The following is a 114,586-nucleotide window of genomic DNA, read 5'->3' on the forward strand; positions in this document are numbered from 1 at the left end:
AAGTGCGCCACGACGAAGTACGAGTCGGTGACGTGGAAGTCGATCGGCGGGCTGGCCAGCAACACACCCGACAGGCCACCGAGCAGGAAGGTGACCAGGAAGCCCACCGAGAACAACATTGGTGTCTCGAACGTCAACTGGCCCTTCCACATCGTGCCGATCCAGTTGAAGAACTTGATGCCCGTTGGAACCGCGATCAGGAACGTCATGAAGCTGAAGAACGGCAGCAGCACGGCGCCCGTGGCGTACATGTGGTGTGCCCACACCGCCACCGACAGCGCGGCGATGGCCAGGGTGGCGTAGATCAGCGTGGTGTAGCCGAAGATCGGCTTGCGGCTGAACACCGGGAAGATCTCGCTCACGATGCCGAAGAACGGCAACGCGATGATGTAGACCTCGGGGTGGCCGAAGAACCAGAACAGGTGCTGCCACAACAACACTCCGCCGTTGGCGGGGTCGTAGATGTGCGCGCCGAGGTGGCGGTCGGCGGCCAGGCCGAACAGCGCGGCGGTCAGCAGCGGGAACGCCAGCAGCACCAGGATCGACGTCACCAGGATGTTCCAGGTGAAGATCGGCATCCGGAACATCGTCATGCCCGGCGCGCGCATGCAGACCACGGTGGTGATCATGTTGACGCCACCGAGGATGGTGCCGAGACCACCGACGGCGAGGCCCATGATCCAGAGGTCACCGCCAGCACCCGGCGAGTGGATGGCGTCGGTCAGCGGCGAGTAGGCGGTCCAGCCGAAGTCGGCCGCGCCACCGGGGGTGATGAAGCCGGCGATCGCGATCAACGCGCCGAACAGGAACAGCCAGAACGAGAACGCATTCAGCCGGGGGAACGCCACGTCGGGCGCGCCGATCTGCAGCGGCAGCACCAGGTTGGCGAAGCCGAACACGATGGGCGTCGCGTAGAACAGCAGCATCACCGTGCCGTGCATGGTGAACAGCTGGTTGAACTGCTCGTTGCTCAGGAACTGCAGGCCGGGCAACGCGAGCTCGGTGCGCATGAACAGCGCCATCAGCCCGCCGATGAAGAAGAACATGAAGCAGGCGACGCAGTACATGATGCCGATCAGCTTGTGATCGGTGGTGGTCACCAGCTTGTAGATCAGGTTGCCCTTGGGGCCGAGCCGGGCCGGGAACGGACGCCGGGCCTCGAGTTCTCCGATTGGGGGCGCTTCGGCTACCAACAGATCCTCCAAAAGTTCGACGGGTCCAGTCCCACGTTCCCCGTGTGCTCTTGGTGAATCCTATCCCCCAAAACCGACGGCGGCGGCCCGGGTCCTACAAACCGTCGTATTCGAATCGCGCCTTACGGCGGACGGCGCCTGACCAGGAGGAAACGGGCACGATTCGTCGGAGCGCCGCAGCGTGGGGATGGCGGAGTTGATACCGTCGGCCGCGTGCCGTTCTTCACACCGCGGATGGGATTGGTCGCCGCGGCGGCGTCGCTGGCCACCGCGGTTTCGGTGACGCTGGTCAGTGGCTGTGACAGCCTCGGCGGCACCCCAGCGCAACAGTCCACCACGAACCCGCTGATCACCAGCACCACCCGAATCGCAGGGGCCGGTGTGCTCGGCAACCAGCGTCGACCGGACGACTCGTGCGCCCCCGACCCGGCCCCGCTCGACGAGGGACCGCCCACCCGTGAGGTACGCCACGCTGCAGGCAACACCGAGGTGCCCGCCGATCCACAGCGCATCGTGGTGCTGTCCGGTGACCAGCTCGATGCGCTGTGCGCCTTGGGCCTGCAATCCCGTGTCGTGGCCGCCGCGCTACCGGATGGTTCGTCCAGTCAGCCGTCCTATCTGGGCACCGTCGTGCACGACCTCCCTGGTGTGGGCAGCCGCACGGCCCCCGACCTGACCGCCATCAGGTCCGCCGCACCCGAGTTGATCCTCGGTTCGCAATCGCTCACGCCGCAGGAATACGGGCCACTGTCGGCCATCGCGCCGACGGTCTTCACCGGTCCCGGTGGCGCGGCGTGGCAGGACACCTTGCGCACGGTGGGCGCGGCGACCGGCCGCGTCGACGCCGCCAACCGACTGGTCGACGGATTCGTCTCCGACGCCGAGAAGACGGGTGTGCAGAACGACGCCACCCACTTCCAGGCATCGGTGGTCCGACTGACCGAGACCACCATGCGCGTGTACGGCGTCGACGACTTCCCCGGCAGCGTGCTCGCCACCGTCGGCGTGGATCGTCCTGCAGCGCAACGGTTTACCGACAAGCCCTACGTCGAGATCGGCACCACGGACGAGGACCTCGAGAACTCGCCGGACTTCTCCGCCGCCGACGGCGACATCGTCTACGTGTCGTTCGACTCGCCGGCAGCCAAGGAGCGTGCGGCCACCGTTCTGGGCAGCGACGCCTGGCGCAAGTTGTCCGCGACGCGGGACAACCGCGTGTTCGCGGTGAACGACGAGATCTGGCAGACCGGCGAGGGCATCGTCGCGGCGCGGGGCATCCTCGACGACCTGCGCTGGCTCAACGCACCGATCAACTAGGGCGCGGATCAACTAGTGTTCGAAACGTGTTCCACGTGCTGACGTCCACCTATCTGCAACCGCCCGACGTGATCGGACAGACTCGCCCCGCTCATCTGGCCTTCCTCGAGGAGGAAGTCGCTGCGGGCCGACTGCTGCTCGCCGGGCGGCAGGAGTCCGGGGTGGGTGGCGTGCTCGTCACCGCGGACATCGACACCGCCGTGGTTCAAGACATCGTGGACCGCGATCCGTACACCGTGGCCGGGATCGCCCGCTACGACGTCGTGCCGTTCAACGGTGCGGTCCGGGCGCCGGGTCTCTAACCTTGAATCATCGGTGCCGGGACTAATCCGGCGTCGTCCACGGTTGGCACTGCTCAGGGCCGCAGCGTTGCGCCCGATTCAGTTGGCTTCGCCAACTCCATGTGTACGAAGACGCCGAGACAAGCAAAGAGGGCTACATCCATGACCAAGACCGTTTCCGCGATCGCCGCCACGTCGGCCACCGCGCCCCTGACCAAGACCACGATCGAGCGCCGTGACGTCGGCCCTCACGACGTGGCATTCGACATCAAGTTCGCCGGCATCTGCCACTCCGACATCCACACCGTCAAGGGCGAGTGGGGCGTTCCCAACTACCCCGTCGTCGCAGGCCACGAGATCGCCGGTGTCGTCACCGAGGTCGGCTCGGAGGTCACCAAGTACAAGGTCGGCGACCACGTCGGCGTCGGCTGCTTCGTCGACTCCTGTCGCGAGTGCGACAACTGCAAGGCCGGGCTGCAGCAGTACTGCACCGACACCGGAATGGTCGGCACCTACAACGCCACCGAGCGCGACGGCACCCCCACCTACGGCGGCTACAGCCAGGCGATCGTCGTCGACGAGAACTACGTGCTGCGCATCCCCGACAGCATCCCGCTGGAGAAGGCCGCTCCCCTGCTCTGCGCAGGCATCACCCTGTACTCGCCGCTGCACCACTGGGGCGCGGGTCCGGGCAAGAAGGTCGCCATCATCGGCCTCGGCGGCCTCGGCCACATGGGCGTCAAGATCGCCCACGCGATGGGCGCCGACGTGACCGTCCTCAGCCAGTCGCTCAAGAAGATGGAGGATGGGCTGCGGCTCGGCGCCAACGAGTACTACGCCACGAGCGACCCCGACACGTTCACCAAGCTGGCAGGGACGTTCGACCTGATCGTCAACACCGTGTCCGCCAACCTGGACCTGGGCGCCTACCTGAACCTGCTGGCCACCGACGGCACGCTCGTCGAGGTGGGTGCGCCGGAGAAGCCCATGGAGGTGCCGTTCTTCCCGCTGGGCGCGTACCGCCGCAGCCTGGCCGGTTCGATGATCGGCGGCATCCCCGAAACCCAGGAGATGCTCGACTTCTGCGCCGCGCACGACGTGACCCCCGAGATCGAGATCATCTCGGCCGACTACGTCAACGAGGCCTACGAGCGCGTGCTGGCGAGTGACGTCCGGTACCGCTTCGTCATCGACACCTCGACCCTGTAAGAACCCTCGACAACGCCGCCGAAACTGCTGTCAGATCACGGATTTCAGCTCTTCCGCGATCTCACAGCAGTTTCGGCGGCGTTTTGGGCTCTGCGGCGTTTTGGGCTCTGCCCGTTTGGCTAGCCGGATGCGGCGGTGGCGTTGTCCACGCCGGCCAGCGGCCACCCTGCCGCGGCCAGCTTGGCCGCCACGCGCTGGACGTTCTCGCTGCCCGCGTCGTAATGGGTGACGTCGGAGATGAACGCCTCGATCTCGTCGGCGCCGATCGCGCCGTCGACGAGGGCGGCCGAGCCGTCCGCGGTGATGTTGCGGACGATGTCCTTGATCTGGTCTTCGGTCAAGGGAGTGGCGCGCAGCAGCGCCAGCAGCGGAACGCGATCCGGGCCGGGAACGCCCTCGGGATAACCGGCGCGAAGCCAGTTCAGGATGGAACCCAGAAGCGAGGTGTTGGTCACGCCGCCAAGTCTCACGGGTGCCCGATGCCACCGCCACCACGACGCCGGACAGTTCTCCGGCCATTCACCAGCCGTTCAGGCACCGTAATCGCGCCCTTCTGAGCGAAGGTTCGCTGTCAATCATCGGGAAATATCGCTCCTCGAGTTGTCGAGTGCCCGCCGGGGTGCGACGCTCATCGACGGACTGCAGTGTCGCGGGCCATATTCACACTCGGATCCGAGCCAGGAGGCCTGCGTGACCACCGAATCCGCAACGACCGACGACAAGTCGGCTGCGCCGACCACCGGCCTCAAGAAGGGGTCCATCGGCATCGTCGCGGTCATCTTCATGGCCGTCGCCAATGCCGCGCCGATCACGGCGATGACGGGCAACGTGCCCATCGCCGTCGGATTTGGCAACGGACTCGGCGCCCCCGCCGGATTCCTGTTCGCGACGGTCATCTTGACCCTGTTCGCCCTCGGCTACGTGGCGATGGCGCGACACATCACGACGACGGGCGCCTTCTACGGCTTCATCTCGCACGGGCTCGGCCAGACCTGGGGCATGGCCAGCGGCATGCTGGCCACGTTCGCCTACGTGGTGTTCGAGGGCTCGCTCATCGGCGGTTGCGCCTACTTCGCGAATGACGCCCTGAACACCATCTTCAACGTCAACATCCCCTGGCTGGCGATCGCCGTCTTCGCCATCGTGGCCATCGCCGCGTTGTGCTACTTCGACATCAGCCTCACCGCGGCCATCCTCGGGGTCACGCTCACCGCCGAGGTCCTGATCCTGTTCGCGCTCGCGTTCTCGGTGATCTTCTCCGGCGGCGGGCCCGACGGCTTCATGCTGAATCAGACCGTGCTGATCAACAACGCGTTCGAGGGCCTGCCCGCAGGCGCGTTCGGCACGGCGGCCGCAGCGGGATCCATGGCCATCGGCCTGTTCTTCGCCTTCTGGTCCTGGGTCGGCTTCGAGACCACGGCCGTGTACGGCGAAGAGTCCCGCAACCCGAAGAAGATCATCCCGAGGGCGACCATCATCGCGGTCGTCGGACTCGGCCTCTTCTACACGTTCATCTCGGCGATGGTGATCGCGGGCAACGGCGCGAAGACGTCCGTCGAGGCATCGATCAGCGCCTCGCCGCTCGACCTGTTCTTCGGCCTCGTCGACGCGAAACTGGGCGGTGTCCTGCTCGACGTCTACAAGGCCCTGCTGGTGATTGGCTCGTTCGCCTGTGCCCTGGCGTTCCACAACGCCGCGTCCCGCTACCTGTTCGCGCTCGGGCGCGAAGTGCCGTCGGACAAGATCAAGGCCACGGTCGGCGGCACCCACCCGGTGCACGGTTCGCCGTGGATCGCGTCGACGATCCAGAGCGTCATCACGCTGGTGATCGTGCTGGCCTTCGCGGTCTTCACCGCCGTGCAGGTCCCCGATGCCGACGGTGTTCCCGTCGACACGCCGGCACTGGTGCCCTACGTCAACATCTACGGACTGCTGGCGTTGATCGGCACCGCGGCGATCCTGCTGGTGCAGGCGATCTGCTCGGCGGCCGTCATCTGGTTCTTCTGGGTACGAAAGACGCACCGCGGCAATGTGATCACCACGCTGATCTGCCCCCTGATCGGTGGCGTGGCGATGCTGTACGTGGTGTGGCTGCTGTGGGACAACCGCGAGTTCGCCGCGGGACTCGCAGCCAAGTCGGACGTGTTCAAGGTTGCGCCCTACATGATCCTTGCGGTCTTCGTGATCGGGCTGGCGTACGCGGTGTGGATGCGTACCGCCAAACCGGCCCTGTACGCCGAGATCGGGCGCACCGTCATGGAGGACGCGCACGAGCGCGCGGAGGAGACCGCTCCCCCGGCCTGACGCGCACTGACGCAACGGCCCCCGCACGCCCACCGGCGTGACGGGGGTCTTTGCGTTGCGCGAGTGTGCATCTGACGAGGAACTCGCGGCTCAAATCTCGTCAGGCGCACATTCGCCGCGGCACCAGACCATGCCGCGCTCTCGGAGAGTGTTTCGTTGCGTTCGTCCAAAAAGCGCTCGCTCCTAGCTTGCTAGCATGCTAGCCTGGCTTCCGTGAGCGATGAGGACGTCAAGCAGTTCAACGTCTACCTGCCGCTCAGCCTGATCCGGCAGGTGAAGCATCACGCCATCGAAACCGAGACGTCGCTGTCCGCGCTCGTCGCCGATGCGCTGCGCGCATACCTGGACAGCCCGACGAAGGAGGACTGATGAGCACCGACGGCATCGAAGCCGTGTTCCTGGAAACCCACAACTGGGGCAAGGCGGCCAAGTTCTTTCAGGGGCTGGGCTACGAAATCGAATTCGCGACCGACCACAACTCCGGTCAGCTGCGTCGCGGCGACAGCCCGTCCCTGTTCATCTCCGAGATCCCGGAGAGCGAGCCGACTCGACGGCACATCGTGCTGGCCGTCGCCGATGCGGACGCCTTCGAACTCGATGCCTCCGTCGAGGTGGTCGGTGAGTGGGAGGACACCCATTGGGGCACGAAGCTCATGACTGTCCGCGACCCCGACGGCCGAGAGTGGATGCTGCAGGCACCGGCGAAATGAGCCAGACGACAGCAACACCCGACAGCACTGCCGTCCGCACCGCCCTGTGGCGGGCGCTGCACCTGGAAGTCGACGCGCCGCCGCACGTGATCGAGGACCGGATCGGCCTGCAGCTCGCAGCACCCGGCGACGAGTGGCGCCAGCGGCCCGACATGAACGAGTACGCCACGCCGGGTGTCCGCGCGTCGATCGTCGCGCGCGCCCGCTTCATCGAGGACTTGGTCGTCGAACAGGCTGCCGGCGGGGTCGGACAGTACGTCCTGCTTGGCGCAGGGCTGGACACGTTCGCACAGCGCAGGCCCGAAATCGCCTCGGAGATCACGGTATTCGAAGTAGACCAGCCGGGCCCACAGGAATGGAAGCGGCACCGCCTTGAAGAACTCGGCCTCGGCGTCCCGCCGTGGCTGCGGTTGGTGCCCGTCGACTTCGAGACCACATCTTGGTGGGACGGCTTGCTGGCCAACGGGTTCGACGCGACGCAGCCGGCCGTCGTCTCGTCGCTCGGCGTGTCCATGTACCTCACCAGGGAGGCGACGATGGCGACGCTGCGCCAAAGCGCCCAACTGGCACCGGGTTCCACGTGCGCGATGACGTTCATGAAGCCGCTCGAGCTCGTCGAACCCGAGGAGCAGGACATGCTTCGGGCGACCGACGCCGCCGCCCGTGCCTCGGGGACGCCGTTCATCAGCTACTACGCACCCGACGACATCCTGGCGATGGCCCGCGACGCCGGTTTCGCGACCGCCCGACACGTGACGGCGGCCGACTACACGCAGCGTTACTTCGCCGGTCGCAGCGACGGCCTGAAGCCGTTCACCACCGAAGAGCTGTTGGTGGCGACGACCTGACGGGTGCCGACGACCTGACCGATTGCTGTGAAGTTCATCGGGCGCGTGTGCCGCAGCAATAGCCGGGTAGGCCAACGTCATGCGTGCATTGACTGTCGAGCCGGGCCGTACCGGTTCGCTTCGAATCGATGAGTGCCCCGACCCCGAACCCGCTGCCGGAGAACTCTTGGTGGCCGGGCTGGCCATCGGTGTCTGCGGCACCGACAAGGAGATCGTGCGGGGCGAATATGGTTGGGCGCCTCCACATCGAGACCGGCTGATCCTGGGCCACGAATCACTCGGGCGTGTCGTCGAAGCTCCGCAGGGCAGCGACTACTCGAAGGGTGACCTGGTGGTCGGTGTCGTCCGCCGCCCCGACCCGGTGCCGTGCGGGGCCTGCGCCCGCGGTGAGTTCGACATGTGCCGAAATGGCCGCTACACCGAGCGGGGCATCAAGGAGATCGACGGATACGGCAGCGAGATGTGGTGTGTCGAGGAGGACTACGCGGTCAAGCTCGACCCCCGTCTGCGCCGCGTCGGGATGTTGATGGAACCGACCACCGTAGTGGCCAAGGCATGGGATGAAGTGCGACGAGTCGGGCAACGCGCCTGGTTCGAACCCCACCGCGTGCTGGTCACCGGCGCCGGACCGATCGGTCTGCTCGCAGCACTGCTCGGATCCCAGCAGGGCCTGGAAGTCCATGTCCTGGACCGGGTGACCGACGGGCCGAAGCCCGAGTTGGTGGAGTCCCTCGGTGCGACGTACCACCACGAGTCGATGGATGACGTCGCCTCGAAGCTCCAGCCCGACGTGGTGATCGAAGCCACCGGCGTTGGCGAGTTGGTGTTCGCCGCCATGGCCAACACCAGCTCGTACGGCATCGTCTGCCTGACCGGCGTGTCGCCGACGGGGCGCACACTTCACGTCGACGCCGGCAGCATCAACCGTGAGATCGTCCTGGAAAACGACGTCGTGGTCGGTTCGGTCAACGCGAACCTACGGCACTATCGCCAAGCAGCCGAGGCCCTTGCCGACGCGGACATCGGTTGGCTGGAACGGCTGATCACCCGCCGGGTGCCTCTCGATGACTTCGACGACGCGTTCGACGCCGCCGACGACGACGTCAAAGTCGTGATCTCCCTGGCCGACTCGGCGTAACCCGCGCTAGAAGTCCCAGTCCTCGTCGGTGGTGTTGACGGCCTTGCCGATCACGTAGCTCGACCCCGACCCCGAGAAGAAGTCGTGGTTCTCGTCGGCGTTGGGGCTCAGCGCCGACAGGATCGCCGGGTTGACGTCGGTCTCGTCGCGCGGGAACAACGCCTCGTAACCGAGGTTCATCAGCGCCTTGTTCGCGTTGTAGCGCAAGAACTTCTTGACGTCCTCGGTGAGGCCGACGCTGTCGTAGAGATCCTGCGTGTACTCCACCTCGTTGTCGTACAGCTCGAAGAGCAGTTCGTAGGTGTAGTCCTTGAGCTCGTTCTTGGTGGCTTCGTCCTGCAGGGCCAGGCCGCGTTGGTACTTGTAGCCGATGTAGTAGCCGTGCACGGCCTCGTCGCGGATGATCAACCGGATCATGTCGGCGGTGTTGGTCAGCTTGGCGCGGCTGCTCCAGTACATCGGCAGGTAGAAGCCCGAGTAGAACAGGAAGCTCTCCAACAGCGTGGACGCGACCTTGCGCTTCAGCGGCTCGTTGCCGTGGTAGTACTGCATGACGATCTCGGCCTTGCGCTGCAGGTTCTGGTTCTCCTCGGACCAGCGGAAGGCATCGTCGATCTCGGCGGTCGAGCACAGCGTCGAGAAGATGTTGCTGTAGCTACGGGCGTGCACCGACTCCATGAACGCGATGTTGGTGTACACCGCCTCTTCGTGCGGGGTGAGCGCGTCCGGAATCAGGCTCACCGCGCCGACGGTGCCCTGGATGGTGTCCAGCAGCGTCAGGCCGGTGAACACACGCATGGTGAGCTGCTTCTCATGGGCGCTCAGCGTGCCCCAGGACGGGATGTCGTTGGACACCGGAACCTTCTCTGGCAACCAGAAATTGCCGGTCAGCCGGTCCCAGACCTCGGCGTCCTTCTCGTCCTGCACGCGGTTCCAGTTGATGGCCGATACGCGGTCTATCAGCTTCATTCCGTCGGACACCCGAACCTCATTTCACCTGCGGAAGTGTATTTGCCAGACCGACCCGGCCGGTAGAAGGCGACACTACCCCTGGTGTCAGACATCGAGGGCCAACACAACCACTTGTGTCGCGTGTCGTCCCTCAAAGTCGTCTCACCGCCTCGTGAACTCGTACTCCGACCGTCGGAACCGGCGTGTCGCCAGCCAGTACTGCCACGTCATCCCGCTCCACAACGTGCGGTTGACGCCGTGGTCGTCGAGGTACCAGCTCCGGCAACCACCGGTGTTCCACACCGTGGTGGCGAGATCGCCCTGCAGCTCGGCGTTGAACTCGTCCTGGGCGCGGCGGGTCGGAGCCAGCGCGCGAGCCCCGGACTTGTCGACGGCGGCGATCGCCTTGGCGACGTAGCGGATCTGCGACTCGATCATGAACACCACCGAGTTGTGGCCCAGCGCGGTGTTGGGACCCAGCAGGAAGAACAGGTTGGGCATGCCGGCGACGGCGATGCCGCGGTGCGCCTGAATGCCCTCGCGGTTCCACCGGTCCACCAGGTCTTCGCCGTTGGAGCCCTTGATGTCGACGTAGGTGTAGGAGTCGGTGACGTGGAATCCGGTGGCGAACACCACGACGTCGACCGGGTGCTCGCGTCCGTCGGTGGTGACGATGCCGTCCGGCGTCATGCGCGCGATGCCCTCGGTGATCACCTGGGTCCTGGGATCGGCGATCGCGCCGTAGTAGGTGTCGGAGTTCAGGATTCGCTTGCAGCCGGCGCGGTAGTTCGGTGTCAGCTTGCGCCGCAGTTCGCGGTCCTTGACGCTGCGCCGGATGTTCCACCGGCCCATCAGCTCGCCGATCTTCAGCAGTCTGGGTTCCCGCGTCATGGCGAAGCCGACTGCTTCGTGAATCCAGTAGATTCCGTCGCGCATCAACGCCCGCGTGCCCGGCACCGTCGCGAACATCCGCCGCATCCACTCCGGAAAGGCGTTGTTGGGCCGCGGCATCACCCACGCAGGCGTGCGCTGGTAGACGTGCAGCTCGGCGACGTCCTCGACGATCGCCGGCACGATCTGGATGGCGCTGGCGCCGGTGCCGATCACTGCCACGCGCTTGCCGGTGAGATCCACGTCGTGATTCCACTGCGCGGAATGGAATGCGGCACCGCGGAATTCGTCGATGCCCTCGATGTCGGGGATCAGCGGGATGTGCAGCCCGCCCGCCCCCGAGACGAGGAACTGCGCGACGTACTCCTTCCCCGCGTCCGTGAAGACGTGCCAACTTTGTTCGTCGTCGTCCCAGTGCGCGCGTTCGACGTGCGAGTTGAACCGCACATAGCGGCGCAGGCCGTACTTGTCCGCGACGCCCTTGAGGTAGTCGAAGATCTCCGGCTGGAACGACCACATGTGCCGCCAGTCCGCCTTCGGTTCGAACGAGAACGAGTACATGTGCGACGGGATGTCACACGCGCACCCCGGATAGGTGTTGTCCCGCCACGTGCCGCCGATCTCGTCGGCCTTCTCCAGCAGGAGGAAGTCGACGCCTTGGCGCTGCAACGCGATCGCCATGCCCAGGCCGGAGAAGCCCGTCCCGATGATGAGCGCTCGGGTGTGCACGGCGTCAGTGCGGACTGCAGTTTCGTCGGCCTGCTCGGCAACGGTCATGGGGACGGTGTCCTTTCATGGGAACGCCGGTACCGGGTATTCCGCCAGTGTCCCGTCAGGCGCCAAACGTGTCAACGCCCCGGGCATTCGGGCAGGTCAGGCGACGGATTCGCGCCGGCTGACGCCTTCGTGCAGCGGCAGATCCGGGTCGATCTTGATACCGAGCAACTCACAGGTGCCGTGGATCGCGCCCAACATGATCGTGGTCATGTGCGCGATGAACTCGTCGGGCGGCATCCGCCGCGGGCTGTCGACGTTGGGCCCGAGCCACCAGTCCGTCGCCGCTGCCGCCGATCCGTACGTGGTGAACGCCGCCAGCTCGATCGCCGCCCCGTCGAGCTCCATCTCACGCAACTCGTTGCTGAACATGCTGGCCATCGCCAGCGTGATCTCGCGGCCCTCGTTGAGGGCCCGCATGGTCGACTCGCTCTGCTCGGCGAAGCGCCCCTGGATGAGGAAGCGGCACACGTTGGGATGCTGATCGACCAGGAGCACGTACTGCTCGACGCTGCGCCGGATCACCTCGCGGGCGGGGTCGGACGACAGGTCGATCGTGGGGAAGATGGCGGCCCACAGGATGTCTCGCAACCGCTCACCGATTGCCTGGAACAGGTCCGACTTGTCGGTGAAGTGCCGGTAGATCTTCGGCTTGGCCGTCCCGGCCTCCTCGGCGATCTCGCGCAGGCTCAACTCGGGCCCGAGCCGGTCGATCGCGCGGAACGCCGCGTCGACGATCTCGGAGCGCACCTTCTTGCGGTGCTCGCGCCACCGCTCGCTGCGCGCGTCGACCTTCACGCCGGGCTGGGTACCCGGTCTGGGGATGGACGGTCTGCGCACCCACCCACTGTACCGGCTGGGGCCGCCTGACCTGCCAAGACCGCGCCGCATCGTGGTGTGGCCCTGCACTTCGCGCGTCGCCGTCCTCGTCCCGCCGGGTTTCGACGCCCGGGTAATATTGGCCCGAACAGCCCAGCGACACGAGACGGAACAGATGACCCAGCGATACGACCTCGTCATTGCCGGCGGCGGCCCTTCCGGCTCGGCCGCGGCATGGCAGGCGGCGCAGACCGGCGCCAAGGTAGTGGTGCTGGACAAGGCCGAATTCCCCCGCGACAAGCCGTGCGGTGACGGTCTGACGGCGCGCGCGGTGAGCTACCTGCAGAAGATGGGACTTGCCGAGGAGGTCTCGAAGTTCCACCGGGTCAACCGCGTGACGGTGTTCAGTCCCAGCGCGTGGGAGCTGTCGTTCCCGAAGCGCCCGGGCATGCCCGATCACGGCCACACCGTCAGCCGCACCGAACTGGACACCCTGCTGCTCAAGCACGCCGAGTCGGCCGGCGCCGAGGTGCGCCAGTCCGCCGAGGTGGCGGGCCCCGAGTTCGACGCGAACGGTCGCGTCATCGGCGTGACGCTCAAGGGTGGCGAGAAGGTCTACGGCGACGCGGTCATTGCCGCCGATGGCGCGTACTCCCCCATCAAGCGGGCGCTGAAGATCGATTCCGAGTACAACGGCTATTCGGCCATCGCGATCCGTTCCGAGATGCATGCCAATCGGGCGGACTCCGACAGCCTGGACATCTACCTGAAGTTGGCGTTCCAGGGCGATCAGCTGCCCGGCTACGGCTGGGTCTTCCCGATGGGCAACGGCGTCTTCAACATCGGGCTGGGTTACGTCAACAGCTACAAGAACTGGCAGTCGATCAACGCCACCCAGTTCCTCGGCGAGTTCCTGCGGACGCTGCCGCGGGACTGGGAGCTGCCCGCCATCGAGGATCTGAAGAAGAACAAGAGCGTCCGTGCCTGGCGGCTGCCGATGGGCTTCACCGCGTGGCCGCCCTGGCGCCCTGGCGTCCTGTTCACCGGCGACTCGCTGGGGGCGGGGAAGCCGGCATCGGGTGCGGGCATCTCCAAGGCACTCGAATCCGGTTTGGCTGCAGGCGAATGCGCGATCGCGGCGTTGCAGAACGGCGGTCCCGACGACTTCACGAACTACGCGCAGCGGATGGAAGCGGCGTGGGGGCGGGAGTACAAGCGCGGCCGCTACTTCCACAAGTTGCTCGGTCAGCCGCGCATCGCCAACGCGGGCATCAAGCTGCTCGACAACGCACACTTCCGCGACCGCATGCTCAAGGCGCTGTACAAGAAGGAGCAGGGCCCGCAGCACAAGGTGAAGTAGCGTCCGCTCGCAGCCCTAGCCGAACAGCTGGCCGACCTTGAGTAGCAGCTGGTAGGCGCCGTACCCGAAAGGCGCTGCGACCCAGAGCCACGCGAGCGCGATGTAGCCCTTCGGGACAGTTGGTGCGTATTCGTGGTATTCCACGGACGAATCGGTCACCGGGTTGCCTCCTGCGGTACCAGCTTGGATGAATCGGGTTCGCGCTCATGCCATTTCGACGAGACCGGCCGGATCAGCTCGTTGCACACCAGCGCGACGACGAGCAGGGCGATCATGATCGAGAACGACAGCGTGTACAGCGCCGGGCCGCTCTTGCCCAGCGCCGCTTGGTGGTCGGCGACCGAGTTGACGATGATCGGGCCAAGAATCCCCGCTGCCGACCACGCGGTAAGCAGCCGGCCGTGGATGGCGCCTACCTGGAACGTGCCGAAGAGGTCGCGCAGGTAGGCCGGCACGGTGGCGAATCCGGCGCCGTAGAACGACAGGATGACGATGGTCGCGACCAGGAAGATCACCTTGTTGGAGTTCTGCAGCACGGTGATCGTCAGATAGAGCAGCGCGCCGACGCCCAGGTAGAGCCTGTAGGCGTTCTTGCGGCCGATCACGTCCGACAGGCTGGACCAGCCGATGCGCCCGAGCATGTTGCCCAGCGAGAGCATCGCCACGTAGCCGGCCGCCGCAGCGGCCAATGCTCCCGCCGCCGCTCCCGCGGCCGGGAAGTAGTCCTGGTAGATGGGCGAGGCCTTTTCCAGGATGCCGATGCCAGCGGTCACGTTGAAGCACAACACCACCCAGAGCAGCCAGAACTGCGGGGTCTTGACCGCATTCCCCGCCGAAACCTGACCGCCGGTGACGATCGAACCCGCCTGCACCGGCGGAGGAGTCCAGCCGTTCGGCCGCCAGTCCGCCCGGGGCACCCGGACCAGAAGCCAGCCCAACGACATGAACACCGCGTACACGAGGCCGTGCACGAGGAAGGTCTTGGCGATGCCGGTGGGCTGAGAGCCGAACGCCTTGAGCATCGCCGTGGACCACGGTGACGCGATCAGCGCACCGCCGCCGAAGCCCATGATCGCCAGCCCGGTCGCCATTCCCGGCTTGTCGGGGAACCATTTCATGAGCGTGGAAACCGGTGAGATGTAACCGATCCCCCAACCGATCCCGCCAAGCACGCCATAGCCGAGCAACACGAGCCAGTACTGATGCGTGGCAAGGCCCACGGCACCGACCAGCCATCCGCCGCTGAAGCAGCACATCGCCGCGAACATCGCCATCCGCGGACCGTTGCGGTCCACCCAGGTTCCGAAGCATGCCGCGGAGAGCCCCAGCATGACGATCCCGATGGTGAACGGCAGGGCGCTGAGCGTGCCGGAGATGTGGAGCGCCCCCTCGATCGGCTTCTTGAACACGCTCCACGAGTACGCGGCGCCGACCGACAGATGAATCGACAGCGCCGCCGGTGGCACCAGCCATCGATTCCAGCCGGGCGGCGCGACGATGCGTTCACGGCTGAAGAACGGCGCGGCGGTCAGCGGGGTGGGCACTGATGGCATCCTTTGCCTCTCGTTGTCTGACGACGCCCGTGCTGCCACCGCGAGCGTTACTCCGTAGCCGGCGCGTGGCCGGGCATGAAGCGATTTCCGCGAGGGACACTAGCGAAAATCCGACCGTTTTGAAACGTTTCATATAGAACGCTGCGTTGACACCCGTCGAATTTCCGCGTCGAGCAAACAGGCGAAACCCGGTCATGCACAAGCCTTTCGGCGACGGGTGCACGCACGAGGCCAACTAGCAACGAGTGCGCCGTGGGCACATGCACCCGCTGTCACGGCAACGCGATCCCCTACGCCCCTAGTCCGATCGACCGCGCCAACCCGTAGCCGACGCTGCCCACCGGGGGCGTCCGCCCCGTTATGACTTTCACCGGATCGCCGGACGCTTGGACGCATCACCGCCCATCCACGAAAGCGAAACGACCATGACCACTACTCGACTGATGCGCCGATACCTGGCGGCTGCTGCGCTGACCGCCGGACTGGCCGTCGGACTCGCCACGACCGCCAACGCCCAACCGATCGGACAGATCGGCGACGAAGCGGGCTTCAACGAGTGCGTGAAGGATCACCCCGACAGCGAGGGCTTCGCGGTGTGCTGCGTCTTCTACGGCGGGTCCCTGGACGAGGGACCGAACCATCAAGCGTGCGCCATCGGACCGGTCACCACTCCCGACGACGAGGAGGCCGCGACGCCGCTTCGCCCGTCGCGTGCCGGCTCGCTGCCGGAAGTGGCGACGGCCGAACCCATTTGGACCGAGCCGACGAAGAAGCCCGCGCCGACGCGGCTTCCCTCCGTGTCCGTCGCGTCGGTCCGCTAGCGCACCTGTCAGGCCGTGAACGCGTACTGCACGTTCTCGGCCACGCGAACGAAGCCCAGCCGCCGGTAGATCCGGTTGGATGTCGCGTTCGCGACGTCGGCGAACAGCACGACCTCCCGGGCGCCGCGTCGGTGGGCGTGGCGGACCGCCGCCGCGGTGACAGCCGCGCCGCATCCGCGGCCCCTGCTCTCGGGCGGGGTATAAACCGGTCCGATGCGTGACGTTCCAGCGGCGGGCGCGTGCACCCGCGCCATGGCGACGGGCGCACCGTTCACCGTCCACAACACCACTTCACCGTCGCTGTCGTAGACGGTACGAAGGAGCTCACGGCTGGCCAACGGATTCGACGCGGCACCGAATGCCTCGACGAAGAACGCGTCGAACCACCAGACGAGCAGTTCGGCATCGCGCGGACCGGCAAGCCGTGGCACTCCGACGACGTTGTCCCGCGGACTGAGTTCGTCGAGGCGGTACAACGTCTCCTCGCACGACCTCACGGCCTCGACGCCGGTGACGCCTGACCATGCGTCGGCGAAAGCCGTTGCGTTCGAAGGGGTTCCCCGCACTCCCGGCAGCGCCGAGCGTACGGTCGCCACCTCTGCTGCCGCGACCTTCGCCATCGCCGGCGGTAATCCGCTCACCAGCAACGTCTCCCCCGGCATCTGCACCGCCGCACCCACCGAACCGTCACAGTCGGTGACGGACAGCAGAATCGGATCTTCTGCTCCCTTCGCCGCACGCAGGACCGTGAGTTCGCAGGTGAACAGCACCGGATCTCGGCGATAGACCCATCGCGCGACGGGTCCGAAATCCGTCGCGGTGTCGTACAGCTGGGCGTCCACGTCTTCGAGCGTGACGAACTCGGCCGCGAAATTCCACTGATTTTCCGCGCGCTGCGAACCGCCGACGTTGTCGGTCGCGACCGCGGTTACCGAACGGGGCGGGCTCCCGGCTCGCCAGGACCCGGTGTGGAACCGGGTGGCGGCGGGCTGATTTGGCCGGTGCGGATCCAGTCGATCGCCATGTCGACGGGGTTCTGCGGGTCGACGAACACCGCGATCGTCGCACCCGGTTGTGCCCGCGCCACGTGCAGCTGCGCCACGACTTCGTCGAAGACGGCCCCGTAGAGCGGGGTGCCGTCTTCACGCTGAACCCTGCCCTGGATCCGCAGCACTGGCGACATGTTCATATACGACCCGACCTGCCAGACGCCGTCGATGGTGACGGTCGCACGCAGGCCCGCACCGTTGGTCAGCTGCGCGTGGCGCATCATCTTCATGCCGATCTCACCGGCGTCGGCCGCTTCGTGAATCCGGTTGGGGATGTCGCCAATCTGGCCGAGGAACGACGACGGGCGTCCCTGCGATTCCAGGTACTGCTTGTTGGCGCCGTACATCCGCGCCCAGTCCTTGAACGGGTTGGGCATCGCCGTCAACCCGAATCAGCCGTCAGTCCCGGATCAGTAGCCGAGGAACTTGCGGAACTGTTGTCCGACGGCCATCGACTGGCCCATCCGTTGCACCCAGCCGTCGAGCGCCGCCTTCGTGTCGGCCGGGCTCCACCCGCGTTCCTGGGCGAGGGTGATCATGCCGGCCTCGTCGTTGATGCCGCGGGCCTGCGCCTCGCGCGCGAGGTCGGCGTAGTCCTGCAGCGATATGCCGTTGATGGGCGCCCAGATCGCGTCGTCCGCGGCCACCGAGCGGGTCGACGGCCCGCCCAGCACGGCCGGGTCGATGGGTCCGGCGTTCTGCACGTGCACCATGCCGTCACCCTGCTGCTGTGTCGGCGGGGCGAATGCCTGCTGCGCTTGAGCTGCTGCCTTCTTCGCCTTGTCGAACAGTCCCATTGGTGGTCTCCGATCCTCCGGCCCGCGCTGATATCTCGCCGGGACGCTACTCCGATGGTCGGTGTTCCCGACGGGAAATTGACGAGGTGGAAGGGCTACGTCAGCGCTTGCCGCGGGCGGCTCGGCCCGGCTTGCGGGCGACCTTGCCCGCGGCGGCGCGGGCGGCCTGCTTCGCGAGAGTCTTCTCCCGTGCGGTGCGTTTCGGCGCCGGCTCGGACCGCCCTCGCGACGAACTGGGTTTGCGCCCGCGCACGATTCCGACGAATTCCTCGACCAGTTCCGGCTGTTGCCCGTCTGGGACGGCGAGCGCCACGGGGCAGTTGGGCGCGTCGGTGATGGGGCGGTAGGTGAGGTCCTTGCGGTGATACAGCCGCGCCAGCGACTGCGGAACGATGAGCACGCCCATGCCAGATGCAACGAGTTCCGTTGCGTCCTTGGTGGTCTCGGGCCGGTGATCCACCGGGACACCGGGGGTAGCTGCCCAGGCGACGACGTCGTCGAGTGGAATGAGGATCGGCTCGCCGTGGAGGTCCGCGGCGGTGATCTCGTCGGCGGCTGCGACGACGTGGTCGGTCGGCACCACCGCCACAGTCGTCTCCTCGTAGAGCGGGATGACGGCCAGTCCGGACGGATCGACCGGCGGTCGGAGTAGCGCCACGTCGATGGTGCCGTCCCGCAACGCGTCGGCCGCGTCGGCGGCGGCGACGGCATCCAACCGCAGCGGCACCTCGGGGTGGCGTTCGGCCCAGGTCCGAGCCCACTTCGCGGGCGTCACACCAGGGACGTACCCGACGGTGAGGCGGAGCGGGGTCATCGCATCAGGCTACCGATGGGCCGCCCGATAGGCTGGTGGCCATGACCAGGCCAAACGCGCAGTCCATGAAACCCGCCACGGCGGCGAAGAAGCTGGACGTGTACTTGCCGGCGACGCCTGCGGAGTTCCAGGAGAACGCGATCACCCGCTCCGAACTCGCCGCACTGCAATCGGATCCGCCGCAGTGGCTCAAGGACCTCCGCAAGAACGGGCCGCATCCGAAGAACTTGGTGGCGTCCAAGCTGGGCGTCTCGATCGCCGGTCTCGCGCGCGGCGGCATCACGGAGGCGCTCACCACCGAGCAGATCAACGCGCTGCTCGAGGACAAGCCGGAGTGGCTGGTCGCCGAACGCGAGAGCTACCAAAGCGTGCTGCGCGAGGAGCGAAGGCTGAAGGCGCTGCACGAGGATAGGGCCCGCGACAATTGATTAGCTCAGCTCATAACATGCAGCTGACGCAACCCTCCACCTCAGTGCCCTCCAGCGCCATCTGGCGCAGGCGGATGTAGTACAGCGTCTTGATTCCCTTGCGCCAGGCGTAGATCTGCGCCTTGTTCACGTCGCGCGTGGAGGCGGTGTCCTTGAAGAACAGCGTCAGGCTCAATCCCTGATCCACGTGCTGGGTGGCCGCGGCGTAGGTGTCGATGATCTTCTCGTAGCCGATCTCGTACGCGTCCTGGTAGTACTCCAGGTTGTCGTTGGTCAGATACGGCGCCGGGTAGTAGACGCGACCGATCTTGCCTTCCTTGCGGATCTCGATCTTGCTGGCGACCGGGTGGATCGAGCTGGTCGAGTGGTTGATGTAGGAGATCGACCCCGTCGGCGGAACGGCCTGCAGGTTCTGGTTGTAGATGCCGTGCGTCTGCACCGACTCCTTCAACCGCTGCCAATCCTCTTGCGTGGGAATGCGAATGTCGGCGTTGGCGAACAGTTCTCGCACCCGTTCGGTCTTCGGCTCCCACACCTGCTCGGTGTACTTGTCGAAGAACTCACCGGACGCGTACTTCGAGCGCTCGAAACCGCCGAAGCGCGTGCCCCGCTCGATCGCGATGCGGTTGCTGGCCCGCAGCGCGTGATACAGCACCGTGTAGAAGTAAATGTTGGTGAAGTCCACGCCCTCTTCGGAGCCGTAGTGGATGCGCTCCCGTGCCAGATACCCGTGCAGGTTCATCTGGCCAAGGCCGATCGCGTGAGAGTCGTTGTTGCCCTGCTCGATCGAGGGCACCGACCAGATGTGGGTCTGATCGCTCACGGCGGTCAGCGCGCGGATCGACACCTCGATGGTCTGGGCGAAGTCCGGCGAGTCCATCGCCTTGGCGATGTTGAGCGAACCGAGGTTGCACGAGATGTCCTTGCCGACCTTGGCGTAGGTCAGGTCCTCGTTGAACAACGACGGCGTCGACACCTGGAGGATCTCCGAGCACAGGTTGCTGTGCGTGATCTTGCCCTCGATCGGGTTGGCCCGGTTCACCGTGTCCTCGTACATGATGTACGGGTAGCCGGACTCGAACTGCAGCTCCGCCAGCGTCTGGAAGAACTCGCGCGCCTTGATCTTCGTCTTGCGGATCCGCGCGTCGTCGACCATCTCGTAGTACTTCTCGGTGACCGAGATGTCGGCGAACGGCAGCCCGTACACCCGCTCGACGTCGTACGGCGAGAACAGGTACATATCCTCGTTGCGCTTGGCCAGCTCGAAGGTGATGTCCGGAATCACGACGCCGAGCGAGAGCGTCTTGATGCGGATCTTCTCGTCGGCGTTCTCGCGCTTGGTGTCGAGGAACCGGTAGATGTCGGGATGGTGGGCGTGCAGATAGACCGCGCCCGCACCCTGCCTGGCACCCAGCTGGTTGGCGTAGGAGAACGAGTCCTCGAGCAGCTTCATGATCGGGATGACGCCCGAGCTCTGGTTCTCGATGTTCTTGATCGGCGCGCCGTGTTCGCGAATGTTGCTCAGCAGCAACGCGACTCCGCCGCCGCGCTTGGACAGCTGAAGCGCGGAGTTGATGGAGCGGCCGATGGACTCCATGTTGTCCTCGATGCGCAGCAGGAAGCAGCTGACGGGCTCGCCGCGCTGCTTCTTGCCCGAGTTGAGGAACGTCGGGGTGGCCGGCTGGAACCGGCCGTCGATGATCTCGTCGACCAGCTTCTCGGCGAGCACGGTGTCACCGGCGGCGAGCGTCAGCGACACCATCACGACACGGTCCTCGAAGCGCTCGAGGTAGCGCTTGCCGTCGAACGTCTTGAGCGTGTAGGAGGTGTAGTACTTGAACGCGCCGAGGAACGTCGGGAAACGGAACTTCTTGGCGTACGCGCGGTCCAGCAGGGACTTCACGAAGTTGCGCGAATACTGGTCGAGCACCTCGCGCTCGTAGTAGTTCTCCTTGACCAGGTAGTCGAGCTTCTCGTCCTGATTGTGGAAGAACACCGTGTTCTGGTTGACGTGCTGCAGGAAGTACTGATTCGCGGCTTCGCGATCCTTGTCGAACTGAATCTTGCCGTCGGCGTCGTACAGATTCAGCATCGCGTTCAGCGCGTGGTAGTCCGTTTCCCCCGGAAGCGCGTGAGCGCCGGTGGTTACAGGCTCTGCAGCTGTGACGGTTGGTGGCACGTCTGGTCCTTCCAGAAGTCTGCGAGACCCGCGCGGACGGCGTTGACGTCGTCCTCGGTTCCCATCAGTTCGAAGCGGTACAGGTAGGGCACGGAGCACTTGCGGGAGACCACGTCACCCGCGTAGCCGAACTCGGCGCCGAAGTTGGTGTTGCCGGCGGCGATGACGCCGCGCAACAGCGACCGGTTGTGTTCGTTGTTGAGAAAGGCGATGACCTGCTTGGGGACGTATCCCCCGGCGTCCGGATCGGGGCCGTTGGCATGCCCGCCGCCGTAAGTCGGCAGGACCAGCACGTACGGCTGGTCGACCTCGATGCGCCCGTGCAGCGGGATCCGGGTGGCGGGCATGCCCAGCTTCTCCACGAAGCGGTGGGTGTTCTCCGAGACGCTGGAGAAGTAGACGAGATCGCTCATCGCCGTTCTCCTTCTCTCCCGTTCCTACCCGCCGAGTACCCGCTAGGCCGTGACTGCGACCGCGCCGGACAGCGACTTGATCCGGTCCGGCCGGAAGCCCGACCAGTGCTCGTTCCCCGCGACCACGACGGGCGCCTGCAGGTAACCAAGGGCCATGACGTAGTCACGCGCCTCGGTGTCCAGGCTGATGTCGACCTTCTCGTAGGCGATGCCCTGCTTGTCCAGCGCCTTGTAGGTGGCGTTGCACTGCACGCAAGCGGGCTTGGTGTACACGGTGACGGTCATCTGCGGTACGGCTCCTCTGCGGAAACTAAGACGTGAACTTGACGTGACTGGCAACTGATCGGGGTTCCTGCATTTCCACTATGTTCAGCGGAACCGGGACCCTCGAAATTCCTGCCGACCGAGGCTCCGAATCCGCCGTGTCCTGGACCGGACACCAGCGGATTTGGAGCTCCGGCCGACCCCCGAACCCGGGGGCCTGTCGGTCAGCAAGACACTACACCTAGTGGCCGACATCCGATACGGATACAAGATGTTCTGAACGACATTCATGGAATTCCCAGGTCGTAAGCTCCGCACCACCCGACTTTCCGGCGTGTCGCAACACACCGGCGCGGTCGTGTCGCGCCGTATCGACCGGTCTACCACCGGACACCGACAAGCCCCCGATTCCTGCCGCCAGACAGCAAAGCCGCGCTCATGGGCTCGCCTGCCCTCTATGTCATGGACGACGCGATCGCTTGGTGCCCTTCCAGCTCGCACGCGTCGGCCATCGCCCGATACTCAGCGGCGAAGCCGCGGTATGCCTGCTCATCGCCGCCGGCCCGCTCAAGCAGGGCTCGCAGGCGCAGCAGCGGCAGGTCGTGCAGGACATACCCCGGGTCGGTGGGCACCGCGGCCAGACGCTCGATCGCCGCACGCGCCGCGCCCACGTCACCGGGTGCGTTCCTGACCAGTAGGGCTTCGACGAGCGCCGTGGTGGCGGGCCCGCGCCACAGCATCGCCCCGCAATCGAAGAGTCGGTCGAGTACCGCACCCGACAGCGCGACCGCGGTATCGAGATCACCGATCTCGTGGTGCCACCTCGCGAGCTGAATGTCGGCGATCTGCACGATCGACCCATTGCCGCGCCCTTCGACACCATCCCGACGGGCGCGGCGAAGATGCTCCAGCCCAGCCTCTTGTTCCGGTCCCCCATGCGCGACCAGGGCGATGCCGCGGGCCAGATGCGCGTGCGACAACGTGAAGTCGTCGCCGGACTGCTCGGCGATGACCAACGACTCGGCCGTATCGCGAAGCGCTTGACCGTCGGCCTTCACCGCACCGAGCCCGATGTGCGCATATTTGTGCAGGGTCGCGACGATCTGCGTCAACGGGTCGAGCGCGCGAGCGACCGCGATGGCCTCATCGAGATCCGCCTTCCATCCCGGGCGTCCCAGGGACATGCGCGCGACCCCCCGCATCGCGATGGAGAGGCAGAACGGGGAGCCGAGGAAGAGGGTTCCCGCGGTCGGATCGCCACCGGTCAGGTCGATGACCCGCTGCGCCAATCGCCATAACTCCGTGACTTCACCGGTCTCCCATTTCGCCGCCATGGTGGCGGTCAGCACGGCGGACGCCAGCTCGTCGTCGTCGAGTTGCTCGACGAGCGCGCTCAGTTCGGAGCCGAGTTCGGACGCATCCCGCGCACGATTGTGGAAGGCGAGCGCCATCACCATGCCCGACATCCCTATCGCGACCGATCGCTGATCGCCGGCCTCGGCGCACAGTTGGCGCAGTTCTTCGAAACCGGTTTCCGCTGAGCCCAAACCGGCGAGCCAGGCGCTCCCGCACAGCAAGGTGCTCGACTGGATCCGCATCCGCATCCGGTCCGGGTCCTCGGGGGGCAACCGATCCGCCACCTGCCGCGCGCGTTGCCAGCTCGTGCGCGCCGCGACGATGTTGCGCAAGGTGAGCCAGGTCCCCGCCCGCATGTGCCAGTCGAAGGCCGACCGCAGATCCCCTGCCGCCTCGACGTGCATCGCGATCAGGGCGGCGTTCTCGTCCAGCGACCCCGGTGTTCCCTCGCGCTGCATCGCTGCTGCGAGACGTTGATGTAGCTCCGCGCGGGCGGACCGCAATTGTGATTCGTAGGCGACCGATCGGATCAGTGGATGCCGAAACGCGTACTCGGCGACGGGGATCGACGTCACCTCGTCGATAAGGTCGGCGTCCAACAACTCGGCGGTGCATACCGGGTCGACCAAGCTGGTGAGTTGGCCATCGGTGAACCGCGCGCCGATCACGGCAGCCGCGTTCAGCGTGCGCTTGGCGCCGGTGCCGAGCCGGTCGATGCGTGCGCCGATGGTCGCCTGCAGCGTCGCAGGCACATGGGTATCGGCGGCGTCCCCGCGCTGTACGTACTCCCCGGGCCGGCCCCGAAGAACGCCACGCTCAGCTAGATCGCGGACCAACTCCTCGGCGAAGAACGGGTTGCCGCCCGCACGCTCGGCGATCTTCGAGCCGACGACCGCGACCGAAGGGTCTGCACCGAGTAGCTCGCCGATCAGCGTCGTGGCCTCCGAATCAGCGAGGGGCTCGAGCGCGACACTCTTGGCCGCGCGCTCGGAGAGCTTCCCGTGGTATTCGGGACGATAGGTGACCAGCGCGAAGGCATGCGTCTCCCGAATGTCGCCGAGGAATTCAGCGATCAGCGACTCGCTGGCCTCGTCGATCCAATGGGCGTCCTCGACGACGTACAGCGCGGGTGCGGCACGCGCGACGGCGGCAGTCTTCAGCAGTGCCGTCAGTCGACGCCGGCGCGCGTCCGGACCGATCGCGGGAGGTTCGATGTCGGGGTCCCCGATGGCGAGCAGGTCGTCGAGTAGCAACAGGCTTTCGTGGTCGGCATCGGGCAATTGCGCACGCACCCGCTGACGCGCGAGATGATCGGGCAGATCCGTTACCCCGGTGACGTCGCGAAACAGCCGTGTCGCGGCGTGGAAGGGGACTTTGCGGGCATGCGCTTCACAGAAGGCGGAGGCGACGAGAGCGCGCTGCCCACTCAGCGACACGAGTTCGGCAACGAGGCGACTCTTGCCGATGCCCGGTGGGCCCACTATCCCGAACACGGCCCCATTCCCGCGCAGCGCGTCATCCATGGAGTCGCGTAGCGCATTCACCTCGCGGTCACGGCCGACGAGTGTCGACTGTGCCCGCAGCCGAGACCCCTTCGGCGCCACCGACAACAGACGCCGGGCAGGTACCGGGTCCGTGACATTCTTGATCCGCACCATCTCGGATTCCGTCATGTCGACGACACCCTCGACGAGGCGGGCGGTCGACGCGCTCAGCATCACTCCCCCTGGCGGTGCAGCCGACTCCATCCGCTGCGCCATTCCGACGTGGGCCCCGATGGCCGTGTAACTGCCTGGGGCGGAACCCATCTCGCCGGCTATTACCTCTCCCGAGTTGAGTCCCACCCGAAGTTGCAGCTGGACGGCGTCACGTCGGCACAGTTCGGCGGCGAAGGACTGCACTTGTTGCTGCAGTTCCAGGGCCGCCAGGCAGCCGCGAATCGCGTGATCTTCCAGAGCGATCGGCGCGCCGAACAGCGCCATGATGCCGTCACCGGTGAAGTCCACCGTGCCGCCGTACCGGGTGACGACGGCTCGCGAGCGGGTGAGCAGTTCGCTCATCACCTCGCGTAACCGCTCCGTGCCCAGCACCGAAGCCATGTCCATCGACCGGACCACATCGGCGAACAGGACGGTCACCTGCTTGAACTCCGGAGGTTGGGTCGGCGCGGTGATCGCGGATCCGCACGCATCGCAAAACCTGGCACCCTCGCGTGGTTCGGTGCCGCATATCGCGCACGCCACGCTCATCGTCAAACTTCCGCTGCCGGCCCGAGACGGAGCAGGCGCCGCTCGACGAGATCCGCCCCGCGTGCAACGCCACCTGCTGCCGCAAACCCCGCCGCTACCCGGCGAGCACCGTCTGCCATCGACGTGGCCTCGGAAATCTTCGACGTGAGCCGGGCTGCAGTGAGCATCTTGCTGGGCAGGCGGGTACCGCAGCGCGCCACTTCCACCCGCCGCGCCACCTCGAACTGGTCACGGCCGAAGGGAACCACGCATACCGGCACCCCGTGTGTCAGGGCCTTCTGAGTGACACCCATCCCTCCGTGCGTCACGGCGCACACGGCTCGCTCGAGCACGGATCCATGCGGGACGAATCGCTTCACGGTGGCGTTGTCCGGGACCACGAGGGCATCCGGGATTCCGCACGGGAACGTGGCGACGACATGAACCGACTCGTCTTGCATGGCTGCCATCACGGTGGCAGGCAGCACCCCGTCGGATTGGCGTTCGGAGGACGTCGTCACCAAGACGATCGGGCGCTCGATCGCATCGAGCCAGGCATTGCCGCCAGAGTCTGGCGGGTCGAATTCACACGGGCCGATCATCTGCACGCGGTCATCCCAGTCGGGATGCGGATACTCGAATGGTTCCGCAGTCGCGACGAGCATCAACGGTGCCCGCCTCACCAGGTCTTCAACCGACACAAGCGATTTCGCACCGACGGCACTGCAGACGCGATTCAGCGGATCCAGCATCGCCTCTTCGAACGTCTTGACGACGAAGGGACGTAGGGCCTCATCGCGGATGCGTCCCAGCAGCCCTGGCCACGGTCGAAGGCCCGGGCCGAACGGCGGAACACCCCGCGACTTCAGAATCGGCGGATACGGCCAGAAGGACACCCATGGCATCGACGCTGCGTCGACCACCGAGGGCGCGCCCCAGCAGTTGACGTCGATGATCGCCACGTCGGGCTGTACCGAATCGATGGATGCCCGGATGTCGTCGGCCTCGATGGCCGCGCGCTCGGCGAAGACGCGAAATGCAGCCGCCATGGCCGCACGGGGATTCGCGGCCATCCAGTCCGTCATCGCGACTGCCTCGATGCGCGGGGCGATGGCCGAGGTCTCGAGACCCAACGCATTGCCGGTGCTCACCCCGCCGGGAAGTGTCCGCAGCACGACGCGGTGGCCCCGTTCCCGCAGTTCCGCGAGCAGCGCCAGGAGCGGGTAGAGGTTGCCGAAGGCCGGAGAGGTGTACGCCAGGATCGTGGCCATCGGTCCACCAGCCTCTACTCGCAGGCCGAACCGTCCCCCATCGGCCCTAGAGCTGGCAGCCTATCGGCGCAGCCGCCTCGCCGACGCACATTGGTCGGCGAGGGCTCCGCGTACGTCAGGCGATCTCGGCGACCAGCTTCTCCACGACCTCGCGCAGGTTCGCGGCCACCTCGGCGTTCTCCCGCGGATGCTTGCCGTCGAACACCGGGGACGGGACCGAGAGCTTGAGATCCTCGATCACCCGGGTGCCTGCGATGCCGAACGACTTGCGGGTCTCGTCATGCGCCCAGACGCCGCCGTACTGGCCGTGCGCCGCGCCCACCACCGCGACCGGCTTGTCCTTGAGCGCACCATTGCCGAATGGCCGCGACAGCCAGTCGATGGCGTTCTTCAACACCCCGGGGATGCTGCCGTTGTACTCGGGGGTGACGACGAGCGCGGCGTCCGCTTCGGCCGCCGCCTGGCGCAGCGCCCGCACGGGCTCTGCCACGTCGTCGCCGTCGATGTCCTCGTTGTAGAACGGCAGCTCGCCAAGGCGGTCGAACGCAACGAGCGTCACGCCTGCGGGAGCCGATTCCACGGCCAACTCCGCCAGTTGCCGGTTGATCGATGCTGCCCGCAGGCTGCCCACGAGTACCAAGACCTTGCTGTCCGACATGTCTTCAAGTTCCTTTCGATGGTCCGTCACGATCCTTGCCGAGTTTAACCGGACTGTGGTCCGATTAATTCCGGCTGAGTTAAAGTGCAGGTATGAGCGTCACTGACGGGCTGACCGGGCTGCCGGTCGACGATTCCGCCCCGTCCGAGCGCGGTGACGCCGCCCGCAACCGCGTCCTGCTGCTCGACGCGGCGCGCCGGCTGATCGCGGACCGTGGTGCGGAGGCCGTGACGATGGACGACGTCGCCGCCGCCGCAGGCGTGGGCAAGGGCACCCTGTTCCGCCGGTTCGGCAGCCGCGCCGGCCTGATGCTGGTGCTGCTCGACGAGGACGAGAAGGTCCAACAGCAGGCGTTCATGTTCGGTCCGCCGCCGCTGGGCCCCGGTGCTCCGCCGCTGGAACGCCTGCTGGCCTACGGCCGGGAACGGTTGCGGTTCGCGTGGAGTCACCGCGCGCTACTCTCCGACGCCGGACGCGATCCGCAGACGCGGTTCAACGCCCCGGCCACGCTGCACCGCACCCACGTGCGCATGCTGCTGCAGTCCGCGGGCACCACGGGCGACCTCGACGCGCAAGTCGACGCGTTGACCGCGTTGCTGGACGCCGACTACGTCGGGCACCAGGTCACCGATCTCGGTCGCAGTCTCGAAACGCAGGGCGATGCATGGGAAAGCGTGGCCCGCAAGCTTTGTGGGCGGTAACCGTGCGCTGGATCCTGCACGTCGACCTCGATCAGTTCCTCGCCTCCGTCGAGCTGCGCCGCCATCCCGAGCTGGTCGGACTTCCGGTGATCGTCGGCGGCAGTGGCGACCCGACCGAACCGCGCAAGGTCGTCACGTGCGCCTCGTACGAGGCACGGGAGTTCGGCGTGCACGCCGGCATGCCGCTGCGCTCGGCCGCACGGCGTTGCCCCGACGCCACCTTCCTGCCGTCCGATCCCGACGCCTACGACGAGGCGTCCGAGCAGGTAATGGGACTGCTGCGCGACCTCGGTCACCCGCTGGAGGTGTGGGGCTGGGATGAGGCCTACCTCGGCGCCGAAGTGGACGACCCCTTCGAGTTGGCCGAACGCATCCGCTCAGTGGTCGCCGCCGAGACGGGCCTGTCGTGCTCGGTTGGCATCAGCGACAACAAGCAACGGGCCAAGGTGGCAACCGGGTTCGGCAAGCCGGGCGGCGTCTTCGCGCTCACCGACGACGACTGGATGGCCGTGATGGGCGACCGTGGCGTCGACGCACTCTGGGGCGTGGGGCCCAAGACCGCCAAACGCCTTGCCGGACTCGGCATTACGACCGTCGCCGACCTGGCCGCGACCGACCCGACACTGCTCACAGCGACCTTCGGGCCGACCACGGGGCTGTGGATCCTGCTGCTCGCCAAGGGCGGCGGCGACACGAACGTCAGCGCCGAACCGTGGGTGCCGCGCTCGCGCAGCCACGTCGTCACCTTCCCCGAGGACCTCACCGACCGCTCCGAAATGGATTCGGCCATCGGCGAATTGGCGCGACGGACGCTTGCCGAGGTGGTCGCCGCGGACCGGGTCGTCACCCGCGTGGCGGTCACGATGCGCACCAAGACGTTCTTCACGCGCACCAAGATCCGCAAGCTGGCCGCCCCGAGTACCGACGAGTCGGTGATCGTGGACACCGCGCTGGCGGTGTTCGACCAGTTCGAACTCGACCGCCCCGTGCGGCTGCTCGGCGTCCGGCTGGAGCTGGCGATGCCGCAGTCGACGGCGCCGGTTGTCACCACCGGCGCATAACGTCGACGCCATGCTGCACACCGTCGCGGTCCGGGGCTACCGCTCGCTGCGCGAGGTCGTCGTGCCCCTCGCGGGGCTCACCGTCGTGACCGGGGCCAACGGCACCGGCAAGTCGTCGGTGTACCGGGCGCTGCGACTGCTCGCCGACTGTGGTCGCGGCGAGGTGATCGGCTCCCTCGCGCGCGAGGGCGGGCTGGAGTCGGTGCTGTGGGCGGGTCCCGAACAACTCGGCGGTGCCCGTCGCACCGGCTCGGTGCAGGGCACCACCAGAACCCGGCCCGTGTCGCTCGAGCTGGGTTACGCGTCGGACGACTTCGGCTATCTGATCGACCTCGGACTGCCGCAGAGCGCGGGCGCGAACTCGTTGTTCGGCCGCGATCCGGAGATCAAGCGGGAGACGGTGTTCGCGGGCCCCCGGTTGCGGCCGAGCTCGACGCTGGTGCGCCGCGGCCGCGACTACGCCGAGGCCGCAGCGGAATCGGGCCGGGGCTTCGCCGAGTTGTCCCGGTCGCTGCCCGCCTACCGCAGCGTGCTGGCCGAGTACGCGCATCCCGACGCGCTGCCGGAGCTGGCCGCGGTCCGGGATCGACTGCGGGGCTGGCGGTTCTACGACGGCTTCCGGGTCGACGCAGCCGCACCTGCGCGTCGGCCACAGGTCGGCACCCGCACGCCCGTGCTCGCCGATGACGGCAGCGATCTGGCCGCCGCCGTGCAGACCATTCTCGAGGCGGGTTTCGACGATCTGCCCCGCGCCGTCTCCGACGCCTTCGACGGCGCAACCGTTTCGGTCGCGGTGCACGATGGGCTATTCGAGCTGCAGCTACATCAGCGGGGCATGCTGAGGCCGTTGCGGGCGGCCGAATTGTCCGACGGCACATTGCGATTCCTGCTGTGGGGCGCGGCCTTGCTGAGCCCGCGACCACCGTCGCTGATGGTGCTCAACGAACCCGAGACTTCCCTGCACCCGGACCTCGTCGCGCCGCTCGCGGCCATGATCCGATCGGCCGCCCGGGGCACGCAGGTCGTGGTGGTGACGCACTCGGCGGCGATGCGCGAGCATCTGGGCGGCGACGATGCGGTGGAGATCGAGCTCTACAAGGAGTGGGGCGAGACCCGGGTCACCGGCCAGACCACCCTGACCGCGCCGCCGTGGGACTGGGGCAAGCGCTGACGCTCAGCCCGTCTTCGAGGGACGGAGTGCGCGGGTGAAGATGACGTTCACCCGTCGCATCGCCACGCTGTAGGGCCACCACGCGACGCGCTTGAACGCATAGAGCGCACGGATGTCGTGGGAGGTGTAGATCAGATAGCGGTTGCGGGTAACGCCGCGAAGGATGCTGTCCGCCACCGATTCCGGCGAGACGGCGTGGCCGCTGAACCGGTCGATCCACTTACTCACCTGCGGGTGCTCACGGTCCACGCCGACGATCTCGACCGTCTGGACCAAGGGCGTCTTCACCGCCCCCGGCACGACCACCGACACGCCGATGCCATGGCGGGCCAGGTCGAATCGCAACACCTCGGACAGGCCGCGCAGCCCGTACTTGCTCGCGCTGTAGGCGGCATGCCACGGCAGCGCCACCAGCCCCGCCGCCGAGGAGACGTTGACCAGGTGCCCGCCGTGACCCGCCGCCACCATCGGGGGCACGAAGGTCTCGATGACGTGGATGGGTCCCATCAGGTTGACCGACACCATCTGCTCCCAGTGCCGATGGCTGAGATGGCTGACGGTCCCCCACGCCGACACTCCGGCGATGTTCATCACCACGTCCATGCTGGGGTGCGCGGCATGGATGTCGGCGGCGAAGGCCGCCACCTGTTCGTAGTCGGCGATGTCGAGGGCCCGGTGCGCGGGCACCATGGCGCCCAGCGCGCGTGCGTCGGCGACGGTCTCGGCGAGTCCGTCGGCGTTGCGGTCGGTCAGGAACAGCTCGGCGCCCTGCGCCGCGAGCTTGAGCGCGGTCGCGCGGCCGATGCCGCTGGCGGCCCCGGTGAGAAGACAACGCTTGCCGGTAAAACCGCTCCCCTGCGCCATGGCGCTGACGATACCGGCGCGGCTACCGGCCGCCCCAGAGCGCCGCGAGCCACAACCGCTCGACGACGTCGATGGCCCGGGCGGGATCCAGGCCGCGCCCGACGAACGCGCTGTCATGCGTCAGCGTCATCGCGGTCGTCGCCGCCAACGTTCGCACCAGGGCCGGCAGGTCGTCGGAGATCGGGCGGGCGTCGGCGTCCTGTTCGAGGAGCGCGACGATCTTGTCCATCACGGAGTCGTAGAAGTCGTCCATCATCTCGCGGATCTGCGCGTCGGTGTTGCGGGCCACCGCGCATGCCTTCAACACCGGGTCGTCGTTGGCGTAGACCGTGGCAGCACTGCCGACCATCCGCTTCGCGAACGCTGCAGGCGTCTCGCCAAGCTCGCGTGGAGCGAAGTGATGAGTCAGCTCGTCGAGCAGCTCATCCAATTCGGCGAGGATCACCGCAAGCACCGCGTACTTGGAGTCGAAGTAGAAGTAGAAGCCCGACCGCGCGACGCCGGCGCGCTCGCTGATGGTGCTGACGGACAGGTCGGCGAACGACCGCTCCTGCAGCAGCTCCCGGACGGCGGTGACGATGGCTTCCCGCTGACGGTCGCCGCGACTGCGGCGGATCTGCTGTGGAGCGGGTTGGGCCGTCATGGCTTATGACCTTTTCATCGCGACTCACCAGATCAAAACTTGACACGCGTCAAGTCACCATATCAGGATGGATGCCCAGGTGACATCCACCACAGCGCGTGATTCCAGGAGCGTGTCAATGCCGACCATCAGCACCACGGATTACCTGCTCGACCAGGCCAAGCGCCGGTTGAAGCCGACACCCGTCACGATCCCTGGCATGGGCCTCGCCGAGAAGCGGCTGCGCAAGCACGAGTTCAAGCAGTTCCCGTTGGCACAGCCACCCGCAGGCAGTGGCCTCAAGGCGGTCACGGGCGACTCGGGGCTGCCGATCATCGGCCACTTGATCGAGTTCTTCCGCATGGGCCCGGACTATGCCGTGGAGATCTACCGCAAGTACGGCCCGATCCACTACAACCAGTCGCCGGCGCTGTCCGCGGTGGCGGCGCTAGGCCCGGACGCCACGCAGGCTGTCTTCTCGAACCGAAACAAGGAGTTCTCCCAGCGCGCCTGGGACCCGGTCATCGGGCCGTTCTTCGACCGCGGGCTGATGCTGCTCGACTTCGACGAGCACATGTTCCACCGCCGCATCATGCAGGAAGCGTTCACCCGCACGCGGCTGTCCGGCTATGTCGAACACATCGACGCGGTGGCCAGCCAGGTAGTGGCCAACGACTGGGTCGCCAACGACCCACGGTTCCTGTTCCATCCGGCCGCCAAGGAACTCACGCTCGACATCGCTTCGGTGGTGTTCATGGGCCATGAAGCCGGTACCGACCGTGAACTGGTGACCACGGTCAACCGGGCCTTCACCACGACCACGCGGGCGGGCAACGCGATCATCCGCAAGCCGGTGAAGCCCCTGACGTGGTGGCGTGGCATCGAGGCGCGTAAGACGCTCGAGAACTACTTCACCGAACGACTCCACGAAACGCGCGGTATCGAGGGCACCGACATGCTCAGCGTGTTGCGTCAGGCCGAGGACGAGGACGGTCAGCGGTTCACCGACAGCGACATCGTGGCGCACATGATCTTCTTGATGATGGCCGCCCACGACACCTCGACGTCGACCATGACGACGATGGCCTACCACCTGGCAGCCAACCCCGAGTGGCAGGACCGGTGTCGCGACGAATCGGCCCGCATCGGCGACGGCCCGCTGGACATCGAGGCACTGGACAAGCTCGAGACCTACGACCTGGTCATCAACGAGGCCCTCCGCATGGTCACCCCGTTGCCGATGAACTTCCGCCGAGCCGTCCGAGACACCGACCTGCTCGGCTACTTCATTCCGGCGGGCACCGATGTGGTCACCTGGCCGTCGCTCAACCACCGGCTGCCCGAACTGTGGACGGACCCCGAGAAGTTCGACCCGGACCGGTTCGCGGAACCGCGCAATGAGCACAAGAAGCACCGCTATGCGTTCGCCCCGTTCGGCGGCGGTGCGCACAAGTGCATCGGGATGGTGTTCGGTCAGCTGGAGATCAAGACCGTCATGCACCGACTGCTGCGCAAGTACCGGCTCGAGCTGACCCATCCCGGATACAAGCCGCGCTACGACTACGGCGGCATGCCGGTTCCGCTCGACGGCATGCCGATCGTGCTGCGCCCGCTGCGCTAGCCGATCACGCGGCGGTCAACCGGTTGGCCACCGCGACCAGGGCACGCAGCGCCGATTGCGTCGCGTCGTCCGACAGGCCCATGGCCCATTCGGAGCGTGCGCCGTCGGTGCCGCGGATGAAGGTCGCGATGCCGTCGTCGGCTTGAAGCTGGTGGAAGCGGAGCATTTCGACGGTGATGCCGTGCTCGTGCAGCATCGCCGTCAGCGCGGCGACGGGGCCGGTGGCCGCTGCCGTCGAGGTGCTGAGCCGGTCCCCGATCGCGATCGTGGCCTGATAGTGGCGCGCCTGTAGCCCCAAGCGGGACGCGTCGCAGGCGGCGTCGGTGCACTGCCAGTTTCCGAGCCGCAGGGGCCCTGACGTCGGGGCGTACGTGGCGTGGAATGCGTCTGACGACATCGCTTCGGCCTCCTCGCGCAACCCCTGCGGCAGCCGCGCGTCGAATTGCGTTGCGAAAAGGGGCGTTGCGCAGATTGCGGATTGTGTCGGTGCGGTGGTGAACATGTGCCGGTCTTCTCTTGCCAGAGGGGATGACCGACGGTGTAGCAACGACCCACAGCGAGGGGTCGGTCTGGATCAGACCCCGCTGCGGGTTGCTACTACGAGAAGACTTCGCACGTTGGCGAGGGTAGGCGCTCGGATGCGGTCCGCGCAAGGGACTTGATCGACGCCGACCGTGCGGTCCCCGCGAGCGGTCCCTTTTGGCGAAAGGGAAGCGCACCGTTAGAGTGGATTGAGAATTCGTTCAATCCATCAAATGCAGGGGGCCCGGGTGCCGCAGTCATTTCTCGACGGGTCCGAACGGCCGCTGTACGAGATCAAGGCGAACCTGTTCAAGGCGCTGGCGCATCCCGCGCGGATCAGAACGCTGGAGATCTTGTCCGCCAGCGCCGGCCCGACCCCGGTCAGCGAGATCCTCGCGGCGACTGAGATCGAGCCGACCCTGCTGTCCCAGCACCTCGCGGTGCTGAAGCGCCACCACGTCGTCAGCGCGCGGCGGGTGGGCAACGCCGTCTACTACGAACTCGCCCACCCGAAGATCTCGGAGCTGCTGCTGATCGCCCGAGCCTTTCTCGCCGACACCCTGACCGCCCGCCGCGACGAGCTCGACGCCCTGGAATCGTTGCCGCCCCTGGGCATTCAGCCATGATGAACACCGCGGCGATCGCCACAGCCGCCCGCACGATGTCCCGCCTGATCCCCCACCGGTCCGACTACGCCGACCTGCCACGGTCGTGGCGGCGCGACATCCTGGCCGGTATCACGGTCGGCGTCGTGGCCCTGCCGCTGGCGCTGGCGTTCGGCATCAGCTCGGGCGTCGGCGCAGCGGCGGGTCTCGTCACCGCCGTCGTCGCCGGCCTGGTGGCCGCGGTGTTCGGCGGCTCACACGTCCAGGTGTCCGGTCCGACCGGCGCCATGGCCGTGGTTCTCGCCCCCATCGTGGCGCACTACGGGCTCGGCAGCATCGCCATGGTTACCGTGCTGGCCGGCCTCATCGTGCTGGCCGCAGGCGTCACGGGGCTTGGCAGGGCGGTGACGTTCATACCGTGGCCGGTGATCGAGGGCTTCACCCTCGGCATCGCGACGATCATCTTCCTGCAGCAGGTGCCGGCCGCCTTCGGCAGCGCAGCCGCGGCGGGTCAGCGTCCACTGGTCGCGGCGTGGGACGTCGTCCGCCACGCCGATTGGGCGACGGCGATCACGCCACTTCTGGTGGCGGCGTTCGTCGCGGTGTTGATGGTCGGACTGCCCCGGCTGCACCGTGCCATCCCCGAGTCCCTGGCCGGGGTGCTGGCCGCGACGGTGTTGGTGATCGTCGCCGACCTCTCCGTCGCACGCATCGGTGAACTGCCCTCGCACCTACCCAATCCCCTTCTGCCACATGCCGATCTGGACGCGCTGCGTGCGTTGTTCGGCGCGGCACTGGCGATCGCCGCATTGGCTGCCATCGAGTCACTGTTGTCGGCGCGGGTGGCCGCCACCATGTCACCCACCGGCCCCTATGACCCCAACCGCGAATTGGTGGGCCAGGGCCTGGCGTCGGTTGCGTCGGGGGTGTTCGGCGGGATGCCGGCCACCGGCGCGATCGCCCGCACGGCGGTGAACGTGCGGGCCGGTGCCCGAACCCGGGTGTCGGCCATCGTGCACTCGCTCGTGCTCATCGGCGTGGTCTACTTCGCGACCGGTCCGGTGTCGGCGATTCCACTGTGCGCCCTGTCCGCGGTGCTGATGGTGACGTCGTTCCGGATGATCTCGGCGACGACGATCGCCAAGATCCTGCGCTCGACGCGGTCGGATGCGGGGATCTTCGCGCTCACCGCCGTCGTCACCGTGTGCTTCGACCTCATCGAGGCCGTGGAGATCGGCATCGTGGTCGCGGCGATCTTCGCACTGCGCTCCGTGGCCCGGCGCAGCAGCGTCATCCGTGAGGAGTTGCCGGGTGCACGTCAGTCCGGTGACGAGAGGATCGCGCTGTTGCGGCTCGATGGGGCGATGTTCTTCGGTGTCGCAGAACGGATTTCGAATCTGATCACCGACGCCGACCATCCCGACGTGTCGGTGGTCATCATCCGGATGTCGACGCTGGGGATGCTGGACGCGACGGGGGCGCACACCTTGTCGCGCATCGCCGAGGAACTCGAGTCCCGCGGGGTCACGGTGATCATCAAGGGGGTGCAGGCCGAGCACATGGACCTGTTGACCAACGTCGGGGTCATCGACTCATTGCGCCACGAGAATCACCTCATCGGCTCCCTGGACGACGCGATTGCCCACGCCCGCAGCCACGTTGGTGCGGCGGCCTAGGAGCGCACGGCACGCACCAGCAGCGGGATGAATGGCCGGTGGTTGGCTCGACCGTCGCGGCGGAACGGCGTGCTGTCGCGCGACGCGGCGTACCACTCGGAGCGACTGACGTGCGACAGGTCCAACCTGCGACCGCATGCGGCCGCAACGGTGTGCAGCAGCAGGGTTCCGGTGCGGCCGTTGCCTTCTCGGAACGGGTGCACCTGGTTGTAGTCGGCGTACAGCCGGGACAGTTCGTAGCCGAGCCTGGCGTCGTCGAGATCGCTGGAGCCTGCCAGCGCGCCGGCCCACTCGTCGATGTCCGCCATCTCCCGGTCGATGTCCGCTTGCCAGATGAACGCGGACTCGCCGCGCGCCAGTTCCGTGACGCGATACTTGCCCGCCCACGCGTAGACGTCTCCGAACACGTGCTGGTGCATCGCCCGCACGCTCAGTTCTACGTGGCCATCGAGCAGGCCGCGGTGCCACTGCAACAGCCGGCCTGCGGTCGCGATGTACTCCAGGTCGGCGAGCATCGTGTGGGTTTCGGCACCGAAGTTGTTGCGCAGCACGGTGCTTCCGGGCAGCAGGTACGGCCTGTTGCGTCGCAAGATCCGTCCGAGGGTGCGCGGTGGCGGCGCCGCTGGTGGGTACCTGGCGCGGTGCGCGCCGAGATACTCACCGAACGGCAGCTCGTCGCGGGCCAGGGCGACCAGTTCGGCGACGTGTGCGTCGGTGGGCGCCCAGCCCTCGAGCCGTTCGGCGGCGATCGTCTGATCGACGGCGTGGCGCAACGGCGGCGGCAGCGCACTGCGGGGATCCATTCGATGTCAGCGGAACGTCGACGTCGACGCGAGGTAGTTCAACTTCCGGCCGATGCCCGACACCTCTCGCGCGACACTGCGCAACATGGCGCGCTCCGACGGCGGCATCTCGGTCAGCGACACCACGTCGTCGACCCTCCGCCCATCCAGGAACGCGCCGGCTCGCGTGCGCCAGCGAAACCGGAGCAACCAGCCAAAGCAGTCACGCAAGCTCGAGACGTCGTCGCCGTCGAGCACCTTGCCGGCCACCGCGTCGTCGAGGCGCCCGAGCGTCGACAACGCGTCGGACCCGGCGGACAGCGCTGCCCAGCGCGCGATCTTCACCACCGGATCGACCGCCGCGAGCTTGAGGTCCACGGTGTCGGAGTGGGTGGCGAACATGCGCAACCGCGACGGGAGGCTCGCCCGTACGGCCGTCGCGTCCTGGAGCAGGGCTTGGCGCACCGCGTAGCTGCGCCCGACGGCTGCCAGGTTCTGTGATCGCAGCGCATCCTCCCCCATGTCCGCGGTGGCCGTGACGCCTGCCGAATCCGCCAGCAGGCCGGTCATCACGACGCCGCGATCCTCGCGTGGATCGACCGTCCAGCGTTCGATTCCCTCCGCCCAACTGCCGGCGCGACGGCAGAATCTCGGCCGGCTGGCGAGTACGCCGTTGGCGTCGCCGCGAATCCCGCAGCGCTCGAGCAGCGCGTGCACGTCGGCGGCGCGGGCCAGCAGTTCGGCCTTGCCGTCGTCGTCGACGGCGTCGCCGAGCACCACCATCGTCTCGACGTCGGAGCCGGGTGCGGCCTCCCCTCGCGCCACGCTGCCGGAGACGAACCACGTCCACTCCGCGGGTGCCGGCACCAGCCGGACGGCGCTGGCCAGGCCGTGTCGAAGCACTTCCGACCACGCCGCGGCCAGTGCCGGTACCGGCGTGTGTGCGCGCAGTTCGGCGGCGACGGCCGCGAGTGCCGCGTCGACTCCCGCACGCAGTTGCGTCTCGTCTCCGGCAGCATCGATGTCACCGATGGTCGCGGCGATCCCACGACCGGAGGGAAGCACAGGCGGCATGCCGATGATTGTCGCCCGCCAGGCACCTGGTTACACAGTCGAAACCCCTTCGACATGCGGGAAACAGGAGTAGGCGCTAATTTCTATCGCATGACAGTTATTCTTTCCCACTCCAGGAGAAACCCATGACCGCCGCCTCCGACCCCGCAATCTCGTCCCAGGAGGACGCCTCGACGCTCGAAGAACTGGGCTACACCCAGGAATTGCATCGCGGCATCGGCGGCTACGCGGCATTCGCGTCCGGCTTCTCGTTCGTCTCGATCCTCACCACGGTGTTCGCGTTCTTCCCGCTCGGCTTCAACCTCGGTGGTCCCGCGTTCTTCTTCACGTGGCCGATCGTGTTCGTCTGCCAGTTCTGCGTGTGCCTGATCTTCGCGGAGTTGTCCGGCAAGTTCCCGGTCGCGGGCGCCATCTATCAGTGGTCGCGCCGCCTCGCGGGCAACGCCGTCGGCTGGTTCGCGGGTTGGTTCATGCTGATCGGCTACATCGTCAGCATCGCCGCGCTGGCCATCGCCATGCAGACCGTCCTGCCGCCGATCTGGAGCGGCTTCCAGATCATCGGCGGCGACATGGATCCGTTGTCGGTGAGCGGCGCGACCAACGGCATCATCCTCGGCAGCATCACCATCGCGCTCTGCACGATCATCAGCGCCGCAGGCGTGGCGTTCATGGGCAGGATCACCGTTGCGGGCGTCACCCTCGAGATCATCGGCGTCGTGCTGATCATCGGGGCGATGTTCCTCACCGCCGAGCGCAGCCCGGTTCGCGCCGTCGCGGATACCGGCGGACATGGGTCCGGCCTCGGCTACGTGGGGGCATTCCTGGCGTCGATGTTGATGGCGGCCTACGTGATGTACGGATTCGACAGCGCCGCAGAGCTTTCCGAGGAGACGCGAGATCCGCGCCGTACCGCGCCCAAGGCCATCGTCAACGCGCTGCTGGTGTCGTTCGTCGGCGGCGGGCTGATGATCATCGCCGCGCTGATGTCGGCGCCGGAGCTGGGCGACGACCTCGCCACCGGCGGCATCGCCTGGGTGATCGAGAGCCAGCTGGACACCTGGCTGGGCAAGACGCTACTGGGGCTCGTCGCGGTCGCGATCTTCTCGGCCACCCTGGCCATCCAGGCGTCGGCGTCGCGGGTGATGTTCTCGATGGCCCGCGACAATCGACTGCCCTTCGGCAAGTTCCTGTCGAAGGTCAACCGGCGCACCGGGACACCCGTCATCACCGGGGTGGCGGTCAGCTCGCTGGCGATCCTGGTCCTGCTGGTCAACATCGGACAATCCGGCGTCTTCGCGGCCATCGCATCGGTCTCGGTGGTGATCGTGTACCTGGCCTACCTGATGGTGACCGTCCCGGCGCTGGTGCATCGGTTGCGCGGCACCAGCCTGTCCTACGGCCCGCCCATCATGGACCTCGGCAAGTGGGGCATCCCGGTGAACCTCATCGCCGTCGTGATGGGTGGCCTGCTGGTGATCAACATCGGCTGGCCGCGGCAGGAGGTCTACGACCCGGCGGGGACGTCGTGGTTCCTGCAGTACTTCGCGCTCATCTTCGTCGTCCTGACGCTCGCGGTCGGGTACGTCGCGTATCGCGTGGTCAAGGATCGCGAGGGCGCGCCAGATCCCGTCGACGCGCTGGTTGGCAGGAAGAAGACCTAGCAGTCGGGTGGCTGCGGTCGGGGCGGGCGCCCCGGCCGCGGTTCCGGCGTCGCATAGGGTCTGCTGCGCAATGACTGTCTGGGAATGGATGCTGCTTCTCGTGGCCGGAATCGGCGGCGGCCTGGTGGGCAGCATCGCCGGGCTGGCGTCGTTGACCACCTATCCCGCGCTGCTTCTCGTGGGGCTACCACCGGTGGCCGCCAACGTCACCAACACCGTCGCCCTGGTCTTCAACGGGGTCGGCTCGGTATGGGGGTCGCTGCCGGAGCTGCGGGGGCAGGGCCGCCGGTTGCTCCAGCTGATCCCAGTGGCCGCGGCGGGCGGCGCGGCGGGCGCCGCGTTGCTGTTGTCCATCCCGTCGGACGGCTTCGAGAAGGTCGTGCCCTTTCTGCTCGGCGCATCGGCAGTGATGATCGCGCTTCCACGCCGAAAGCTCGTCGAGGGTGCCGCACGCACCAGGGGCCATCATGTGCTCGAGGCGGCCGCGCTCTTCGCGATCAGCGTGTACGGCGGCTTCTTCGGCGCCGCGGCGGGCGTGCTCCTACTCGCCCTCTTCCTGAGCACCACCCACGCGTCCCTGGCCGAGGCCAACGCCAGCAAGAACGTCGTCCTCGGTGTGGCGAACTTCGTTGCGGCAGTTGCCTTCGTGCTGCTTGCGCCGGTCGACTGGATCGCGGTGGTGCCGCTGGCAATCGGATGCCTGCTCGGCTCGAGGCTGGGACCAGTGGTCGTCCGCCACGCTCCGGCGACGCCGCTGCGCATGTTGATCGCCGTTGCCGGGCTGGGCCTGGCAGTCAAGTTGGGGTTCGACGCCTACCAGTGATGGGGGCGCTGCCCGCTCGTCATGGCTGCGCAGTAATGCGCCAGGACGCGCACGTATGGGGCCACTCCGGTCAGATCGACGTCTTCGCTGTCGGAGTAGATCTCCAACAGGTAGCGACGCTGGGCGTCGGCGATCCCGACTCCGAGCACTCCGTAGTACTCATACTCCAACAGGAGTGCGACCTCGGCGGGGTCGGAACCCTCGAGATCAAGGGCGGCGACGAACACCTCGCCGTACGCGATCGCGCGAGCCGTCGCCGGAAAGTAAACAAGCCGATACGCGGTGTCCTCGGCTGCGTCTAGGACACGCAAGCCGGAACCTCCGTGATGCAGGCTGTCGATCCCGCTCAGGCTGCGGACGGCAAGGCCGTCGTCGGTGGCGATCGATACCGACCAGCCCGCGGCGTTGAGCTCGTTGGATACTGCGACACCGAGGATTTCCAGCGCCGCGGCGGTGGTCTGGGGGCGGTGGTGGTCGATCAGGCGGACAACCCACGGAACGAGGTCGTCGAACGCGCGCCTACCGCTTCCGCGTAGCCGTCGCCGGTCACTGGCCGGCAGGTCGGCATCGCCTGCCACGCCGACGCTGAATCGTCCGGGGCCGTGTCGTTTTGCCTCCAACAATGCTGCGTCGGCGGCAGCCACGAGCACGTGGGGTGAACGCGCCTGCGACGTGAACGCGGCAGCTCCCCAGCTCAACGTCACCTTCGTCCCCAACGCACTGGCGAGGCCGCGACCGGCATCGTGGGCGAACCGTTCGGCCCCCGCGAGGGTGGAGTGCAACAAGATGACGCAGAATTCGTCGCCGCCGAGGCGGGCAACCAGGGAACCCGGACGTGTCGAAGCAGTTTCGGCCAGCACGTCGGCCACCGCACGTAACAGTGCGTCTCCGGCCGGATGACCGTCTCGGTCGTTGACGACCTTGAATTCGTCGAGGTCGCACACCAATACGGCGGGGTGGACGGCGTCGCAGTCCAGTTGCTCGAGGAACTCATCGAGTTTCCGTCGATTCGCCAGACCGGTCAGAGGGTCTTCAAAGGCGTAACTCCATACGGTACTGAACAATTCGGAGCGACCGATGGCGACGGCTATGTGGGCGGCAATGGCCTGCAGCAGCTGCACGTCGTCGGGGCCGAAGCGTCGCCCGTCGACGCCGGCGACCCACAGCTCACCCCATATCTCGTCCTGGTGCATCACGGCCACTGCCAGTTCGCTCTCCTTGTCGAGCCGACGAAGCAGCGCAAGACCGGTCGGGTCGGCGTCCTCGTCGTCGATGCTGTTGAGGTACGGCCGGCCGTGCTCGAGCAATTGGAGTGTGTTCTCGGTGATCTCGTAGCGCTCGCCCTCCGGCCAGCGTTGTTCGCCAGGGCCGAGTTCACCGACGTTGATCAGCGTGCGTAGGACGTTGTCGTGGCGATCCCAGCGGCTTATCGACAATGACGCCGCCTTGAGGGCGGTCAGGGCTTGCTCGGCAATCACTTCCAGTGCTTCGTCGAAGTAGTTCGCCCCCAGCACGGCCTGCGAGATCCGCAGCAACGACTGGAGGACGGGTATGTCGGCGGCCACTGAGTCGTGGAGCGTGCCATGCGATGGTTGCTCGGCCGCTCCCCTGCCCTCGAGGTCGAGGCGTCCCAACGGCCCGTTCATGCGCGGTCCGGTCAATTCGTTCCCCCTGCTCGGGAGCAAATTGTACTGACACTCGCGTCAATCGCACCGATAACGGCGAGGTGGCTGCTGCGGTTAGCCGGCCATCCCGTCGTAGGCCTTCTCGTAATAGCTTGCCAGGAAGCGGCGCCCGATCACGCGCATCATGGCTACCCCGAGAAGCCCTCTGGCGTTCGTCGACGTCTGCTCCCACTCCGCGTGCACCGAGCTCCCGCCCCGCTGGCTCGGGACCGCCGTCAACGTCATGTAACCGCCGGGCGCCATCGCATCGCTGGCGGTTACGGTCAGCGTCACCGTGCCCGGCACCGACCAGTCGTAGTGCCACGTCGACCACAGCCTCGGGAAGTCCTGGCCCTCGCGGACGTCGGCTTCGGTGTCGCCGACGTGATAGACCTCGAACGCCTTCTCCGACAAGGCGGGCCACCGGCGCGTCCGGTTCGGCGAGAAGTCGATCATCGCCTCGATGACCTGGTCTGGCGAGGCGGTCGTTTCGAAGTCGAAGTCGAACTTGGTACGCATGTCCCGAACGTAGCAGCGCCTCAGGTGAACGGGGCGTCGCCCTTCGCGACGCGCGTCCCCAGTTCAATCAGGGATTCCGCGGAGGTATGCAGCCGCTGACCGGCTTCCCTGCCGGCCTGGCCGGCCAGGTAACGCGACCAGGTGCCCTCGATGACGATGCCGAGCTTGAAACACGCCAGCGCCTCGTACCAGTCCAACCGGGACGTGCTGCGCCCTCCGGCCTCCGCGTACGCATCGAGCAGTTCGTCGCGGCCCGCCAGGCCGCCAAGCGCGGCGAGTTCCGACCCGGCGTCGATGGTGTTGGGCTCGGAGGGCCAGCACACCATCATCCAGCCGAGGTCCAGCAGCGGATCCCCCACCGTGCACATCTCCCAGTCGATGAACGCGGCGAGTTCGGGCCGGTCCCTGCGCAACAGCACGTTGTTGAGATGGGCGTCGCCGTGCATGATGCCCGGCTCGCCATCGGGAGGGCGGTTGGCCTCCAGCCAGTCGGCCAGTTCGGTGACGCCGGCGAGCGACTCGGGGTCGTAGCGGTCGTGCCGGTAGCTGGCGAGCAGGCCCAGGAACTGCGGAACCTGGCGCGCCAGAAAGGATTCCGGCCGGCGGAGCTCCGCCAGCGGGCTGCCTTCCCATTCGACGTTGCCCAACTGCGCCAGACTGGCCGCGTACGCGAGGCCGACGTCGTGCCGCATGCCGGGGTCGTCGACGTATTGCGTGGCCATCTCGTTGCCGGGGTTGAAGCCGTCGACCTCCTCCATCAGGTAGAACACCACCCCGAGAACACCGAGGTCGTCGCAGCCGGCGATGAACTCCGGATGGGGTACGGGTGTGCCCGCCAGCGTGCGCAGCACCGCGATTTCGCGCAGCATCGTCTTGTCGCTGGTCGGCCTCGGGTGCAGTGGCGGCCGACGCAGCACCATCGGGCGATCGTCGACGCGCAGCCGCACCACGATGTTCTGGCTGCCGCCGGTCAGCGGTTCGACGTCGGTCACCCGGGAGCCGAGGCCCGTCGCGCGCGCCCAGCGCTGCACTGCCGTCCGGTCGTCGTCGCTCAGGGTCGGTTGCGCGGCTGCGTCATCGGCCATGGCTGACATCGTCTTTCACCTACGGACCCATCGTGGCGGCGCTGGCCGCGATCATGAGGTTGACGGCCTCGTTGCGGGTGAGTGAGCCGATCATCTGCTGGGCGGCACGCAGGTTTTCGCCGACGATCCGCGTCGGTCCGTTGGCAAGGTTGTCGAACGCCTCGGCAACCACCTCGTCGACGGTGGCGGCATCGGCCAGCGGTTCATCGGCGGCGGTCGTCGACCCCCGTTGGGTTTCCAGCCGGCGCAGCGCGGGCGTGTCCGTCTTGCCGAGGATCAGGCCGAGCACGTCGACGCCCTTGTCGTGCAGTTCACTCCAGAGCGCCTCGGCGAACACCATGTCGAAGGCCTTCGTGGCACCGTAGGCGACCATGTTCGGAGCGCCGGCGAACGCTGCGCCCGAACCGAAGACGACGATGCCCCCGGCCCCGCGTCGCACCATCGGCTGGGCGAAGTGGTGGCACAACTGCACGGGGGCGGTGCAATTGCGGTGGATCATCGCCTCGGCCGTCGACACCGGATTGGCCAGGAAGGGTTCGAAGTTGGGGTCTGCCCCGGCACAGTAGACGAGGAAGCCGACGTCCAGGTCCGCGGTGGCCTCGGCGATCGATGCTGCCGCGCCGGCGTCGGCGAGATCGACTGCCAGCGTACGGGTCTGGACTCCAGTGCGTGCGCCGATGCCTGCCGCGACCTCGTCGAGGGCCGCCTGACGCCGGGCGAGCAGCACGACGTTCACGCCGCGCCGGGCGATTTCCTCGGCGAACGCCGCACCAACGCCATCCGAGGCGCCGGCCACCAGCGCCCACGGTCCATACTTCTCGGCGAACGTCACGAGCCCACCGCGCTCACGCGAACGGCTGTGAAGCGACGCCGGGTGATGCGCCAGCCGTCGGTGGTCCGGACCAGCTCGTCGTCGTAGAAACCGATGGCGTTGACGCCGGAACCGTTGTCGGGGGCCATGATCAGGCCGTCGACGTAGGTGCGCGCCTCGGCTTGGTCGCCGTCGACCGTGATCGCCTGGTTGGTGAGGCGGTGCATCGTGTGTCCGGCCATTGCGTGCGCGTCGTCCATGAACTTGGCGACGGCCTCGACGCCGCTCCACGTGCCAATCTCGCCGTAGTCGAGTTCGCAGTCGTCGGTGAACGCGGTGCGGAACAAGGTCCAGTCGCGGCGGTCGATCCCGGTGGCGTAGCGCAGCAGGACGTCGGCGATGTCCTGCCGATCTTCTCGATCGGTCACGTCAGGGCTCCTTCGTTGGACGACGGAGTCCAGAGTGCCGTACCGCCCCGTGGCTACCGCTTGCGGGCCACCACGAGGAGATACTCCCAGTCCATCGTCGACGAGCTACTCAGGACGCTGTCGCCCACCCGTGCGATGTCCGCGTCGAGTGCGGCGACGCGCTCCGGATCGTCCGCGATGTTGCGGTACACCGCGATCGTCGGCCCGTAGAGCGTCTTGAAGTAGTCGCGGAACTCCGCGCCGTCGGCGAACTGGGTGACGGCCAGCATCCGTCGCTCCGTGGTGACGTCGATGACACGATCGCCCAGCAGCGCGCGGACGTGATCCTCGTTGCCCCACAGCGGAGGTGGTTGCGCACCCGGCGGCGGTGGCGGGGCGTACGGCCTCATCGCGGCCCACAGCTGCCCGATGTGCCCTTCCGGCGTCCAGCTGATCACTCCGATCCTGCCGCCCGGTTTGCACACTCGAACCAGCTCGTCGGCCGCGAGCTGATGGAACGGCGCGAACATGACGCCGATACACGACATCACGACGTCGAATTCGTCGTCCCCGAAGGGCAATTCGTGCGCGTTGGCCTCGCGCCATTCGAGGTCGACGCCACGCTCTGTGGCCAGCCGGCGACCGTGCTCCAGCAGCTCGGGGCACAGATCGCTGGCGATCACGCTCGCTCCGGTCTGCGCGGCGGGGATGGCCGCATTTCCCGTGCCTGCCGCCACGTCGAGCACGCTGTCGGCCGGGCCCACCCCCGTGGCTTCCACCAGCACGGGGCCGAGCGGAGAAACGAGTTCGTCGGCAAGCTTCGGGTAGTCCCCCGACGCCCACATCGCCCGGTGCTTGGCCGCCACCTGGCTCTGATCGACGGCTACGGTCGGATTGGTCATGATCGGTGCCCTCCTAGATCGCTGTAGACATCGTCGCGCCGGCAATCGCGCGGATCTAGTTACAGATCTGTACTGGCGCTGGTTCTATGTCTGTACTGCTCACTGAACGCCCGGAGGTGCGCAAATGTCGGGATATGGCCAGTTTTGTCCCGTCGCCAAGGCGATGGAGGTACTCGACGAGCGGTGGACCTTGCTCGTCGTTCGGGAGTTGCTGCTCGGGAGTCGACACTTCAACGAACTGCGGCGGGGTGTCCCCAAGATGTCGCCTGCGCTGTTGTCACGGCGCCTCAAGTCGCTGACCCGAGCGGGGATCGTGGAACGCGACGAGGCCGACGGCCGGACCGCGTATTCGCTGACGCCCTGCGGCCAGGAGCTGGCGCAGGTCGTCGACGCGCTCGGTTCGTGGGGCACCCGCTGGATCGGCGAGCTTGGCGAGGCAGACCTCGACCCGCACTTGTTGATGTGGGACATCCACCGCACCATCCCGATCGACGCGTGGCCGCGGTCGCGCACCACGGTCGCGTTCCGGCTCGAGGGGGTGGCGCCCAAGGCGTCGCGGTGGTGGCTCGTGGTCCACGAGGGCCGAGCCGACGTCTGCGACTTCGACCCCGGTTACGACGTCACGGCCACCGTGGAGGCGAGCCTGTTGACCCTCACCCGGATCTGGCGCGGCGACGTCGGCTGGTCACACGCGCTGCTCGACGGCAGCGTCGCAGTCTCCGGGCCGGCCGACGTGCGCCGCGCCATTCCGTCGTGGGTCGGGCAGGGCACGAAGGCGGCCGTGCCACGACCGGCTTGAGCCGTATTGCGCGACAAGCGTTTTCGGCTACGCCTGGTACTCCAAGCACGGCTGAGCACCGTTGATGACGCCCTCACGGAAGGCGCGGGTCCGGTCGAATCCCGCGCCCTGGCGGTCCACGTCGCCTGCTCCGCGGAACAGCAGCAGCGCCTTGATTCCCTCGTCCAGATCACCCGGCGAAATGTGATAGGTGCTGGTGGCCTCGCGGTTGTAGAGGATGACGCTGGCCGTGTACGCGCCTGCCAGGCAGTCGCCCCGCAGCGTCGATGTCTTCTCGTCGGAGTCGTCGCCCAGCCGGGTCAGTGCCGCCAGGCCGTACTGGGTGGCCAGAAGTGTGGCCACGGCGTAGTCGCCGCCTTGGGCGTAGATCTTCGGCATCGTCTCCACGTTGTCCCAGCCGACGTAATCGTCTGGCACGCAATAGAACAACACGTATCCCTCGGCCGGCTGACCGCCGCAGTCCGGCGGGCTGGACGGGTCGAATGCTTCCAGACCCTTCATCGGGGGCCAGGCCTGCCCGTCGGCCACCTCGGGATAGACCTGGGTCCAGTAGTCCTCCAGGTCGTACGGCACGCCGTTGACGATCGAGTCATAGGGCGCATTGCCCTCGTTGGCCTCGTCTTCGGCGTCGTTGAAGGGAAGCTCGAGCACGATCGGCTCGCCGTCCTTGTACTCCTTGCACTTCTCGACGCTGTTGTCGTAGCCGTCCTGGAACGCGCTGACCCGGTCGAACCCGCTGCCGTGGGCCGACGGGTCCTGGACGTTCGTCCCTGGGGTGTCGCGCAAGTCGAGGATGCCGGCGAGGGCCCTGTCGAGGTCGGCACTGTTGACGTCGAAGACCTTGTCGTCCTGAGCGTGCTTCGACCAGGCACCCGCGAAGCAGTCGGCCTGCAGTTCGGAGCTCACGGTCAGCTCGTTCTTGTCGAAGAAGCCCGACCGCTGCTGCATCGCGTGGCCCCACTCGTGTGCGAGCACCACCGGGATGACGAAGTCGCCGTACTTCTTCTGCAGGTCGGGCAACAGTCCGGAGGCATCCCAGGCGACCGAGTCGTCGAGCTTGCAGTAGAACGCGTTACCCGCCACGTCGCTGTAGCCCGACGCGCACTTCGGACCCGTCTCCGAGTCGGGCGTCAGAGCATAGAGGCCACCCTCGACGGGCTTGTAGTCCTCGCCGTAGAGCTTTGGGAACTGCTCCGACCAGAACGCCTGCAGGTCGGCGATCGCCTCGATGGCGAGCTTGTTCACCGGCGTGGACGGGTCGCCTTCGATCTTGATGTTGCTGGTATCGGCCTTTTTGGGCGCCGACGGCGTGGGTATCTCCGGCTTGGGACCACCGCAGCCAGCCAGAAGCGCGATCGAGGCGATGATCGCCAAAGAGCTCTTGTGCACGCGCAAACATTAGCCGCACTTTGCTATTTCTGTGAGTTAACTCGTGGAACGCTCAATCCAGCAGTCGCCGGGCCACGTTCGTGGTGACCAGATCGAGCAGCTCGTCGGCACGGCCGGCCAGGATCGTCCGGATCGCGTACAGCGAGAATCCCTTCGCCTGTTCGGCGGTGATGGCCGGAGGGATGGACAGCTCTTGGCGTGCGGTCACCACGTCGACGATCGCCGGGCCGTCGTGGGCGAACGCCTCGGACATCGCCTGCTCCAACTCGCCGGGATGCTCGACGCGCCTGCCGAAGATGCCCATTGCCTGGGCCACGGCCGCGAAGTTCGGATTGACCAGGTCGGTGCCGAAGTTGACGATGCCCGCAGCTTTCATCTCCAGCTCGACGAAGTTCAGCGACGAGTTGTTGAAGACGACCACCTTGACCGGCAGTCGATTCTGGATCAACGTGATCAGCTCGCCGAACATCATCGTCAGGCCGCCGTCACCCGCCAGAGCGACTACCTGGCGATGCGGGAACGCGGTCTGCGCGCCGATCGCGTGCGGGAGCGCGCAGGCCATGGTGCCATGATTGAAGGAGCCGACCAGCCTGCGCTTGCCGTTCATGCTCAGGTAGCGCGCCGCCCAGACCACCGGTGAGCCGACGTCGACGGTGAACACCGCGTCGTCCGATGCCAACCGATCGGCAAGTCCCGCAACGTATTCGGGCCGAATCGGAGAACGGTCGCGGTCGTTGACCGCCAGCGCGTCCAACGTCTTGCGGGTCTTGCGGTAGTGGTTCAGTGAGCGGTCGAGATGGGCGCGCGAGGCCTTCTGCGTCACCAGCGGCTGCAGCGCCGCCAGCGTGTCGGCGACCGTCCCGCGCAGGCTGAGATCGACCGGCACGCGCCTGCCGATGTGACGGCCCCGCACGTCGACCTGAATCACCTTCGCGTGGTCGGGATAGAACTGTTGGTACGGGAAGTCCGTGCCGAGCATCAGCAGGACGTCGGCCTCCTTGATCGCCTTGTACCCGGAGGCGAATCCGAGCAGGCCCGTCATGCCGACGTCGAAGGGGTTGTCGTACTCGACGAACTCCTTGCCGCGCAACGCATGCACGACCGGCGCGTTGAGCGTGCCGGCCAGCCGGACCAGCGCGTCGTGGGCGCCGGCCACCCCCGCGCCACCGAGGATCGTGACATTCTCGGCGCCGTTGAGCAGGTCGGCTGCCCGGCGCAGTGCCGCGTCGTCGGGCCGTACCACCGCCCGGGTTGCCTCGATCGGCCTTGTCAGCCAACCGGATTCGCCGGCCTGGGCCAGGAAGATCTCGCCGGGCACGACGACGACGGCGACACCGTTCTCCTCCACCGCGGCCCGCATCGCCATCTCGATGATGCGTGGCGCCATCTCCGGCGTGCTGACCAGTTCGCAGTAGACGCTGCATTCGGCGAACAGGTCCTGCGGATGCGTCTCCTGGAAGTATTCGGAGCCGATCTCCGAGCGCGGGATGTGTGCGGCTATCGCCAGCACCGGGACACGGCTGCGATTGGCGTCGAACAATCCGTTGATCAGGTGCAGGTTGCCCGGGCCGCAACTGCCCGCACAGACCGCGAGCCGATCGGTCAGTGCGGCGTCGGCCGCCGCGGCGAACGCTGCCGTCTCCTCGTGGCGGACGTGCTCCCACGTGACGTCACTCGAGCGCCGGATGGCGTCGGTGAACCCGTTGAGACTGTCGCCCGGCAATCCGTAGACGCGCCGAACACCGCTGCGCGCCAACGCCGCGACGAGTTGGGTGGCGATGGTTGCCATGACGCCCTTCCCCTAGTGATTTCGGCGTGATCCGTCGCCTTCAGCGAGACGGATCACGCCCAAATCACTCTACTTGGGGGCGAAGCGCTGGCCGGCGTCCAAGCGGATGCACTGGCCGTTGAGCATCGGGTTCTCCACGATCGCGAGCGCGAGCTTGGCGTACTCGTCGGGACGGCCGAGCCGCTTCGGGAACGCGGCGTCCTTGGTGAGTTGCGCCGCGAACTCGTCGGGGATGCCCTCGGTCAGCCCGGTGGCGAACAGGCTCGGCGCGATGGCCAGCACGCGGATGCCCATGCTGCCCAAATCGCGGGCCATGGTCAGGCACATGCCGGCGATGGCGGCCTTCGACGCGGTGTAGGCGACCTGTCCGATCTGCCCTTCGAACGCGGCGATCGACGCCGTGTTGATGATGACGCCGCGCTCCTCGTCCTCCGGCTCGTTCTTGCTCATCTGCCACGCGGCCAGGCGGCTGATGTTGAAGGTGCCGATCAGGTTGAGGTCGACGCTCGCGCGGAACGAGTCGAGGCTGTGCGGGCCGGTCTTGGTGATGGTGCGCTCGCCGATGCCGCCGCCTGCGGTGGTCACGGCGATGTGCAGGCCACCGAGGCCGTCGACGGCCTGCTGCAGCACCTGCTCGGTGCCTGCGAAGTCGGTGACGTCGACCTCGTGGAACGTGCCGCCGATCGAGTCGGCCACTTCCTGGCCCTTCGACTGCGGCCGGTCCAGCACCGCAACGGTCGCGCCGCGCTTGGCGAGCGACTCGACGGTGGCCCGCCCGAAGCCCGATGCGCCGCCAACGACGATGGCCTTCTTCCCCGAGATCTCCATCTAGCTCCCTTTCCAAAATATGGTCAAAGTGTAAAGCCGTCGATCGACGTCACTTTACGGTAAGCCTTACGAGTCGCGGAGTCGGTACCTTGACGGTATGGCGGCTATCGCGCGCGGCACCCTGATGTTCTGCGGAATCGCCGCCGCTGCGGTCGCCCTCGGCACGACGGCCCTCGTCGCCGTGCCGTTCGGAGCGAGCGCCGATTCCCGCACCGCGGTCGGCTCGGCGGTCATCGAGGTGACGCCGGGCCCGGTCAAGGAATGGGCCATCCAGACCTTCGGCACCGCCGACAAGCTGTTCCTGTCGGTGATGGTGCTGGTCGTCATCGCGGTCGTCGCCGCGGTCGCCGCGCTGTGGGAGCGCTCGCGCGTACCGACGGGCAGCCTGGTGATCGTGCTCGCCGCGGCGGCCGGCTCCGCCGCCGTGCTGTCCAGGGCGGGCGCATCGCTCCTCGACATCGTTCCCACGTTGATCGGTGCGCTGTGCGGGATCGCGACGATGCGGTTCCTGACGTCGGGACGGCTCAGTGACGGTGACGGCGCACCACGCCGACCGCAGCGCGTCGACGAAAGGTCCGGACAGCCGAGGGATCCCGGCCGCCGCCTGTCCCTGGCGGCGATGGGCTTCGTCGGGGTCGGCGTGCTGTCGGGCGTGCTGGGCGCGGTGCTGTCCCGGCAACTGCATTCCGTCTCCGGCGATCGGAAGGCGTTCACGCCGCCGACGGTCAAGAAGCCCATTCCCCCGGTGCCACCGACCGTCCAGCCCGAGGGGGTGGCGCTGCCTAGCTTCGTCACCAGCAACGAGGACTTCTACCGGATCGACACGGCCTTGAGCGTCCCGCAGCTCAGCCGCGCCGACTGGCAGCTGAAGATCCACGGCATGGTCGACCGGGAAGTCACGTTGCGCTTCGACGATCTGGCGAAGTTCGACCTCGTCGAGAAGATGGTGACGCTCGCGTGCGTCTCCAATCCGGTTGGGGGTGACCTGATCTCGAACGCGGTGTGGACGGGATACCGCGTGCGGGACCTGCTGGCGGCAGCGGGCGTTCACCCCGATGCCGACATGGTGCTGTCGACGTCCAGCGACGGATTCACGGCGGGAACGCCCGTCGAGGCGCTCACCGACGACCGCGATTCACTACTGGCCATCACGATGAACGGCCAGCCGTTGCCCGTCGAGCATGGTTACCCGGCGCGCCTCGTGGTGCCCGGGCTCTACGGCTACGTCTCGGCGACCAAGTGGCTCGTCGACCTCGAGTTGACCCGCTTCGATCGGGCCGAGGCGTACTGGACGCGCCTCGGATGGTCCGCCCGCGGTCCGATCAAGACGGAGTCCCGCATCGACGTGCCGCGCAGCGGCGCGCAGGTGTCGCGCGGCCCCGTGCGCTTCGGCGGCGTGGCCTGGGCACAGCCTCGCGGCGTCAAGGCCGTCGAGGTCCGAATCGACGACGGCCCATGGCAACCCGCGCAGCTGGGCGCCAGTTACACCGACGACGCTTGGCGGCTGTGGAGCTTCAACTGGCAGGCCGACCAACCCGGTCGGCACGAGATCGCCGTGCGGGCAATGGACAACTCCGGTGCGGTGCAGACGTCGGAGCAGGCCGACGTCATCCCGGACGGCGCGACCGGATGGCACACGGTGAGCTTCGAGGTGACGTAAGACTGGTCAACCAAACAACTTCGACGATAGGAGATCGACATGGCCGACCCTCGACAGACGGAGCGGATGCGGTCGGGAAAGGGCTTCATCGCCGCGCTGGATCAAAGCGGTGGATCGACGCCAAAGGCGCTGCGTCTCTACGGGATCGAGGAATCGGAGTACTCATCGGAGGAGCAGATGTTCGATCTGATCCACCAGATGCGAACCCGGATCATCACGTCGAAGGCCTTCAGCGGCGACCGCATCCTCGCCGCGATCCTGTTCGAGCAGACGATGGATCGCCAGATCGGCGGTGAGCCCAGCGCCACCTACCTGTGGCAGCGCAAGGACGTCGTTCCGTTCCTGAAGATCGACAAGGGCCTCGCCGACGCCGCCGACGGCGCGCAGTTGATGAAGCCCATCCCCGGACTGGACGAGCTGTTGGCCCGGGCGGTGGACAACGGGATATTCGGCACCAAGGAACGCTCCGTGATCGGTGCTGCCGACCGCGCGGGCATCGCCGCCGTGGTCGATCAGCAATTCGAGTTGGCTGAGCAGGTCCGCGCCCACGGGTTGATGCCCATCCTGGAGCCAGAGGTCACGATCACCATCCCCGACAAGGCCGAGGCGGAGGTCATTCTGCGGGAGGCCATCGTCAAGCATCTCGACGCGCTTCCCGACGGCGCGCAGGTCATGCTCAAGCTGTCGCTGCCGTCGGTGGACGACTTCTACCGCCCGTTGATCGAGCATCCGAACGTCCTACGCGTGGTGGCCCTCTCGGGAGGATTCTCCCGCGACGAGGCCAACGCGCACCTGGCGCGCAACCACGGCCTGATCGCCAGCTTCAGCCGCGCACTGACAGAAGGATTGTCCGCGGGGCAGTCCGACGAGGACTTCGACGCCACCCTCGACGCCGCGATTCAGGCGATCTACGACGCCTCCACCGCCGGCTGAGCGCAACAAGGCTGTCCTGTTGTCTGACCCCCGTGCCACGCTGGACGGGTGCTTCTCGTCGACGTCGCCACCGCTTCCGCCGACGTCGGCGCCGTATCGGCGCGGTCGGCCAAGATCGGCCGCATCGCCGAGCTACTGAGCCGGGCCGCGGCCGAGGCCGACCCGACGCTCGTCGCCGTCGTCGTCGCCTGGCTCTCCGGGGAACTGCCGCAGCGCCAGATCGGCGTGGGGTGGGCCGCGCTGCGGTCACTGCCCGCACCCGCGGCCGAACCGTCGCTGACGGTGCAAGGTGTCGACGCCGCGTTCACCGAGATCGGCGGGGTCGCGGGCAAGGGGTCGCAGGCCCGCCGGTCGGAACTGGTCGGCGAGGTATTCGGCGCCGCAACAGAGGTCGAGCAGACGTTCCTGCGCCGCCTGCTCGGCGGCGAACTGCGCCAAGGCGCGCTGGTCGGGGTGATGGCCGACGCGGTCGCGAAGGCCGCGGGCCTGCCCGCCGCCGACGTGCGGCGCGCCGCGATGCTGGGCGGCGACCTCAAGACGGTCGCCGCGGCGGCGTTGACGGGCGGCGCCGCGGCGCTCGCCGAGTTCACGCTCGTGGTCGGTCGACCCGTCGGCCCGATGCTCGCGCAAACGGCGACCGGCGTGACCGATGCGCTGGAGCGTCTCGGCGGCACCGCGATCTTCGAGGCCAAGTTGGACGGCGCGCGGGTGCAGGTCCATCGCGCCGGTGACACGGTCTCGATCTACACTCGCAGCCTGGACGACGTCACGGCGCGACTCCCCGAGGTCGTCGAGGCAGCACTGGCATTGCCCGCCGGCCGGTTCATCGCCGACGCCGAAGCCATCGCTCTGCGCCCCGACAACCGGCCGCACCGGTTCCAGGTGACGGCGTCCCGCTTCGGACGCACCGCCGACATCGCCGCCGCCAGGGCCGCACAGCCACTTTCGGTGTTCTTCTTCGACCTGCTGCACCTCGACGGCACCGACCTGCTGGACCTGCCGACGGCCGAACGCCTCGCCGCGCTGGACGCGATGGTGCCCATCGCGCAGCGCGTCGACCGACTGACCACCGCCGAGGGCGAGGCCGCTGAGGCGTTCCTTGCGACGACGATTGCCGCGGGACACGAAGGCGTGATGGCCAAGTCGCCGACGGCGCCGTACGAGGCCGGTCGTCGCGGCGCCGGTTGGCTCAAGGTCAAGCCGGTCCACACGCTCGATCTCGTCGTGCTCGCCGTCGAATGGGGCTCCGGCAGGCGTACCGGCAAGCTGTCCAACATCCACCTCGGCGCGCGAGATCCCGCGACCGGAGGTTTCGTCATGCTGGGCAAGACGTTCAAGGGCATGACCGACGCGATGCTCGAATGGCAGACCGCCCGATTCCTCGAACTCGCCGTCGGCCCCACCGACGGTTACACAGTGCAGCTGCGGCCCGAACAAGTGGTCGAAATAGCGCTGGACGGCGTGCAGACATCCACCCGCTACCCAGGCGGTATGGCGCTGCGGTTCGCACGCGTCCTGCGCTACCGCGACGACAAGGGGCCCGCCGAAGCCGACACCGTGGACACGGTGCGCGCGCTGTACGACCGGTAAAACACGGGGATTCCACCAATCGCCCCGCGGCCTTTGACAGGATCAACCGTATGGCTCCATCCCCCGCACCCACGTCCTCAGAACGCATCGAGGAGACCGACGGCGACATCACCCTCGTCCGCACCGACAAGGACCTGCCGCCGGTCGCCGTCATCGACCGGTCACCGATCACGACGAAGCACAAGATCGTCTTCGCCGCGATCGCTTTGTTGGGCGCCGTCGCCTGGGCGGTGATCGCGTTCTTCCGCGGTGAGACCGTCAACGCGGTCTGGTTCGTCATCGCGGCGATCTGCACGTACCTCATCGGCTATCGGTTCTACGCCCGGCTCATCGAGATGAAGATCGTCCGCCCGCGCGACGACATCGCCACGCCCGCCGAGGTGTTCGAGAACGCCACCGACTACATGCCGACCGACCGGCGGGTGCTCTTCGGTCACCACTTCGCGGCGATCGCGGGGGCAGGCCCCCTCGTCGGTCCGGTACTGGCGATGCAGATGGGTTATCTGCCGGGCACCATCTGGATCATCGTCGGCGCGGTCGTGGCCGGTTGCGTGCAGGACTACCTGGTGTTGTCGATCTCCGTCCGCCGCCGCGGCCGCTCACTCGGACAGATGGCCCGGGACGAACTCGGCGTCGTCGGCGGTGTCGCCGCAATCGTCGGCGTCCTCGTCATCATGGTGATCCTGCTGGCGGTGCTCGCCCTGGTGGTCGTCAACGCCCTCGCCGAGAGTCCGTGGGGTGTCTTCTCGATCGCGATGACCATCCCGATCGCCATCTTCATGGGGCTCTACCTGAGATTCCTTCGGCCCGGCCGGGTCTCCGAGGTGTCACTGATCGGCGTCGTGTTGCTACTGCTGGCCGTGGTCTCGGGCGGCTGGGTCGCCGAATCAACCTGGGGGGCAGACTGGTTCACGCTCTCCAAGGTGGCGCTGTCGTGGTGCATCATCATCTACGGCCTCGCCGCATCGGTGCTGCCGGTCTGGCTGCTGCTCGCGCCGCGCGACTATCTGTCGACCTTCATGAAGGTCGGCACCATCGCCCTCCTCGCCATCGGCATCGTGCTGGCCCGCCCGATCATGGAGGCCCCGGCGGTGTCGTCGTTCGCCGCCAGCGGCACCGGTCCGGTGTTCGCCGGGTCGCTGTTCCCGTTCCTGTTCATCACCATCGCGTGCGGAGCACTGTCTGGCTTCCACTCGCTGATCTCCTCGGGCACCACGCCGAAGCTGCTCGAGAAGGAAAGCCAGATGCGGCTGATCGGCTACGGCGGCATGCTCACCGAGTCGTTCGTCGCGATCATGGCGCTCATCACCGCCGCGATCCTCAACCAGCATCTGTACTTCGTGATGAACGCCCCTGCCGCGTCGACCGGCACCACCGCGCAGACCGCCGCGGACTACGTCAACGGGTTGGGCCTTTCCGGTCAGCCGATCACGGGCGCCGAGATCACCGCCGCTGCCGAAGGGGTCGGCGAGGACACGATCGTGTCGCGCACCGGAGGCGCACCCACGTTGGCGTTCGGCATGTCGGAGGTCTTGCATCAGGTCTTCGGCGGCACGAGCCTCAAGGCCTTCTGGTATCACTTCGCGATCATGTTCGAGGCGCTGTTCATCCTGACCACCGTCGACGCGGGCACCCGGGTGGCGCGCTTCATGCTGTCGGATGGTCTCGCCAACCTCGGTGGGCCACTGACGAAGTTGCGCAACCCGAGCTGGCGGGTCGGCGCCTGGGCGTGCAGCATCATCGTCGTCGCCGCGTGGGGCAGCATCCTGCTGATGGGCGTCACCGACCCGCTCGGCGGCATCAATACGCTGTTCCCGCTGTTCGGCATCGCCAACCAGTTGCTCGCCGCCATCGCCCTGACGGTCGTCACCGTCGTGATCATCAAACGGGGACTGCTGAAATGGGCGTGGATTCCCGGTGTTCCGCTGATGTGGGACCTCGTCGTCACGATGACGGCGTCGTGGCAGAAGATCTTCTCCGGCGACCCGAAGGTCGGCTACTGGACCCAGCATTTCCAGTACAGCAACGCCAAGGACGCAGGCAAGACGACGTTTGGCGCGGCCAAGAACGCCGATCAGCTCGACGCCGTCATCCGCAACACCTTCATCCAGGGCACGCTGTCCATCGTGTTCGCCGTCCTGGTGTGCATTGTGTTCGCCGCCGGTGTCATCGTGGCACTGCGGGCCATCCGCGGCGGCAACGTCACGCTTTCGGAGGACGAGCCCACCCCGTCGCGGATCTTCGCCCCGTCGAACATGATCCCGACCGCCACCGAGAAGGAGGTGCAGAAGCAATGGGACGAGTTACCCAAGTCGCACGCCAAATCAGTTGGTTCTGGGGCTCATTGATGGGCGACAACCACTACCAGCGCTACGTCGAGCACCGCCGCCGCACCCATCCCGGCGAGATGGTCATGTCGGAGCGCGACTACTGGCGCATGCGCCACGACGCCACGGAGCGCAACCCACAGAGTCGCTGCTGCTGACCTCCTTGCGGCTCAGGTCAATTCGTAGCGGATCGGTAGGTGCTTGAGCCCGCCCACGAAGATCGTCGCCATGTGCTCGGGTTCGCCTGCCAGCTCGATGGACTTCAGCCTGGGCACCAGCTCGGAGAAGAAGCTGTTCACCTCCATGCGGGCGAGCGCCGCGCCGAGGCAGAAGTGCACGCCGTACCCGAAAGCGACGTGCTTGTTGGGATCACGGCCGACGTCGAAGCGGAACGGATCGGTGAACACGTCCTCGTCGCGGTTGCCGGACGGGTAGGACAACAGCACCGACTCCCCCGCCGCGATCGGCACACCACGAATCATGGTGTCCTCGACGGCGGTTCGCATGAACTCCTTGACCGGCGTGACCCAGCGGATCATCTCCTCGGCTCCCAGCCCCATCAGGTTGGGATCGTCCTGCAGCCGACGTAGCTGATCGGGGTTCTCGATCAGCGCCTGCAGGCCGCCGGAGATCGTCGCGCTGGTGGTGTCGTGTCCCGCGGTCGCGATGATCACGTAGTAGGACACCGTGTCGATGTCCGAAAGCGGCTCACCGTCGATGCGCGCGTTGGCGATCGCCGAGGCCAGGTCCCCGGTGGGCGTTCTGCGCCGTGCCGCGGTCACGTCGTTGAAATAGTTGAACATGTCGAACAGCGCGAGTCCCTGTTCTTCCTTCGTCACGCCCCGCTGCAGCTCCTCGTCATCGCTGCCGAACAGTTCCTGCGTGTACTTGAGCATGCGCGGGAAGTCTTCCTCCGGAAGCCCGAGCAACGACATGATGACGTACAGCGGGAAGTTCACCGCGACCTCCTGCACGAAGTCGCACTGGCCGCCGGCGTCCACCATCTTGTCGACGAAGGTGCGGGCCAGCTCGTCGACGCGAACCTTCAACGCGCGCATCGCCTTCGGCCGGAACCAGTCGGCACCGATCGCGCGCACTACGCGATGTTGCGGGTCGTCCATGTGGATCAGGGTGCTGATTCCCATGGCTGCTTGTTGTGCGTCGGCCTCCGCGGTCATCAGGACCGGGCGGGGTGAGTTGGTGAAGCGCGTGTTCGCGCGCTCGATCGCCATGATGTCGGCGTGCTTGGTGATGGCCCAGAAGGGCCGGTACCCGGGCACGTCGACCCACGACACCGGGGCGTTCGCCCGCAGGTGCGCCAGTGCCCGATGGAAGCTCTGCTCGTCGGCGCATGCCTTCGGGTCCGCAAGTATCTTCGCGGCTTCATCCATGGTCGGGGTGCTCATGGGCGCTTCCTGTTCTCGTGGCCGTGCGCGGCGGGCAAGACACCCGTCGCGGTCTGCGCGCGCTCTTCGTACGACTGCCGCGCGGCGGTGTCGAAGTCCAGGAACAGCCGGTCGGCGCCCGAGCGCCGGTTGAGCCAGCGCCTGCCACGCGGGCCGAGCATCGTGGTGAGCGCCAGTATCGGGCGCACCGGTCCCGGCACCGACACATGGGTTTTCGGCTTGTCGAGCGCCTTGACGACCGCGGCCGCGATGTCCTCCGGTTGAACGGGCTTGCTGGCCCCGGTCGCCGTGGTGCCCGCGATCAGCTCGGTGTTCGTGAACGGCGGCATCACCACGGTTACCTCGACGCCGCGGTCGACGAATTCGTCGGCCAACGCGGTCGACAAACCCACGACGGCGAACTTCGTTCCGGCATAGACCACCTGACCGGGCACCGCCATCACACCGGCCAACGACGCGATGTTGACGATGTGCCCGCGACCCCGCTTCACCATGTCGGGGAGCACCAGTCGGCATCCGGTGAGAACGCCGCAGAAGTTGACCTCGATCGCGGAGCGGATTGCCTGCTCGGACTGCTCGAGGAACGCGCCGATCGGCATCACGCCGGCGTTGTTGATCAACACGTCGACGTGGCCCGAGCCATCGGAGCGAGCCTTGTCCAGGAACGTCGCGAACGACTCCGGATCCGTCACGTCGAGCGGATGACCCGACACCATGCCTTCTTCGGATAGTCCGGCGACGGCCGATTCGAGGCGGGCGACGTCGCGGTCACCGATGACGACGCGAGCACCTCGCGCCAGCAGCGCCCGTGCCGTCGCATGGCCGATGCCCCGCGCGGCCCCGGTGATGGCAACCGTTCTGCCCTTGATGTTGTCCATGGTCATTCCTTCCACGCCCGGGAGGTATGCGCGTCGTGCGGGACCGGATTCGGTTGCGCGCGTAGCTCGTCCAGCACCGCATCGACCGCATCCTCGGACATGCCTGCCGGAAACGCGGGAAGGACGCGATCGATCACACCCGCGCAGCGGGCCCGCAGCGCATCAGCAACCTCCGCAAGGGGTGCGACCACGGCGAACGCGCGCAGGACGCCGTCGTCGATCAGTGCACCCATGTCGTCCCAGCGGCCTTCCTTCGACAGCCGGTGCAGATCGACGTGCAGGTCACCCCAGCCGTGCAGGTCGAGGACCTTGCGGTAGGCGGGCGTTGAGCCGTAGAACGCGATCTGCTTGCGGGTGGTCGCGGCGGCGGTGGCCATCTGCGCGTCCGTCTCACCGGTGACGACGAACACCGGACACGATACCTGAAATCCCTTGCGGTCGCGGCCCGCCCGCTGCAGTCCGCGCAGCAGTGCGGGTGTCGTGACGTCCTCTGCGTACCTGCGGGTCGTGAACGCGTGGGTGAGCAGGCCGTCGGCCACCTCACCGCACATCTCCGTCATCGCTTCGCCGACCGCCGCGATGAAGACCTTGGGGAACCCGTGATCCGTCGGCTCCGGGGTGAACATCGGAGTCATCAGCTTGTGGGTGTAGAACTCGCCTTCGAAGCGCAGCCGGGTCCCGTCCTGCCACGAGGTCCAGATCGCCTGCAGCGCATCGACGAACTCGCGCATCCGCCGGACGGGGTGACTCCACGGCATGCTGAACCGCTTCTCGACGTGCGCCTGCACCTGAGTGCCGAGCCCGAGGTTGAACCGGCCGCCGGAATACGACTGAAGATCCCAGCCCAGGTTCGCGACGGTCATCGGGTTGCGCGCGAACGCGACCGCGATGCTGGTGCCCACCTCGAGCCGTGACGTGTGTTCGGCGGCCAATAGCACCGGCAGGAACGGATCGTGGTTGATCTCGCCGGCCCAGCAGCCGTCGTAGCCGCGTCGCTCGAGCGAGCCGACCGCCTCCGGCACGCGGACCAGTTCGCTCGGGATGCCCCTGTCGATCCTCAGGCGGACGGCACCGTCAGCAGCCATGCACCGGCACCCGGCACCTGACCCTCGTCACCATGCCGAATGACGCTACAGTAAGCAATTCAGTATGGTCAACGCCGATTCCCCGTCGGCATCGGCGGCGCACCTGTGAGGATGGAAGTCATGACCAAGGCCCAGGACTGGGAAGGCACACTCGACGATCTCGAGCGTCGGCGTCAACGCACCTGGGCGATGGGCGGCGCGGAGCGCGTCGCCAAGCATCGCGACAAGGGCAAGCTCGACGTGCGAGCGCGGATCGACCGACTGTTGGACAAGGGTTCCTTCCACGAGTTGGGCACCCTGGCCGGGGGTGAGATCGCGGCCGACGGCATCGTCGTCGGCTCAGGAATGCTCAACGGCAGCCCCGTCATGGTGGGCGCCGAGGACTTCACCACGCTGGCGGGCAGCATCGGTCCGGGCGGCAATGCGAAGCGGTATCGCATCGCCGAACTCGCTGTGCGGGACCGTATTCCACTGGTGATGCTGCTGGAGGGCGCCGGGTTCCGGCCCACGGGCGGACACTACGGGCGTACGCCGACCGACCTGCTGGCACAGGCCAACTGCTCGGGACGTGTGCCCACAGTCGCCGCCGTCCTCGGCCCGTCGGCCGGTCACGGCGCACTGGTTGCGCCCGTGTCCGACTTCCGCATCATGAGCCGCCAGGGCGCGATCTTCACCGCCGGTCCCCCGGTGGTCAAGGAGTCGACCGGCGAGGACATCTCGAAGGAGGACCTCGGCGGTCCCGGCGTCGCCCTGGCCAGCGGGGTGATTCACAACCTGGGCGAGGACGACGAGGCGGTGATCGACGACATCCGCCGGTATCTGTCCTACTTCCCGCCGAGTGCGTGGTCGTATCCCGCGGCGCTACCCGCCGACGAGAGCACCGCGCCCCGGCCCACCCCCGAGTTGCTCGACATCGTCTCCCGCGACAACAAGCGGGTCTACGACATGCGGGCAGTGCTCGACGTGGTCTTCGACCGACCCGATTGGTTCGAGGTGCAACCGAAGTTCGGCCGGGCCATCATCTGCGCGCTGGCTCACCTCGGCGGTCATCCCGTCGCGGTGGTGGCCAACCAACCGCAGGTGCTGGCCGGCTCGATCGACGCCGACGCCGCCGACAAGGCCGCACACTTCATCATGGTCGCCGACTCCTTCCACCTGCCGATCGTGTTCCTCGCCGACAATCCGGGCATGCTGCCGGGCAGCCGGTCGGAGCGCACCGGCGTATTGCGCGCCGGCGGAAGGATGTTCGCCGCTCAGACCGCGGCCACGACGTTGAAGTTGCACCTGACCCTGCGCAAGGCGTACGGCTTCGGTTCGATGGTGATGTCCCTGCTGGGTTTCGACTCGCAGGACGCCACCTACGCCTACCCGGGCGCGACGATGGGAGCCATGAGCGCGGCGGCGTTGAGCCGCGCGTCGCACGCCGAGGAGGATCTCAGTGCCAAACTGCGCGAAGCCGAACTCGAGGCGTCCTACCGGTCGGCGGAGCACCTCGGCTTCGACGAGCTGATCGATCCTCGAGAAACCCGCGATGCGTTGCTGGCCGGGCTGCAGCGCGGCCTGTCCCGCAGACAGGCCCCCGCGGAGCCGGTGAGCCGCACCGTCATCCTGCCGTGACCGGGAGGCCCCGCGGGATAGCCTGGTCTTCCACCGTGGCGCACCCCGGAATCAGCCGGGCGCCGGAGCCGGAGGACCACGATGAGCACCGCTGCACAGCTGATGGTCAAGTGCCTTGAAGCAGAAGGCGTTTCCCTGGTGTTCGGAATACCGGGCGAGGAGAACATCCACTTCGTACGGGCTCTGGCGGGGTCGAAACAGATCAGGTACATCCTGACCCGGCACGAACAGGCTGCGTCCTTCATGGCCGAGATGTACGGCAGGGTGACGGGACGTCCGGCGGTGGTATCGGCGACGCTCGGGCCCGGCGCCATCAACATGCAGCTCGGTGTCGCCGACGCCACCACCAACAGCACCCCGCTGGTGGCGATCTCCGCGCAGGTCGGGCAGGACCGCGAGTACAAGGAGTCGCACCAGTACGTCGATCTGGTGTCGATGTTCGCCCCGATCACCCGCTGGTCCGACGGTGTCCCCACCACGCGAGCGATTCCCGAGATGTTCCGCAAGGCGTTCAAGCTCGCGGAGACCGAGCGGCCGGCGGCGGTCTACCTCGCCGTCCCAGAACACATCGACGCCGACGAGCACGACTACGACCTCAAACCATTGCCCCGCAACGTCGTTCGACCCGAAGCGCCGTCACCATCCCAGGTCGTACGCGCCGTCGACGTGCTCCGTTCGGCGACACGGCCCGTCATCCTGGCCGGCCACGGTGCCGCCCGCGCCGACGCGACCGCGGCACTGATCCGACTCTCCGAGGAGCTGGGGATACGGGTCGCGAACACGTTTCACGGCAAGGGGGTCATGCCCGACGACCATCCCAACACCATGGGGACCATCGGGTTCATGCGCCACGACTACGTCAACTTCGGCTTCGACGACGCCGACCTGATCATCGCGGTCGGCTACGAACTGCAGGAGTTCGACCCCGTCCGGATCAATCCCAACTCCGACAAGAAGATAATCCACGTCCATCGCTTCCCCGCCGAGGTCGACATGCACTACCCGGTCGACGTCGGGATCATCGGCGATATCAGCGCGTCCCTCGACGCCATGCGCGAGGCCATGGCCGGACACCGCTACGACGTCGAGTCCAGCGCCCCCGGGGCCGGCCTGCTCGCCGAGGAATTCGCTCGCGGACAACATGACTCGAGCTTCCCGCTGGCGCCGCAGAGGATCGTCGCCGACACCAGGGCAGCGCTGGGCCGAGACGACGTGGTGCTGGTGGACACCGGCGCCGCCAAGATGTGGATGGCCCGGCTCTACCCGACCTACGAGCGCAATACGTGCCTCATCTCCAACGGCCTGTCCACCATGGCGTTCTCGCTGCCGGGGGCGTTGGGCGTGAAGCTGGCGCGGCCCGAGTCGAAGGTGCTCGCGGTGATGGGTGACGGTGCGTTCCTGATGAACTCCCAGGAGATCGAGACCGCCGTTCGCGAGCAGATCCCGTTGGTCGTGCTGATCTGGGACGACGGCGGGTACGGGTTGATCGAGTGGAAGATGGACCTCGAGCTCGGCGACCACTACTACGTCGGGCTCACCAATCCCGACGTGGTGATGTACGCGGAGAGCTTCGGCGCCAAGGGATATCGGATCACCAACGCCGACGAACTGCTGCCCACGCTGCGAACCGCGCTGGACGACGACGGCGTATCGATCATCTCGTGCCCTGTCGACTACTCCGAGAATCTGCGCCTGACCGAGCGACTCGGGCAGCTCGACGACACGCTGTAGACCTCGGGGAGCGCTTGCGTTCGAGCGCGCTCGAACTTCTAACGTCGCCGGCATGACGACACCTACAGCACTTCAAACCTGGATCATCACCGGAGCGTCGAAAGGTTTCGGACGTGCACTGGCCGAGGCCGCGCTCAGCAGAGGGGATCAGGTCGTGGCCGCGGTACGAAACCGCGACAGCATTGCCGACTTGACGAGCACCTACGGCGACCGGGTCACGAGCGTTCAGTTCGACGCCCGCGACACGACGGCAGCCGCCGGCCTGGTCCAGATAGCAGTCGATCGCTACGGCCGCCTGGACGTGTTGGTGAACAACGCGGGGCGCGCCATCGTCGGCGCGGCCGAGGAGATCACCGACGCGCAGCTGCGCGATCTGATGGACCTGCACCTGTTCGGTCCCGCTGCCCTGGTGCGCGCTGCCCTACCCGTCATGCGCGCCCAGGGAGCAGGGACCATCGTGCAGATGAGCAGCCAGGGCGGACGGATGTCCTTCCCAGGAGTGTCGACCTACTCGGCGTCGAAGTTCGCGCTGGAGGGGTGGTCGGAGTCCATGGCCGGCGAGGTCGCGCCGTTCGGCGTCCGCGTGATGCTGGTCGAGCCGAGCCGGTTCCGTACCGCGTTCAACGCCGCCGACGTGCTCGACTTCGCCGACGCTTCGCCGACTTATCGGGAGATCCTGGCCGACGTGCGATCCGACATGGCCGGCGCGGACGGGAGGCAGGAGGGTGACCCCGCCAAGGCCGCGCAGATCATCGTCTCGCTGGCACATTCCGAGGAGGTACCGCTGCGGCTGCCGCTGGGCGCCGAAGCGGTCCAGCGGATCACGGCGGCGTACCAACGGGGTCTGGACGAGGTCGCCCAGTGGGCCGACCTGGCCCGCAGAGCCGACTTTCCCGGCGTCGCTGCGTCCGCGCGTCCGGTTTAAGCTCAGGTATGTCCACCAACGACCTGATGAACAGGGCGCTCGCGGCGCTCGGCGAGGTCGACGGCCCGATGTCGGTCGAGGTGATTCACCGTCTCGCTGACACGGGTGAGATCACCGAGCCGATGACCATTGCCGAAGTCGCCGATCTCCTCGACGTCTCCGCGCACACGCTGCGCTACTACGAACGCGCTGGGCTCGTCGAAGTCGACCGCGACAGTAGTGGCCACCGCAGCTATCAGCCGGAGGCGGTGCGCCGACTCGTGTTCCTTACCCGGATGCGCTTGTCCGGCATGGCGATCCGTGATCTGCAGCACTACATCGAGCTCGTCGACGCCGGCGAGCAGACGGTGCCGGAACGCCTCGACATGTTGGTCGAGCACCGCGACACCATCCGCCGCCAGATCCGCGAACTCACCCTTTCCCTGGCCGCCACCGAGTTCAAGATCGCGACCTACGGCGGCACCACCGGCGACACGCTTTAGGCGTCGGTAGCCCGGTACTGCGCGACGATCGGCTCCAGCTCGTCGGGCGTGGCACCGTGCATGATGACGGCGTCGGCGCCGTACTCGAATTCCTTGCGGATGCGCTCGACGCACTGCTCGGCGGAGCCGGTCGCCGACGGCTCCAGCCATTCGTCGGGAATCAGCGTGGCGATGTGCTCGATCTGGTCGGCGCTGGCCTTGTGGTCGATGCCGCCGGGGATGGCTGTCACCACCGGATCCTCCCGGAAGCGTTGCAGGACAGCGGGATCCCAGCCATTGGTGTTGACCAACAGATCACCGTAGCCCTGCAGGTAGGTCGCCAGCCGGGCGACGGTCTTCTTGAGCCGCAATTCTTCTGGCAGATGGTCGCCGACGGTGGCGAAGCACGACCACACCTTGACGTCGTCCGGGTTGCGGCCGGCCTTCTCGGCGGCGTCCTTCACCGTCTTCACGCTGCGCTGCAGGGTCTCGGGCGTGAAATAGGTATGCAGGATGACGTCGTCGAACTCGCGTCCGCCCAGCGCCAGCGTCCGAGGTCCGAAGGCGACGAGGCCCAACCGGATGTCCTCGTCGAAGTCGGGATCGAGGAACAACACCTGATACTTGCCGATCGGCCCGTCGTGGTTGAAGACCACTTCCCCGTGCCAGAGCTTGCGCATCACCTGCGCGAAGTCCTCCATCTGCGCGGTCGTCACCGACGGCACGCCGAACGCCGCATACATGGCCGCGACACCACGCCCGAGCCCGAGGGTGAACCGCCCGCCCGACAGCCGGTGCATGGTGGTGGCCCACGATGCAGTGATCAGCGGATGGCGGGTGTTGTGATTGGTTGCGGCAGTGGCGATCTGCATGCGCTCGGTGACGGCGCACGCTGCACCGACCAGTGACGAGGCCTCCTTGACGTTCCACCGCTCGGAGATGAACGCCGTGCCGAAGCCGAGCTCCTCACCGCGGCGGGCCTCGTCCATCAGCGTCGCCGGACCCTCACCGCCCGCGCCGGCAAGCAGGTAGTAGCCGAGTTCATCCAATGTGCGAGTCACGCCCAAACCCCTTGCTTGTAGCCGCAGTTCCAGACCTCGGTGATCCTGCCGTCGACCACGCGGAACAGTTCCATGCTGCTGATCGTCAGGTCGCTGCCGTCCTTCATCGTCATCGGCGACTGGTACACGATCGCCACGTGCACGCCGTCGTCGCCGGCCACCACCAGGTTCAAGCCGAAGCGAATCGTCTCGAACAGGTCCCAGTGGTGGACGATCCGCTGCACCGCCTCCTCGTGCGTGAGCACTGTCGACTCCCCCACATCGTGGCGAATGACGGTGTCGCCCATCAGCTCCTCCGCGAGATCGAAGTCGCGCTCGTTCCAGACGACGAGGTTGTAGAGCTCCACCACCTCACGCGCCGTCCGTGTCTGCATGGTCATTCGAATACCTCCAGCGCATTGATGTCATCGATGGTGATGACCGCCCGGTCGATGAGTGTCATGCACAACCGGCGCGCCCGTTCTGGCATGCTCGCCGAGCCGAGCAGGGCGACGACGGGCATGACCAACAGGTAGGCGACCGCGAATCGGTAATGGCGCCAAGCCTCGTCGAACGGGTAATCGGTGACCGAGCGCTCTTCCAGCGCGAGGAGGTACTCCCTGAGCAGTTCCTCGTCGCGTCCAGCCCGTACCGCCGCTGGCAGACCCTGACTCAGTAGGTAGCCGATATCAGCGGCGCCGACCGCCCGGGCGGCAAACTGGAAGTCGACGACTTTGAGTTGATCCCCGGCGAAGAACATGTTGTCGGCGCGGAAGTCGCCGTGCATGAGCGTCGCGCGCTCTGTCAGAGCTTTCAGGGCGGCAGGCGCGTGCTCTGCGAACCGTTGTGCGAACCTCGCCACTGCAGGGGAAACCGGCGCCTCAGCGTTCTCGCGGTACATCTGCCATCCAACGCCGAATGCGGACGGTAAGAGGTCCCGCATCATTGGCGTATCGATGCTCGGGAAGGCGTCGCGCACATCGGCATTGGCCGGATCATTCGACCATGCGTGCAAGCCGGCGAGATGCGTGATGCCGCAGCGGAGCCGGTCCAACGACAACCCGGCCAGATGATCGGCGTTGTCCCAGCCCTGCAGGTCTTCCAGTATGAGAACGAAATCGCCCGAGTCCTGCGCCATACGCGCGGCATACACGTGCGGCGTCCCCATCGGTGCGCTGCCCGCAACCCGTTGGTAGAACGTCACTTCGCGGGTGTAGCCACCCATCATCTCCATCGCTCCGCGAGCGTCCGATTGACTGGGCAGCTTGGCGATCAGTGTGTCTGGCACGTCCGCACCGGTGAGGTGGAGCCGGTATAGCAGCGAGGAGAACCCGCTGTCCTGCGCGATCTGCTCGCTGCGGACGGCGCCGACCGCCGCGCCGAGTGCCTCGGACAGCCACGGCACGGTGACGCCTTCGATGCCGTATGGGACAGCATCGGTAGCCGAAGTCACACGGGCCTCCCCATCGAGGTATTTGACGCTCGACAACTAAGTTAGTTGTCGAGCGTCTAATATGCAAGAGTGCCCAGTCCAAGCCGCGGGCTTACGCAACCGCAACGAGTCGAGACGTCCAACCGTCGACTGGTCGAGTCCGCCGCTGCACTCATCGCCGAAAAGGGTTGGGAGGCAACCACGGCAGCCGAGATCGGCCGACGGGCGGGCTACAGCCGCGCGATGGTTCACGCGCGGTACGGCAGCAAGGACGCCATCCTCGACGCGTTCTTGCTAGACGGCCACGTGCAACGTCTCCTGCCCGCTCCACAGCCCGGCGCTACGGGCATGGAGAACGCGGTCGCCCATTTCCACCGGATCGAGGAGATGTACGCGCAGGATCCTGACTTTCTGCGTGCGATGTTCGTGATGACATTCGAGGCGGTCAAGGCCAGCTCGCCAGTGCGCACTCTGCTGCAGACCTGGTTCGACCGCGGCGTCGAAGCCGTGGAGACGGGGCTGCGAACCGGGGTGGCCGATGGATCCGTCCGGCCCGACATCGACGTCGAGCGGGCAGTCAACGACATCAGCGCGGCGGCCTTCGGCATCGCGTTTCACTGGATCGTGATGCCCGAACGCTACGACCTCGCAAAGGAATTGGATTTCTCCAGGACGCGAATCATCGCTGACTATGGTTCTCACGGGACACGCTGAGCTTTGCCCATGCCGCGCGCCGCGCCGATGTGGGATCTGACTCCACGCGGGAGCGGCGATCGAAGATCATCGTCGCCCGCTCATCGGTGGTGTAGCGGGGCCAGTCGTCGCCGGGTACTCCGGTGCGGCTGAACGACCGCCAGCGGCGCTGCACGTCCCTGCTGACGGACCGGGCCGAGCGGCGGTCACCCGCCACCGTCAACAGCCCACCCAGCCGCGTGGCATACACGTCGAACACCGCGAGCAACTCGCTGCCATGCGTGGCGCCGAAGCCGGTCCACTGCAGTGGGCGCGGCGCGTAGTCGTAACGGTAGTGGTACGTCGGCGCGTGCAGGCAATGCGCCTCGGCGAGCTCCCATGCTCTCGCGCCGAAGGTGAAGTCACTGCCGAACGCCAGGCACGCGGCCTTGCTCGGATACCCTGGGTAGGCCTCTCGCACTCCTTGCGCCACTTGCGGTTCCGCGCTTTCGAGGAACTTCTCGATGACCGGCTCGTTGGTCGGCAGATAGTCCATGAACTTGGCGAACAGGCTGGCCTCGGTGGCGTTGCTGCCGATGATCAGAGGAACCCGGTGAGCCGCCCCACGGGTCATTGCGTCGACGTGCGTCCACGGCAGGTAGTCGCCGCCCACTATCGCGCCGATCCCGAAGGAGTCGGGCGTCGCCCGGATGGTGTCCGTCATAATGCGCTCCAGCGTGCGGACGAGCTGCGACGGTCGCGCGGTCATGACGGCCCGAGCGCCGTCGCCCGGATCGGCACCGAGTGCGGCCGCGAACCGGCGGGCGATATCGGCGGAGTACTCGGCGTGATGGATGAGCCCGCCGGGCGGGCTCTGCGAGATGGCTTGGTGGAACAGCCCGGCGGCATCGGGAACGGCGAGCAGCGTCGCGACCGCGTGCGCTCCCGCGCTCTCGCCGAAGATGGTCACGTTGTCTGGATCGCCGCCGAATCCGGCGACGTTGTCCCGCACCCAGCGCAAGGCCATCACCAGGTCGCGCAGAAACAGGTTGGCCTCGAGTGGATGCTCCGGCGTCGACAGCGACGACAGGTCCAGGCAGCCGAGCGCCCCGAGGCGGTAATTCGCCGACACGTACACACAGCCCCGGCGCGCGATGGCCGCCCCGTCGTACACCGACGTCGCGGAGCTGCCGAACATGTAACCGCCGCCGTGGATGAAGAACATCACCGGCAGCGGCTCGTCCGGCAGTTCGGCTGGGGCGACGACGTTGAGCGTCAGGCAGTCCTCGCTCATCGGTTGACGACCGCTGCGGCCCATGTACGTGTACCGCGGATCCTGAGGCGCGCAGCTGCCGAACTCCTCGCAGAACCGCACGCCGCGCCAGGGCAACGGCGGCTGGGGCGCCCGGAAACGCAACGGCCCCACCGGGGGCCGCGCGTACGGGATGGACCGCCATCGCGCCGTGCCGTTGCGCACGAACCCCTGGACGGTGCCGCTGATCGTGCGCACCCGCACCGTCTGTTCGGTCACGTCAGCACCTTACTTGCGCGCCCATGACCAGGGCTTTTCGGGCATCCATTGCCGTCCTGACTCACCGGGGAACCATGTGGATCGCATGTTACTGTAACTCTTACAGTAGTAGGCCGGATCAGTGGAGGATCAGTCCGTGAAGGTTCCGTTCACCTGGAAGGTCACCGGCTGGTTCATGGTCGGCTGGTCGGCCGAGTACGACGTCGGTGCGGTGCGAGCCCTCAAGTACTTCGGCGAGGATCTGGTTGCCTATCGCGACGAGTCGCGCGAACTCCACGTCATGGAGGCGCATTGCCAGCATCTCGGCGCGCACATCGGGCACGGCGGCAAGGTCGTCGGCGACTGCGTGGAGTGCCCGTTTCACGGTTGGCGATGGGGGCCCGACGGCACCAACCGCTACATCCCGTACCAGCCGGACCGCCCGAACCGCGGGCTGAGGCTGCGCTCGTATCCTGTCAAGGAGCAGTACGGGTGCATCTTCATGTGGTACCACCCCGGCGGCGACCCGCCACGCTGGGAACTGCCCGACATCTTCTTGAAGTTCCCGCAGTTCGAGACCGACCCCGACGCCTACTACCGGCCCTATCCGGAGTTCTCCAGCCGCGCCGACGCCATCCCGGTGCACCCGCAGATCGTCGCCGAAAATGGGCCCGACAGCAGCCATTTCCGATACGTCCACGGCGCGACGGTGACACCGGTGTGCCTGGAGTGGGAGAACGTCGGCGAGGAGTGGCGATTCCTCACCGGTTGGCCCGACGCCCGCAGCGACGACCCGAACGAGATGGCCCTGCGCATCCACAGCCACTTCTCCGGGCTCGGATTCGCCATGAGCGCCTTCGAAGGCTCCTCGAACCACCGGCTGATCTTCGCCTGCACCCCCGTCGACGACGAGGTGTCGGACCTGTTCTATTCGATCTGGTGGCCCAAGATTCCCGGCGAGACCTCGGACGTCCCGCCGGACCACGTGCGCGCGAAGGTCGAGAAGCAGTACCTCAAGACGGTGTGGGAAGACTGCGACATCTGGCGCTACCAGAAATACGTCGAGCACCCCGCGCTGTCCAAGGTGGACGCGAAACCGTATATGGCCCTGCGGAAGTGGGCGACGCAGTTCTACGAGGTTCCCCCCGCCGTGCCGGTAGAGGCCCACGCATGAAACCCGACCTCGCCGACCTCGCCGCCCCCGCGCATACCGCGGTCATCACGCAGGAGTGCCAAGGCGCGGTGATGTCGCCCAACGCCGATCTTGCGGCCCTGGCCGCCGAAGCCCGTCGGGAGGCCCTGCCCAACATCGCCCGAATCGTTCCGTCGGCCCGCGCCGCGGGCGTGCGGGTCGTGCACTGTGTGGTGCAGCGGCGCCCCGACGGGCTCGGCTCGAACCACAACGCTCGCCTCTTCGCCGCAGCGGCCAAGGGGGTCGACGTCACACCGGGCAGCGAGGGAGCGACGCTGTTGCCCGAACTCGGCCCTGAGCCTTCCGATCTCGTCCTGGCCAGGTGGCACGGTCTCGGTCCGATGGGCGGTACCGACCTCGACGCGGTCCTGCGCAACCTCGGTGTGTCGACGATCGTCGCGGTCGGAGTGTCGCTCAACGTCGCGATACCGAACCTCGTCATGGACGCCGTCAACAAGGGCTACCGTGTGGTGCTGCCGCGCGACGCCGTCGCCGGAATCCCCGCCGAGTACGGTACGGCGGTGATAGAGAACAGCCTGTCGCTGCTGGCCACCGTGACGACCACCGACGAACTTCTCGCGGCCTGGAAGGTCCCATGACGGAGACGCGCGGCTTCCCCGAGCTGAAACCCGTTGATGCGCCACCGGAATTGGAACGGTTCGCGGCAGCCGTGCGCCGCCTCCAGGATCTCGCCGTGTCGACCAACCCCGACGCCGACACGTGGTCCGCCGTGTCCGAGACCATCGAACGCGCCTGCGCGGCACTCGAGCCGCACCAGGTACCCGACGGGCAGGCCCCGGCAGGACGCGCCATCAAACTGCCCGGACTTGGCCACCCTCTGATTCCCCCGTGGACGATCACCTCGTTCGACGAGGACGGGGTGACGATGGAGGGCAACTTCACCCGCTACCACGTCGGCGGCAACATGGCCGTGCACGGCGGCGTGATACCGCTGTTCTACGACTGGCATTTCGGCACGATCGTGTCGGCCGCCGGACGGCCCATCAGCCGCACCGCCTACCTCCACGTCGACTACCGCGCGGTCACACCGATCGACACACCGCTGATCAGCCGCGGACGCGTCGAACGCGTCGACGGCCGCAAGGCGTTCGTCACCGCGACCATGACTGACCCCGACGGCACCGTGTTGAGCGAGGCCAACGGCCTGATGATCAGGTTGCTCCCCCACCAGCCCTGAAGGAGCACAATGCAATTCACCGTTCCCGCCGTTCTCGACGCCGTCACGGCCGAGATCGGTGACCGCGTACTTCTGACCCAGGGCGATCGTCGCTATACCTACGCCGAAATCGTGGAACGGTCCAACCGCCTTGCGTCGTACCTGCACTCGCGCGGACTGGGCTGTCACACCCCACGCGAGAAGCTGGCCGGCCACGACGTCGGCCAGGACCTACTCGGCATCTACGCCTACAACGGCAACGAGTTCGTCGAGTCGCTGCTCGGCTCGTTCCGGGCCCGCGTCGCGCCGTTCAATGTCAACTACCGGTACGTGAAGAACGAATTGCACTATCTGCTGGCTGATTCCGGCGCAACGGCGCTGGTCTATCACGCCAGGTTCGCCCCGCGGGTCGCCGACGTCCTGCCGAACCTCCCGCACCTACGCGTACTCATCCAGATCGCCGACGACTCGGGCAACGATCTGGTGCACGGCGCGGTCGACTACGAGGCGGCGCTGGCCGCGTCCAGCCCGCAGCCACCGCCGGTGCAACCCTCGCCCGACGACCTCTACGTGCTCTACACCGGCGGCACCACCGGCATGCCGAAGGGTGTGTTGTGGCGCCAGCACGACATCTTCATGACCTCGTTCGGCGGACGGGATATCTACAGCGGCAAGGCCGCCGAGTCCTACGCAGAGCTCGCCGAGCGTGCGGCCGCTGGACCCGGCACCAAGCTGATGGTGCTGCCGCCACTGATTCACGGCGCCGCGCAGTGGGGCCTCATGACGGCACTGACCACGGGTCAGTCGGTGGTGTTCGCGTCGGTGGTCGACCACTTCGACGCCGACGACGTCGTCGCGACGATCGAGCGCGAGAAGGTCATGGTGGCCACGGTGGTCGGCGATGCGATGGCCAGACCGTTGGCGGCCGCGATCGAGCGTGGCAGCGCCGACGTCTCGTCGCTGGCGGCGGTGGCCAACGGCGGCGCGCTGCTGACGCCGACCACCAAGCAACGGTTGATCGACGCCAAGCCCGGCCTGATCGTCATCGACGGTGTCGGCTCCTCCGAGACGGGCGCCCAGCTCACCCACATGTCCGCGCCGGGCGCCGTGTCGACCGGCACGTTCAAGCCGGGTCCGGACACCTGCGTCGTCTCCGAGAACCTCGACGGTGTCCTGAAACCGGCGCACGACGGCATGGGCTGGCTGGCGCAGCGCGGGTATGTTCCGTTGGGCTACAAGGGCGATGCCGCGAAGACCGCGGCGACGTTCCCCGTCGTCGCCGGAGTCCGCTACGCCGTGCCTGGCGACCGGGCGCGCCATCTCGCCGACGGCAACATCGAGCTGCTCGGCCGCGACTCGGTGACCATCAACTCGGGCGGGGAGAAGATCTTCGCCGAGGAGGTCGAGACGGCGATCGCGTCGCACCCCGCGATTGCCGACGTCGTGGTGGCCGGCAGGCCCAGCGAGCGTTGGGGGCAGGAGGTCGTCGCCGTGGTCGCACTCGCCGAGGGAGCGTCTGCCGATGCCGAGGAATTGATCGCCCACGCCGCGAAGTCGGTGGCGCGCTACAAGTTACCCAAGGTCGTCGTGTTCCGTCCGGTCATCGAACGCAGTCCGGCGGGCAAGGCCGACTACCGGTGGGCGCGCGAACAAGCCAGCACCTGAGGTGCTTGATTCGCCTGCACTTCAGCCGGTCCACTCACCCCGCAATCGGGCTGTAGTGCAAATGCCCGCCTCTGAGCGACTTCTCGTCGACAGGCGCACGAAAGTCGCTCGTACGTGGGCAATTCCAGCACCACTCCGCCCAGGGTCGTGCACTAAGCGCCCCGTCGCGAAGCAATACCCGTTTGTCCGCCTCACTCGGAAACAGTGCGAATGCCCAGGTCGCCGGTGTTCGGCGAACCTGCGCATTCGGCCGCGCTTTCCGACCTCCACACCGGGCGCAGCGCGACTGTGAGCCTGACGAGATTTGAGCCCGGATTGTCTCGTCAGGAGCACACTCGCGTAGCCCCCTCAACGCTCACAGCGGCTTTCGGCTGGATCCGTTCTAGAAGTCGCTGTGAGGTGGGCAAAGGCGCTCACTCCTGTGCCGGTGACTCATGTGGCATGCGATTTCGGACCGGTCGCGCTCCCCACTACTCCTAGCCCGTACCCGCCCCGTGCGCCTTCAGCCGCCGATTGGTGCGGCGGCGGGCCATCCGCAGCGAGAAGTCTGCGTACGCCTTCATCGGCCGGCGGAACGGTGGCGACGCCGACCCGGTGATGCTGAACGGCAGGTCGGTGCCCACCACCGACCGCTGGTGGCTGAACGTGTCGAAGCCGGCCTTGCCGTGATAGGCGCCCATGCCACTACGGCCGACGCCACCGAACGGCGCCGCCGACGGGATCATCTGCGCCGCAAAGTCGTTGCGGGCCACGCCCCCGCTGCGGGTATTGCGCACGAAGTCGCGGAAGTGGTCACTCTCCGGCCCGTACCAGTACGCCACCAGGGGCGCCGGCCGTTCGTTGACGTAGTCGATGACGTCGGCGAGCCGGGAGTACTCCATGACGACGAGCACCGGACCGAAGATCTCCTCGCTGGCGATCTTCATCCGGTCGTCGACGCCGCGCACGATGGTCGGTGCGATCTTGCGGCTGGCGCGGTCGGGTAGCGACTCGCGGCCAGGTGCGACGGCCTCGACCTGGGCTCCGTTCGCCCGGGCGTCGTCGATCAGGCCGAGCACCCGGTCGAAGTTGGCGTCGTTCACCGACGAGCAGTAATCGTCGTTGGACACGATGGCGGGGAACATCCCGCGCAGCGTCTCGCGCGCGACGTCGACGAACGTCTCGACCCGATCGTCGGGCACGAACACGTAATCCGGGCAGACACATACCTGGCCTCCGTTGACCATGCGCGCCTGGGCGATTCGCGTCGCCGAGCGCCGGAGGTCGGCGTCGGGCGCCACCACCACCGGGTTCTTCCCACCGAGCTCCAGCGTCACCGGAACCAGATTCTGCGCGGCCGCCCGCTGCACCATGGCGCCGACGGACGGCGAGCCGGTGAAGAACAGATGGTCGAAAGGCAGCTCGGCAAACGCCGCGGCGACGTCCGGACCGCCTGTCACGACCTGGAGCTCGTCGGATCCGAAGTACCGCGGCGCGACGCGCTTCATCAGCTCGGCGGTGCGCGGTGTCACCTCCGACATCTTGATCATCACGCGGTTGCCCGCCGCGAACGCCGCGGCCGCGGGCAGCACCACGAGGTTGAGCGGAAAGTTCCACGGCCCGATGATTCCGACCACCCCCAGGGGCGTCGACTCGATCTGGGCCTTCAACCCGAACAGCCGTCCGCCGCGCATGATCCGTTGGGGTCGCATCCATTCGGCGACGTGGGCACGGGTGTGTTCGATCACGGGGATGATGCCCACGATCTCGGTGAACAGGGACGCGGCCGGCGACCGGGTGCCGAAGTCGGCAGCCATCGCGCCGACGAACGCATCGGTGTTGTCCAACACCAGCGCCAGCAGCCTGTCGATGCGGTTGCGGCGTTCCGCAGCGGTCGGCGGCCCGGCCGCCACGAACGCCTGCCGCTGCCGGTCGAGGGTGCCGCGCAGGTCGGTGCGAAGCCGCTCAACCGTGTCGACGCCGTCCTCCGTCGTACTCATCTGCCTGCCGCCCTCCGGGTCAGCGGACCGACGTCAGCGGCCCCGCACATGGCTATCGTAATGGTCTTCGGTAAGCCTGACGGGTAGGATACTGTAATAATTACAGTAGGAATGTGGATAGGAACGTGTAGCGACGCTGCCCGGCCTGAGATGCGGGAGAGGTGCGGTGGAATCCCAACTTCGGGCCGACCGGTCGGCCGAGGAACGCGCCAACTTCCTCCGCGACCCGTATCCATACTTCGCCGCCAAGCGTGCGGAGGCCGGCGTGTTCCGCGGCACCGTGATGGACTACTCCAAGACGCCGGAGCACATGCGGCCCACGCAGACCTACGCGGCCATGTCGTTCGACGCGGTGAACACCGTGTTCCGGGATGGCAAGTCGTTCAACTCGGCGATGTACGACGCGACGATCGGGCTGTTCATCGGTCCCACCATCCTGGCCATGGGCGGTACGACGCACCGTGAGCACCGGAACCTGGTTTCCGCTGCCTTCAAGTCGAAGTCGTTGGTGCGCTGGGAGCCCGAGATCGTCCGCCCGATCGTCAACGCGCTCATCGACGAGTTCGTCGACTCCCGTGAGACGGATCTGATCAAGCAGTTCACCTTCGAGTTCCCCACCCGGGTCATCGCCAAGCTGTTGGGTCTGCCCGAAGAGGACCTGCCGATGTTTCGCAAGTGGGCGGTGGACCTGATCAGCTACACCGTCAGGTACAAGCAGGCGTTCGAATCGTCGGCGGCACTGAAGGACTACTTCCTCGTACAGATGGACAAGCGCAAGTCTCATCCGACCGACGACATCATCGGCGACCTCGTCACCGCCGAGATCGACGGCGAGAGACTCAGCGACGAGGCCATCTACTCCTTTCTGCGTCTGCTGCTTCCCGCGGGCCTGGAGACCACCTACCGGTCGTCGGGCAACCTGCTCTACCTGTTGCTCACCCATCCCGACCAATTCGACGCCGTGCAGGCCGACCACGGGCTCATCGGCCCCGCCATCGAAGAGGGGTTGCGGTTCGAGACTCCGCTGACCACCGTGCAGCGGTTCACGTCCGAGGACACCGAACTCGAAGGCGTCGAGATCCCGGCACAGTCGGTGGTCGACGTCTGCATGGGGTCGGCAAACCGGGACGAGAACCGGTGGGAACGTCCCGAAGAGTTCGACATCTTCCGCAAGCGCACGCCGCACATCACCTTCGCGGCAGGCGAACACACGTGTCTCGGCCTGCATCTGGCGCGGTTGGAGACCCGCGTCGCCGTCGAGTGCCTTCTCACGCGGATGACCAATCTGCGGTTGCTCGACCAGGACGATCCGCACATTCACGGTCAGCCGTTCCGCTCACCGAACGTGCTGCCGGTCGCCTTCGACGGCGTGACGTGAGTTGACTACCCCTTCCAGGGTACCGACTTGACGAAACCGCCTGCATCGATCCGTAATTGGGTGCCGGTGATGTAGCGGGAGCTGTCACTGGCGAGGAACACCACGGCGTCGGAGACGTCCTGCGGCTCGATGTAGGGCACCGGCATGGCTTGCATCATCGAGAACGTCGCCTCGGCGTCCTCGCGGGTGGGTGAGGCGAGGTCCGGCCGGAACACCTGGTACATGCCGTCGTTCTGCAGCATGTCGGTGTTCACGTTGGTGGGATGGACCGCGTTGACCCGGATCATCCGCTTGGCCAGTTGGATCGACAGGTCGTTGACGTAGCGGGCGACGATCTGCTTGGCGAAGCTGTAGGCGGACCCGCCGGGACCTTGGCTCGTCGAGCTACCCAACTGCGCGGCAAGCGATCCCGTCGCGATGATCGATCCGCCGTCGCTGATGTGGGGCAGGCTGGCCTGGATCACGTTGAAGACGCCCACCAGATCGGTGTCGATGGTGTCCGACCACGACTGGATGGTCTGGTTCTTGCCCATGGCGCAGATGCCGGCATTCGCCACCACGATGTCCAGGCCGCCGAGTTCGGCGACGCCGTCGGCGATGGCCTTCCACACGGCGCTGCGCTCGCGGACGTCGACGATCGCGGTGTGACACCGCACCGCTTGCTTCTCCACCATGCGCGCCGTCTCGTCGAGGTCCTCCGGCCGCGACAGCGGGTAGGTGTTGCCCTCGAGGTCCGCGCAGATGTCGAGGGCGATGATGCTCGCGCCTTCGGCGGCCAGGTTCACCGCGTGTGAGCGGCCCTGTCCACGTCCGGCGCCCGAGACGACCGCGATCTTGTTGTCCAGCTTGCCCATTCGTTCGTGTCCTTCGATCTAGCCCTGCCGGGTCACCCGGTGGGCGATGGTCTTGGTCTCCAGGTACTGCTGAAAGCCCTCGATGCCGCACTGGCGGCCGATACCGGAGCTCTTGTACCCGCCGAACGGCGCGTCGGCGCCGTAGAACATGCCGCCGTTGACGCCGATCGACCCGGTCCGGATGCGCCGCGCGATGGCCATCCCCCGCTCCGCGGTACCCGACAGCACGGCGCCGGCCAGGCCGAAGGCGCTGTCGTTGGCGATCCGGACGGCCTCGTCGTCGTCGTCGAACGGAATCATCACCAACACCGGCCCGAAGATCTCCTCCTGCGCGATCGCCGCGGAGTTGTCGACACCGACCACCACCGTCGGCTGCACGTAGAAGCCGCCAGCCAGCTCGGGCGGGAGATCGTCGAATGCCCCTCCGCCGGTGGTGATCTCGGCACCAGCGCGACGGGCGCGTTCGCAGGCGTCGAGCACGCGCTGCTTCTGTCGCGCGCTGATGACCGGGCCGACCAGAGTCTGCGGCAGCGCAGGATCGCCGACGGGCACCATGCCGAAGGCCGCGGTCACGCCGTTCACCGCGTCGTCGAACAGCGATCGGTGGATCAGCATGCGCGTGGTCAGCGCGCATGCCTGGCCCGCGTGTACACAGACCCCGACCGCGCTTGCCACCAGCTTGCCGGGGTCGACGTCGTCGGTGACGATGAGCGCCGACTTGCCGCCGAGCTCCAGGAATGTCCGCTTCATGGTCTCGGCGCCCTGACGCACCAGCAGCTTTCCAACGGCGGTCGAACCGGTGAACGAGATCATGTCGACCCGAGGGTCGGTCGCGAGCAGTTCCGCGACGTCGTTGTCGGGGGTCGGGACCACGTTGAGGACGCCGGCCGGGATGTCGGTGTGCTCGGCGACCAGGCGGCCCAGTCGGGTCGCGTTCCACGGCGTGTGGGGATCCGGTTTGAGGACGACGGTGTTGCCCGTCGCCAGTGCGGGTCCGAGCTTGTTGAGGATGACCTCGATCGGAAAGTTGGACGGCGTGATCGCGCCGACCACGCCGACCGGCTCCTTGACCACGCTGCGCACGTTGCGGTCGCCGAAGAGCCCGCCGCCCTCGAGCGGCCGCTCCCAGTCGAACCCGTCGATGAGTCCGGCTGGGTAGCGCAGGGATTCGGCAAGCGGCCAGTCGAGTTGGGCGGTGGTGATCGTCATGTCGGGGCAGCCGACCTCGGCGATCAGCTCCTCCCGTAGGTCGTCGCGCTCCGCCTCGATCGCCGACTGCAGTTGCTCGAGGCAGCGCTTGCGCAGCGCACGATTCGTCGACCAATCGGACTCGTCGAACGCGTGGCGCGCGGCGGCGATGGCGCGGCTCATGTCATTTGCACCGGCCGCGGCGGTCGCACCGAGCACCAAACCGGTTGCGGGGCTGACGTTGTCGAACTCCGCTCCGGAGGCCGCGGCAACCAGGTCGCCGTCGATCAGCATCCGAGACTCGGCACGTCCGGCGGCGCGGCGGCCGATCTCGACGCTGGGTGCGGCCCGCTGCTGCGCGACATCGCTCACGTGCATCTCCCCACACCGGCTGACGACATATCAACTGTAAAGGTTACAGTATCGCAGTCCAGATTTAGCCTCGGCCGACCTGAACCGGCACGCCGGTGAGCCACGACATCCCCGCCAACGCCTCAACGTCGCGCGGGTCGGTCGACATCAACTGATTCACGTTGACGCCACCGGCGCGGTTGGCCAGCTGCCACCCTCCGGTGCCCTTGTGCCCCCAGCCGTGCGGAATCGCAATGGTGCCGGGAACGATGTCGGCAGTCAGTGTTACGGGCAGCGCGATCCGGCCGTGCGGCGAGCTGACTTCGACGGTGTCGCCATCGGCGATCCGGCGCTGCGCGGCATCGTCGAGATGCATCAGCGCGCGGTGGCTTCGGTCGCCGCGCATCAGCAGTGGCGCGTTGTGCATCCAGGAGTTCTCCGAGCGCGGCTCGCGCATGCCGATCATCCGCATCGGGTAGTCCGCCGGCTGACCGCGCCCCACCATGGCGGCGATCTCGGTGCTGATCTCCTCGTGCGCCAGCCGGACCAGGCCATGCCGGTACACCACCACCTCGCCAAGGACCGATGTCCGGATGTTCGGCGCGACGACGACGCCGTGCGGATGGTGTCGGCTCAGCCGGTCGAACGTCAGACCCCCGCGACGCAGGCCGTAGCGGTCACCGGCGTCGGAGAGCCTGATCATCCCGTCGGCCAGTCGCCGCGGATCGAGCGGGCGCCCGAACAGACCGAGAAGCCGTCGCACGCTGCCCAGCACCGCGAATACCGGTGTGCGCAGCGCCATTCGCTGCATCAGGTCATCGATGATGTCCCATTCGGTGCGTGCCTCGCCGGGTGGCGTGACGACCGCCTCGGTGGCCTGCCGGAACGGGGTGGCCTGAAACTGCTGAAAGGTCAACGCGAAGTCGTCGCGCTCGTACATCGTGGTGACTGGCAGCACGTAGTCGCAGTGTGCTGTCGTCTCGTTGACGTACAGATCGAGCCCGACCGCGAGGTCGACCTTCTCGAGCGCCGCTTCCAACTCCAGGCCGTTGGGTACGGAGAGCACCGGATTGCCTGCGCTGACGAAGAACGCCTTGATCTGCCGCTTGCCTGCGGTGGACATCTCCTTGGCCATCATCGCCGCAGGCTCCGCACCGATCACGGCCCGAAATCCCCCGATGCGGGTGCGCTTTCGGCGATAGGACCGACGCAGCGACGCCCCCATCACCTTCATCCCCCACCGCTCCCCTGGAATTCCGAGCGTGCCGAACACGCTGCCGCCGGGTGTGTCCAGATTGCCCGCGACCAGGTTGACGACGTCGATCAGATAGGTGGTCAGCGTGCCGTTGCGCCCGACGCACGTGCCGAGCCGCCCGTACACCGCAGCTCGCGGTGTCTGCGCCAAGTCCCGCGCCAACGCGCGAACCACCGCAGGTTCGATCCCGGTGTGCCGCTCGGTGTCTTCCGGCGTGAAGGGCGCGCACTGGCCGGCCAGCCAGTCCAGCCCGTCGGCCTGCGCTGCCACCGCCTTCCGGTCGACGAGGGCTTCGGCGAACAGGACCTGCAACAGCGACAGCAGGAAGTACGCGTCCCCATCGGGAACGATGCCCAGCCACTCGAACGCCGCCGCGGTCTCCGACCGGCGTGGATCGACGACGATCACCCGCCCGCCGCGCTTCACCACGTCCTGCATGCGGTCCTTGATCCGCGGGGCGGTGAGGAAACTGCCATGGGAGACCACCGGATTGGCACCCATCAGGACCAGGAGATCGGTGCGCATCAGGTCGGGTATCGGCACCGACGTCGGCGTTCCGTAGAGGAACTGGCTGGCGAGCAGTCGACTGCTGGTGTCCTGTGACGACGCGGTGAAGTAGTGACTGCGGCGCCCGATGCCCTTGATGAACGCCATCACGCCGATCACGTGTGAATAGCTGAACGCCGCCGGGTTGCCCATGTACCAGCCGATCGCACCGGAGCCGTGGCTGCGATGGATGGCCGTCAGTCGGGCGGCGATGTCGCTCATCGCCTCGTCCCAGGACACCGGCTCGAAACCGCCCTGCGTGCGCCGCAGCGGTGTCGTGACACGGTCCGGATCGTTCTGCACCTCGGTGAAGGCGATGCCCTTCTGACAGGCGAATCCGGCCGACAACGGGTGGTCCTTGTCGGGCCGCAGCGCCACCAGTCGACCGTCCTCGACGGTGGCCACCATGCCGCACAGCGGCTCGCAGATGCGGCAAAAGGTGGCCCTGTGTTCGATCACGGGAACTACGTTACTGTAAGAGTTACAGTTGATATGGCCTGTTGCGGACAGACGGAGGAGTTTCATGCAGAAGGCGCTGGCTCCGGACATTTCGACGTGGCCGGACGAGGCTCCCCAGTTGATCGGCAGCCAGTGCGGCGACTGCAGCGCCACCGTCTTCCCCCGACAGGCTCGTTGCCCGAAGTGCAGCAAGGCCGCGATGTCGGATCTGCTGCTGCCCCGGCGCGGCACCGTGGTGGCATGGACGACGCAGGGCTTCCCACCAGGGACGCCGTACGTCGGGCCGATCGGCAAGGACTTCGTTCCGTTCGGCGTGGGCCTCGTTCAACTCGGTGACGTGGTGCGCGTCGAGGGCCGGCTCACCGAGAACGACCCGGAGAAGCTGAAGTTCGGCATGGAGGTCGAGCTGACCATGGTGCCCTTCGCCACGGACGCCGACGGTACCGAGATCGTCACGTTCGCCTTCCAGCCGGTTTAGACAGGAGCCAGACATGACCCACGACGTGGCCATCATCGGCGTCGGCATCCACCCGTTCGGCCGGTTCGAGGGCAAGTCCGCCCTGGAGATGGCGGTCGATGCGATCTTCGCCGCCGTCGGCGATGCGGGCGTGGAGTGGAAGGACATCGGGGCGGCCGCGGGGGGCAGCTGGACGGTCGCCAATCCCGACGCAATCGTCGGCATGGTGGGGTTGTCCGGCATCCCGTTCACCAACGTGTTCAACGCCTGTGCCACCGCCGCCAGCGCGGCCAAGACGTGCGCCGACGGAATCCGGTTGGGCGACTATGACATCGGCATCGCCGTCGGCCTCGACAAGCACCCGCGCGGCGCCTTCACCGAGGATCCCGCCCTGGTGGGCATGCCGCGTTGGTACGCAGAGAACGGTCAATACCTCACCACCCAGTTCTTCGGCATGAAGGCCAACCGCTACCTGCACGAGCACGGCATCGCCCACGAGACGCTGGCCAAGGTGGCCGCCAAGAATCTCCGCAACGGCGCGTTGAACCCGAACGCCTTCCGCCGCAAGCCGATTCCCGAGGACGAGATCCTCAACGCGCCGATGCTGAACTATCCGTTGACGCAATACATGTTCTGCGCACCCGACGAGGGCGCCGCCGCGGTGGTGATGTGTCGAGCCGACATCGCCCACCGTTACACCAGCAAGCCCGTCTACCTGCGTGCCGTCGAGATTCGCACTCGCCGCTACGGCGCGTACGAGGTCAACACCACGTGCGCACCCGTCGACGAGGACGTCTCGCCAACGGTGTACGCGTCGCGCGCGGCGTTCGAGAAGGCAGGCATCGGTCCCGAGGACGTCGACGTAATCCAGTTGCAGGACACCGACGCCGGCGCCGAGATCATCCACATGGCCGAGGCCGGATTCTGCGCCGACGGCGATCAGGAGAAGCTGCTGGCCGACGGCGCCACCGAGATCACCGGGTCCATGCCGATCAACACCGACGGCGGGCTGATCGCCAACGGCGAGCCGATCGGTGCGTCGGGCCTGCGACAGATCCACGAGCTGGTCCGGCAGTTGCGTGGGGAGGCAGGCGACCGCCAAGTGCCGGGAAATCCACGCGTCGGCTTCGCTCAGCTCTACGGCGCCCCCGGCACTGCCGGCGCGACCATCGTGACGCTCTGACCCATACCCGGACAGGGAACCCACTCATGACTGAACAGTTCAGGGACGCACCGGTTTTCGATGCCGATCAGCACATGTACGAGACGGGCGACGCCCTCATCAAGTACCTGCCCGAGCGGTACGAACGCGCCGTGCAGTACGCCCAGTTCGGCAAGCAGACCCGGATCGTGATCAACAACAAGGTCACCGACTTCATCCCGAATCCGACGTTCGAGCGGGTCGCCGCGCCAGGTGCGCACGAGAAGTTCTTCGCGGGCGAGAACACCGAAGGCCTGACGCTGCGCGAGATGCAGGGCAGGGCGATCGAGGCGCCGGCCGCCACCCGCAATCCCGAGGACCGCGTCGCCGAGCTCGACCGCCAAGGCGTCGTCGAGGCGTTGAACTATCCGACGCTCGGCAGTCTGGTGGAACACTCCAGCGCCGACGATCCACAGTTGACGCTGGCGATCATCCACGCGCTCAACGAGTGGATTCACGAGCACTGGTCGTTCGACTACGAAGGCCGCGTGTTCACCACCCCGATCATCAACCTGTCCGAGGTCGATGCGGCCCAGCGGGAGCTCGCGTGGATTCTGGAGCGCGGCGCCAAGGTGGCGCTGATCAAGCCGGGTCCGGTCAACGGCCTGCACGGTTGGCGCTCCCCCGCGCTGCCGGAGTTCGATCCGTTCTGGCGCGACGTCGAAGCGGCCGGGTTGCCCATCGTGCTGCACGCCAGCTATCCGCCGCTCGACGACTACGTCAGCCGGTGGGAGCCGCCGCACACCCAAAGCTTCATGGCGCAGAGTGCGTTCCGGTGGATGGTGCTCGGCCACCGCGAGATCGCCGACATGATCACCAGCCTCATCTGCCACGGCACGCTCACGCGCTTCCCGAAGCTGCGGATCGCCAGCGTCGAGAACGGCAGCGGCTGGATCTTCCCGCTCTTCAACGACTTCGAAGACCTACAGAGGAAGATGCCGCAGAACTTCCCCGAGCATCCGCACGACGTGTTCCGTCGCAACATCTGGGTCAGCCCCTTCTGGGAAGGCTGCGTGTCCGACGTGGTCACCACCGTCGGGTGGGACAAGGTGATGTTCGGCTCGGACTATCCACATCCCGAGGGGCTGGCCGAGCCGAAGGGCTTCTGGAGGTACGCCGAGGGCATGGACGTCCGGCGGACGTATGACTTCATGGGCGACAACGCGCGGCGCTTCATGGGATTGCCCATCGCCAACCCCGATCCCAGCGCGGCACACCCACCCGCGATGGCTCGGGCCTAGCCGCGCCTCGTCGGTGACCGCGGTCACATTTTGGAACAGCTACAGTGACGCTGCCCGCAACGCCGACGCACGGACGAGGTAACGCCGATGATCCGAAAGTCGTTCTGCCGAATCTGCACGTCGGCCTGCGGCGTTCTCGTCGAGGTCGACGACGACGAACGGGTGGTCAGCGTCCGTGGCGACGTCGACAACCCGGTGTCCCGCGGCTACACGTGCTCCAAGGGCCGCGCGATGGCGCACGGCCACCACCGTGAAGACCGGCTGCTGCACCCGAAGATGCGCAAGGACGGCGAACTCGTCGACGTGTCATGGGACGAGGCACTCGACGACGCCGCGGCCAAGCTCCGCGCAATCATCGACGAGTCCGGACCCGACGCGGTCGGCATCTTCCTCGGCGGCGGCGGATATCTCGACAGTCCCGCGTACGCGACTCTGCAGATGATGCGCAAGGCGTTGCGCACGCGCTCGTACTACAGCGACATGTCGATCGACACGCTGTCCAAGGTCGTCGTCGGCGAGATGATCGGGGGCTTCGCCGCCATGCCACGCCCGGACTACGGGCGCTGCCGGATGGTGATCTACGTCGGCACCAATCCCCTTGTCTCACATGGCCACACCACGATGCTGAACAGCCCGGGCGTGCGAATGCGCGAGTTCACCACCGACGGCGAAGTGTGGGTGCTCGATCCTCGCCGCTCGGAGACCGCCGCGAAGGCGACGCGTCACCTGCCGACGAGACCCGGCACCGACTACGCGATCCTTGCCTACCTGATTCGCGAGCTGCTCGTCGACGGCGCCGACCGTGACTACCTGGCCGCGCATGCGCAGGACGTCGATGCGCTCACCGCTGCCGTCGAGCCGTTCACGTGCGAGCGGACGTCGGCCCTCAGCGGCATCCCGACAGCGGATCTGGTGGAGTTCCTCGCCGCCGTCCGCCGTGCGGGCAGGCTCTGCGTCGAGTCGGGTACGGGTGTATCGATGTCACCGGCAGCCAACGTCACCGCGTGGATGACGTGGGCGCTGATGATCGTCACCGGCTCGCTGGACCGCGAAGGCGGAGCGTGGTCCAACCCGGGATTCCTCACCCAGCTCGACAAGCGCAGGATCCCCACGGCGCCCGAGGAGGGTTTCCGCCGCCCCGGCCCCCCGAGCCGCCCCGAACTACGCACGGTGGCAGGAGAATTCGTCTGCGCGGCAATGCCCGACGAGATCGAGAGTGGCAACCTGCGCGCGCTGATCAACCTCAGCGGCAACCTCATCACCTGCATGCCGGACACCGAGCGGATCACCGCGGCGCTGGAGAAGCTCGAGGTGTTGTTGACGGTCGAGATCGTCGACAACACCATGGTCGCGGCGTCGACGCACGCGTTACCGGCGAAGGATCAGCTCGAACGGCCCGACGTGTCGCTGGCCGTGGACATTGCGTTTCCCGAACTCGGTGCGCAGTACACGCCTGCGATGGTCGCACCGCTCGGCGAGGTGAGGTCCTACTGGTGGATCCTGGCCCAGCTCGGCAAGCGGATGGGGCTGGACTTCTTCCCCGGCGTGGACGCCGACACCGCTACCGATGACGATGTGGTGGCGCTTCTCGCCCTCAGCGGCCGGGTGCCCATCGACACGACTGGCGAGGCGCACTACACCGTCGCCGAAGACCGCGCGTTCGGCTGGCTTCAGTCCCGCGCCGACGAGTTCGGCGGCTGGCGGCTCGCGCCCCGCGTGCTGGTCGAGCAGCTCGCCCGCCTGGCACCGCCGCCCGATCTGGTGCTGATCTCCCGACGGCAGCTGCACCACCACAATTCTCGCAAGTCGACCGGACACGACACCCCCGGCATCTACGTCAACCCGGAGGACGCTGGCACGCGCGGCTTGTCCGACGGCGACGTCGCCGTGGTTCGCAGCCGCCACGGTGAGCTCGAGGGCCACGTCAAGGTCGACCCCACTCTGGTCGCCGGTGCCATCTCGGTCCCGCACGGTTGGGAAGGCCGGTACAACGTCAACCAGCTGACCAGCGTCGACGACATCGACGAGATCACCGGAATGCCATTGTTCTCCAACCTGCCGGTCGAGCTCGTCAAGGCCGCGGGCGGCTAGCTGGCCTCCCACTCAGGGCGCCGAGACTGCTGGGAGATCGCGAGTCTGCGCGCTTCCGCGATCTCCTAGCAGTTTCGAGGAGTGTTAGGACGTCTTCTGCACCGGCGGCGAGTAGTTGGGCTTGCCCAGTCCCAGCATGTACTGAGCGATCATGTTCCGGAACACCTCCAGCGTGCCGCCGTAGATACCCACCAGCGGCGCGAAGCGGAACACGTACTCGGCAGCACCGTCGTCGACGGCGCCGTCCGTCCCGACGGGCAACGCCGACGCCCCGCCGAGCAGGTCCATCAGGTCGGGCGAGATGTCGCGCATGGTCTGCGCCAGCGCGACGCGGCCGAAGATGTTCGGGGTCGACAAAGCGGCCTCCATGCGGGCGACGCTGCGGCCCAACCGGTAGGCGACCGCGCCGTCGTCGACGGGCCTGTGCCCGTTCGGGTCCGGCGTGCCGACGACCTTGGCCGCCTTGTCGCAGGCGGTCACCATGAAGCCGCCCTGGTGAGCCATGATCGAGACGTCCTGCAGGCCGTCGGAGGCAGCGTCCACGGCGCCGTGCTCGGCGTTGAGCGGTTCCCGAAGTACCGTCCAGCCCCCATTGACCTCGCCGAGCCGGTACTTGTCGTCGACGCGGACGTCGCTGTAGTAGACGATGTTGGTGCGGTCACCGTCGACGGTGCGGATGCCCTGAATCTCGATGCCTGGCAAGTCCAATGGCACCAGGAACATGGTGAGACTCTTGTGCTTCTGCGCATTCGGATCGGTGTTGGTGATCAGGAAGACGTACTGGCAGTTGTGCGCCCCGGTGGTGAACATCTTCGAACCGTTGATCACCCAGCTCTCGCCGTCGCGGACTGCGCGGGTCTTGCACGTCGCGATGTCCGAGCCGCCTTCCGGTTCGGTGTAGCCCAGGCACAACCTGACGTGCCCGCTGAAGACGCGGGGTAGCACCTCGTCCCGCAACTCCGGCGACCCGAACTTGTCGACCGACTTGGCGATCATCGACGTGGTGCCCATGGTCACCCACGGCACGTGGTAGCGGCGCTTCTCGAGCTGCCACAACCGGTTGCGCAGCCGGCTGAAGCCACCTTCGGACTCCGGCTTCCATTCGGCGGCCAGGTAACCCGCCGCGCCGAGGGCGAGGTGGACGTCCTCGTCGAAGTTGTCGCCGGTCTCCCTGTCTCGGCGGATGACGTCTTCTGTCACGTGAGTGCGCAGGAACTCCCGCGCCTCGTCGAGGAAGGCTTGGTCGTCGTCAGAGATTTCGACCCGTTCGAAGTTCATCTGTCGTCTCCCCTTAGACCGAAACCGTGGTCGTAGCAGCGCTTTCACGGTCCGCGACGATCCGCGCGATCTGCTGTGCGCTCGCGCCGGGGTCACCACCCGCGAGTGCCCATCCTCTGGCCCGCACCAGGTACGCACTGGCGGCGGCCTCTGCCGAGACACCAAGGCCGCCTTGGACGTGCACCGCCATGGTCGCGGCCTTCGCCGCCTCTTCGGCCATGAAGACGAACGCCGACGGCGCGAGTTCTGGCCGCTCCCCCGGCTCGTTGTCGAGGTACCACGCGGCGCGTCGGGCCAGGCCGCGACCGCCCTGCACCGCGATGGCGATGTTCGCCAGCGGATGCGAGATGCCCTGCAGTGTCCCGATCGGGACGCCGAGCGTGTAGCGGGTCTTGGCGAACTCCGCGGCGATGGTCATGGTCTCCTCGACCAGGCCGGCGAGCGCAGCGGCAGTCAGCAGGCGCCATTCATCGAGCGCGAGTCGATAACTCGCCATGGCGTCGGCCCCACTGGCCAGCACGGTCCTGCTGTCCGCGGCGGCCGGATCGACCCACGCCATCGGCAGCTTCCCGATGTTGTCCACCCGTGCGGGCCTGCTGCCGAAGGTCAGGAGTACGACGTCCTCGCCGTCGCGAAGCACGATCTGATCGGCGATCGAGCCGATCGGAATCAACCGGCTACCGCTCGTGCTCTCGACCTGCGCATCCAGGCCGATGATCTGCTCTCCGCTGACGATCGGACTGCCGTCGTCGAGTGCACCCAGCCTGGCGAGCAGTCGGGCCGCGCACACGTGATCGATCCACGGGACGGGTGCGATCGCGCGGCCGACCTCCTCGGCGACCAGGGCGAGGTCGACCATCGTGGCGCCGTCGCCGCCGACGGCCTCGGGCAACGCCATGGTCGTTGCACCGGTGGCGCACAAGCGTTCCCAGAGGCTCTTGTCGAAACCAACTGCCTCGGCGGCGCGAACCACCTCGATCGAACAGTTGGCCTTGAAGAACTTCTGGTAGGCCGCCTGAAGATCCGTCTGGTCTTCGGAGAGGCTGTAGTCTTCCCTGCGCAACTCGTAGCGGTCCACGTCACTGCCCTTCCGAAAGACGCGCGAAGAAGAATTCGTTCGCGTTGTCGTACAAATAGTTCTCGAGCACGTCGGCAGGCAGATCCAGCGCGCGCGCCTCGGGGACCACCCGGTTCATCTTCAACACCGGCCAGTCGGACGCGAAGATGATCTTCTTCGGTCCCCTGGTCCGCATGTAGTGCAGCAGGCTCTCGGGCAATCGCTTGGGCGACCAGGCCGACGTCATCAACCGCAGGTTCTCGTATTTGATCAGCAGCCGGATCGCGACGTCCCACCACGGATCGGCGCCGTGGATCATGCACAGCTTCAGTTCGGGGAAGCGCACGCACACCCGGTCGAGGTGAATGGGGTTCTGCACCTCACCGGGAATCGGCGGTCCCGGCAGGCCGGTGTTCACGCACAGCGGTAGGTCGATCTCGGCACACTTGGCGTAGAGCGGGTAGTACACCGCGTCGCTGGGCGGATATTGGCCGTCGCCCCAGAAGCTCGGTCCTACAGCGGCGTACGCGACGGGCAGATCCTTGGTGATCGCAGTGAGTTCACGCAGCGCAGGGACGGGCCGCAGCAGGTTGACGCCGCCCATCGCCAACGCAAACCTGTCGGGCCTGGCCTCGACGAACTTGCGCGCCGTGACCGACGGCTTGACCAGGTTGTCCATCAGGATCGCCCTGGCCACGCCCTGGGCGTCCATCTCGTCGAGCAGCTCGGACATGTCGACGGGTGCGAACATCGACTCCGGGCCCTTGAAGTAGTCGTCGCGCACCTTCACCATCCACCCGGGTTGCTGCTCGGTCTCCCCGAAGTGCACGTTGACCAGGCAATCGATGGCCCTGTGCGTCATGCCATTGCCTCCTGTGTTGCAACGCTTTTCGCCCAGCGGTAGTCGGCCTTGCCGTTGCCGAGGCGACGGACCTTGTCGACGAAGATGAACTCCTTGGGCGCCTTGAACCGTGCCAACGCCTCGGTGCACAGTGCGGCCAGCTCGTCCGGTGTGGTGGATCCACCTGGGTGCACCTCGACGAGGGCAACCACCTCTTGGCCCCACCGCTCGCTGATCCGGCCCACGACGAGCGCGTCGGCCACCCCCGGATGTGCACGCACGACGGTCTCGACCTCCTCGACGAACACCTTCTCGCCGCCGGTGTTCACGACGAGCGAATCGCGGCCGAACAACCGCAGGGTGCCGTCCTCGGCCAGTGCCCCGCGGTCGCCGGAGATCACCACCCGTTGGCCGTCGACGTTCGGAAAGATCTTGCGGGTGGCGTCGCGGTCGTCGAAGTAGCCCAACGGAATTCGCCCTGCCCGCGCGACCCAACCGATTTCGTCCTCGCCGGCGGCGAGGAAGCGGCCGTAGTCGTCGGAGAGCACCAGCGCGCCGTCCCGCAGTTCGAACGTGTCCTTCTCGGCTCCGCGTTGGCTGCGCCCGAAGCCGACGTTCCCCGTCTCCGACGAGCCGTAGCCGTTGATGAGGGTGATCTGCGGGAGCAATTCCAGCAGCGCTCGTTGATGTTTCGGATTGGTCGCCGCTCCGCCGGTGGCGACGGCGAACATCGACGACAGGTCGTAGGATCCGGCTCGCAGCTCGTCGACCAACGGGGCGGCGTAGGCGTCGCCGACCATGGTCATCATCCCGACCTTCTCGCGCTCGGCGGTCTCGAGCACGACGCGCGGGTCGAATCTGGTCCGGTCGTACAGCACGACGGTCTGCCCGGAGAGGACGGCGGCGAAGGCCGTCCACATGCCCGCGGCATGCATCAGCGGCGACACCGCGAACCACGGCGGCCCGGCATGCGCCACCTTGGCGTGGATCTCCTCGGCAGCGTCGTGATCGGCGCCGTTCATGCTCACCACGTAGGTGTCGGCCTGCCGCCACATCACACCCTTGGGCCGGCCGGTAGTCCCGCCGGTGCAGATCATCAGCAGGTCGTCGGGTGACGGGCTAATGGCCCGATCAGTATCACCCTGTGCCAGTGCGTCATCCAGGTCGACCGAGCCGGGAAGTGCGCACGCGTCGGTATCGTCGTCGACCGCGATCAGCAGATCGCAGCCGTCGGGTGGCAGGACGTCGGCGAACTTCGCCCCGAGCGACCGGTGATAGATCACCGCGCGTGGTTTGACGTAGGCGAGCAGTTCGGCGACTTCACGCGGCGTGTAGTTGTAGTTGACGTTGACCGGCACGGTCCTGGCCTTGAGGCATCCGATCACCGCATCGGGGTACAGGTCGTTGTGCATGATCAGCGCGACGCGGTCCTGCCCGCACTCCCACTGCTCGAGTTGGTGACGTTCCCGGTGCGCACCGAAGCCGTTGCCAGCCAGGAAGTTCGCCAGCCGACGGGTGCGGTCAGCCGTTTCGGCGAACGTGCTCCGCCGGTCCCCGCAGATCGTCATCGGACGGTCGGGCACGGCGTCGGCGATGGCGTCGAGCACCGCACCAATGGTCCATTCGCTCATGGGTTTCCCCCGCGAACAGACACAAATGTCCCCCGACACGCCGTCAGAAGGGGGCATTTACGTCTGCTCGGCATTAAGAAGTAACCTTCACGCCCAGCAAGTCAAGCGCATTGTCCCGCATGACCTTCCGGATGTCTTCGGCGCTGAACTCGGGGAAGGACGGGATGTCGTTGATGAAGCTCAGCGGTTCCTCGAGACCCTCGCCGTGCGGCCAGTCGGAGCCGAACAGAATCTTGTCCACCCCGATGGTGTCGGCGAGCACGGACACGTCGTCCTCGTAGTACGGGGCGATCCAGACGTTGTTGCGCAGCTGCTCCACCGGGTCCTCGGTGAAGTGATACGGCGCGGTGTTGGCAGCCTTCTTCAGGCGCTTGATCAACCGGTACACGAAGTAGGAACCGTTTTCGATGCTCGCGACCTTCAACTTCGGATGGCGGGTGAACACCTGATGCACGATCATCGAGGCAAAGGTGTCGTGAATCGCACGGTCGTCGAGCAGGATCTGGTCGAGCGGATCCTTCTTGCCGAATCCCTCGAACGTCGCCTTGCCACCCCACAGCGCCGCAATCGCGAGATAGCCACTGTCGCTGAGGTGGAACCCCACCGGAACACCGGCTTCCGCCAGCCGCGCCCAGACCGGATCGTGCAGCGGGTCACCCAACGACCGCGGCTTCACCACGCCGGGCACTGGCGCGGGCCGCACCAACACCAGCTTCGCGCCGCGGGCAAGGACGAACTCGACTTCCTCGACTGCCTTGACCGGATCGGCGAGCGAGATGATCGGCGCGGCGACGATCCGGTGGTCGGGTCGGTCGAATCCCCAGTCCTCGTCGAGCCACAGGTTGAATGCGTGTACCGACGCCATCGTCGCGTCGACGTCGTGTTTGAGCGCTTCTTCGACGCCACACGCGAACGTCGGCAGCATGAAGACGGTTTCGAGCCCTTGCTTGTCCAGGATCTTCACGCGCGCATCGCGATTCTGGTACTCGGGATGGTTCGCCATCCGGTCGACCTTCATCAGCGAGGCGGGGTCGACCCCCTCGGGAATCTCGCCGCGGAACAGCAGATCCAGGCAGCCGGGTTCGATGATCGGGTCGAACGTCGGATTGGGGATGAAGTGATTGACCCGGTCGCCGATCACGGCCAGCGTGCGCTTGCCGTCGGCGACCATCTGCACGCCGCGGCGCTTGAACTCCTTGGGCAGGTGCCGCGTAAAGGAGTCCACCGGTTCGTAGTAGTGGTTGTCGACGTCGATCGCCGGGTAGTCGAGCGTGATCGGGTCCGTCATGGCGCGTCCTCCTTGAGCGGCGGAAAACTGGGCGGTCTCTTCTCGAAGAAGGCGGTGATGCCCTCGATGAAGTCGGGGCGCTGCATCGATTCGTGCATGAGCTTCTCGGCGCGCGCGCTGGTGGCTTCGACGTCCCTCAGTGCGTCGTCGTAGACCTGACGCTTGATCACGGCCATCGCGCTCGGCGCGCAGTGCGCGGCCATGTCCTCGGCGTAGGCGAGGGTGCGGGTCAGTAGTTCGTCGGGTGCGACGACCTCCTTGACCAAACCGAGTTCCGCTGCCTCCTCGGCAAGGAACGTGCGGCCGCTCAGCAATAGATCGAGCGCGGCGCTCCAGCCCACGACGCGCGGCAGGATCCACGAGATGCCGTACTCGCCGATCAGGCCGCGGCGGGCGAACGCGGTGGTGAACTTGGCACCGGCGGCGGCGAATCGGACGTCACACATCAGCGCCTGCGTCAGCCCGATGCCCGCGCAGGCACCGTTGATGGCCGCGATGATGGGCTTGCGCATGCCCGTGACGAAGTGCGGGTGACGTTCTCCGACCAACTGAGTCACGTCGGTGTCTCCGGATGACGGGTCCGCGCCGCCGATCCCGTCGAGGTCGCCCATGTCGGCACCGGCGCAGAACGCCCGCCCACTGCCCGTCAGCACGATCACGCGCACCGCCGGATCGGCCTCCGCGCGGTCGATGCACCGGTAGAACTCCGCCGCCAGTCCCCCGCCCCAGGCGTTGAGCCGGTCGGGCCGATTCAGCGTCACCACGGCCACCCCGCTGTCGCGAGCGTCGTAGAGCACCGGGCTCTTCTGATCCGGGATGGTCACTGCGCCAACCTCACCTACTCGAACGGGTCCTCAACTGGCAGTATGGACATACTGTACACCTATCGGTAGTGCCTTCCGCAAGGCGGGAACCGGTCATCCGCCGATCAACCCAAAGTTCTGGTAGGCCTTGCGAATCTGCGTCTTCGCCGCCTCGGGCAATGCCGCCTGCGGGGGCCGCGAATGGGGGTAATCGCCGACCGGGAGACCGAGCACCGATGCGGCGTACTTGAACGCCGCGCCCCAGTGCGTGAAGTAGTCCGCGCGACCGGGGTAGCAGGTGAACCAGGAGCCCATGTCCGCGTCGAACCGGTCCAGTCCGGAGACCCTGGCGTAGTCCATTGCCTCGATCAGCTTGCCGTCCCAGATCAGGTTCCAGTACTCCGTGAACACCCGACGCTGCGGTGTCTCGAACAGGTACCCGGCGGTGCCCAGTTGCGCGGAGCAGACGATGCCGTCGCGCAACCACCCGGCCCGGTACACCGTCCTGTCGCATTCCCAGATCTGCAGCTCCGGCGCCAGGTCGTGGAGCATCCGGCTGGCAGCAGGACGGAACGCGCCCTCCTTGGTGGCGCACACCGCTGGGATCTCTGCGGCGATGCGTGCGCTCTCGGCCGGCGTGAGTACGTAACCGGAGGACGGTGAGTTGAACATGCCGAGAGCGATGTCGGTGCGATCGGCGATGTAGCGAAAGAAGTTCAGCACGCCCTCACCGCCGTGCACCTCCATCATCGGCGTCTGGAGGTACACGATGTCGGCGCCAGCGTCTTGCGCGTGCTGCGTCAGCGCGAGACAGTCCTTTGCCGACATCGACGAGGTGCACGACTGGATCACCACGTCGGGGTTCGCGGCGCGCGCCTCGGCGATCGCGACGTCGAGCAGCTGCTTGCGCTCGTCGAGCGTCAGCGCCCAGAATTCCGACAAGCCACTGGTGCACCAGAGCATTTCGTGACCGAGGTCTCCGACGCAGTAGCGCACCAGCGTGCGGTAGGCATCCCAGTCGATGTCGTCGCCGTCGTCACCTTGGAACGGTGTGTAGAGGGAATCGCCGATGCCCCGCAACGCATGCCGCGCCCACTCCCGTGCGTCCTTCGCCGTCGCCATGCGTGCTCCCTTGCCGTGGTTGACAACTCAGATGAAGTCGGACCCGCCGTCCACGTTCACGTTCGCCCCGGTCATGTAGGAGTTGCGTCGCGACGCCAGGAAGGCGGCGACGGGTGCGATCTCGTCGGGCAGGCCGGCGCGGGGCAGGTGTGCCGGATGCCCGAAGTGTTCGTCGATGGCCTCCATCAGCCGGTACGGGTCGGTGCCGTCGACACCCACCGACGCCGCCCAGCCGACCAACGCCTCGGACGCGATGCTGCCCGGCGACACGACGTTGACCAGGATCTCGTCCTTGGCCAGCAGCAGCGACAGATTCTTGGAAACGCTGTTCACCATCGCCTTGGCGGCGGTATAGGCGGGCAGCAGGACGCTCTGTCGCTGCGTGGAGTGCGCCGAGAAGTTGACGATGCGCGCCCACTGCGCGTTCCGCAGAAGCGGCAGGGCCGAGCGCACGCAGTGCACCATGCCCATCACGCCGTCGTCGACGGCCGCGCGCCACTGCTCGTCGGTCAGTTCCTCGAATGTGCCTGCGGCACTGGGGCCGACGGTGTTGATGAGCACGTTGAGCTCGCCGTCCCAGCGCTGCGCCAGCTCGGCGAACACCTCGTCCACCCGACTGGCGTCACCGGTATCGGCGACGATGCCGATGGCGTCCGGACTGCCGCTGTTCCGCAACTCCTCCGCGGCCCCTTCCAGGACGGCCTGCGAGCGGCCGACGACCGCGATCCGCGCCCCGTCCTCCGCGAGACAGCGGGCCGTCGCAAGCCCCATGCCGCGGCCACCGCCGACGACGACGGCTGTCGCGTTGGCGAACCCCAGATCCACGGCGCGGCCTCAGCGGCGGATCGTCAGGAACCGGTCCAGTTGGGCGCGCGCTTCTCGGCGAACGCGACGGCGCCCTCCATGGCGTCCTTGGACGTGAACACCGGCATGATGAGTTCCTGCTGCTTCTGCCACATCTCGGCTTCGCTCCACTCGGCCGACTTGACGATGATCTCCTTGGTCACCGCCACCGCCAACGGACCGTTGGCCGTGATGCGCTCGGCCAGGGCCAGCGCACCGGCCAGTGCCTCCCCCGGCTCGGTCAGTACGTTGACGAAGCCCCAATCGGCGGCCTCCTCGGCGGTGAAGTTGTCGCCGGTCAACGCGAGCTCGAGTGCCTTCTGATATGGAATGCGATGCGGCAGCCGCAGCAGCCCACCGCCCGCGGCCACCAGGCCTCGCTTGACCTCCGGGATGCCGAACTTTGCGTTCTTCGCCGCGACGACCAGATCGGTGGCGAGCACCAGCTCGGTACCGCCTGCAAGCGCGTAACCCTCGACGGCCGCAATGACGGGCTTGCGGGGCGGCCGCTCGGTGAATCCGATTCCGCGGCCGGGGATCGACGGCACCTCGCCCGCGGCGAACGCCTTCAGATCCATGCCGGCGCAGAACGTTCCGCCGGCACCCGTGACGATGGCGACCGACAGCTCGGGGCTTTCGTCGAGCTCGTCCACGGCGTCGGCGAGACCCTGGCACACGGCCAGGTTGAACGCGTTGCGCGCCTGCGGTCGGTTGATCGTGATGACGAGCGTGCGCCCTTGGCGCTCCGTCAGAATTTCGTCGGCCACTTGGCTGTTTCCGCCTGTTCGTGTTCGGTCGGGCAACCCATTGCCCGGAGAAACTTACTATAGGTATTTCGGTAATCGCGGACGAGGGAATGGAGCATCCCGCCGCGACAGGTGGTACTTACCGTATCGCTTTCGATAACTATCCTCTGCGATCTCCTGACCAGCACGTTCGACGTGCCTCGAAGGGGTACCGGTAAGCTCGACGGTGACGCCGCTCACGACACGCGCTCGTAGCGGCGGTTCAGCCGCCCGTTGCCGGTAGATTGAATTCTGCCGAACCCGCACGGGACCGGCACCAGAGGTATCGATCTTGATGGAGGTGCCCACGTGGCCAAGCCGGCGACCGCCGAAAAGCGACAACGTCGCGAACGCGGCTCCATCAACCCCGACGACATCATCAAGGGCGCCTTCGAGCTGGCCGAGCAGGTCGGCATCGACAACCTGAGCATGCCGTTGCTGGGCAAGCACCTCGGTGTCGGCGTGACGAGCATCTACTGGTACTTCCGCAAGAAGGACGACCTGCTCAACGCGATGACGGACCGCGCGCTGAAGCAGTACGTCTTCGCGACCCCGTACGTGGAAGCCAAGGACTGGCGTGAGACGTTGCGCAACCACGCCCGAGTGATGCGAAAGACGTTCCTGGGCAACCCGATTCTGTGCGACTTGATCCTCATCCGCTCGGCATTGAGCCCGCGTGCCGCCAAGCTCGGCGTGGTCGCGGTGGAGAAGGCGATCGAGAGCCTCGTCGAAGCCGGGCTGTCGGTCGAGGACGCCTTCGACACCTATTCCGCGGTGTCGGTGCACGTGCGCGGATCGGTTGTGCTGCAACGCCTCTACGACAAGAACCGGTCGTCCGACGGAGGACCCGGCGACTTCGAGGAGGTCATGGTCATCGACCCCGAGATCACACCGCTGCTGGCGCGGGTGACCGATGAGGGGCACCGGATCGGGGCCTCCGACGAGACCAACTTCGAGTACGGCCTCGACTGCATCCTCGATCACGCCGAGCGGCTGATCGAGCAGACGTCTGCGAAGTCCGGCGCCGGGCAGCGCCGCAAGGCCGCAACACCGCGCCGTACCAAGTCCAGCGCCGCGCGCTAGCCGGCTCCCCTCGACCTCGACCACGCGCATCAGACGATTTCGCGCTCGCGGAGCTCGCTGATTTCGCCTGCGCCATAGCCGATCTCGCCGAGCACCTCGTCGGTGTGCTCACCGAGTAGCGGAGCCCTGTGCCGGATGACGCCGGGGGTGTGCGACAGGCGAAACGGCGTCTCGACGATCGGTACGTCGCGTGAGGTCCCGGGAAACTCCACTGATTTCAGATAGCCCATCGCCTTGACGTGGGGGTCGTCGAGAACGTCTTGCGTGGAATTCAACGGTGCCGCGGGCAGTTTCGCCGCCTCGAGCGAGGCCAGCACCTGAGCCTTGGTCTTGCCGCGGCACCAGTCCTGCATCAGGTCGTTGAGGAAGTCGCCGTGTTCCCACCGCGAGTCGTCGTCGACGAATCTCGGGTCGTCGATGAGATCCTCGCGACCGATCAGCCGACACCAGCGCTTGAACATCGGCTGACCCGCGACTTGAAGCAGCACCCAGCCGTCGGTCACCTCGTAGAGGTCACACGGCGCCACCGAGGTGCCGCGGTTGCCCATCCTCGGCTTGTCGACGCCGAGCAGGTGGCGCTCGATCAGGAAGGCATTGGACAGCATCAGCGCGGTCGGCAGCAATGCGGCCTCCACGTGCTGCCCCTGCCCGGTCTGAACGCGATGGTAGAGCGCCATCATCACGCCGATCGTGAGGGTGAGCGCGGTGCCGAAGTCGGCCTGCGGCACGACCGTTCGGATCGGCATGTCCGGCAATCCCTGCCGGTAGACGGCCCCCGACATCACCTGGCCTGCTCCGTCGAAACCGATTCGGTCGCTGTATGGTCCGCCTTCGCCGTAGGCGGTGGCGCTGGCCAGAATGATGTCGGGCTTGATGTCGCGGAGGCTGTCGTAGTCCAGCCCGCTGGCCCGCATCCCCTTCAACGGCATGTTGGCGATCACGACGTCGGATCGGGCGACCAGTCGGCGCGTGACCTCCGCACCCTCGGGCGTCGTCGAGTCCAGCGTCAGGGACCGCTTGTTGCGGTTGCACTGCAGGAACGTGCCGCCCTCACCGCCTGCCGCGACGGACTGCACCCAGCGGTCCTCGCCACCTTCGCGCTTCTCCACCCGCAGCACGTCGGCGCCCATGTCGGCCAATAGTGCGCTGCACCAAGGCGCGGCGATGAACCGCCCGTAGTCGAGCACCCGCAGCCCATCGAGAACGCCAACCATGCCCGTCGGTGTCAGACCTCGACGACGACTGCGCCGCCCTGGCCACCGCCCGCGCACATCGCGGCGACGCCGATGCCCCCGCCGCGACGCTGCAGTTCGTAGATCAGCGTGGTGATCATCCGCGCACCGGAGGCGGCGATCGGATGTCCCAGGCTGCAACCGCTGCCGGAGAAGTTCACCAACTCCTCGTCCAGCCCGTACTCCTTGCACGCCGCGATCGGCACCGACGCGAACGCCTCGTTGACCTCCCACAGCGTGACGTCCGACGGCTTCAAGCCCGCGCGGTCGAGCACCTTGCCGATGACCTTCACCGCACCGAGGCCGGTGTCCCGCGGCGCCACGCCTGCGGCCGCCCAAGCCTTCACCGTGGCCATCACGGCGAGGCCGTTGGCCTGTGCGTAACCCTGCTCGACGAGGGCCACCGCTGCGGCGGCGTCGTTGGTGCCACTGGCATTGCCCGCGGTGATGGAGAAGCCCTCGATCTCGGGGTGAAGCACCTTGAGACCGGCGAGCTTCTCCGCCGTGGTGTCGCGGCGCGGATGTTCATCGACGCTGAAGTCGATCACCGATCCGTCGGGCAGTTCGACCTTGAGGGGAATGATCTCGTCGAGGAACTTGCCGGCGTCCATCGCGGCAATGGCGCGCTGGTGTGACCGCGCCGCCCACGCGTCCATCTCCTCGCGGGTGATGCCGGCGGCCTGAGCGGTGTTCCAGCCCACCGTGATTGACATGTCCTTGGCTGGGGCGTCCGGAGTCTCGACGTGAGTGGGCGGCATCCACCGCTCCTCGAACTTCAACTCGGGCCCTGGGATCCGCCAGTTCGTCAGCGGCGTCATCGACAGCGACTGCACGCCGCCTGCCACGAGCACCCGCTCCATGCCCGAGCCGATCTGTGCCGCGGCATTGCCGATCGCGGTCAGGCTGCCCGCGCAGTGCCGGTTGACCGACTGGCCGGGGACGTGCTCCAGTCCGGTGGCAGTGGCCGCGTAGCGCGCCAGGTCACCACCGCCGTAATGCGACTCGGCGACGATGATGTCGTCGATGTCGGCCGGGTCGACGCCCGACCGTCGAACGACCTCGGGCAGGACCGTGGTGATCAGCGTCTCGGGTGTCGTGTTGACCAGCGTGCCCTTGAAGGACCGCCCGATCGCTGTCCGGACGGCTCCGACGATGACGGGTGTGGACATGGTGTTGACCTCGAACTCTCTCGCTGCAAGTCAGGCAGCATTTCGGACGTTGAGCGACGTTACAAAACTAGCAGATAGTGTATTGCCGCCGAGGCGCAGCGCGGTCACTCCGGCTCCGGCACGTGGAAATGTTCGTCACGCAGGCGGAACGCCTCCTTGGTGCCGTGCTGAGCGCGGGTCTTGACGAAGTTGAACTCCCCCGGCGCGAACTGCAGATTGGTGCCGTAGGCGTGGAACAGGTAGCTCGCCACCTCCTCGCCCTGGTAGGCCTGGCTCTGCTCGACCCAGCGGAACGCCTCCTTGGCGATGACGACGCCGTCGGCGGGCATCTTCGCCACCTTCTGCGCCCAGTACCAGGCCCGCGCACTCACCGCCTCGGGCGCACAGGTCTCGGTGAAGACGCCGAGGTGCTCCACCGCGCCGGCCTCGATGATGTCGCCGGTCAGCAACATGCGCCGGGCCAGCACCGGACCGAGTCGGTGGAAGAACATGTGCAGGCTGCCAAGGGCGGGGCCGAGGAACCGCGTGGCCGGCATGCCGATCCTGGTGTCCCGCGCGATGACCGAGATGTCGGTCATCAGCGCCATCTCGAAACCGCCACCGAGCGCGAACCCGCCGATCTCACCAACGGTGACCTTCGGAAAGCCCATCAGGTTGTGGTAGAACCCAAACGACTTGCGATCCACCGTAAGTCGCCGACGTTGACTCGGTCGGCTCTTGGCCGGCTTCTCCGCGCCCTCCTTGTCGCCGTACCAGCCGTAGGCGTTGTTCATGTCGGCGCCCGTGGAGAACACGCCTTCGGCGCCGCGCAGCAGCACCACCGTGATGTCGTCGTCCTCGGCGACGACGTCCAGGCAACGACCGACGGCGTCGCGCATCGCGGCGTCGTACGAATTGCGCTGCTTCGGATTGTTGAACGTGATCGTCGCGATCCGCAGTTCGCGGTCGACCTCGAACAGCACGCGCTCGTCGGTGGATGTCATCGGTCGTTCTCCTCGTCGGCTCTTGCGCGGCCATTGGTGTGCATCCGCGACCCGAGATGATCGGACCCAGAGATCAGCTTCGCCTCGATCGTCTTGTCCATCCCGAACGCGAGGGTGTTGCGTCGAGCGGCCGCAAGGTGGTCCTGTGCCAGTCGAATTGCCTTGCTGCGGTTGCCCTCACGGATCGCATCGACGATGCGTTGATGGTCGCGAAGGGCGGCACGCATCGTTCCGCGCCGCATGGCGGGATCCCGGCCGTCGGGGGTGGACTCATCACTCCACACTGCCGACTCGTGCGCAGACCAGATCAGCTCCAGGGAACCGATCAGCAGGATCATCGGTTCGTTGCCGCACCGCGAGACGAGCGCCTCGTGAAACCGGCGCGCGTTCGGCACGTACCGCGCGGTGTCGTCGAACTGCTCGTGCTGGATGCGGATCTCGGCTTCGAGGTACGGGACGACCTCTGTCAACCGGTCCTCGCGGGCAGCGCACATGCCGGCGCAGACCGGTTCCAGATACATCAGCGCACCGCTCACGTCGGAGGGTGTCGAGTCGCGCGACTGCAACACCATGCCGATCATGTGCGCGGTCCTCTCCGCCGACGGTAGATGCACCACAGCGCCGCCGACGTTGCCGCGCCGCACCGAGATGAGCCCGTCGGCCTCCAAGATGTGGATCGCCTCGCGCAGCGCCGGCGGGCTCACGCCGAGTTCGCCGAGCAGGAATTCCTGAGACGGCAGGACGTCACCCTCCGTCAGTCGCCCCGACAGGATGTCCTCGCGCAATCGGGATGCGACGATCTCGGCGACCCTGGGTGAGCGGATGCGGGTGGCGCTCACGGCGCGCTGCCCCGCCGCGACCCAAACACGAGACGCGTCAAACGGTTCGGCGGTAGCACGACCGCATGTACCTCGCCGACGCACAGCACGTCGTCGCCGAGCAGCAGGCGGCCCGTCGAACGGATCTTCCCTTCAGTCTCTATGCGGACCACGTCGAAGCGAAGCTCCGCGAGCAAGGGCACCGGCCGTCGATAGGTCACGGTCATCGTCCGGGTCATGCCGGACGGGTCCGTGGCGCAGTTGTGGTGTTGCACTACGCAATCGAAGAACACGCCGAGAAAGCCGCCGTGCACCATTCCGGGCGGGCCTTCGTAGGCAACCGGAAACGTGACCGTGCCCGCCGCGGTGTCGGCGTCGATGCGCTCGAACTCGTACTCGGGAAAGCACGGGTTGAACGCTGCGACGTCCGTGGCGTGGTTGAGGTACAGCCGTTGCGTGCCCTCGCGATCCTCGCCGAAGCGTGGCGTCGGGTCGGGCGGAACGGCGGCGGCGAGTTGGGCCTCCCATTCGGCGAATCGGGCCAGCATCTTCTCGACGGTGGGGTGATCGTGTTCGAGGGACAGCAACAAGCTGGTGAGCCTGCGCATCGACGCGGCCGCGGCAACGGTCTGTGGTAGCGGTTGCTCACCGAAGGTGGGGCGCTCAGCCATCCGTCACCTCGTTCCGCTTCCGCACACCGGTTCTTCCGTCGGCGGTCTTTCCTTGCTAACTTGTACAGGATAGTAATGGTATCGCCTACTGTAGGGCTAACCGTAGACAATGCGAAAGGGTGTACCCAACGGTGAGTCAAGGGCCCGATCCGGATGCGACCGACGGTTCGGTGACGGTGTCCCGCGACGGCGCAGTATTGCGGCTGATACTGGACCGCCCTGGTCGGCGAAATGCGCTGAGCCATCCGATGATCGACACGCTGGTCGACACGCTCACCGACGCTGCCACCGATGACGGACTGCGCGCGATACACATCACCAGTGCGGGAGACGACTTCTGTTCGGGGGCGGACTGGGTGGCCACCAACACCAGCGGAGAACGCCCCCGCACCGGCGATCTGGTGCGGCGGATACCGCTCACCGCGCACCGCGTGATCGAACTGGTCCAGACGGTCGCGCTGCCCGTGGTGTGCACGGTGCGCGGATGGGCGGTGGGCCTCGGCTGCAACCTCGCCCTGGCGGCGGACTTCACCGTGGCGGCCGACGACGCCGTCTTCTGGGAGCCGTTCATTTCCAGGGGTTTCAGCCCGGACTCGGGGGCGACGTGGCTGCTGCCCCGACTGGTCGGGGTGGCGAGGGCCCGGCGGATGCTGTTGCTCGGCGAGAAGGTGAGCGGCTCGAATGCCGCGGACTGGGGCATGATCCATCACGCCGCCACGGCGGCCGAACTGGATGGCGTCGTGAACGAACTACTGACCCGGCTGGCCTCCGGGCCCACCGTGGCGATCGGGCTGGCCAAGCAGGCCATCCGCACCGGGCAGGCGTCCACCCTGGAGCAAGCCATGACGCAGGAACTCTACGCCCTGGAGTTATCCAGCCGGACAAAGGATTTCAAGGAAGGCCTGGCGGCGTTCCAGGAACACCGCACGCCTGACTTCAACGGTCGATGACCGAAGGGAACAGCATGTCGTTCGACACGATCAAGTACGAGGTCGCCGACCACAAGGCCACCATCACGCTGAACCGCCCCGACGCGCTCAACGCACTGAGCCCGCACATGATCACCGAGTTGCGCACCGCCTACGACGCCGCCGAGAACGATGACGACGTCTGGATCCTGATCGTCACCGCCACCGGCCGGGCGTTCTGTACCGGTGCCGACGTCAAGGAGATCCCCGGCGACGGCAAGGTCCTCAACGAACGTCCCTACCTGTCCACCTTCGAACAGTGGGAGGCCCCGCAGGAGGGCACTCCCCCATTCCGGCGGATGGCCAAACCGGTGCTGGCCGCCATCAACGGACTGTGTTGCGGCGCCGGGCTCGACTGGGTGACGACGGGTGACGTCGTGATCGCATCGGAGCAGGCGACGTTCTTCGATCCCCACGTCAGCATCGGCCTGGTGGCCGGACGCGAGATGGTGCGGCTGGCGCGGGTGCTGCCGCGCAACGTCGCACTGCGCATGGCGATCATGGGCAAGCACGAACGGATGAGCGCGCAACGCGCCTTCGACCTGGGGATGATCACCGAAATCGTCGAACACGACCGGCTTCTCGAGCGCGCGCACGAGATCGCCGACGTCATCAACTCCAATGCGCCGCTCGCCGTGCGCGGCACCCGGTTGGCCATCCACAAGACGCTCGACCTCCCGCTGCACGAGGGCGAGATCCTCGCCGAGACGTTCCGTGAGCGGGTGGTGCGCACGGAAGACGCGCTCGAGGGGCCGCGGGCCTTCATGGAGAAGCGGGCCCCGAACTGGCAGTGCCGCTAATGACCTTCGAGACCGTTCTGCTCGACGTGGACGAAGCCGCGCACGTCGCCACCATCACGCTCAACCGGCCGGAACGGCTCAACGCCTTCAACCGCGCGATGTGTGAGGAAATGGTCCGCGTCTGGCGCACCATCAAACTCGACGAGCGCGTGCACGCCGTCGTGCTGCGCGCCGCAGGCGACCGCGCGTTCAGTGCCGGTCTCGACGTCAAGTCGTCGTACGGCCAGCCGGAGAACGTGTGGAACCACGAAGATCCTGGCGAGTTGCTGAGTCCGAAGTGGCAGAAGATGTGGAAACCCGTGGTGTGCGCCGTGCAGGGCATGTGCACGGCGGGCGCGTTCTACTTCGTCAACGAGTCCGACGTCGTGATCTGCTCCACCGATGCGACCTTCTTCGACTCGCACGTCAGTGCGGGGCTGGTGTCCGCACTCGAGCCCATCGGGTTGATGCGCAAGATTGGCCTTGGCGACACATTGCGAATGGCGTTGGTAGGCAACGACGAACGGGTCAGCGCCGAGACCGCGCTGCGGATCGGTCTGGTGACCGAGATCGTCGACGCCGACGACCTGTGGTCGCGGGCCCACGAAATCGCCAGCATGATCGCCGCGCACCCCACGTCGGCGACACAGGGCACGGTCAAGGCGATCTGGGAGTCACTGGACAAGCCCTATCGCGCAGCGCTCGACCAAAACCTCATCTACACCCGGCTGGGCAACCCGCTCGGTCAGGCCGAACTGGACCCCGGCCGCCGACCGCAGCCGCCGAGGATCCGCTGATGGTCCACCCGCTGAGCCAGCGGCTCGCCGACGTGTTGGAGCTGGCGCCCGACTCCCCCGCGCTCGAGTACGAGGGTCGGTGGTCGACATGGGGCGAGGTGGGCCTCCACGCCCGTCGCGTAGAGGCACTCGTCGCGCGCCACGGTGGCGGCCAACCCCAGGTCGGGGTGCTGCTCCGCAATACGCCGGCCCACGTCGCCACCTTCCTCGGCGTGCTGCTGGCCGAAGCGACGCTGGTGGTGATCAATCCCGCCCGCGGCGACGACCGCACCCGGTCCGACGTCGCGGCCATGCATCTGCCGCTGATCATCGGAACTGCCGACGACGTTGCCACGCTGGTCACCCCGGCGGACACGACGACCCTGCTGACCATCTCGGACCTCACCGACGCCCCGGAGGTGAGCGCGGCCACCGTGCCGACGACCGACGACGGCAGGCCCGGAGTCGCGGTGCGGATGTTGACCAGCGGCACCACCGGCCCGCCGAAACGCGTCGACCTGACCTACGACATGCTCGCCCGAAGCGTGCTCGGCGCCGGGCCGGACGCGGCCGCTCCCACCGAGCTGCGGCGCGGTGTCGCGATCGTCAACGCTCCCCTGGTGCACATCGGCGGTGTGTTCCGGGTGCTGCAGTGTGTCACCGAGGCGCGCCCGTTCGTCTTGCTGCCGCGCTTCGAGCTGGAGCGCTGGGCCGACGCGGTGCGCAAGTACCGCCCGAAGGCGGTATCGCTGGTGCCCGCAGCGCTGCGCATGGTGCTGCACTCCGAGCTCACGCGCGACGACTTGTCGAGCGTCAGGGCCGTCACGTCCGGCACCGCGCCGCTGTCGGCCGCGGACGCCGACGCCTTCACCGACAAGTTCGGCATCCCCGTGCTGACGTCCTATGCCGCAACCGAATTCGGCGGTGGCGTGGCCGGCTGGACATTGGCCGACCACCAGAGACACTGGCACGCCAAGCGCGGCAGCGTCGGTCGGGCCACCCTCGGCGCCCGGTTGCGGGTGGTCGACGCGGGAGGCAACGAGCTGGGCCCCGACGAGCCTGGACTGCTCGAGGTGAAGCCCGGCCAGTTCGGGCCTATGGCGGACTGGATTCGGACCACCGACATGGCACGCATCGACGCCGACGGCTTTCTCTGGATCCTCGGCCGTGCCGACCAGGCCATCATTCGCGGCGGGTTCAAGGTCATGCCCGACGACGTGCGCACGGCACTTGAGAGCCACCACGCCGTCGCTGGGGCGGCCGTCGTGGGGATCGCGGACGACCGCCTCGGCGAGACGCCGGTCGCGATGGTCGAGCTGCGCGACGAGGTCTCCTCCGACGATCTGGTCGAGTACCTGCGAATCCGGTTGGCGCGCTACGAGATTCCCGCCGAGATCGCGGTCGTCGACGCCATCCCGCGGACACCGTCGGGCAAGGCGGACTTGACTGCGGTCCGCAGGCACTTCACCGACCGCATTCCCAGTTCCCGGACCGAGCCGTGACGGTTGGTTCACTCACCGTGGCACGCGTCGTACGCGAGCAGGCGCAGACGCGTGGTCGGCATCCGCTGCTGGTCTGCGACGGCGATCAGTTGAGTTACGTCGATGCGGAACGCCGTTCGGCGAAGCTGGCCCGCGGACTCGTCGCCCTCGGAGCGGGCAAGGGCACCCACGTCGGGCTGCTCTACCCGAACGGTGCGGACTTCGTCGTCGGCATGCTGGCCGCCGCGCGGATCGGTGCCGTGGTCGTGCCGTTCACCACCTTCTCCACCGCGCGCGAACTCGGTGAACAACTGTCCGAAGCCGACGTCTCGATCCTGCTGGCCACGCGGCAGTTTCGGTCCCACGACTACACACGACGACTGTCCGAGGTGCTCGACGTCGAATTCTTCGACGTCACTGTGCCCGTATTCAGTTCTGCTGCACCGCAGTTGCGGCACGTGGCGTTCGACCAGTCCGACGTCGCAGCACGCGCGGAGACGGTCGACGACGCGTTGCTGCGGGCGCTGGAGGACGACGTCGACGGCTGCGACCCGCTCGTCGTCGTCTACACCTCTGGATCGACGGGTGCACCGAAGGGTGCCATCCACACCCACGCCGCGATGCTCACCCATCAGCAGAACCTCAACGCGATCCGTGGCCTCTCCGCCGACGACCGGCTGTTCTGCAACTCGCCGTTCTTCTGGGTCGGCGGTTTCGGATTCGCGCTGCTCGCCACGCTCGTCGCCGGAAGCACGCTGGTGTGCTCGAACGCCGTGGACACCGGCGAAACGCTGGATCTGCTCGAGGAGCAACGCCCGACCGTCACCAACGGATTCGCCGCCGCCATCGCACATCTCGCCCGTCACGACACCTTCAGCCGGCGCGACCTCTCCTCGATGCGACGAGGCAACCTCTACCCCATCATGCCTCCCGACGCTCGCCCGGCGGATCCCGAACTCCGGCACAACATGCTGGGCATGACCGAGGCCGGCGGCACCCTGCTGATCAGTGCCGACGAATCCGATCAGCCCGAGGTGCGGCGTGGCTCGTACGGCAAACCGGCACCGGGCTTCGAGATCAGGATCGTCGACGCGGACACCGGTGCGGTCGTGGCGCCAGGGGCCCTCGGGGAACTCCACATCCGCGGACCGCATCTGATGCAGCGCTACCACCGGCGAAGTCGCGAGGAGTGCTTCGACCCCGACAGCTGGTTCCACACCGGCGACCTGGTGTGCGCCGACCTCGACGGGTTCGTGTACTTCGTCGGGCGCAGGACGACGATGATCAAGACCTCCGGCGCCAACGTCTCGCCCGCCGAGGTCGAAAAGGTGATCGCGAGGGTCACCGGCGGGATGGTGGCGCACGTGGTGGGCATTCCGGATGCCGACCGCGGTGAGGTCGTCGCCGCGGTAGTGGTCACCGACGACGTCGACGGGTTCGACGAGATCGGATTGCGGGCGCTGTTGGGTACGGAGTTGTCCGCGTACAAGGTGCCGCGCAAGTTCGTCGCGTTACCAGCGGCCGCGATTCCCGTGCTGTCCAGCGGCAAGATCGACGTCCGGGGACTGCGGACGGTGTTCGATGTCTGACACCATCGACGCGCTCGTCAGGGTGCGCGCCGCTAGTGATGGCACCACACCGGCGGTGATCGACCCGACCGACCGGATCAACTATGCCACTCTCGATTCCGTATCCCTGCGACTCGCGGCCACGTTCGTCGAGCGGGGCGTCGGCAAGGGCAGCCGGGTAGGGCTGATCATGCCCAACGGTGTCGATTGGGTCTTGCTGGCCGTCGCGCTTACCAGGATCGGCGCCGTGTTGGTACCGCTGAGCACGCTGCTGTCACCCCGTGAGCTGGTGGCGCAGCTGCGCGTCGCCTCGGTCCAGTACCTGGTGGCCGTCGGCGAGTTTCGCGGTCACCGGTATCGCGACGAGCTGTGCGCAGAGCTGGAGATCTCGGGCTTCGGCGACGAGGCAATGCGGCATCCGAAACTTCCGGCGCTGCGCCACGTCTGGGCGCCCGATGCGTTGCTCGCCGCAGTCGCCCGTCCCGGCCCGACGCACGTGGTCGACGCGATGACCGCCGCCGTGACTCCCAGCGATCCGCTGGTGGTGATGTTCACCTCCGGCAGCACGGGCATGCCCAAGGGCGTCGTGCACTCCCACGGCAGCGCGCTGGGCGCGGTGCGGTCCGGCCTCGAACCGCGGTGCATCGGCCCCGGCACCCGGCTCTACCTTCCGATGCCGTTCTTCTGGGTCGGCGGTTTCGCGGGCGGCGTGCTGTCCGCGCTACTGGCCGGTGCGACCCTGGTCACCGAACCCTCGCCCCACCCGGACACCACCTTGCCACTGATCGAGCGGGAGCGGGTCACGTTGTTCCGCGGCTGGCCCGATCAAGCCGAAGCGCTTGCCCGCCACGCCGATTCGGCTGGTGCCGACCTTTCCCCGCTGCGACCCGGCAGCCTGGAGGCGTTGCTACCACCGGAGCAACGCGGCCGAAAGGGCACCCGGGCCACGTTGTTCGGCATGACCGAGGCGTTCGGGCCGTACTGCGGCTTCCGAGCCGACACCGACATGCCGGAATCCGCGTGGGGAAGTTGCGGCAGGCCGTTTTCCGGCATGGAGGTGCGCGTCGTCGACCTCGCCGACGGAACACCCGTGCCTCCCGGCAACGTCGGCATGATCCAGATCCGGGGACCGCACGCCCTGCGCGGCATCTGTAGGCGCAGCCGGGAGGACGTGTTCACCGCCGACGGCTTCTACCCCACCGGCGACCTCGGCCATCTGGACGAGGACGGGTTCATGTTCTACCACGGTCGATCCGACGACATGTTCAAGGTGAGCGGCGCAGGTGTCTGCCCCAGCGAAGTCGAGCAGGCCTTGCTTACCATCGCGGGCGTCGACGGTGCGTTCGTCACCAACGTTCCCGACGACCGGGGCGACCGGGTGGGTGCGGTCGTCGTGTGCGACACCGAAAGCACCACGGCGCGCGAGCTGCATGCCGCCGCCAGGTCGCTGTTGAGCTCGTTCAAGGTTCCCACCGTATGGCTGCTGCTGGACTCCGAGGACGACGTGCCGAGAGGATCCACCGGCAAGGCTGATGTCCAAGGGATTCGCGAAATGCTCACTGGCTCTCAGACACTGGAGATGCGGGTTCACTCAGGGGCCGCAAGGCCGGAGAAGGAGTTCGAATGACGGGTCGGCTCGAGGGCAAGGTCGCATTCATCACCGGGGCCGCACGGGGCCAGGGCCGCGCACATGCGGTGCGGATGGCCGCCGAGGGCGCGGACGTCATCGCGGTCGACATCGCGGGCAAGCTGCCCGACTGCGTGCCCTATCTACCGGCCAGCACCGAGGACCTCGACGAAACGGTCCGTCTGGTCGAGGCCACCGGACGACGGATCGTCGCCTCGGTGGTCGACACCCGCGACTACGACGGGATGTGCGAGGCGGTCAGCGCCGGTGTCGCGGAGCTGGGCCGCCTCGACGTCATCGTCGCCAATGCCGGCATCGCGGCACCGCAGGTCTGGAACGAGATCACGCCCGCCGACTTCCGCGACGTGATGGACGTCAACGTGACCGGCACCTGGAACGCCGTCATGGCCGGCGCGCAGCACATCATCGACGGCGGCCGTGGCGGATCGGTGATCCTGATCAGCTCGGCGGCGGGCGTGAAGATGCAGCCGTTCATGATCCACTACACCGCGAGCAAGCACGCGGTCACCGGCATGGCGCGCGCGTTCGCCGCCGAACTGGGCAGGCATTCGATCAGGGTCAACAGCGTGCATCCCGGAGCAGTCAACTCCGACATGGGATCCGGCGACATGATCGGTGCGATCGGCCGGACCATGGAGAGCAACCCTCAGCTGGCGCACATGATCACCCCGTTCCTGCCCACCTGGATTGCGGAGCCCGAGGACATCGCCGACGCCGTGCTGTGGCTCGCGAGTGACGAGTCGAGGTTGGTCACCGCGACGGCCATGTCGATCGACCAGGGCGCGACCCAGTACTGAGGCGGCGATGACGTCAGGGTGCGGGTGCGCGGTAACCGGCGGCAGACTGCCGCAGCTGCCAGATCTGAGCCGGGCACAGTTCCTGGCTGGCCTGGCTGAGCAGGTACGAGATCTGAAACTCGTCGGAGGTGTTGAAGTCGGACCGAATCGAATTCGCCAGATCGGCGTAGCTCTGGTGTTGACTGATCCGATCGCACAATCCGTAGCCGTAGTCGAGCGCCGCGCGGGCGTTCGGGAAGTTGTATCCGGGCCGTACCGTCACGTTGACGAGGTAGCCGATCTCGTCAGCACCCGACGGCGGTGCGGTGATCAAGGCGGCGCCCGCTGCGCAGGCCACCGCGGTCGTGATACCGGCGATGAAGCGCTTCACCCTACCCAGGATAACCCGGTGTGATGACCCCGAAACCGTTCGCCGACACCCTGGCACGACGTCTGGCCGGGTACCGCGACCAGCCGTTCATCGAGTTTGAGCGCACCTGGTACACGGGCGATGACGTCGCGGATCTTTCGGCCCGCATCGACCACGCCCTGACCGCCGCGGGCGTCTCGGCGGATGAGCCGGTCGGTGTCGTGGTGCGCAACCGGCTGGCCCACGCGGCGGCGGTGCTCGGCTTCGTCGCGACCGGACGGCCGGTGGTGATGATCTATTCCTTCCAGTCCGAACGGTCCATCGCTACCGACGTCGAAGGGCTTCGACTGCCGGCCGTGCTGGCCGACGCGCAGGACTGCACCGGTCCGGTCGTCGACGCTGCGCGGCGCACGGGTACGGCGGCGGTGGCGGTGTCCTCGGGGTCCGCAGGCAGTGCGCCGTCGGTCGAACTGCTCTCCGCCCGCGCACGAATCGAGGGCATCGAGCCCGACCCGGCGCTGCGGCTGGCAGGCGTGCACATCCTCACCAGCGGAACCACCGGACCGCCGAAGCGGGTGCCGATCAGGACCGCCGTGCTGCAACACACGGTGTTCAGCATCACCCACGGCCACACCACGTCGCCCGACGAGCCACCCGACGTGGTGTTCTGGCCGTTCGGCAGTATCGGCGTCTGTCAGCTGCTGGCCGCCGCATACACCGGCAAGCGCATGGTGCTGCTGGAGAAGTTCACCGTCGACGAATGGGTTCGCGCGGTGAAGACCTACCAGCTGCGCCGAGGCGGCGTGCAGCCGGCGATCGTGCGGATGCTGCTCGAATCGGACGTGGCCGCAGAGGACCTCGCATCGCTGGAGTACCTGGTCGGGGGCGCCGGCCCGCTGGAGCGCGAACTGCGGGAGGAGTTCGAGCGGCGGTTCGGCGTGCCGCTGTTGTGGGCCTACGGCGCAACGGAATTCGCGGGTTCGGTGTGCGGTTGGACGCCCGAGTTGCGGCACCGCTTCGGCGCCGACAAACCCGACAGCTCCGGAAGGCCACTGCCGGGCGTTCAGGTCCGGATCGTCGATTCCGACACCGGTCGGGAGGTGCCTGCAGGACAGCAGGGCATGCTCGAGGCCAGGGTCGAGGTGATGGGACCGGAGTGGGTGCGCACCACCGACGTGGCCGCGGTCGACGACGACGGCTTCGTCACGCTGTACGGCAGGGGCGACGGTGCCATCAACCGCGGCGGCTTCAAGGTGCTGCCCGAAACGGTGCGCAGGGTCCTGATCACCCATCCGGCGGTGCGCGACGCCTGCGTGGTGGGCGTTCCCGACCGCAGACTCGGCGAAGTACCCTTCGCCGCAGTCGAACTCAGGCGCGGGGCGACACCGCCGACCGAATCGGAATTGAAGGACCTGGTGCGCGACGCGTTGCCCAGCCATCACGTGCCCGTCGCGGTCGTCACCGCCGCCGAACTGCCCAGAAACGCGGCGATGAAGGTGAGGCCGGCGGACGTGGCGGCGTGGTACGGGCCGCAGGAGTGACCGGCCGTCGACTATGCGGTGGTGGCGCGCTCTGCTCGCACTCTTGCGCCCTCCACGCAGAATCAATGCCTCAACGCTGACGACGAACCACATCCGAGATCATCGATCGCAGCTGCCGGAACATACGATGAATTTTCTGCCCACCTCACAGCGACTTTCGCACTTAGCTGCACGAAAGTCGCTGATAGGTGGGCAATTCCACTATCATCGCGCCCAGTGGCCATTGATGCTCGACGGGACAATGGGGTAGCCGAAGCCGTTGTTGCGATGGCCCGGCCAGGAACCGACGCTTACGAGCCGGCCGCCTTGGCCGCGGATTCGCCGTCGGCGATGACGCCACGCTCGATCAGGTGGTCGGTGAGCGGCGCGACGCCGATCGTGAAGTGCTCCGCCATCGCCATCCTGGCGCGGGTTGCGTCCCGGTTCTCGAACGCGGCGATCACCCGGCGATGGTCCTTCATCGACTGGCGCGGCCAGCCGGCAAGGGTCGGGAACACCGACTCGGGGGCGTACCGCGTGATGCCCGACATGAACTGGGTGAGCTTCGGCGAGTCCGCCGCGACGTTGATGGTGCGGTGGAATTCGTGGTTGAGCCGCACGGTGCGCTCCAGGTCGTCCTGCTCGTAGGCCCGTTCCAGGTCATCCTGAATCGCGCGTAGGGCGGCCAATTGCTCATCGCTGATGTTCTCCGCGGCACGCGCTGCGAGCTCACCGCCGATGAAGGCCTGCACGTTGGCGACGTCGGCGATGTCACGCGCGGTGACCGGCAGCACCATGAATCCCCGTCGCGGCTGCTGCACCAGCAGTCCCTCGGCACGCAGGTTCAGCAGCGCCTCCCGCACCGGCGTGACGCTGATGCCGAGTTCGACCGCCAGCTGATCCAGCCGCAGATATTCGCCGGCGCCGTACGTGCCGTTGAAGATTCGCCGTCGCACGTAGCGCGCCACGTCGTCGGACAGCTGCGGCCTGGCGACGAAGTCGGGGTCAGATTCGGTACTCATGAAGGAGGCTCTTGCTGATGATCGTCTTCTGAATCTCGCTGGTGCCTTCACCGATGAGCAGGAACGGCGCATCGCGCATGAGCCGCTCGATCTCGTACTCCTTGGAGTAGCCGTAGCCGCCGTGGATGCGGAAGCTCTGCTGAGTGACTTCCGAACAGAACTCGCTGGCAAGGTATTTCGCCATTCCGGCCGCGACGTCGTTGCGTTCCCCCGAATCCTTCAGCCGCGCCGCATTGACCATCATCAGGTGAGCGGCTTCGACCTTCGTCGCCATCTCGGCCAGCTGAAAGGAGATCGCCTGATGATCGGCGATCGGCTTGCCGAACGTGCTGCGCTGCTGGGCGTAGCGGACGGCGAGCTCGAACGCCCTGATGCCGACACCGCAGGCACGCGCGGCGACGTTGACCCGGCCGACCTCGACACCGTCCATCATCTGGAAGAAGCCCTGCCCCGGCGCGTGGCCGAGGACGTCGTCGTCGCTGCACTGGTAGCCGTCGAAGATCAGCTCGGTGGTGTCGATGCCCTTGTAGCCGAGCTTGTCGAGCTTGCCGGGGATGGTCAGGCCGGGTGCCACCTCGCCGAAGCCGGCGGGCTTCTCGACGAGGAAGGCGGTCAGGTTGCGGTGCGGCTTGTCCGCTCCCTCGTCGGTCTTGATCAGCGCGGCCACCAGGGTGGAACTGCCGCCGTTGGTCAGCCACATCTTCTGTCCGGTGATGGTGTAGCCGCCGCCGGGATTGCGAACACCCTTGGTGCGAATGGCCGCAACGTCGG

The 114,586-nt window shown here is 67.0% G+C and carries 107 protein-coding genes (1 of these 107 only partly in view); 48 read left to right on the forward strand and 59 right to left on the reverse strand.

The window, feature by feature from the left end:
- Positions 1-1,193: cbb3-type cytochrome c oxidase subunit I (locus N536_RS37980; protein ID WP_036435992.1), on the reverse strand; the 1,193-nt coding region annotated here is incomplete at its 3' end.
- A gap of 234 nt (positions 1,194-1,427) precedes the next feature.
- Here N536_RS37980 and N536_RS0110035 point away from each other — a divergent pair.
- From N536_RS0110035 to N536_RS0110045, 3 genes are all read left to right on the forward strand, one after another.
- On the forward strand, positions 1,428-2,510 hold the full coding sequence (locus N536_RS0110035) for an iron-siderophore ABC transporter substrate-binding protein (RefSeq protein WP_197040111.1): 1,083 nt from the start codon (positions 1,428-1,430) through the stop codon (positions 2,508-2,510).
- A gap of 26 nt (positions 2,511-2,536) precedes the next feature.
- A complete protein-coding gene (locus N536_RS0110040; protein WP_029113484.1) occupies positions 2,537-2,812 on the forward strand; it encodes a YciI family protein in 276 nt (91 codons plus the stop codon).
- Between the two features lie 141 nt (positions 2,813-2,953).
- On the forward strand, positions 2,954-4,000 hold the full coding sequence (locus tag N536_RS0110045) for an NAD(P)-dependent alcohol dehydrogenase (RefSeq protein WP_029113485.1): 1,047 nt from the start codon (positions 2,954-2,956) through the stop codon (positions 3,998-4,000).
- Between the two features lie 119 nt (positions 4,001-4,119).
- Here N536_RS0110045 and N536_RS0110050 read toward each other — a convergent pair whose 3' ends face one another.
- Positions 4,120-4,455 (reverse strand): DUF3349 domain-containing protein, encoded by a 336-nt coding sequence (locus N536_RS0110050; protein ID WP_029113486.1) that lies wholly within the window; start codon positions 4,453-4,455, stop codon positions 4,120-4,122.
- Between the two features lie 235 nt (positions 4,456-4,690).
- Here N536_RS0110050 and N536_RS0110055 point away from each other — a divergent pair, with 235 nt between their 5' ends.
- From N536_RS0110055 to N536_RS0110075, 5 genes are all read left to right on the forward strand, one after another.
- Positions 4,691-6,304: an APC family permease gene (locus N536_RS0110055; RefSeq protein ID WP_029113487.1), complete on the forward strand. Its 1,614-nt coding sequence runs from the start codon at positions 4,691-4,693 to the stop codon at positions 6,302-6,304.
- Between the two features lie 213 nt (positions 6,305-6,517).
- Positions 6,518-6,673, forward strand: coding sequence for a ribbon-helix-helix domain-containing protein (locus N536_RS0110060; RefSeq protein ID WP_029113488.1), 156 nt, complete (start codon positions 6,518-6,520; stop codon positions 6,671-6,673).
- Positions 6,673-7,014, forward strand: coding sequence for a glyoxalase/bleomycin resistance/extradiol dioxygenase family protein (locus N536_RS0110065; RefSeq protein ID WP_029113489.1), 342 nt, complete (start codon positions 6,673-6,675; stop codon positions 7,012-7,014). Before N536_RS0110060 ends, N536_RS0110065 begins: the two co-directional genes overlap by 1 nt.
- Complete coding sequence (locus N536_RS0110070; protein WP_029113490.1) at positions 7,011-7,862, forward strand: class I SAM-dependent methyltransferase; 852 nt, start codon at positions 7,011-7,013, stop codon at positions 7,860-7,862. Before N536_RS0110065 ends, N536_RS0110070 begins: the two co-directional genes overlap by 4 nt.
- A 79-nt stretch (positions 7,863-7,941) precedes the next feature.
- A complete protein-coding gene (locus tag N536_RS0110075; protein WP_029113491.1) occupies positions 7,942-9,000 on the forward strand; it encodes a glucose 1-dehydrogenase in 1,059 nt (352 codons plus the stop codon).
- A 6-nt stretch (positions 9,001-9,006) separates the two neighbouring features.
- On the opposite strand, the gene nrdF is transcribed toward N536_RS0110075, so the two are convergent.
- The 3 genes from nrdF to N536_RS0110090 form a co-directional block, all read right to left on the reverse strand.
- Entirely contained in the window at positions 9,007-9,969 is a 963-nt protein-coding gene (gene nrdF, locus N536_RS0110080; RefSeq protein WP_036435938.1) for a class 1b ribonucleoside-diphosphate reductase subunit beta, read from the reverse strand.
- Between the two features lie 144 nt (positions 9,970-10,113).
- Complete coding sequence (locus N536_RS0110085; RefSeq protein WP_029113493.1) at positions 10,114-11,619, reverse strand: NAD(P)/FAD-dependent oxidoreductase; 1,506 nt, start codon at positions 11,617-11,619, stop codon at positions 10,114-10,116.
- A gap of 96 nt (positions 11,620-11,715) precedes the next feature.
- Positions 11,716-12,456: a TetR/AcrR family transcriptional regulator gene (locus N536_RS0110090; protein ID WP_029113494.1), complete on the reverse strand. Its 741-nt coding sequence runs from the start codon at positions 12,454-12,456 to the stop codon at positions 11,716-11,718.
- A 154-nt stretch (positions 12,457-12,610) separates the two neighbouring features.
- Here N536_RS0110090 and N536_RS0110095 point away from each other — a divergent pair, with 154 nt between their 5' ends.
- A complete protein-coding gene (locus tag N536_RS0110095) occupies positions 12,611-13,795 on the forward strand; it encodes an NAD(P)/FAD-dependent oxidoreductase (RefSeq protein ID WP_029113495.1) in 1,185 nt (394 codons plus the stop codon).
- A gap of 15 nt (positions 13,796-13,810) precedes the next feature.
- On the opposite strand, the gene N536_RS42130 is transcribed toward N536_RS0110095, so the two are convergent.
- Positions 13,811-13,954 carry a hypothetical protein gene (locus N536_RS42130; RefSeq protein WP_155948536.1) on the reverse strand — a complete coding sequence of 48 codons (144 nt, stop codon included), beginning with the start codon at positions 13,952-13,954 and terminating at the stop codon, positions 13,811-13,813.
- Positions 13,951-15,348: an OFA family MFS transporter gene (locus N536_RS0110105; RefSeq protein WP_051574390.1), complete on the reverse strand. Its 1,398-nt coding sequence runs from the start codon at positions 15,346-15,348 to the stop codon at positions 13,951-13,953. The genes N536_RS42130 and N536_RS0110105 overlap by 4 nt, the downstream gene beginning before the upstream one ends.
- 425 nt (positions 15,349-15,773) lie before the next feature.
- On the opposite strand from N536_RS0110105, the gene N536_RS0110110 reads away from it, so the two are divergent.
- On the forward strand, positions 15,774-16,169 hold the full coding sequence (locus N536_RS0110110; protein ID WP_155948537.1) for a hypothetical protein: 396 nt from the start codon (positions 15,774-15,776) through the stop codon (positions 16,167-16,169).
- 8 nt (positions 16,170-16,177) lie between these two features.
- Here the strand turns inward: N536_RS0110110 and N536_RS0110115 are convergent, their stop codons facing one another.
- The 4 genes from N536_RS0110115 to N536_RS0110130 all read right to left on the reverse strand — a co-directional run bounded on the left by N536_RS0110115 (position 16,178) and on the right by N536_RS0110130 (position 18,829).
- On the reverse strand, positions 16,178-17,011 hold the full coding sequence (locus N536_RS0110115) for a GNAT family N-acetyltransferase (RefSeq protein WP_029113498.1): 834 nt from the start codon (positions 17,009-17,011) through the stop codon (positions 16,178-16,180).
- Between the two features lie 86 nt (positions 17,012-17,097).
- A complete protein-coding gene (locus tag N536_RS0110120) occupies positions 17,098-17,595 on the reverse strand; it encodes a hypothetical protein (RefSeq protein ID WP_029113499.1) in 498 nt (165 codons plus the stop codon).
- A gap of 33 nt (positions 17,596-17,628) precedes the next feature.
- The gene (locus N536_RS0110125) at positions 17,629-18,015 is read right to left on the reverse strand and encodes a hypothetical protein (RefSeq protein ID WP_029113500.1); all 387 of its coding nucleotides are present in this window, start codon (positions 18,013-18,015) and stop codon (positions 17,629-17,631) included.
- A gap of 100 nt (positions 18,016-18,115) precedes the next feature.
- Entirely contained in the window at positions 18,116-18,829 is a 714-nt protein-coding gene (locus N536_RS0110130; RefSeq protein ID WP_029113501.1) for a LysR family substrate-binding domain-containing protein, read from the reverse strand.
- Between the two features lie 41 nt (positions 18,830-18,870).
- On the opposite strand from N536_RS0110130, the gene N536_RS0110135 reads away from it, so the two are divergent.
- Positions 18,871-19,257 carry a DUF5997 family protein gene (locus N536_RS0110135; RefSeq protein WP_029113502.1) on the forward strand — a complete coding sequence of 129 codons (387 nt, stop codon included), beginning with the start codon at positions 18,871-18,873 and terminating at the stop codon, positions 19,255-19,257.
- A 10-nt stretch (positions 19,258-19,267) separates the two neighbouring features.
- On the opposite strand, the gene nrdE is transcribed toward N536_RS0110135, so the two are convergent.
- The 6 genes from nrdE to N536_RS0110165 all read right to left on the reverse strand — a co-directional run bounded on the left by nrdE (position 19,268) and on the right by N536_RS0110165 (position 27,626).
- On the reverse strand, positions 19,268-21,436 hold the full coding sequence (gene nrdE, locus N536_RS0110140) for a class 1b ribonucleoside-diphosphate reductase subunit alpha (protein ID WP_029113503.1): 2,169 nt from the start codon (positions 21,434-21,436) through the stop codon (positions 19,268-19,270).
- Positions 21,403-21,849 carry a class Ib ribonucleoside-diphosphate reductase assembly flavoprotein NrdI gene (nrdI, locus tag N536_RS0110145; RefSeq protein ID WP_029113504.1) on the reverse strand — a complete coding sequence of 149 codons (447 nt, stop codon included), beginning with the start codon at positions 21,847-21,849 and terminating at the stop codon, positions 21,403-21,405. The genes nrdE and nrdI overlap by 34 nt, the downstream gene beginning before the upstream one ends.
- 42 nt (positions 21,850-21,891) lie before the next feature.
- Entirely contained in the window at positions 21,892-22,134 is a 243-nt protein-coding gene (locus tag N536_RS0110150) for a redoxin NrdH (protein WP_029113505.1), read from the reverse strand.
- Between the two features lie 434 nt (positions 22,135-22,568).
- Positions 22,569-25,718 carry an adenylate/guanylate cyclase domain-containing protein gene (locus tag N536_RS0110155; protein ID WP_051574391.1) on the reverse strand — a complete coding sequence of 1,050 codons (3,150 nt, stop codon included), beginning with the start codon at positions 25,716-25,718 and terminating at the stop codon, positions 22,569-22,571.
- A 2-nt stretch (positions 25,719-25,720) separates the two neighbouring features.
- Complete coding sequence (locus tag N536_RS0110160; RefSeq protein WP_029113507.1) at positions 25,721-26,968, reverse strand: glycosyltransferase; 1,248 nt, start codon at positions 26,966-26,968, stop codon at positions 25,721-25,723.
- Between the two features lie 115 nt (positions 26,969-27,083).
- On the reverse strand, positions 27,084-27,626 hold the full coding sequence (locus tag N536_RS0110165) for an NADPH-dependent FMN reductase (protein ID WP_029113508.1): 543 nt from the start codon (positions 27,624-27,626) through the stop codon (positions 27,084-27,086).
- Between the two features lie 92 nt (positions 27,627-27,718).
- Between N536_RS0110165 and N536_RS0110170 the strand changes: the two genes are divergently transcribed.
- From N536_RS0110170 to N536_RS0110180, 3 genes are read left to right on the forward strand one after another with little or no spacing between them, the layout of a single operon-like run.
- Positions 27,719-28,327 carry a TetR/AcrR family transcriptional regulator gene (locus N536_RS0110170; RefSeq protein WP_029113509.1) on the forward strand — a complete coding sequence of 203 codons (609 nt, stop codon included), beginning with the start codon at positions 27,719-27,721 and terminating at the stop codon, positions 28,325-28,327.
- Entirely contained in the window at positions 28,291-29,388 is a 1,098-nt protein-coding gene (locus tag N536_RS0110175) for a DNA polymerase IV (RefSeq protein ID WP_051574392.1), read from the forward strand. The genes N536_RS0110170 and N536_RS0110175 overlap by 37 nt, the downstream gene beginning before the upstream one ends.
- A 10-nt stretch (positions 29,389-29,398) precedes the next feature.
- Entirely contained in the window at positions 29,399-30,559 is a 1,161-nt protein-coding gene (locus N536_RS0110180) for an AAA family ATPase (protein ID WP_029113511.1), read from the forward strand.
- 3 nt (positions 30,560-30,562) lie between these two features.
- On the opposite strand, the gene N536_RS0110185 is transcribed toward N536_RS0110180, so the two are convergent.
- Together N536_RS0110185 and N536_RS0110190 are read right to left on the reverse strand one after the other, a co-directional pair.
- A complete protein-coding gene (locus N536_RS0110185) occupies positions 30,563-31,423 on the reverse strand; it encodes an SDR family oxidoreductase (protein WP_029113512.1) in 861 nt (286 codons plus the stop codon).
- A 22-nt stretch (positions 31,424-31,445) separates the two neighbouring features.
- Positions 31,446-32,066 (reverse strand): TetR/AcrR family transcriptional regulator, encoded by a 621-nt coding sequence (locus N536_RS0110190; RefSeq protein ID WP_029113513.1) that lies wholly within the window; start codon positions 32,064-32,066, stop codon positions 31,446-31,448.
- Positions 32,067-32,184: 118 nt separating this feature from the next.
- On the opposite strand from N536_RS0110190, the gene N536_RS0110195 reads away from it, so the two are divergent.
- Positions 32,185-33,666, forward strand: coding sequence for a cytochrome P450 (locus tag N536_RS0110195; protein ID WP_029113514.1), 1,482 nt, complete (start codon positions 32,185-32,187; stop codon positions 33,664-33,666).
- A 4-nt stretch (positions 33,667-33,670) separates the two neighbouring features.
- On the opposite strand, the gene N536_RS0110200 is transcribed toward N536_RS0110195, so the two are convergent.
- Complete coding sequence (locus tag N536_RS0110200; RefSeq protein WP_029113515.1) at positions 33,671-34,168, reverse strand: homocitrate synthase; 498 nt, start codon at positions 34,166-34,168, stop codon at positions 33,671-33,673.
- A 253-nt stretch (positions 34,169-34,421) separates the two neighbouring features.
- Here N536_RS0110200 and N536_RS0110205 point away from each other — a divergent pair, with 253 nt between their 5' ends.
- Positions 34,422-34,814 carry a metalloregulator ArsR/SmtB family transcription factor gene (locus N536_RS0110205; protein WP_051574393.1) on the forward strand — a complete coding sequence of 131 codons (393 nt, stop codon included), beginning with the start codon at positions 34,422-34,424 and terminating at the stop codon, positions 34,812-34,814.
- Positions 34,811-36,469: a SulP family inorganic anion transporter gene (locus tag N536_RS0110210; RefSeq protein WP_231514474.1), complete on the forward strand. Its 1,659-nt coding sequence runs from the start codon at positions 34,811-34,813 to the stop codon at positions 36,467-36,469. The genes N536_RS0110205 and N536_RS0110210 overlap by 4 nt, the downstream gene beginning before the upstream one ends.
- Here the strand turns inward: N536_RS0110210 and N536_RS0110215 are convergent.
- Together N536_RS0110215 and N536_RS0110220 are read right to left on the reverse strand one after the other, a co-directional pair.
- Positions 36,466-37,272: a Fic family protein gene (locus N536_RS0110215; RefSeq protein ID WP_029113518.1), complete on the reverse strand. Its 807-nt coding sequence runs from the start codon at positions 37,270-37,272 to the stop codon at positions 36,466-36,468. The two genes, N536_RS0110210 and N536_RS0110215, sit on opposite strands and share 4 nt — an antisense overlap.
- 6 nt (positions 37,273-37,278) lie before the next feature.
- Entirely contained in the window at positions 37,279-38,325 is a 1,047-nt protein-coding gene (locus N536_RS0110220; protein ID WP_029113519.1) for a putative nucleotidyltransferase substrate binding domain-containing protein, read from the reverse strand.
- 125 nt (positions 38,326-38,450) lie between these two features.
- Between N536_RS0110220 and N536_RS37985 the strand changes: the two genes are divergently transcribed.
- Together N536_RS37985 and N536_RS0110230 are read left to right on the forward strand one after the other, a co-directional pair.
- The gene (locus tag N536_RS37985) at positions 38,451-39,986 is read left to right on the forward strand and encodes an amino acid permease (protein WP_051574395.1); all 1,536 of its coding nucleotides are present in this window, start codon (positions 38,451-38,453) and stop codon (positions 39,984-39,986) included.
- Between the two features lie 70 nt (positions 39,987-40,056).
- The gene (locus tag N536_RS0110230; protein ID WP_029113520.1) at positions 40,057-40,809 is read left to right on the forward strand and encodes a sulfite exporter TauE/SafE family protein; all 753 of its coding nucleotides are present in this window, start codon (positions 40,057-40,059) and stop codon (positions 40,807-40,809) included.
- Here the strand turns inward: N536_RS0110230 and N536_RS37990 are convergent.
- From N536_RS37990 to N536_RS0110260, 6 genes are all read right to left on the reverse strand, one after another.
- Positions 40,800-42,455: a diguanylate cyclase domain-containing protein gene (locus N536_RS37990; RefSeq protein ID WP_081809138.1), complete on the reverse strand. Its 1,656-nt coding sequence runs from the start codon at positions 42,453-42,455 to the stop codon at positions 40,800-40,802. The genes N536_RS0110230 and N536_RS37990 overlap by 10 nt on opposite strands.
- Positions 42,456-42,548: 93 nt before the next feature.
- On the reverse strand, positions 42,549-42,992 hold the full coding sequence (locus tag N536_RS37995; RefSeq protein WP_197040106.1) for a hypothetical protein: 444 nt from the start codon (positions 42,990-42,992) through the stop codon (positions 42,549-42,551).
- Positions 42,993-43,012: 20 nt separating this feature from the next.
- Positions 43,013-44,077, reverse strand: coding sequence for a phosphotransferase family protein (locus N536_RS0110245; protein ID WP_029113521.1), 1,065 nt, complete (start codon positions 44,075-44,077; stop codon positions 43,013-43,015).
- 19 nt (positions 44,078-44,096) lie between these two features.
- Positions 44,097-44,909 carry an SDR family NAD(P)-dependent oxidoreductase gene (locus N536_RS0110250; protein ID WP_029113522.1) on the reverse strand — a complete coding sequence of 271 codons (813 nt, stop codon included), beginning with the start codon at positions 44,907-44,909 and terminating at the stop codon, positions 44,097-44,099.
- Positions 44,906-45,316 carry a nuclear transport factor 2 family protein gene (locus N536_RS0110255; protein WP_029113523.1) on the reverse strand — a complete coding sequence of 137 codons (411 nt, stop codon included), beginning with the start codon at positions 45,314-45,316 and terminating at the stop codon, positions 44,906-44,908. Before N536_RS0110255 ends, N536_RS0110250 begins: the two co-directional genes overlap by 4 nt.
- 53 nt (positions 45,317-45,369) lie before the next feature.
- Positions 45,370-46,197 (reverse strand): class I SAM-dependent methyltransferase, encoded by an 828-nt coding sequence (locus N536_RS0110260; RefSeq protein ID WP_029113524.1) that lies wholly within the window; start codon positions 46,195-46,197, stop codon positions 45,370-45,372.
- A 124-nt stretch (positions 46,198-46,321) separates the two neighbouring features.
- On the opposite strand from N536_RS0110260, the gene N536_RS0110265 reads away from it, so the two are divergent.
- Positions 46,322-46,996 (forward strand): helix-turn-helix domain-containing protein, encoded by a 675-nt coding sequence (locus N536_RS0110265; protein WP_029113525.1) that lies wholly within the window; start codon positions 46,322-46,324, stop codon positions 46,994-46,996.
- Positions 46,997-47,023: 27 nt separating this feature from the next.
- Here the strand turns inward: N536_RS0110265 and N536_RS0110270 are convergent, their stop codons facing one another.
- From N536_RS0110270 to N536_RS0110280, 3 genes are all read right to left on the reverse strand, one after another.
- Positions 47,024-48,385: a neutral zinc metallopeptidase gene (locus N536_RS0110270; RefSeq protein ID WP_231514475.1), complete on the reverse strand. Its 1,362-nt coding sequence runs from the start codon at positions 48,383-48,385 to the stop codon at positions 47,024-47,026.
- A 52-nt stretch (positions 48,386-48,437) separates the two neighbouring features.
- Entirely contained in the window at positions 48,438-50,174 is a 1,737-nt protein-coding gene (poxB, locus tag N536_RS0110275; protein ID WP_029113527.1) for a ubiquinone-dependent pyruvate dehydrogenase, read from the reverse strand.
- Between the two features lie 69 nt (positions 50,175-50,243).
- Complete coding sequence (locus tag N536_RS0110280) at positions 50,244-51,002, reverse strand: SDR family NAD(P)-dependent oxidoreductase (RefSeq protein ID WP_029113528.1); 759 nt, start codon at positions 51,000-51,002, stop codon at positions 50,244-50,246.
- Between the two features lie 97 nt (positions 51,003-51,099).
- On the opposite strand from N536_RS0110280, the gene N536_RS0110285 reads away from it, so the two are divergent.
- From N536_RS0110285 to N536_RS41420, 5 genes are read left to right on the forward strand one after another with little or no spacing between them, the layout of a single operon-like run.
- Positions 51,100-52,662, forward strand: a complete 1,563-nt coding sequence (locus tag N536_RS0110285) for a molybdopterin-dependent oxidoreductase (RefSeq protein ID WP_036435940.1) — start codon at positions 51,100-51,102, stop codon at positions 52,660-52,662.
- 39 nt (positions 52,663-52,701) lie between these two features.
- On the forward strand, positions 52,702-53,595 hold the full coding sequence (locus tag N536_RS0110290) for a fructose bisphosphate aldolase (protein WP_029113530.1): 894 nt from the start codon (positions 52,702-52,704) through the stop codon (positions 53,593-53,595).
- Positions 53,596-53,643: 48 nt separating this feature from the next.
- Positions 53,644-55,185 carry an ATP-dependent DNA ligase gene (locus tag N536_RS0110295; RefSeq protein ID WP_029113531.1) on the forward strand — a complete coding sequence of 514 codons (1,542 nt, stop codon included), beginning with the start codon at positions 53,644-53,646 and terminating at the stop codon, positions 55,183-55,185.
- Positions 55,186-55,235: 50 nt separating this feature from the next.
- Positions 55,236-57,533, forward strand: coding sequence for a carbon starvation CstA family protein (locus N536_RS0110300; RefSeq protein WP_029113532.1), 2,298 nt, complete (start codon positions 55,236-55,238; stop codon positions 57,531-57,533).
- On the forward strand, positions 57,533-57,670 hold the full coding sequence (locus N536_RS41420) for a CstA-like transporter-associated (seleno)protein (RefSeq protein ID WP_369798409.1): 138 nt from the start codon (positions 57,533-57,535) through the stop codon (positions 57,668-57,670). The genes N536_RS0110300 and N536_RS41420 overlap by 1 nt, the downstream gene beginning before the upstream one ends.
- A gap of 12 nt (positions 57,671-57,682) precedes the next feature.
- On the opposite strand, the gene N536_RS0110310 is transcribed toward N536_RS41420, so the two are convergent.
- The 3 genes from N536_RS0110310 to N536_RS38000 are packed head-to-tail and all read right to left on the reverse strand — an operon-like array spanning position 57,683 to position 60,881.
- Positions 57,683-58,918: a cytochrome P450 gene (locus tag N536_RS0110310; RefSeq protein WP_029113533.1), complete on the reverse strand. Its 1,236-nt coding sequence runs from the start codon at positions 58,916-58,918 to the stop codon at positions 57,683-57,685.
- Positions 58,915-59,796, reverse strand: a complete 882-nt coding sequence (locus N536_RS0110315) for an SDR family oxidoreductase (protein WP_029113534.1) — start codon at positions 59,794-59,796, stop codon at positions 58,915-58,917. The genes N536_RS0110310 and N536_RS0110315 overlap by 4 nt, the downstream gene beginning before the upstream one ends.
- 2 nt (positions 59,797-59,798) lie before the next feature.
- The gene (locus N536_RS38000; RefSeq protein ID WP_051574396.1) at positions 59,799-60,881 is read right to left on the reverse strand and encodes an LLM class F420-dependent oxidoreductase; all 1,083 of its coding nucleotides are present in this window, start codon (positions 60,879-60,881) and stop codon (positions 59,799-59,801) included.
- A gap of 120 nt (positions 60,882-61,001) precedes the next feature.
- On the opposite strand from N536_RS38000, the gene N536_RS0110325 reads away from it, so the two are divergent.
- The 4 genes from N536_RS0110325 to N536_RS0110340 all read left to right on the forward strand — a co-directional run bounded on the left by N536_RS0110325 (position 61,002) and on the right by N536_RS0110340 (position 65,636).
- Complete coding sequence (locus tag N536_RS0110325; RefSeq protein WP_029113535.1) at positions 61,002-62,498, forward strand: acyl-CoA carboxylase subunit beta; 1,497 nt, start codon at positions 61,002-61,004, stop codon at positions 62,496-62,498.
- 81 nt (positions 62,499-62,579) lie between these two features.
- On the forward strand, positions 62,580-64,229 hold the full coding sequence (locus N536_RS0110330) for an acetolactate synthase large subunit (RefSeq protein ID WP_029113536.1): 1,650 nt from the start codon (positions 62,580-62,582) through the stop codon (positions 64,227-64,229).
- A gap of 52 nt (positions 64,230-64,281) precedes the next feature.
- Positions 64,282-65,154, forward strand: coding sequence for an SDR family NAD(P)-dependent oxidoreductase (locus N536_RS0110335; protein ID WP_029113537.1), 873 nt, complete (start codon positions 64,282-64,284; stop codon positions 65,152-65,154).
- Positions 65,155-65,162: 8 nt separating this feature from the next.
- On the forward strand, positions 65,163-65,636 hold the full coding sequence (locus N536_RS0110340; protein WP_029113538.1) for a MerR family transcriptional regulator: 474 nt from the start codon (positions 65,163-65,165) through the stop codon (positions 65,634-65,636).
- Here the strand turns inward: N536_RS0110340 and N536_RS0110345 are convergent.
- Genes N536_RS0110345 through N536_RS0110355 form a run of 3 tightly spaced genes read right to left on the reverse strand, consistent with a single transcriptional unit; the run spans position 65,633 to position 68,108 of the window.
- Positions 65,633-66,709, reverse strand: coding sequence for a TIGR03857 family LLM class F420-dependent oxidoreductase (locus tag N536_RS0110345; protein ID WP_051574397.1), 1,077 nt, complete (start codon positions 66,707-66,709; stop codon positions 65,633-65,635). The genes N536_RS0110340 and N536_RS0110345 overlap by 4 nt on opposite strands.
- Complete coding sequence (locus tag N536_RS0110350; RefSeq protein ID WP_029113540.1) at positions 66,673-67,050, reverse strand: nuclear transport factor 2 family protein; 378 nt, start codon at positions 67,048-67,050, stop codon at positions 66,673-66,675. The genes N536_RS0110345 and N536_RS0110350 overlap by 37 nt, the downstream gene beginning before the upstream one ends.
- 2 nt (positions 67,051-67,052) lie before the next feature.
- Positions 67,053-68,108: a phosphotransferase gene (locus N536_RS0110355; RefSeq protein ID WP_029113541.1), complete on the reverse strand. Its 1,056-nt coding sequence runs from the start codon at positions 68,106-68,108 to the stop codon at positions 67,053-67,055.
- A 69-nt stretch (positions 68,109-68,177) separates the two neighbouring features.
- Here N536_RS0110355 and N536_RS0110360 point away from each other — a divergent pair, with 69 nt between their 5' ends.
- The gene (locus N536_RS0110360) at positions 68,178-68,801 is read left to right on the forward strand and encodes a TetR/AcrR family transcriptional regulator (RefSeq protein WP_029113542.1); all 624 of its coding nucleotides are present in this window, start codon (positions 68,178-68,180) and stop codon (positions 68,799-68,801) included.
- Here the strand turns inward: N536_RS0110360 and N536_RS0110365 are convergent.
- Complete coding sequence (locus N536_RS0110365; protein ID WP_029113543.1) at positions 68,767-70,290, reverse strand: carboxylesterase/lipase family protein; 1,524 nt, start codon at positions 70,288-70,290, stop codon at positions 68,767-68,769. The two genes, N536_RS0110360 and N536_RS0110365, sit on opposite strands and share 35 nt — an antisense overlap.
- Positions 70,291-70,426: 136 nt before the next feature.
- On the opposite strand from N536_RS0110365, the gene N536_RS0110370 reads away from it, so the two are divergent.
- Genes N536_RS0110370 through N536_RS0110385 form a run of 4 tightly spaced genes read left to right on the forward strand, consistent with a single transcriptional unit; the run spans position 70,427 to position 74,303 of the window.
- On the forward strand, positions 70,427-71,443 hold the full coding sequence (locus tag N536_RS0110370; protein WP_029113544.1) for a Rieske 2Fe-2S domain-containing protein: 1,017 nt from the start codon (positions 70,427-70,429) through the stop codon (positions 71,441-71,443).
- Positions 71,440-72,060 (forward strand): cysteine hydrolase, encoded by a 621-nt coding sequence (locus N536_RS0110375; protein ID WP_029113545.1) that lies wholly within the window; start codon positions 71,440-71,442, stop codon positions 72,058-72,060. Before N536_RS0110370 ends, N536_RS0110375 begins: the two co-directional genes overlap by 4 nt.
- Complete coding sequence (locus N536_RS0110380) at positions 72,057-72,659, forward strand: PaaI family thioesterase (protein ID WP_029113546.1); 603 nt, start codon at positions 72,057-72,059, stop codon at positions 72,657-72,659. The genes N536_RS0110375 and N536_RS0110380 overlap by 4 nt, the downstream gene beginning before the upstream one ends.
- A gap of 9 nt (positions 72,660-72,668) precedes the next feature.
- The gene (locus N536_RS0110385; protein WP_029113547.1) at positions 72,669-74,303 is read left to right on the forward strand and encodes an acyl-CoA synthetase; all 1,635 of its coding nucleotides are present in this window, start codon (positions 72,669-72,671) and stop codon (positions 74,301-74,303) included.
- 476 nt (positions 74,304-74,779) lie between these two features.
- On the opposite strand, the gene N536_RS0110390 is transcribed toward N536_RS0110385, so the two are convergent.
- On the reverse strand, positions 74,780-76,282 hold the full coding sequence (locus N536_RS0110390; protein WP_081809140.1) for a coniferyl aldehyde dehydrogenase: 1,503 nt from the start codon (positions 76,280-76,282) through the stop codon (positions 74,780-74,782).
- Positions 76,283-76,448: 166 nt separating this feature from the next.
- On the opposite strand from N536_RS0110390, the gene N536_RS0110395 reads away from it, so the two are divergent.
- Positions 76,449-77,660: a cytochrome P450 gene (locus N536_RS0110395; protein ID WP_029113549.1), complete on the forward strand. Its 1,212-nt coding sequence runs from the start codon at positions 76,449-76,451 to the stop codon at positions 77,658-77,660.
- 5 nt (positions 77,661-77,665) lie between these two features.
- On the opposite strand, the gene N536_RS0110400 is transcribed toward N536_RS0110395, so the two are convergent.
- From N536_RS0110400 to N536_RS0110410, 3 genes are all read right to left on the reverse strand, one after another.
- Complete coding sequence (locus tag N536_RS0110400) at positions 77,666-78,514, reverse strand: mycofactocin-coupled SDR family oxidoreductase (protein WP_029113550.1); 849 nt, start codon at positions 78,512-78,514, stop codon at positions 77,666-77,668.
- Between the two features lie 18 nt (positions 78,515-78,532).
- Positions 78,533-79,996, reverse strand: coding sequence for an aldehyde dehydrogenase family protein (locus tag N536_RS0110405; RefSeq protein ID WP_231514490.1), 1,464 nt, complete (start codon positions 79,994-79,996; stop codon positions 78,533-78,535).
- Positions 79,997-80,138: 142 nt separating this feature from the next.
- Positions 80,139-82,262, reverse strand: coding sequence for a molybdopterin-dependent oxidoreductase (locus N536_RS0110410; protein WP_051574418.1), 2,124 nt, complete (start codon positions 82,260-82,262; stop codon positions 80,139-80,141).
- 115 nt (positions 82,263-82,377) lie between these two features.
- On the opposite strand from N536_RS0110410, the gene N536_RS0110415 reads away from it, so the two are divergent.
- The 4 genes from N536_RS0110415 to N536_RS0110430 all read left to right on the forward strand — a co-directional run bounded on the left by N536_RS0110415 (position 82,378) and on the right by N536_RS0110430 (position 87,303).
- Positions 82,378-82,791: a Zn-ribbon domain-containing OB-fold protein gene (locus N536_RS0110415; RefSeq protein WP_029113553.1), complete on the forward strand. Its 414-nt coding sequence runs from the start codon at positions 82,378-82,380 to the stop codon at positions 82,789-82,791.
- 13 nt (positions 82,792-82,804) lie between these two features.
- The gene (locus tag N536_RS0110420; protein ID WP_029113554.1) at positions 82,805-83,953 is read left to right on the forward strand and encodes a thiolase family protein; all 1,149 of its coding nucleotides are present in this window, start codon (positions 82,805-82,807) and stop codon (positions 83,951-83,953) included.
- 26 nt (positions 83,954-83,979) lie between these two features.
- Positions 83,980-85,212 (forward strand): amidohydrolase family protein, encoded by a 1,233-nt coding sequence (locus tag N536_RS0110425; RefSeq protein ID WP_029113555.1) that lies wholly within the window; start codon positions 83,980-83,982, stop codon positions 85,210-85,212.
- A gap of 87 nt (positions 85,213-85,299) precedes the next feature.
- The gene (locus N536_RS0110430; RefSeq protein ID WP_029113556.1) at positions 85,300-87,303 is read left to right on the forward strand and encodes a molybdopterin-dependent oxidoreductase; all 2,004 of its coding nucleotides are present in this window, start codon (positions 85,300-85,302) and stop codon (positions 87,301-87,303) included.
- A gap of 84 nt (positions 87,304-87,387) precedes the next feature.
- Here the strand turns inward: N536_RS0110430 and N536_RS0110435 are convergent, their stop codons facing one another.
- The 9 genes from N536_RS0110435 to N536_RS0110475 all read right to left on the reverse strand — a co-directional run bounded on the left by N536_RS0110435 (position 87,388) and on the right by N536_RS0110475 (position 96,933).
- Positions 87,388-88,581, reverse strand: coding sequence for an acyl-CoA dehydrogenase family protein (locus N536_RS0110435; RefSeq protein WP_029113557.1), 1,194 nt, complete (start codon positions 88,579-88,581; stop codon positions 87,388-87,390).
- Between the two features lie 13 nt (positions 88,582-88,594).
- Positions 88,595-89,659 (reverse strand): acyl-CoA dehydrogenase family protein, encoded by a 1,065-nt coding sequence (locus N536_RS0110440; protein WP_029113558.1) that lies wholly within the window; start codon positions 89,657-89,659, stop codon positions 88,595-88,597.
- Position 89,660: 1 nt separating this feature from the next.
- Positions 89,661-90,500 carry an amidohydrolase family protein gene (locus N536_RS0110445; RefSeq protein WP_029113559.1) on the reverse strand — a complete coding sequence of 280 codons (840 nt, stop codon included), beginning with the start codon at positions 90,498-90,500 and terminating at the stop codon, positions 89,661-89,663.
- Complete coding sequence (locus N536_RS0110450) at positions 90,497-92,110, reverse strand: acyl-CoA synthetase (protein ID WP_029113560.1); 1,614 nt, start codon at positions 92,108-92,110, stop codon at positions 90,497-90,499. The genes N536_RS0110445 and N536_RS0110450 overlap by 4 nt, the downstream gene beginning before the upstream one ends.
- Before the next feature lie 73 nt (positions 92,111-92,183).
- Entirely contained in the window at positions 92,184-93,398 is a 1,215-nt protein-coding gene (locus N536_RS0110455; protein ID WP_029113561.1) for an amidohydrolase family protein, read from the reverse strand.
- Positions 93,395-94,222, reverse strand: coding sequence for an enoyl-CoA hydratase (locus N536_RS0110460; protein WP_029113562.1), 828 nt, complete (start codon positions 94,220-94,222; stop codon positions 93,395-93,397). Before N536_RS0110460 ends, N536_RS0110455 begins: the two co-directional genes overlap by 4 nt.
- 93 nt (positions 94,223-94,315) lie before the next feature.
- Positions 94,316-95,323, reverse strand: a complete 1,008-nt coding sequence (locus N536_RS0110465) for a dihydrodipicolinate synthase family protein (protein WP_029113563.1) — start codon at positions 95,321-95,323, stop codon at positions 94,316-94,318.
- A 27-nt stretch (positions 95,324-95,350) separates the two neighbouring features.
- A complete protein-coding gene (locus N536_RS0110470; RefSeq protein WP_029113564.1) occupies positions 95,351-96,148 on the reverse strand; it encodes an SDR family NAD(P)-dependent oxidoreductase in 798 nt (265 codons plus the stop codon).
- Between the two features lie 23 nt (positions 96,149-96,171).
- Entirely contained in the window at positions 96,172-96,933 is a 762-nt protein-coding gene (locus tag N536_RS0110475) for a crotonase/enoyl-CoA hydratase family protein (protein ID WP_029113565.1), read from the reverse strand.
- 327 nt (positions 96,934-97,260) lie between these two features.
- Here N536_RS0110475 and N536_RS0110480 point away from each other — a divergent pair, with 327 nt between their 5' ends.
- The gene (locus N536_RS0110480; RefSeq protein WP_029113566.1) at positions 97,261-98,034 is read left to right on the forward strand and encodes a TetR/AcrR family transcriptional regulator; all 774 of its coding nucleotides are present in this window, start codon (positions 97,261-97,263) and stop codon (positions 98,032-98,034) included.
- 29 nt (positions 98,035-98,063) lie between these two features.
- On the opposite strand, the gene N536_RS0110485 is transcribed toward N536_RS0110480, so the two are convergent.
- The 5 genes from N536_RS0110485 to N536_RS0110505 all read right to left on the reverse strand — a co-directional run bounded on the left by N536_RS0110485 (position 98,064) and on the right by N536_RS0110505 (position 102,907).
- Positions 98,064-99,248 (reverse strand): CaiB/BaiF CoA-transferase family protein, encoded by a 1,185-nt coding sequence (locus N536_RS0110485; protein WP_029113567.1) that lies wholly within the window; start codon positions 99,246-99,248, stop codon positions 98,064-98,066.
- Between the two features lie 11 nt (positions 99,249-99,259).
- Positions 99,260-100,435, reverse strand: a complete 1,176-nt coding sequence (locus N536_RS0110490; protein WP_029113568.1) for a thiolase family protein — start codon at positions 100,433-100,435, stop codon at positions 99,260-99,262.
- 104 nt (positions 100,436-100,539) lie between these two features.
- Positions 100,540-101,418 carry an enoyl-CoA hydratase/isomerase family protein gene (locus tag N536_RS0110495; RefSeq protein WP_029113569.1) on the reverse strand — a complete coding sequence of 293 codons (879 nt, stop codon included), beginning with the start codon at positions 101,416-101,418 and terminating at the stop codon, positions 100,540-100,542.
- Complete coding sequence (locus tag N536_RS0110500; RefSeq protein WP_029113570.1) at positions 101,415-102,257, reverse strand: FadR/GntR family transcriptional regulator; 843 nt, start codon at positions 102,255-102,257, stop codon at positions 101,415-101,417. Before N536_RS0110500 ends, N536_RS0110495 begins: the two co-directional genes overlap by 4 nt.
- The gene (locus tag N536_RS0110505; protein WP_029113571.1) at positions 102,254-102,907 is read right to left on the reverse strand and encodes a PaaI family thioesterase; all 654 of its coding nucleotides are present in this window, start codon (positions 102,905-102,907) and stop codon (positions 102,254-102,256) included. Before N536_RS0110505 ends, N536_RS0110500 begins: the two co-directional genes overlap by 4 nt.
- A 131-nt stretch (positions 102,908-103,038) precedes the next feature.
- On the opposite strand from N536_RS0110505, the gene N536_RS0110510 reads away from it, so the two are divergent.
- From N536_RS0110510 to N536_RS0110540, 7 genes are read left to right on the forward strand one after another with little or no spacing between them, the layout of a single operon-like run.
- Positions 103,039-103,857: an enoyl-CoA hydratase/isomerase family protein gene (locus N536_RS0110510; protein ID WP_029113572.1), complete on the forward strand. Its 819-nt coding sequence runs from the start codon at positions 103,039-103,041 to the stop codon at positions 103,855-103,857.
- 14 nt (positions 103,858-103,871) lie between these two features.
- Entirely contained in the window at positions 103,872-104,675 is an 804-nt protein-coding gene (locus N536_RS0110515; RefSeq protein ID WP_231514477.1) for an enoyl-CoA hydratase/isomerase family protein, read from the forward strand.
- Positions 104,675-105,451, forward strand: coding sequence for an enoyl-CoA hydratase/isomerase family protein (locus N536_RS0110520; RefSeq protein WP_029113574.1), 777 nt, complete (start codon positions 104,675-104,677; stop codon positions 105,449-105,451). The genes N536_RS0110515 and N536_RS0110520 overlap by 1 nt, the downstream gene beginning before the upstream one ends.
- Positions 105,451-106,932 carry a class I adenylate-forming enzyme family protein gene (locus N536_RS0110525; protein WP_029113575.1) on the forward strand — a complete coding sequence of 494 codons (1,482 nt, stop codon included), beginning with the start codon at positions 105,451-105,453 and terminating at the stop codon, positions 106,930-106,932. Before N536_RS0110520 ends, N536_RS0110525 begins: the two co-directional genes overlap by 1 nt.
- Positions 106,929-108,500 carry a class I adenylate-forming enzyme family protein gene (locus tag N536_RS0110530; protein WP_029113576.1) on the forward strand — a complete coding sequence of 524 codons (1,572 nt, stop codon included), beginning with the start codon at positions 106,929-106,931 and terminating at the stop codon, positions 108,498-108,500. The genes N536_RS0110525 and N536_RS0110530 overlap by 4 nt, the downstream gene beginning before the upstream one ends.
- A complete protein-coding gene (locus N536_RS38005) occupies positions 108,493-110,106 on the forward strand; it encodes a class I adenylate-forming enzyme family protein (protein WP_051574398.1) in 1,614 nt (537 codons plus the stop codon). The genes N536_RS0110530 and N536_RS38005 overlap by 8 nt, the downstream gene beginning before the upstream one ends.
- Positions 110,103-110,924: a mycofactocin-coupled SDR family oxidoreductase gene (locus tag N536_RS0110540; RefSeq protein WP_029113577.1), complete on the forward strand. Its 822-nt coding sequence runs from the start codon at positions 110,103-110,105 to the stop codon at positions 110,922-110,924. The genes N536_RS38005 and N536_RS0110540 overlap by 4 nt, the downstream gene beginning before the upstream one ends.
- 13 nt (positions 110,925-110,937) lie before the next feature.
- Here N536_RS0110540 and N536_RS0110545 read toward each other — a convergent pair whose 3' ends face one another.
- The gene (locus N536_RS0110545; protein ID WP_029113578.1) at positions 110,938-111,294 is read right to left on the reverse strand and encodes a DUF732 domain-containing protein; all 357 of its coding nucleotides are present in this window, start codon (positions 111,292-111,294) and stop codon (positions 110,938-110,940) included.
- 23 nt (positions 111,295-111,317) lie between these two features.
- On the opposite strand from N536_RS0110545, the gene N536_RS0110550 reads away from it, so the two are divergent.
- Positions 111,318-112,814 (forward strand): class I adenylate-forming enzyme family protein, encoded by a 1,497-nt coding sequence (locus tag N536_RS0110550; protein ID WP_029113579.1) that lies wholly within the window; start codon positions 111,318-111,320, stop codon positions 112,812-112,814.
- A 290-nt stretch (positions 112,815-113,104) separates the two neighbouring features.
- Here N536_RS0110550 and N536_RS0110555 read toward each other — a convergent pair whose 3' ends face one another.
- The gene (locus tag N536_RS0110555; RefSeq protein WP_029113580.1) at positions 113,105-113,815 is read right to left on the reverse strand and encodes a GntR family transcriptional regulator; all 711 of its coding nucleotides are present in this window, start codon (positions 113,813-113,815) and stop codon (positions 113,105-113,107) included.
- Positions 113,799-114,586 carry the 3' portion of an acyl-CoA dehydrogenase family protein gene (locus N536_RS0110560; protein WP_029113581.1) on the reverse strand. The gene runs 406 nt beyond the window's last position, so the window shows 788 of its 1,194 coding nt (coding positions 407-1,194); its start codon lies beyond the right edge, outside the window; its stop codon occupies positions 113,799-113,801. The genes N536_RS0110555 and N536_RS0110560 overlap by 17 nt, the downstream gene beginning before the upstream one ends.

This window comes from Mycobacterium sp. URHB0044 (genome assembly GCF_000620625.1).
In the GTDB taxonomy this organism is placed as follows: Bacteria; Actinomycetota; Actinomycetes; order Mycobacteriales; family Mycobacteriaceae; genus Mycobacterium.

Bases quoted from the DNA above. Each gene is read 5' to 3' on its own strand.
- N536_RS0110035 (WP_197040111.1), top strand. From the start codon at position 1,428: ATGGGATTGGTCGCCGCGGCGGCGTCGCTGGCCACCGCGGTTTCGGTG.
- N536_RS0110045 (WP_029113485.1), top strand. From the start codon at position 2,954: ATGACCAAGACCGTTTCCGCGATCGCCGCCACGTCGGCCACCGCGCCC.
- N536_RS0110065 (WP_029113489.1), top strand. From the start codon at position 6,673: ATGAGCACCGACGGCATCGAAGCCGTGTTCCTGGAAACCCACAACTGG.
- N536_RS0110070 (WP_029113490.1), top strand. From the start codon at position 7,011: ATGAGCCAGACGACAGCAACACCCGACAGCACTGCCGTCCGCACCGCC.
- N536_RS0110075 (WP_029113491.1), top strand. From the start codon at position 7,942: ATGCGTGCATTGACTGTCGAGCCGGGCCGTACCGGTTCGCTTCGAATC.
- nrdF (WP_036435938.1), bottom strand. From the start codon at position 9,969: ATGAAGCTGATAGACCGCGTATCGGCCATCAACTGGAACCGCGTGCAG.
- N536_RS0110085 (WP_029113493.1), bottom strand. From the start codon at position 11,619: ATGACCGTTGCCGAGCAGGCCGACGAAACTGCAGTCCGCACTGACGCC.
- N536_RS0110095 (WP_029113495.1), top strand. From the start codon at position 12,611: ATGACCCAGCGATACGACCTCGTCATTGCCGGCGGCGGCCCTTCCGGC.
- N536_RS0110105 (WP_051574390.1), bottom strand. From the start codon at position 15,348: ATGCCATCAGTGCCCACCCCGCTGACCGCCGCGCCGTTCTTCAGCCGT.
- N536_RS0110110 (WP_155948537.1), top strand. From the start codon at position 15,774: ATGACCACTACTCGACTGATGCGCCGATACCTGGCGGCTGCTGCGCTG.
- N536_RS0110120 (WP_029113499.1), bottom strand. From the start codon at position 17,595: ATGCCCAACCCGTTCAAGGACTGGGCGCGGATGTACGGCGCCAACAAG.
- N536_RS0110125 (WP_029113500.1), bottom strand. From the start codon at position 18,015: ATGGGACTGTTCGACAAGGCGAAGAAGGCAGCAGCTCAAGCGCAGCAG.
- N536_RS0110130 (WP_029113501.1), bottom strand. From the start codon at position 18,829: ATGACCCCGCTCCGCCTCACCGTCGGGTACGTCCCTGGTGTGACGCCC.
- N536_RS0110135 (WP_029113502.1), top strand. From the start codon at position 18,871: ATGACCAGGCCAAACGCGCAGTCCATGAAACCCGCCACGGCGGCGAAG.
- nrdI (WP_029113504.1), bottom strand. From the start codon at position 21,849: ATGAGCGATCTCGTCTACTTCTCCAGCGTCTCGGAGAACACCCACCGC.
- N536_RS0110150 (WP_029113505.1), bottom strand. From the start codon at position 22,134: ATGACCGTCACCGTGTACACCAAGCCCGCTTGCGTGCAGTGCAACGCC.
- N536_RS0110155 (WP_051574391.1), bottom strand. From the start codon at position 25,718: ATGAGCGTGGCGTGCGCGATATGCGGCACCGAACCACGCGAGGGTGCC.
- N536_RS0110160 (WP_029113507.1), bottom strand. From the start codon at position 26,968: ATGGCCACGATCCTGGCGTACACCTCTCCGGCCTTCGGCAACCTCTAC.
- N536_RS0110165 (WP_029113508.1), bottom strand. From the start codon at position 27,626: ATGTCGGACAGCAAGGTCTTGGTACTCGTGGGCAGCCTGCGGGCAGCA.
- N536_RS0110170 (WP_029113509.1), top strand. From the start codon at position 27,719: ATGAGCGTCACTGACGGGCTGACCGGGCTGCCGGTCGACGATTCCGCC.
- N536_RS0110175 (WP_051574392.1), top strand. From the start codon at position 28,291: ATGGGAAAGCGTGGCCCGCAAGCTTTGTGGGCGGTAACCGTGCGCTGG.
- N536_RS0110180 (WP_029113511.1), top strand. From the start codon at position 29,399: ATGCTGCACACCGTCGCGGTCCGGGGCTACCGCTCGCTGCGCGAGGTC.
- N536_RS0110185 (WP_029113512.1), bottom strand. From the start codon at position 31,423: ATGGCGCAGGGGAGCGGTTTTACCGGCAAGCGTTGTCTTCTCACCGGG.
- N536_RS0110190 (WP_029113513.1), bottom strand. From the start codon at position 32,066: ATGACGGCCCAACCCGCTCCACAGCAGATCCGCCGCAGTCGCGGCGAC.
- N536_RS0110195 (WP_029113514.1), top strand. From the start codon at position 32,185: ATGCCGACCATCAGCACCACGGATTACCTGCTCGACCAGGCCAAGCGC.
- N536_RS0110200 (WP_029113515.1), bottom strand. From the start codon at position 34,168: ATGTTCACCACCGCACCGACACAATCCGCAATCTGCGCAACGCCCCTT.
- N536_RS0110205 (WP_051574393.1), top strand. From the start codon at position 34,422: ATGCAGGGGGCCCGGGTGCCGCAGTCATTTCTCGACGGGTCCGAACGG.
- N536_RS0110210 (WP_231514474.1), top strand. From the start codon at position 34,811: ATGATGAACACCGCGGCGATCGCCACAGCCGCCCGCACGATGTCCCGC.
- N536_RS0110215 (WP_029113518.1), bottom strand. From the start codon at position 37,272: ATGGATCCCCGCAGTGCGCTGCCGCCGCCGTTGCGCCACGCCGTCGAT.
- N536_RS0110220 (WP_029113519.1), bottom strand. From the start codon at position 38,325: ATGCCGCCTGTGCTTCCCTCCGGTCGTGGGATCGCCGCGACCATCGGT.
- N536_RS37985 (WP_051574395.1), top strand. From the start codon at position 38,451: ATGACCGCCGCCTCCGACCCCGCAATCTCGTCCCAGGAGGACGCCTCG.
- N536_RS0110230 (WP_029113520.1), top strand. From the start codon at position 40,057: ATGACTGTCTGGGAATGGATGCTGCTTCTCGTGGCCGGAATCGGCGGC.
- N536_RS37990 (WP_081809138.1), bottom strand. From the start codon at position 42,455: ATGAACGGGCCGTTGGGACGCCTCGACCTCGAGGGCAGGGGAGCGGCC.
- N536_RS37995 (WP_197040106.1), bottom strand. From the start codon at position 42,992: ATGCGTACCAAGTTCGACTTCGACTTCGAAACGACCGCCTCGCCAGAC.
- N536_RS0110245 (WP_029113521.1), bottom strand. From the start codon at position 44,077: ATGGCCGATGACGCAGCCGCGCAACCGACCCTGAGCGACGACGACCGG.
- N536_RS0110260 (WP_029113524.1), bottom strand. From the start codon at position 46,197: ATGACCAATCCGACCGTAGCCGTCGATCAGAGCCAGGTGGCGGCCAAG.
- N536_RS0110265 (WP_029113525.1), top strand. From the start codon at position 46,322: ATGTCGGGATATGGCCAGTTTTGTCCCGTCGCCAAGGCGATGGAGGTA.
- poxB (WP_029113527.1), bottom strand. From the start codon at position 50,174: ATGGCAACCATCGCCACCCAACTCGTCGCGGCGTTGGCGCGCAGCGGT.
- N536_RS0110280 (WP_029113528.1), bottom strand. From the start codon at position 51,002: ATGGAGATCTCGGGGAAGAAGGCCATCGTCGTTGGCGGCGCATCGGGC.
- N536_RS0110285 (WP_036435940.1), top strand. From the start codon at position 51,100: ATGGCGGCTATCGCGCGCGGCACCCTGATGTTCTGCGGAATCGCCGCC.
- N536_RS0110290 (WP_029113530.1), top strand. From the start codon at position 52,702: ATGGCCGACCCTCGACAGACGGAGCGGATGCGGTCGGGAAAGGGCTTC.
- N536_RS0110300 (WP_029113532.1), top strand. From the start codon at position 55,236: ATGGCTCCATCCCCCGCACCCACGTCCTCAGAACGCATCGAGGAGACC.
- N536_RS41420 (WP_369798409.1), top strand. From the start codon at position 57,533: ATGGGCGACAACCACTACCAGCGCTACGTCGAGCACCGCCGCCGCACC.
- N536_RS0110310 (WP_029113533.1), bottom strand. From the start codon at position 58,918: ATGAGCACCCCGACCATGGATGAAGCCGCGAAGATACTTGCGGACCCG.
- N536_RS0110315 (WP_029113534.1), bottom strand. From the start codon at position 59,796: ATGGACAACATCAAGGGCAGAACGGTTGCCATCACCGGGGCCGCGCGG.
- N536_RS38000 (WP_051574396.1), bottom strand. From the start codon at position 60,881: ATGGCTGCTGACGGTGCCGTCCGCCTGAGGATCGACAGGGGCATCCCG.
- N536_RS0110325 (WP_029113535.1), top strand. From the start codon at position 61,002: ATGACCAAGGCCCAGGACTGGGAAGGCACACTCGACGATCTCGAGCGT.
- N536_RS0110330 (WP_029113536.1), top strand. From the start codon at position 62,580: ATGAGCACCGCTGCACAGCTGATGGTCAAGTGCCTTGAAGCAGAAGGC.
- N536_RS0110335 (WP_029113537.1), top strand. From the start codon at position 64,282: ATGACGACACCTACAGCACTTCAAACCTGGATCATCACCGGAGCGTCG.
- N536_RS0110340 (WP_029113538.1), top strand. From the start codon at position 65,163: ATGTCCACCAACGACCTGATGAACAGGGCGCTCGCGGCGCTCGGCGAG.
- N536_RS0110350 (WP_029113540.1), bottom strand. From the start codon at position 67,050: ATGCAGACACGGACGGCGCGTGAGGTGGTGGAGCTCTACAACCTCGTC.
- N536_RS0110375 (WP_029113545.1), top strand. From the start codon at position 71,440: ATGAAACCCGACCTCGCCGACCTCGCCGCCCCCGCGCATACCGCGGTC.
- N536_RS0110380 (WP_029113546.1), top strand. From the start codon at position 72,057: ATGACGGAGACGCGCGGCTTCCCCGAGCTGAAACCCGTTGATGCGCCA.
- N536_RS0110385 (WP_029113547.1), top strand. From the start codon at position 72,669: ATGCAATTCACCGTTCCCGCCGTTCTCGACGCCGTCACGGCCGAGATC.
- N536_RS0110390 (WP_081809140.1), bottom strand. From the start codon at position 76,282: ATGAGTACGACGGAGGACGGCGTCGACACGGTTGAGCGGCTTCGCACC.
- N536_RS0110400 (WP_029113550.1), bottom strand. From the start codon at position 78,514: ATGGGCAAGCTGGACAACAAGATCGCGGTCGTCTCGGGCGCCGGACGT.
- N536_RS0110405 (WP_231514490.1), bottom strand. From the start codon at position 79,996: ATGCTGATCGACGGCGACCTGGTTGCCGCGGCCTCCGGAGCGGAGTTC.
- N536_RS0110410 (WP_051574418.1), bottom strand. From the start codon at position 82,262: ATGGTGGCCACCGTCGAGGACGGTCGACTGGTGGCGCTGCGGCCCGAC.
- N536_RS0110415 (WP_029113553.1), top strand. From the start codon at position 82,378: ATGCAGAAGGCGCTGGCTCCGGACATTTCGACGTGGCCGGACGAGGCT.
- N536_RS0110420 (WP_029113554.1), top strand. From the start codon at position 82,805: ATGACCCACGACGTGGCCATCATCGGCGTCGGCATCCACCCGTTCGGC.
- N536_RS0110425 (WP_029113555.1), top strand. From the start codon at position 83,980: ATGACTGAACAGTTCAGGGACGCACCGGTTTTCGATGCCGATCAGCAC.
- N536_RS0110430 (WP_029113556.1), top strand. From the start codon at position 85,300: ATGATCCGAAAGTCGTTCTGCCGAATCTGCACGTCGGCCTGCGGCGTT.
- N536_RS0110435 (WP_029113557.1), bottom strand. From the start codon at position 88,581: ATGAACTTCGAACGGGTCGAAATCTCTGACGACGACCAAGCCTTCCTC.
- N536_RS0110445 (WP_029113559.1), bottom strand. From the start codon at position 90,500: ATGACGCACAGGGCCATCGATTGCCTGGTCAACGTGCACTTCGGGGAG.
- N536_RS0110450 (WP_029113560.1), bottom strand. From the start codon at position 92,110: ATGAGCGAATGGACCATTGGTGCGGTGCTCGACGCCATCGCCGACGCC.
- N536_RS0110455 (WP_029113561.1), bottom strand. From the start codon at position 93,398: ATGACGGACCCGATCACGCTCGACTACCCGGCGATCGACGTCGACAAC.
- N536_RS0110465 (WP_029113563.1), bottom strand. From the start codon at position 95,323: ATGGCGACGGCGAAGGACGCACGGGAGTGGGCGCGGCATGCGTTGCGG.
- N536_RS0110485 (WP_029113567.1), bottom strand. From the start codon at position 99,248: ATGGTTGGCGTTCTCGATGGGCTGCGGGTGCTCGACTACGGGCGGTTC.
- N536_RS0110490 (WP_029113568.1), bottom strand. From the start codon at position 100,435: ATGTCCACACCCGTCATCGTCGGAGCCGTCCGGACAGCGATCGGGCGG.
- N536_RS0110495 (WP_029113569.1), bottom strand. From the start codon at position 101,418: ATGACATCCACCGACGAGCGCGTGCTGTTCGAGGTCGACCGCGAACTG.
- N536_RS0110505 (WP_029113571.1), bottom strand. From the start codon at position 102,907: ATGGCTGAGCGCCCCACCTTCGGTGAGCAACCGCTACCACAGACCGTT.
- N536_RS0110515 (WP_231514477.1), top strand. From the start codon at position 103,872: ATGTCGTTCGACACGATCAAGTACGAGGTCGCCGACCACAAGGCCACC.
- N536_RS0110520 (WP_029113574.1), top strand. From the start codon at position 104,675: ATGACCTTCGAGACCGTTCTGCTCGACGTGGACGAAGCCGCGCACGTC.
- N536_RS0110525 (WP_029113575.1), top strand. From the start codon at position 105,451: ATGGTCCACCCGCTGAGCCAGCGGCTCGCCGACGTGTTGGAGCTGGCG.
- N536_RS38005 (WP_051574398.1), top strand. From the start codon at position 108,493: ATGTCTGACACCATCGACGCGCTCGTCAGGGTGCGCGCCGCTAGTGAT.
- N536_RS0110540 (WP_029113577.1), top strand. From the start codon at position 110,103: ATGACGGGTCGGCTCGAGGGCAAGGTCGCATTCATCACCGGGGCCGCA.
- N536_RS0110550 (WP_029113579.1), top strand. From the start codon at position 111,318: ATGACCCCGAAACCGTTCGCCGACACCCTGGCACGACGTCTGGCCGGG.
- N536_RS0110555 (WP_029113580.1), bottom strand. From the start codon at position 113,815: ATGAGTACCGAATCTGACCCCGACTTCGTCGCCAGGCCGCAGCTGTCC.